The sequence below is a fragment of the Pantoea sp. EEL5 genome (assembly GCF_049892805.1).
GTDB classification, from domain to species: Bacteria; Pseudomonadota; Gammaproteobacteria; order Enterobacterales; family Enterobacteriaceae; genus Pantoea; species Pantoea ananatis.
This window is the reverse complement of sequence record NZ_JBNDNJ010000001.1, coordinates 846259-960128: the sequence shown is the minus strand read 5'-3', so window position 1 is coordinate 960128 and position 113870 is coordinate 846259. Positions and strand designations below refer to the sequence as shown.

107 protein-coding genes, 9 pseudogenes and 1 riboswitch (2 of these 117 only partly in view) are annotated in these 113870 nt (G+C 51.8%); of the genes and pseudogenes, 49 read left to right on the top strand and 67 right to left on the bottom strand.

Annotated elements, in window-relative coordinates; all coding sequences use genetic code 11:
* The 3 genes in view from ACPXSQ_RS04680 to vapB are tightly spaced (at most 58 nt apart) and all read right to left on the bottom strand, a layout consistent with a single transcriptional unit that may run on beyond the window.
* Positions 1 to 517: the 5' portion of a putative phage abortive infection protein gene (locus ACPXSQ_RS04680; RefSeq protein ID WP_426142971.1), read on the bottom strand. It extends 779 nt beyond the left edge of the window; 517 of the gene's 1296 nt are visible here — the first part of the coding sequence; it begins with the start codon at positions 515 to 517; its stop codon lies beyond the left edge, outside the window.
* Between the two features lie 58 nt (positions 518 to 575).
* Entirely contained in the window at positions 576 to 992 is a 417-nt protein-coding gene (locus ACPXSQ_RS04675; RefSeq protein WP_426142970.1) for a type II toxin-antitoxin system VapC family toxin, read from the bottom strand.
* The gene (gene vapB, locus ACPXSQ_RS04670) at positions 989 to 1219 is read right to left on the bottom strand and encodes a type II toxin-antitoxin system VapB family antitoxin (protein WP_426142968.1); all 231 of its coding nucleotides are present in this window, start codon (positions 1217 to 1219) and stop codon (positions 989 to 991) included. Before vapB ends, ACPXSQ_RS04675 begins: the two co-directional genes overlap by 4 nt.
* Positions 1220 to 1482: 263 nt before the next feature.
* Between vapB and ACPXSQ_RS04665 the strand changes: the two genes are divergently transcribed.
* Positions 1483 to 1686, top strand: a complete 204-nt coding sequence (locus ACPXSQ_RS04665) for a hypothetical protein (protein WP_426142966.1) — start codon at positions 1483 to 1485, stop codon at positions 1684 to 1686.
* 224 nt (positions 1687 to 1910) lie between these two features.
* Here the strand turns inward: ACPXSQ_RS04665 and ACPXSQ_RS04660 are convergent.
* Positions 1911 to 2030, bottom strand: a pseudogene (locus ACPXSQ_RS04660) (transposase); the annotation flags it as partial.
* Between the two features lie 262 nt (positions 2031 to 2292).
* Between ACPXSQ_RS04660 and istA the strand changes: the two are divergent.
* Positions 2293 to 3153, top strand: a pseudogene (gene istA, locus ACPXSQ_RS04655) (IS21 family transposase); the annotation flags it as partial.
* Between the two features lie 162 nt (positions 3154 to 3315).
* Here istA and ACPXSQ_RS04650 read toward each other — a convergent pair.
* The 21 genes and pseudogenes from ACPXSQ_RS04650 to ACPXSQ_RS04550 form a co-directional block, all read right to left on the bottom strand.
* Complete coding sequence (locus ACPXSQ_RS04650) at positions 3316 to 4635, bottom strand: hypothetical protein (RefSeq protein WP_426142963.1); 1320 nt, start codon at positions 4633 to 4635, stop codon at positions 3316 to 3318.
* The gene (locus ACPXSQ_RS04645; protein ID WP_426142961.1) at positions 4628 to 6430 is read right to left on the bottom strand and encodes an acyl-CoA dehydrogenase; all 1803 of its coding nucleotides are present in this window, start codon (positions 6428 to 6430) and stop codon (positions 4628 to 4630) included. Before ACPXSQ_RS04645 ends, ACPXSQ_RS04650 begins: the two co-directional genes overlap by 8 nt.
* Positions 6423 to 7400, bottom strand: coding sequence for a hypothetical protein (locus ACPXSQ_RS04640; RefSeq protein WP_426142959.1), 978 nt, complete (start codon positions 7398 to 7400; stop codon positions 6423 to 6425). The genes ACPXSQ_RS04645 and ACPXSQ_RS04640 overlap by 8 nt, the downstream gene beginning before the upstream one ends.
* On the bottom strand, positions 7393 to 7914 hold the full coding sequence (locus ACPXSQ_RS04635) for a hypothetical protein (protein ID WP_128392146.1): 522 nt from the start codon (positions 7912 to 7914) through the stop codon (positions 7393 to 7395). Before ACPXSQ_RS04635 ends, ACPXSQ_RS04640 begins: the two co-directional genes overlap by 8 nt.
* Entirely contained in the window at positions 7911 to 8738 is an 828-nt protein-coding gene (locus ACPXSQ_RS04630; RefSeq protein WP_009090672.1) for a hypothetical protein, read from the bottom strand. Before ACPXSQ_RS04630 ends, ACPXSQ_RS04635 begins: the two co-directional genes overlap by 4 nt.
* Positions 8731 to 9795, bottom strand: a complete 1065-nt coding sequence (locus ACPXSQ_RS04625; RefSeq protein WP_426142955.1) for a hypothetical protein — start codon at positions 9793 to 9795, stop codon at positions 8731 to 8733. The genes ACPXSQ_RS04630 and ACPXSQ_RS04625 overlap by 8 nt, the downstream gene beginning before the upstream one ends.
* On the bottom strand, positions 9782 to 10930 hold the full coding sequence (locus tag ACPXSQ_RS04620; RefSeq protein ID WP_089528623.1) for a hypothetical protein: 1149 nt from the start codon (positions 10928 to 10930) through the stop codon (positions 9782 to 9784). The genes ACPXSQ_RS04625 and ACPXSQ_RS04620 overlap by 14 nt, the downstream gene beginning before the upstream one ends.
* A gap of 22 nt (positions 10931 to 10952) precedes the next feature.
* Positions 10953 to 12350 (bottom strand): class I adenylate-forming enzyme family protein, encoded by a 1398-nt coding sequence (locus ACPXSQ_RS04615; protein WP_164886569.1) that lies wholly within the window; start codon positions 12348 to 12350, stop codon positions 10953 to 10955.
* A gap of 120 nt (positions 12351 to 12470) precedes the next feature.
* Complete coding sequence (locus ACPXSQ_RS04610) at positions 12471 to 13634, bottom strand: hypothetical protein (protein WP_426142951.1); 1164 nt, start codon at positions 13632 to 13634, stop codon at positions 12471 to 12473.
* 9 nt (positions 13635 to 13643) lie between these two features.
* Complete coding sequence (locus tag ACPXSQ_RS04605; RefSeq protein WP_426142949.1) at positions 13644 to 14555, bottom strand: alpha/beta fold hydrolase; 912 nt, start codon at positions 14553 to 14555, stop codon at positions 13644 to 13646.
* Between the two features lie 5 nt (positions 14556 to 14560).
* Positions 14561 to 15337, bottom strand: coding sequence for an outer membrane lipoprotein-sorting protein (locus tag ACPXSQ_RS04600; protein ID WP_009090678.1), 777 nt, complete (start codon positions 15335 to 15337; stop codon positions 14561 to 14563).
* On the bottom strand, positions 15330 to 16556 hold the full coding sequence (locus ACPXSQ_RS04595; protein ID WP_426142947.1) for an ABC transporter permease: 1227 nt from the start codon (positions 16554 to 16556) through the stop codon (positions 15330 to 15332). The genes ACPXSQ_RS04600 and ACPXSQ_RS04595 overlap by 8 nt, the downstream gene beginning before the upstream one ends.
* Positions 16553 to 17452, bottom strand: a complete 900-nt coding sequence (locus ACPXSQ_RS04590) for an alpha/beta hydrolase (protein ID WP_426142945.1) — start codon at positions 17450 to 17452, stop codon at positions 16553 to 16555. The genes ACPXSQ_RS04595 and ACPXSQ_RS04590 overlap by 4 nt, the downstream gene beginning before the upstream one ends.
* Positions 17453 to 17502: 50 nt before the next feature.
* Positions 17503 to 18180 carry a hypothetical protein gene (locus tag ACPXSQ_RS04585; protein WP_426142943.1) on the bottom strand — a complete coding sequence of 226 codons (678 nt, stop codon included), beginning with the start codon at positions 18178 to 18180 and terminating at the stop codon, positions 17503 to 17505.
* Positions 18173 to 18859, bottom strand: a complete 687-nt coding sequence (locus ACPXSQ_RS04580) for an ABC transporter ATP-binding protein (protein WP_125311371.1) — start codon at positions 18857 to 18859, stop codon at positions 18173 to 18175. Before ACPXSQ_RS04580 ends, ACPXSQ_RS04585 begins: the two co-directional genes overlap by 8 nt.
* A complete protein-coding gene (locus tag ACPXSQ_RS04575) occupies positions 18852 to 19607 on the bottom strand; it encodes a hypothetical protein (RefSeq protein ID WP_089528614.1) in 756 nt (251 codons plus the stop codon). Before ACPXSQ_RS04575 ends, ACPXSQ_RS04580 begins: the two co-directional genes overlap by 8 nt.
* Before the next feature lie 7 nt (positions 19608 to 19614).
* On the bottom strand, positions 19615 to 19857 hold the full coding sequence (locus tag ACPXSQ_RS04570) for an acyl carrier protein (protein ID WP_009090691.1): 243 nt from the start codon (positions 19855 to 19857) through the stop codon (positions 19615 to 19617).
* A gap of 13 nt (positions 19858 to 19870) precedes the next feature.
* Positions 19871 to 20149 (bottom strand): 2TM domain-containing protein, encoded by a 279-nt coding sequence (locus ACPXSQ_RS04565; protein WP_089528613.1) that lies wholly within the window; start codon positions 20147 to 20149, stop codon positions 19871 to 19873.
* A 15-nt stretch (positions 20150 to 20164) separates the two neighbouring features.
* Entirely contained in the window at positions 20165 to 20731 is a 567-nt protein-coding gene (locus ACPXSQ_RS04560) for a methyltransferase family protein (RefSeq protein ID WP_233516663.1), read from the bottom strand.
* A gap of 322 nt (positions 20732 to 21053) precedes the next feature.
* A pseudogene (locus ACPXSQ_RS04555) lies at positions 21054 to 21515 on the bottom strand (IS66 family transposase); the annotation flags it as partial.
* 74 nt (positions 21516 to 21589) lie between these two features.
* On the bottom strand, positions 21590 to 21895 hold the full coding sequence (locus tag ACPXSQ_RS04550; RefSeq protein WP_426142939.1) for a hypothetical protein: 306 nt from the start codon (positions 21893 to 21895) through the stop codon (positions 21590 to 21592).
* 117 nt (positions 21896 to 22012) lie between these two features.
* Here ACPXSQ_RS04550 and ACPXSQ_RS04545 point away from each other — a divergent pair.
* The 6 genes and pseudogenes from ACPXSQ_RS04545 to ACPXSQ_RS04520 all read left to right on the top strand — a co-directional run.
* Positions 22013 to 22207 (top strand): annotated as a pseudogene (locus ACPXSQ_RS04545) (transposase); the annotation flags it as partial.
* Between the two features lie 290 nt (positions 22208 to 22497).
* Positions 22498 to 22755, top strand: a complete 258-nt coding sequence (locus tag ACPXSQ_RS04540) for a YjhX family toxin (protein ID WP_247102642.1) — start codon at positions 22498 to 22500, stop codon at positions 22753 to 22755.
* 7 nt (positions 22756 to 22762) lie between these two features.
* Positions 22763 to 23614, top strand: a complete 852-nt coding sequence (locus ACPXSQ_RS04535) for a class I SAM-dependent methyltransferase (protein ID WP_426142936.1) — start codon at positions 22763 to 22765, stop codon at positions 23612 to 23614.
* Positions 23615 to 23656: 42 nt separating this feature from the next.
* Complete coding sequence (locus ACPXSQ_RS04530) at positions 23657 to 24403, top strand: methyltransferase domain-containing protein (RefSeq protein WP_426142934.1); 747 nt, start codon at positions 23657 to 23659, stop codon at positions 24401 to 24403.
* Between the two features lie 126 nt (positions 24404 to 24529).
* Positions 24530 to 24781, top strand: coding sequence for a zinc ribbon domain-containing protein (locus ACPXSQ_RS04525; protein WP_028722112.1), 252 nt, complete (start codon positions 24530 to 24532; stop codon positions 24779 to 24781).
* Between the two features lie 46 nt (positions 24782 to 24827).
* On the top strand, positions 24828 to 25214 hold the full coding sequence (locus ACPXSQ_RS04520; RefSeq protein ID WP_426142932.1) for a VOC family protein: 387 nt from the start codon (positions 24828 to 24830) through the stop codon (positions 25212 to 25214).
* A gap of 511 nt (positions 25215 to 25725) precedes the next feature.
* Here ACPXSQ_RS04520 and ACPXSQ_RS04515 read toward each other — a convergent pair.
* Both ACPXSQ_RS04515 and ACPXSQ_RS04510 read right to left on the bottom strand, forming a co-directional pair.
* Positions 25726 to 26115, bottom strand: coding sequence for a hypothetical protein (locus ACPXSQ_RS04515; protein ID WP_426142930.1), 390 nt, complete (start codon positions 26113 to 26115; stop codon positions 25726 to 25728).
* Between the two features lie 129 nt (positions 26116 to 26244).
* On the bottom strand, positions 26245 to 27264 hold the full coding sequence (locus tag ACPXSQ_RS04510; RefSeq protein WP_426142928.1) for a magnesium transporter: 1020 nt from the start codon (positions 27262 to 27264) through the stop codon (positions 26245 to 26247).
* A 73-nt stretch (positions 27265 to 27337) separates the two neighbouring features.
* A riboswitch (M-box (ykoK) riboswitch) is annotated at positions 27338 to 27511 on the bottom strand.
* Between the two features lie 566 nt (positions 27512 to 28077).
* On the opposite strand from ACPXSQ_RS04510, the gene ACPXSQ_RS04505 reads away from it, so the two are divergent.
* Together ACPXSQ_RS04505 and ACPXSQ_RS04500 are read left to right on the top strand one after the other, a co-directional pair.
* A complete protein-coding gene (locus ACPXSQ_RS04505) occupies positions 28078 to 28629 on the top strand; it encodes a GNAT family N-acetyltransferase (RefSeq protein WP_426142926.1) in 552 nt (183 codons plus the stop codon).
* A 111-nt stretch (positions 28630 to 28740) separates the two neighbouring features.
* Entirely contained in the window at positions 28741 to 30165 is a 1425-nt protein-coding gene (locus tag ACPXSQ_RS04500; RefSeq protein WP_194761841.1) for an alpha,alpha-trehalose-phosphate synthase (UDP-forming), read from the top strand.
* Between the two features lie 173 nt (positions 30166 to 30338).
* Here ACPXSQ_RS04500 and ACPXSQ_RS04495 read toward each other — a convergent pair whose 3' ends face one another.
* Positions 30339 to 32303, bottom strand: coding sequence for a methyl-accepting chemotaxis protein (locus ACPXSQ_RS04495; protein ID WP_426142923.1), 1965 nt, complete (start codon positions 32301 to 32303; stop codon positions 30339 to 30341).
* Between the two features lie 358 nt (positions 32304 to 32661).
* On the opposite strand from ACPXSQ_RS04495, the gene ACPXSQ_RS04490 reads away from it, so the two are divergent.
* A complete protein-coding gene (locus tag ACPXSQ_RS04490; protein ID WP_105078572.1) occupies positions 32662 to 32958 on the top strand; it encodes a hypothetical protein in 297 nt (98 codons plus the stop codon).
* Positions 32959 to 33573: 615 nt separating this feature from the next.
* On the opposite strand, the pseudogene ACPXSQ_RS04485 reads toward ACPXSQ_RS04490, so the two are convergent.
* The 5 genes and pseudogenes from ACPXSQ_RS04485 to ACPXSQ_RS04465 all read right to left on the bottom strand — a co-directional run.
* Positions 33574 to 34752 (bottom strand): annotated as a pseudogene (locus ACPXSQ_RS04485) (Gfo/Idh/MocA family protein).
* A 14-nt stretch (positions 34753 to 34766) separates the two neighbouring features.
* On the bottom strand, positions 34767 to 35690 hold the full coding sequence (locus ACPXSQ_RS04480) for a sugar phosphate isomerase/epimerase family protein (RefSeq protein ID WP_105078571.1): 924 nt from the start codon (positions 35688 to 35690) through the stop codon (positions 34767 to 34769).
* An 18-nt stretch (positions 35691 to 35708) separates the two neighbouring features.
* Positions 35709 to 37154, bottom strand: coding sequence for a sugar porter family MFS transporter (locus ACPXSQ_RS04475; RefSeq protein WP_426142921.1), 1446 nt, complete (start codon positions 37152 to 37154; stop codon positions 35709 to 35711).
* Positions 37155 to 37349: 195 nt separating this feature from the next.
* A pseudogene (locus ACPXSQ_RS04470) lies at positions 37350 to 37785 on the bottom strand (hypothetical protein).
* A 166-nt stretch (positions 37786 to 37951) separates the two neighbouring features.
* A pseudogene (locus tag ACPXSQ_RS04465) lies at positions 37952 to 38110 on the bottom strand (thiamine pyrophosphate-binding protein); the annotation flags it as partial.
* 676 nt (positions 38111 to 38786) lie between these two features.
* Here ACPXSQ_RS04465 and ACPXSQ_RS04460 point away from each other — a divergent pair.
* Positions 38787 to 39965, top strand: a complete 1179-nt coding sequence (locus ACPXSQ_RS04460; RefSeq protein ID WP_105078568.1) for an MFS transporter — start codon at positions 38787 to 38789, stop codon at positions 39963 to 39965.
* A gap of 200 nt (positions 39966 to 40165) precedes the next feature.
* Here ACPXSQ_RS04460 and ACPXSQ_RS04455 read toward each other — a convergent pair whose 3' ends face one another.
* The 3 genes from ACPXSQ_RS04455 to ACPXSQ_RS04445 are packed head-to-tail and all read right to left on the bottom strand — an operon-like array spanning position 40166 to position 42426.
* A complete protein-coding gene (locus ACPXSQ_RS04455; protein WP_013025504.1) occupies positions 40166 to 40393 on the bottom strand; it encodes a non-oxidative hydroxyarylic acid decarboxylases subunit D in 228 nt (75 codons plus the stop codon).
* Positions 40394 to 40402: 9 nt separating this feature from the next.
* Positions 40403 to 41830 (bottom strand): non-oxidative hydroxyarylic acid decarboxylases subunit C, encoded by a 1428-nt coding sequence (locus ACPXSQ_RS04450; RefSeq protein ID WP_015700477.1) that lies wholly within the window; start codon positions 41828 to 41830, stop codon positions 40403 to 40405.
* A complete protein-coding gene (locus ACPXSQ_RS04445; protein ID WP_014606031.1) occupies positions 41830 to 42426 on the bottom strand; it encodes a non-oxidative hydroxyarylic acid decarboxylases subunit B in 597 nt (198 codons plus the stop codon). The genes ACPXSQ_RS04450 and ACPXSQ_RS04445 overlap by 1 nt, the downstream gene beginning before the upstream one ends.
* A gap of 195 nt (positions 42427 to 42621) precedes the next feature.
* Here ACPXSQ_RS04445 and ACPXSQ_RS04440 point away from each other — a divergent pair, with 195 nt between their 5' ends.
* From ACPXSQ_RS04440 to ACPXSQ_RS04430, 3 genes are all read left to right on the top strand, one after another.
* The gene (locus ACPXSQ_RS04440; protein ID WP_013025501.1) at positions 42622 to 43044 is read left to right on the top strand and encodes a MarR family winged helix-turn-helix transcriptional regulator; all 423 of its coding nucleotides are present in this window, start codon (positions 42622 to 42624) and stop codon (positions 43042 to 43044) included.
* Positions 43045 to 43245: 201 nt separating this feature from the next.
* Complete coding sequence (locus tag ACPXSQ_RS04435; protein WP_026021004.1) at positions 43246 to 43728, top strand: glutathione peroxidase; 483 nt, start codon at positions 43246 to 43248, stop codon at positions 43726 to 43728.
* A 349-nt stretch (positions 43729 to 44077) separates the two neighbouring features.
* A complete protein-coding gene (locus ACPXSQ_RS04430) occupies positions 44078 to 44287 on the top strand; it encodes a DUF6434 domain-containing protein (RefSeq protein ID WP_019105799.1) in 210 nt (69 codons plus the stop codon).
* Positions 44288 to 44514: 227 nt separating this feature from the next.
* Here ACPXSQ_RS04430 and ACPXSQ_RS04425 read toward each other — a convergent pair whose 3' ends face one another.
* From ACPXSQ_RS04425 to yajD, 3 genes are all read right to left on the bottom strand, one after another.
* Positions 44515 to 45546 carry a methionine synthase gene (locus tag ACPXSQ_RS04425; protein WP_013025498.1) on the bottom strand — a complete coding sequence of 344 codons (1032 nt, stop codon included), beginning with the start codon at positions 45544 to 45546 and terminating at the stop codon, positions 44515 to 44517.
* A 25-nt stretch (positions 45547 to 45571) separates the two neighbouring features.
* Complete coding sequence (locus ACPXSQ_RS04420; protein WP_013025497.1) at positions 45572 to 46555, bottom strand: DUF1852 domain-containing protein; 984 nt, start codon at positions 46553 to 46555, stop codon at positions 45572 to 45574.
* A gap of 388 nt (positions 46556 to 46943) precedes the next feature.
* The gene (gene yajD / locus ACPXSQ_RS04415) at positions 46944 to 47291 is read right to left on the bottom strand and encodes an HNH nuclease YajD (RefSeq protein WP_013025496.1); all 348 of its coding nucleotides are present in this window, start codon (positions 47289 to 47291) and stop codon (positions 46944 to 46946) included.
* A gap of 451 nt (positions 47292 to 47742) precedes the next feature.
* Here yajD and ACPXSQ_RS04410 point away from each other — a divergent pair, with 451 nt between their 5' ends.
* The 3 genes from ACPXSQ_RS04410 (at position 47743) to ACPXSQ_RS04400 (ending at position 49319) form a co-directional block, all read left to right on the top strand.
* Positions 47743 to 48138 carry a VOC family protein gene (locus tag ACPXSQ_RS04410; protein WP_013025495.1) on the top strand — a complete coding sequence of 132 codons (396 nt, stop codon included), beginning with the start codon at positions 47743 to 47745 and terminating at the stop codon, positions 48136 to 48138.
* A gap of 145 nt (positions 48139 to 48283) precedes the next feature.
* A complete protein-coding gene (locus ACPXSQ_RS04405; RefSeq protein ID WP_105083094.1) occupies positions 48284 to 48760 on the top strand; it encodes a bifunctional diaminohydroxyphosphoribosylaminopyrimidine deaminase/5-amino-6-(5-phosphoribosylamino)uracil reductase RibD in 477 nt (158 codons plus the stop codon).
* Between the two features lie 310 nt (positions 48761 to 49070).
* Positions 49071 to 49319 carry a DUF2543 family protein gene (locus ACPXSQ_RS04400; RefSeq protein WP_013025493.1) on the top strand — a complete coding sequence of 83 codons (249 nt, stop codon included), beginning with the start codon at positions 49071 to 49073 and terminating at the stop codon, positions 49317 to 49319.
* A 59-nt stretch (positions 49320 to 49378) separates the two neighbouring features.
* Here ACPXSQ_RS04400 and ACPXSQ_RS04395 read toward each other — a convergent pair whose 3' ends face one another.
* The 9 genes from ACPXSQ_RS04395 to ACPXSQ_RS04355 form a co-directional block, all read right to left on the bottom strand.
* Positions 49379 to 50962: an APC family permease gene (locus tag ACPXSQ_RS04395; protein WP_426142913.1), complete on the bottom strand. Its 1584-nt coding sequence runs from the start codon at positions 50960 to 50962 to the stop codon at positions 49379 to 49381.
* A gap of 718 nt (positions 50963 to 51680) precedes the next feature.
* Positions 51681 to 52010: a DHCW motif cupin fold protein gene (locus tag ACPXSQ_RS04390; protein WP_013025491.1), complete on the bottom strand. Its 330-nt coding sequence runs from the start codon at positions 52008 to 52010 to the stop codon at positions 51681 to 51683.
* A 493-nt stretch (positions 52011 to 52503) separates the two neighbouring features.
* On the bottom strand, positions 52504 to 54264 hold the full coding sequence (gene uidA / locus ACPXSQ_RS04385) for a beta-glucuronidase (RefSeq protein WP_426142911.1): 1761 nt from the start codon (positions 54262 to 54264) through the stop codon (positions 52504 to 52506).
* Positions 54265 to 54304: 40 nt separating this feature from the next.
* On the bottom strand, positions 54305 to 55576 hold the full coding sequence (uidC, locus tag ACPXSQ_RS04380; RefSeq protein ID WP_426142909.1) for a glucuronide uptake porin UidC: 1272 nt from the start codon (positions 55574 to 55576) through the stop codon (positions 54305 to 54307).
* A 158-nt stretch (positions 55577 to 55734) separates the two neighbouring features.
* Positions 55735 to 57012, bottom strand: a complete 1278-nt coding sequence (locus tag ACPXSQ_RS04375; RefSeq protein WP_426142906.1) for a PTS sugar transporter subunit IIC — start codon at positions 57010 to 57012, stop codon at positions 55735 to 55737.
* A 53-nt stretch (positions 57013 to 57065) separates the two neighbouring features.
* Complete coding sequence (locus ACPXSQ_RS04370) at positions 57066 to 57371, bottom strand: PTS sugar transporter subunit IIB (protein WP_019105804.1); 306 nt, start codon at positions 57369 to 57371, stop codon at positions 57066 to 57068.
* Between the two features lie 16 nt (positions 57372 to 57387).
* On the bottom strand, positions 57388 to 57708 hold the full coding sequence (locus ACPXSQ_RS04365) for a PTS lactose/cellobiose transporter subunit IIA (protein ID WP_014606042.1): 321 nt from the start codon (positions 57706 to 57708) through the stop codon (positions 57388 to 57390).
* 108 nt (positions 57709 to 57816) lie between these two features.
* Positions 57817 to 59730, bottom strand: a complete 1914-nt coding sequence (locus ACPXSQ_RS04360; protein ID WP_014606043.1) for a BglG family transcription antiterminator — start codon at positions 59728 to 59730, stop codon at positions 57817 to 57819.
* Positions 59731 to 60304: 574 nt separating this feature from the next.
* On the bottom strand, positions 60305 to 61273 hold the full coding sequence (locus ACPXSQ_RS04355) for a D-2-hydroxyacid dehydrogenase family protein (protein ID WP_029569900.1): 969 nt from the start codon (positions 61271 to 61273) through the stop codon (positions 60305 to 60307).
* Positions 61274 to 61557: 284 nt separating this feature from the next.
* On the opposite strand from ACPXSQ_RS04355, the gene ACPXSQ_RS04350 reads away from it, so the two are divergent.
* From ACPXSQ_RS04350 to ACPXSQ_RS04335, 4 genes are read left to right on the top strand one after another with little or no spacing between them, the layout of a single operon-like run.
* Positions 61558 to 62136 (top strand): cytochrome b, encoded by a 579-nt coding sequence (locus ACPXSQ_RS04350; protein ID WP_013025489.1) that lies wholly within the window; start codon positions 61558 to 61560, stop codon positions 62134 to 62136.
* A gap of 13 nt (positions 62137 to 62149) precedes the next feature.
* Positions 62150 to 62701 (top strand): tetratricopeptide repeat protein, encoded by a 552-nt coding sequence (locus ACPXSQ_RS04345; RefSeq protein WP_014593536.1) that lies wholly within the window; start codon positions 62150 to 62152, stop codon positions 62699 to 62701.
* A complete protein-coding gene (locus ACPXSQ_RS04340) occupies positions 62682 to 63239 on the top strand; it encodes a sigma-70 family RNA polymerase sigma factor (RefSeq protein ID WP_128392161.1) in 558 nt (185 codons plus the stop codon). Before ACPXSQ_RS04345 ends, ACPXSQ_RS04340 begins: the two co-directional genes overlap by 20 nt.
* Positions 63236 to 64054 carry an anti-sigma factor family protein gene (locus ACPXSQ_RS04335; RefSeq protein WP_128392162.1) on the top strand — a complete coding sequence of 273 codons (819 nt, stop codon included), beginning with the start codon at positions 63236 to 63238 and terminating at the stop codon, positions 64052 to 64054. Before ACPXSQ_RS04340 ends, ACPXSQ_RS04335 begins: the two co-directional genes overlap by 4 nt.
* A 15-nt stretch (positions 64055 to 64069) precedes the next feature.
* Here the strand turns inward: ACPXSQ_RS04335 and ACPXSQ_RS04330 are convergent, their stop codons facing one another.
* The gene (locus ACPXSQ_RS04330) at positions 64070 to 64645 is read right to left on the bottom strand and encodes a YceI family protein (RefSeq protein ID WP_019105806.1); all 576 of its coding nucleotides are present in this window, start codon (positions 64643 to 64645) and stop codon (positions 64070 to 64072) included.
* A 547-nt stretch (positions 64646 to 65192) separates the two neighbouring features.
* Between ACPXSQ_RS04330 and ACPXSQ_RS04325 the strand changes: the two genes are divergently transcribed.
* The gene (locus ACPXSQ_RS04325; protein WP_028715032.1) at positions 65193 to 65630 is read left to right on the top strand and encodes a VOC family protein; all 438 of its coding nucleotides are present in this window, start codon (positions 65193 to 65195) and stop codon (positions 65628 to 65630) included.
* 226 nt (positions 65631 to 65856) lie between these two features.
* Here the strand turns inward: ACPXSQ_RS04325 and ACPXSQ_RS04320 are convergent, their stop codons facing one another.
* Entirely contained in the window at positions 65857 to 66759 is a 903-nt protein-coding gene (locus ACPXSQ_RS04320) for a LysR substrate-binding domain-containing protein (RefSeq protein ID WP_042677371.1), read from the bottom strand.
* 100 nt (positions 66760 to 66859) lie between these two features.
* On the opposite strand from ACPXSQ_RS04320, the gene ACPXSQ_RS04315 reads away from it, so the two are divergent.
* From ACPXSQ_RS04315 to ACPXSQ_RS04305, 3 genes are read left to right on the top strand one after another with little or no spacing between them, the layout of a single operon-like run.
* The gene (locus ACPXSQ_RS04315) at positions 66860 to 67993 is read left to right on the top strand and encodes an alkene reductase (RefSeq protein ID WP_042677372.1); all 1134 of its coding nucleotides are present in this window, start codon (positions 66860 to 66862) and stop codon (positions 67991 to 67993) included.
* Position 67994: 1 nt separating this feature from the next.
* Complete coding sequence (locus ACPXSQ_RS04310) at positions 67995 to 68768, top strand: glucose 1-dehydrogenase (protein WP_041457592.1); 774 nt, start codon at positions 67995 to 67997, stop codon at positions 68766 to 68768.
* Positions 68769 to 68779: 11 nt separating this feature from the next.
* Entirely contained in the window at positions 68780 to 69607 is an 828-nt protein-coding gene (locus ACPXSQ_RS04305; protein ID WP_041457590.1) for an SDR family oxidoreductase, read from the top strand.
* Between the two features lie 52 nt (positions 69608 to 69659).
* Here the strand turns inward: ACPXSQ_RS04305 and ACPXSQ_RS04300 are convergent, their stop codons facing one another.
* Together ACPXSQ_RS04300 and ACPXSQ_RS04295 are read right to left on the bottom strand one after the other, a co-directional pair.
* Entirely contained in the window at positions 69660 to 69992 is a 333-nt protein-coding gene (locus tag ACPXSQ_RS04300) for a hypothetical protein (protein ID WP_240678518.1), read from the bottom strand.
* Positions 69993 to 70304: 312 nt separating this feature from the next.
* Positions 70305 to 71024: a hypothetical protein gene (locus tag ACPXSQ_RS04295; protein WP_128392165.1), complete on the bottom strand. Its 720-nt coding sequence runs from the start codon at positions 71022 to 71024 to the stop codon at positions 70305 to 70307.
* Between the two features lie 325 nt (positions 71025 to 71349).
* Between ACPXSQ_RS04295 and ACPXSQ_RS04290 the strand changes: the two are divergent.
* Positions 71350 to 71556: pseudogene (locus tag ACPXSQ_RS04290) on the top strand (steryl acetyl hydrolase); the annotation flags it as partial.
* A 278-nt stretch (positions 71557 to 71834) separates the two neighbouring features.
* Here ACPXSQ_RS04290 and ACPXSQ_RS04285 read toward each other — a convergent pair.
* On the bottom strand, positions 71835 to 72368 hold the full coding sequence (locus ACPXSQ_RS04285; protein ID WP_013025476.1) for a GNAT family N-acetyltransferase: 534 nt from the start codon (positions 72366 to 72368) through the stop codon (positions 71835 to 71837).
* 199 nt (positions 72369 to 72567) lie between these two features.
* Positions 72568 to 73170, bottom strand: a pseudogene (locus ACPXSQ_RS04280) (site-specific integrase).
* Between the two features lie 459 nt (positions 73171 to 73629).
* Between ACPXSQ_RS04280 and ACPXSQ_RS04275 the strand changes: the two are divergent.
* Together ACPXSQ_RS04275 and ACPXSQ_RS04270 are read left to right on the top strand one after the other, a co-directional pair.
* A complete protein-coding gene (locus tag ACPXSQ_RS04275) occupies positions 73630 to 75282 on the top strand; it encodes a methyl-accepting chemotaxis protein (RefSeq protein ID WP_128392166.1) in 1653 nt (550 codons plus the stop codon).
* Positions 75283 to 75912: 630 nt separating this feature from the next.
* Positions 75913 to 76185 (top strand): hypothetical protein, encoded by a 273-nt coding sequence (locus tag ACPXSQ_RS04270; protein ID WP_022622961.1) that lies wholly within the window; start codon positions 75913 to 75915, stop codon positions 76183 to 76185.
* A 390-nt stretch (positions 76186 to 76575) separates the two neighbouring features.
* Here ACPXSQ_RS04270 and ACPXSQ_RS04265 read toward each other — a convergent pair whose 3' ends face one another.
* Positions 76576 to 77148 (bottom strand): TetR/AcrR family transcriptional regulator, encoded by a 573-nt coding sequence (locus tag ACPXSQ_RS04265; protein ID WP_014593504.1) that lies wholly within the window; start codon positions 77146 to 77148, stop codon positions 76576 to 76578.
* Between the two features lie 128 nt (positions 77149 to 77276).
* Here ACPXSQ_RS04265 and ACPXSQ_RS04260 point away from each other — a divergent pair, with 128 nt between their 5' ends.
* The 3 genes from ACPXSQ_RS04260 (at position 77277) to ACPXSQ_RS04250 (ending at position 79661) form a co-directional block, all read left to right on the top strand.
* Complete coding sequence (locus ACPXSQ_RS04260) at positions 77277 to 78686, top strand: amidase (protein WP_105091408.1); 1410 nt, start codon at positions 77277 to 77279, stop codon at positions 78684 to 78686.
* Positions 78687 to 78953: 267 nt separating this feature from the next.
* A complete protein-coding gene (locus tag ACPXSQ_RS04255) occupies positions 78954 to 79112 on the top strand; it encodes a hypothetical protein (protein ID WP_019105368.1) in 159 nt (52 codons plus the stop codon).
* A 12-nt stretch (positions 79113 to 79124) separates the two neighbouring features.
* On the top strand, positions 79125 to 79661 hold the full coding sequence (locus ACPXSQ_RS04250; RefSeq protein WP_258167529.1) for a dihydroxy-acid dehydratase: 537 nt from the start codon (positions 79125 to 79127) through the stop codon (positions 79659 to 79661).
* A gap of 138 nt (positions 79662 to 79799) precedes the next feature.
* Here ACPXSQ_RS04250 and ACPXSQ_RS04245 read toward each other — a convergent pair whose 3' ends face one another.
* Positions 79800 to 80180, bottom strand: a complete 381-nt coding sequence (locus ACPXSQ_RS04245; protein ID WP_029569897.1) for a hypothetical protein — start codon at positions 80178 to 80180, stop codon at positions 79800 to 79802.
* A 215-nt stretch (positions 80181 to 80395) separates the two neighbouring features.
* On the opposite strand from ACPXSQ_RS04245, the gene ACPXSQ_RS04240 reads away from it, so the two are divergent.
* The 3 genes from ACPXSQ_RS04240 (at position 80396) to ACPXSQ_RS04230 (ending at position 85941) form a co-directional block, all read left to right on the top strand.
* The gene (locus tag ACPXSQ_RS04240) at positions 80396 to 81244 is read left to right on the top strand and encodes an AraC family transcriptional regulator (RefSeq protein WP_014593501.1); all 849 of its coding nucleotides are present in this window, start codon (positions 80396 to 80398) and stop codon (positions 81242 to 81244) included.
* Positions 81245 to 82094: 850 nt separating this feature from the next.
* On the top strand, positions 82095 to 84269 hold the full coding sequence (fhuA, locus tag ACPXSQ_RS04235) for a ferrichrome porin FhuA (protein ID WP_105079508.1): 2175 nt from the start codon (positions 82095 to 82097) through the stop codon (positions 84267 to 84269).
* 778 nt (positions 84270 to 85047) lie between these two features.
* Positions 85048 to 85941, top strand: coding sequence for a dihydrodipicolinate synthase family protein (locus ACPXSQ_RS04230; protein ID WP_019105372.1), 894 nt, complete (start codon positions 85048 to 85050; stop codon positions 85939 to 85941).
* Positions 85942 to 86177: 236 nt separating this feature from the next.
* On the opposite strand, the gene ACPXSQ_RS04225 is transcribed toward ACPXSQ_RS04230, so the two are convergent.
* Positions 86178 to 86873 (bottom strand): DJ-1/PfpI family protein, encoded by a 696-nt coding sequence (locus tag ACPXSQ_RS04225; protein WP_013025465.1) that lies wholly within the window; start codon positions 86871 to 86873, stop codon positions 86178 to 86180.
* A gap of 732 nt (positions 86874 to 87605) precedes the next feature.
* Between ACPXSQ_RS04225 and ACPXSQ_RS04220 the strand changes: the two genes are divergently transcribed.
* On the top strand, positions 87606 to 88676 hold the full coding sequence (locus ACPXSQ_RS04220; protein ID WP_013025464.1) for an amidohydrolase family protein: 1071 nt from the start codon (positions 87606 to 87608) through the stop codon (positions 88674 to 88676).
* Entirely contained in the window at positions 88651 to 89925 is a 1275-nt protein-coding gene (locus ACPXSQ_RS04215; RefSeq protein WP_426142893.1) for an MFS transporter, read from the top strand. Before ACPXSQ_RS04220 ends, ACPXSQ_RS04215 begins: the two co-directional genes overlap by 26 nt.
* 398 nt (positions 89926 to 90323) lie before the next feature.
* Here the strand turns inward: ACPXSQ_RS04215 and ACPXSQ_RS04210 are convergent, their stop codons facing one another.
* The gene (locus ACPXSQ_RS04210; protein ID WP_031283916.1) at positions 90324 to 90902 is read right to left on the bottom strand and encodes an XRE family transcriptional regulator; all 579 of its coding nucleotides are present in this window, start codon (positions 90900 to 90902) and stop codon (positions 90324 to 90326) included.
* A gap of 63 nt (positions 90903 to 90965) precedes the next feature.
* Here ACPXSQ_RS04210 and ACPXSQ_RS04205 point away from each other — a divergent pair, with 63 nt between their 5' ends.
* Together ACPXSQ_RS04205 and ACPXSQ_RS04200 are read left to right on the top strand one after the other, a co-directional pair.
* The gene (locus ACPXSQ_RS04205) at positions 90966 to 91478 is read left to right on the top strand and encodes a GNAT family N-acetyltransferase (protein WP_116219671.1); all 513 of its coding nucleotides are present in this window, start codon (positions 90966 to 90968) and stop codon (positions 91476 to 91478) included.
* A 189-nt stretch (positions 91479 to 91667) separates the two neighbouring features.
* On the top strand, positions 91668 to 92051 hold the full coding sequence (locus ACPXSQ_RS04200) for a SecDF P1 head subdomain-containing protein (protein WP_426142889.1): 384 nt from the start codon (positions 91668 to 91670) through the stop codon (positions 92049 to 92051).
* Between the two features lie 176 nt (positions 92052 to 92227).
* Here the strand turns inward: ACPXSQ_RS04200 and ACPXSQ_RS04195 are convergent, their stop codons facing one another.
* Positions 92228 to 92509 carry a hypothetical protein gene (locus ACPXSQ_RS04195; RefSeq protein ID WP_234033896.1) on the bottom strand — a complete coding sequence of 94 codons (282 nt, stop codon included), beginning with the start codon at positions 92507 to 92509 and terminating at the stop codon, positions 92228 to 92230.
* A gap of 178 nt (positions 92510 to 92687) precedes the next feature.
* Here ACPXSQ_RS04195 and ACPXSQ_RS04190 point away from each other — a divergent pair, with 178 nt between their 5' ends.
* On the top strand, positions 92688 to 93014 hold the full coding sequence (locus ACPXSQ_RS04190; protein ID WP_426142885.1) for a GNAT family N-acetyltransferase: 327 nt from the start codon (positions 92688 to 92690) through the stop codon (positions 93012 to 93014).
* Between the two features lie 200 nt (positions 93015 to 93214).
* On the opposite strand, the gene ACPXSQ_RS04185 is transcribed toward ACPXSQ_RS04190, so the two are convergent.
* The 4 genes from ACPXSQ_RS04185 to ACPXSQ_RS04170 all read right to left on the bottom strand — a co-directional run bounded on the left by ACPXSQ_RS04185 (position 93215) and on the right by ACPXSQ_RS04170 (position 99404).
* A complete protein-coding gene (locus tag ACPXSQ_RS04185) occupies positions 93215 to 93529 on the bottom strand; it encodes an ArsR/SmtB family transcription factor (protein ID WP_014606072.1) in 315 nt (104 codons plus the stop codon).
* 14 nt (positions 93530 to 93543) lie between these two features.
* Positions 93544 to 94662: an alkene reductase gene (locus ACPXSQ_RS04180; protein ID WP_088900462.1), complete on the bottom strand. Its 1119-nt coding sequence runs from the start codon at positions 94660 to 94662 to the stop codon at positions 93544 to 93546.
* Between the two features lie 609 nt (positions 94663 to 95271).
* Positions 95272 to 97809 carry a YbcC family protein gene (locus ACPXSQ_RS04175; RefSeq protein ID WP_426142881.1) on the bottom strand — a complete coding sequence of 846 codons (2538 nt, stop codon included), beginning with the start codon at positions 97807 to 97809 and terminating at the stop codon, positions 95272 to 95274.
* Between the two features lie 29 nt (positions 97810 to 97838).
* A complete protein-coding gene (locus ACPXSQ_RS04170; RefSeq protein ID WP_019105063.1) occupies positions 97839 to 99404 on the bottom strand; it encodes an NADH-quinone oxidoreductase subunit L in 1566 nt (521 codons plus the stop codon).
* Between the two features lie 99 nt (positions 99405 to 99503).
* Between ACPXSQ_RS04170 and ACPXSQ_RS04165 the strand changes: the two genes are divergently transcribed.
* From ACPXSQ_RS04165 to ACPXSQ_RS04140, 6 genes are all read left to right on the top strand, one after another.
* A complete protein-coding gene (locus ACPXSQ_RS04165; RefSeq protein WP_026020934.1) occupies positions 99504 to 100403 on the top strand; it encodes a LysR substrate-binding domain-containing protein in 900 nt (299 codons plus the stop codon).
* Between the two features lie 354 nt (positions 100404 to 100757).
* On the top strand, positions 100758 to 101612 hold the full coding sequence (gene licT, locus ACPXSQ_RS04160) for a BglG family transcription antiterminator LicT (protein ID WP_014593490.1): 855 nt from the start codon (positions 100758 to 100760) through the stop codon (positions 101610 to 101612).
* A gap of 122 nt (positions 101613 to 101734) precedes the next feature.
* Positions 101735 to 103582: a beta-glucoside-specific PTS transporter subunit IIABC gene (locus ACPXSQ_RS04155; RefSeq protein WP_426142878.1), complete on the top strand. Its 1848-nt coding sequence runs from the start codon at positions 101735 to 101737 to the stop codon at positions 103580 to 103582.
* Between the two features lie 10 nt (positions 103583 to 103592).
* Positions 103593 to 105065 carry a glycoside hydrolase family 1 protein gene (locus tag ACPXSQ_RS04150; protein ID WP_210523563.1) on the top strand — a complete coding sequence of 491 codons (1473 nt, stop codon included), beginning with the start codon at positions 103593 to 103595 and terminating at the stop codon, positions 105063 to 105065.
* Between the two features lie 124 nt (positions 105066 to 105189).
* A complete protein-coding gene (locus ACPXSQ_RS04145) occupies positions 105190 to 106152 on the top strand; it encodes an alpha/beta hydrolase (RefSeq protein WP_426142876.1) in 963 nt (320 codons plus the stop codon).
* Between the two features lie 57 nt (positions 106153 to 106209).
* Positions 106210 to 106899: a DUF4440 domain-containing protein gene (locus ACPXSQ_RS04140; RefSeq protein WP_210523565.1), complete on the top strand. Its 690-nt coding sequence runs from the start codon at positions 106210 to 106212 to the stop codon at positions 106897 to 106899.
* A gap of 198 nt (positions 106900 to 107097) precedes the next feature.
* Here the strand turns inward: ACPXSQ_RS04140 and ACPXSQ_RS04135 are convergent, their stop codons facing one another.
* From ACPXSQ_RS04135 to exaC, 3 genes are all read right to left on the bottom strand, one after another.
* Positions 107098 to 108306, bottom strand: coding sequence for a cupin domain-containing protein (locus ACPXSQ_RS04135; RefSeq protein WP_210523566.1), 1209 nt, complete (start codon positions 108304 to 108306; stop codon positions 107098 to 107100).
* Between the two features lie 467 nt (positions 108307 to 108773).
* Positions 108774 to 108965, bottom strand: coding sequence for a hypothetical protein (locus ACPXSQ_RS04130; RefSeq protein WP_426142873.1), 192 nt, complete (start codon positions 108963 to 108965; stop codon positions 108774 to 108776).
* 176 nt (positions 108966 to 109141) lie between these two features.
* Positions 109142 to 110662: an acetaldehyde dehydrogenase ExaC gene (exaC, locus tag ACPXSQ_RS04125; RefSeq protein WP_014606082.1), complete on the bottom strand. Its 1521-nt coding sequence runs from the start codon at positions 110660 to 110662 to the stop codon at positions 109142 to 109144.
* A gap of 235 nt (positions 110663 to 110897) precedes the next feature.
* Between exaC and ACPXSQ_RS04120 the strand changes: the two genes are divergently transcribed.
* Entirely contained in the window at positions 110898 to 111461 is a 564-nt protein-coding gene (locus ACPXSQ_RS04120) for a class I SAM-dependent methyltransferase (protein ID WP_019105667.1), read from the top strand.
* On the opposite strand, the gene ACPXSQ_RS04115 is transcribed toward ACPXSQ_RS04120, so the two are convergent.
* Positions 111449 to 112171: a glutamine amidotransferase gene (locus ACPXSQ_RS04115; protein ID WP_014593482.1), complete on the bottom strand. Its 723-nt coding sequence runs from the start codon at positions 112169 to 112171 to the stop codon at positions 111449 to 111451. The genes ACPXSQ_RS04120 and ACPXSQ_RS04115 overlap by 13 nt on opposite strands.
* 189 nt (positions 112172 to 112360) lie before the next feature.
* On the opposite strand from ACPXSQ_RS04115, the gene ACPXSQ_RS04110 reads away from it, so the two are divergent.
* Both ACPXSQ_RS04110 and ACPXSQ_RS04105 read left to right on the top strand, forming a co-directional pair.
* Positions 112361 to 113245: a DMT family transporter gene (locus ACPXSQ_RS04110; RefSeq protein WP_014606084.1), complete on the top strand. Its 885-nt coding sequence runs from the start codon at positions 112361 to 112363 to the stop codon at positions 113243 to 113245.
* A 47-nt stretch (positions 113246 to 113292) separates the two neighbouring features.
* Positions 113293 to 113870, top strand: the start of a protein-coding gene (locus ACPXSQ_RS04105; protein WP_426142869.1) for a CoA transferase. 784 nt of this gene lie beyond the right edge of the window; 578 of the gene's 1362 nt are visible here — the first part of the coding sequence; its start codon is at positions 113293 to 113295; the stop codon falls past the right edge of the window.

Here is a 113870-nt window from a genome sequence, read left to right as displayed (position 1 = left end):
GAAAAAGCACGTCGTTGCGTATAAGAGAACGGACCACTGAAGTGTATTTTTTTTTCTGCTTAAGCGTGGCGTTTTCTGTGTAAAAATCCTCAGCCACATATTTCAGCAGATGATAGAGGATGCGCATGTAGGGGCTGATCACACTGTGGCCACGCAACAGATTAAAAGCGTCGATGTGACTGACTGGCCGGCTTAACGTCGGGAGAAGACCCTTTTTCTCTTCATCTTTCTTCGCGATTTCCGCATTATACTCGTCATCCAGAAACCTCTTCACGATAGCGAGCTGCACATTATGCTGCTCAAGCAGCATGGTAAAATGCCTCACAAATTCATCACGTTTTGCATTGAGAGTTGCCTTATCGAGCGCCTCTCTGGCAACCCTCGTGTTGTTCTGAGCTTCCTTCACAGCCTTGACCGAATAGGTAACGGCCAGTGCTGTCACTATCGCACCAAATGCGGTAAACAATCCCACGACGGGATCCGGATTCAGCCAGTAATGTTCCCATATAAAACGCATTCATTTTCCTTTCAGGGTGAGACATAATGCAAATTCAGCTGCATCCCGTCACCCGATATTATTTCACCCAGTCTTCGAGCTCCAGCCCCGGCACCCGCTCAAACTCTCTTACATTATTCGTCACCAGCACGGCACCGGCGGCGATGGCGTGCCCGGCAATCGCCGTATCGTTCGGGCCGATCGGCGTGCCGGCCATGCGCAGCGCCATCTTAATCTCCGTGGTCGAATCCACGGCGGCGCGATCCCAGGGCAGGACGGCATCGAGGCGGGCGCAGAACGCGTCAACCAGCTCGATGTGGCGCGGCGAGGCCTTCGGGCCGATGGCGCCGAAGCGCATCTCGGAGTAGGTGATGGCCGAGACCACGATACGGTGACCGCGCAGCACCGCCTGCTCCAGGCGCTTCAGGACGGCTTCCGGCTGCTCGCGCATGATGAATGAGCAGATGTTGGTGTCCAGCATATAGGTCTTGTTCACAGGTTTAATCGTCCTTCGTCGGTGACAACGTCCTCGCGCTCCGCCATAAAGTCCGGGTCAGCTTTTTCGAGCTGCGCAAACGAGCCCCAAGTCGGCCGGACGGGACGCAGGATGATGCGGTCCCCTTCCCGGACAATCTCCAGCTCGCTCACCCCCTCAAAATCCAGATCGCGGGGTAAGCGGATGGCGCGGTTGTTGCCGTTTTTAAAAATAGATACGGTTCTCATGTTTTTTCTCCTGGCCGACCGGCCTTTATACATATGGCAAGTATGTGTATCTTTCGGTTGCTTGTATAGGGTAAGCATCTGCAGATGGCAGATATATGCGTATGCCACACCTATATGTAGTTGTCTCTTTTTCTAGGAGATCCGAAAAATGGTTAAACCGGATCTTAATGAAATTACGCAGAATTTGACTGATATCCACTACCCTCTTCTTCCAGCGTGCTATCTATACAGGTTGATTCATCTCACTTAGTCCGGAGGTTGTTATGGGCGTAAAAATCACAGGTTTAGACAGAATGCATAAACAGCTAAAAGAGGTTGAGAGAGCAACGGAAGTCTTAAACGGAAGTTATGATGTCCATTTCGATGCTAACGATCCTGCCAGTATTGAAAATGCGATTCAGCTTGCATGCAGCATGGTTGAAGAACGCGCGTTGCCCTATGCGGGAAATTCATGGGTTATCAGGTAGTGTGAAATTAATACCCTGTCAGCAAAAGTTGCAGCGTACTGAGAAATGGTTACAGGTTGCACCTGCACAATCGGAACCTGATTTTTATACTGGCCTCAGAGGCCGTCCAGTTGTTGAGGCGATTGTGTGCGGATTACCCATTTGGGCACAGATTTTCCTGATGCCGGATAGATGTAAGCAACAACCCAAAACCAAATTCAGTACTTGCAAAACGGAGGTAGTCCATAGATATAAAAGGTGGCATCGGAAATGGCGTGCCTGCGGCAGAGTTCACGGGCAGAAACCCCGGCATCTGCCTCACGGAGAATACTGATGATCTGTTCGTCGGAAAATCGCTTCTTCATGGGGATGTCCTCATGTGGCTTATGAAGACATTACTAACATCGCGGTGTATTAATCAACGGGGAGCAGGTTAGCACGGCACCGCGTATCCTGTTTGTTGGCCCAAAGTAGACCATCAGTAGAACTGGGTGATGTTTAGACTTGTTTGCCAGGCGGATTTCAACTACCCAGCGGTAGATATTACCAACGGTGCAAAACTGATCCACCCCAGCGGTTGAAAATTGATCCGGGGGTTAATCTGCTCCTCTGAATACAGGGGAGCTTATGATCACTTTTGAGATTCGTATGGAAATTAAAGTCCTGCACAAGCGGGGAATGAGTATCCGGGCCATCGCAAGGGAGCTGGGTATTTCGCGCAATACTGTCCGCAGCCACCTGAAAGCCAAATCTGAAAAGCCGCAGTATTCACCACGCCCGGCACCATCATCACTGCTCGATGAATACCGTGATTACATCTCTAAGCGGATCAGCGATGCGCATCCCTACAAAATCCCGGCGACCGTTATTGCCAGGGAAATCATGGAGCTGGGCTATCGTGGAGGGCTGACTATCCTGAGAGAGTTCATCCGCAAACAGACCCTGCCAGCACAGGCAGAACCGGTCGTTCGCTTCAAAACCGAGACAGGGCGGCAGATGCAGGTTGACTGGGGAACCATGCGAAACGGCAAGTCCCCCCTGCATGTGTTCGTCGCCGTTCTGGGATACAGCAGGATGCTGTACATTGAGTTCACTGACAACATGCGCTACGACACCCTGGAAGCCTGTCACCGCAATGCGTTCAGCTTCTTCGGCGGTGTACCGCGGGAAGTCCTGTACGACAATATGAAAACGGTGGTGCTGCAGCGTGATGCTTACCAGACAGGGCAGCACCGGTTCCATCCTTCCCTGTGGCAGTTCGGCAAAGAGATGGGCTTCTCTCCCCGCCTGTGCCGTCCCTTCAGGGCGCAGACTAAGGGCAAGGTAGAGAGGATGGTGCAGTACACCCGCAACAGCTTCTATATCCCGTTAATGACACGCCTGCGTCCGATGGGGATCACCGTCGATGTTGAAACCGCAAACCGTTACGGCCTGCGCTGGCTGTACGATGTGGCCAATCAACGTAAGCATGAAACTACCCTGGCGCGTAGCACTGTCAACGGAATAACACATCCCCGTCAATACGGTTCTCGCTGGACGCTTACCATTAACGCAACGGCGTGGATTTTTGTTTTTATCACGCGCAAGCCCTCGCACAGGGTGACATCAGTGCGGATGAATAGCCGCAGGCCAATCCGGCAAGGCCACCCTCTAAAAATCAAAATCATAGCTAAAATTTATGCCGACCATCGAACGCACCGGCGAGATTGCACCCTCTCCCTGAGAGGTGGTTTGTAGCAAAATAAACGGTTTCGCAGTGATGTGCGTACTTAATGGATAACGGCCTTCAGTCCAGAGCGACACGCTATTATCCTTGAGACCGTAAATCAGGTTAACTTCCACACCCCCCTGGGTAAAACGCTCAATGCTGTCGAAACGCACGGAAGCGTAGTAACGGCGCAGGTAAAAGTTCTGCATCAGCTGTGCTGAACTGCCTAAGGTGCCGACCCACGGATTACCCTGACCCAGCACCTGCTGCAAACGCGGATTTGTCAGCGTCCGGGCAGATGAGTGCTGTACATCAACCCATTGATTCCATTCATCACGGTTCATCCCATGCCCGTTATAATAAAAGCTGCCCTCCAGACTGCCCCCTTTCTGCAATGCGTAGCGTAGCGTTAATAACATCTTTTGCCAGTTATGCTGCCGGGGATCCTGACGGTTACGATATAACGCGGGTAATTGCGTCTCTTCGTCAATCGGAATCGCCGGGCTAACCTGTGTCAGCTGAGGAATATCACGATCGCCACTGAGCAGGTATTCACTATAAAGCGTCCACTGCTCTCCGATGCCCTGACTCAGTGTCGCCCCCCAGCGCGGTCGTTTACTGCTGGTTTTTTCTGCGAGCAGGCTACCTTCGATATCATCGAGCTGCCACAGACCGCGCAGTGCTGCCTGTTGAGCGTTACCCCACCCCTGCTCATCTTCGGCTTTGGCCAGCACGAGGTCGAAATCGCCGCTGTCACTGCTCGCCTGCCAGCGGAGCATCGGCGCGCCCTCACGCTGGAAATCATCCATGCGGTTAACGCCCAGTGTACTTTTCGGCTGCGTATAGCGACCGAAAATATCGATCGGATGGTAAACGCTGTCCTGGCTCCAGCGCAGATAGACTTTACCCGCCGTGAGGCGCTGAGTCTGTTCGGTGTTCATCAGGGTGACGCCCCCTTCCAGCAGCCGGGTGAGCCTGTTATCCGTGTGGTTTTCATGCTCCCAGCCCGAGGCAACGCCGATAAACCCCTGTAAATTATCCTGATAAAAGAACTGAGAGGAAAACATCACATCCGTGTCAACGCCTGCCCGCGTCGCGGGGCTGTAGCGGTCAGGTGAGAGCGGAGATGCGTCGTTATATTCCTTTACTCCATAGCGTCCCTGCGCAGAGAAGTGCGACTGCCAGTCGATCGTCTCACTGGCAGCACAGGCAGACGACAGGCAGAGTACAAACGCCGTCTGATAAATTCCCGCTTTACGCATCCGCAGTAAACACCGGATTAAACACACTTTCTGACTGCATCAGATAACGCACTTTTGCCGCTTTTGCTAGCGTCAACGGCAGTGTGATGCCCGCGAAATAGTGCGCCGTCGCATATTTTCCTTCCCGCAGGATCTGATTATCTGATGTCTGCGCGATGTCTGCCGCTTCAATAAGGCACCAGCCGATAATCACTTCAGCGACAATCTCCATCATGATATTGGCGCAGGCTGGCACGGCGAGCATCTGCCCCTTGCGAACATAGTCGCCCACCTCCAGCAACGTTGATTTCATGACGGATTGCGCCTGCCCCAGCTTATCGGCCATCGCGGACAACGCCGGCTGTTTTCTGGCCTGAGTGATAAACGCGGAAATCCGCTGATTCAGTTCCTGGAGCCCGTGCGTGTCACGCAGTCCCATTCCGAGCTTGTCCCGCAGCAGAAACTGCGCCTGAATGTGGTTAGTCCCTTCCCATATCGATAAAATTTTACAGTCTCGTGCATACTGCTCAACCGGAAATGCAGAAAGATAACCGTTGCCGCCCAGTACCTGAATAGCATTTTCAGCCACCGTCCAGGCGTTATTGGAACAATAGGCTTTCACCAGCGGTGTCAGTAGTTCAAAAAAGGCCAGCTCCTGCCGGGCCTCCTGCTCTTCTTCACGCGCTTTCGCTATCAGATAACGTGTCTCCGCCATGCCTAATTTGCCAAGCAGAGCACGGCAGCCTTCCGTGAGCATCTTCATTTCACTCAGCATACGCTGCACATCCGGATGAGAAACAATCGGCAATGAAGGTGCCTGGGCGCTCATTGCCCGATCAAACTGTTTGCCCTGAATGCGCCGGCAGGCATAGTTCAGTGCGTTGAGATAGGCACTGGAAGCCATTCCAAGCGCGTAGATTCCGGTGCTGATACGCGCTGGCGTCATCATGCTCAGAAGCTGTACCAGTCCGATATTCTCCCGCTCACCCATAAGATAACCGTAACAGGGCCCCTGTTCACCAAACCGGAGATGCGTATTGGCGCACCCTTTTAACCCCATCTTTCGCACCACTTCACTGCATCGCACCTGATTGTCTTTCCCGCCGTCAAAACGCGGAACAATAAAACAGGAGAGTCCCAGCACGCCGGATGGCCCATCTTTAATGCGCGCCAGCACAAACCAAACCATATTCTCGGTGAGTGAGTGCATACCGGCAGAGATAAAGCGTTTTTCACCTCTGATCAGATAACGCCCGTCCTCCTGCCGTTCTGCCTGAGCTGTGATACGGCTGAGGTCGCTGCCCGCCTCCGCTTCGGTAATGCACAGTGACGAAGTCCAGCGGTATTCAGCCAAGGGGGGCCCGTAGCGTTCCAGCTGCTGCGCCGTGCCGAAACGCGTAAGCAATTGCAGGGCCGGACCGTTGAAACCGACATAGGTCATAAAGGCTGGATGCGCCCCCATAAACATTTCCAGCACCGCATACTGAATCAGCGGGGGAAGCCCCAGGCCGCCCTGCTCGTAGGGCTTGAGACGCACGCCCCACTCTTCGCGGAACCTTACCAGCAGCGCCCGATAGCATTCAGGCACCTGTACCTCTCCCGCCGCGTCCAGGAAGCACTCCTGACGATCGGCTTCCTGATAGCTGGCTGACAACACGTTACTGGCGAAATTCGCCGCCTCTTCTAATAACGTATCTACCCGCTCACGGGTTAACCAAGGGTAGTCACTTTTCAGGCAGGTTTCTGTCTGATTTTGCTGCCAGATCACAAAGCGAATATCGTCCAGCGGCGCCAGATAAATAGGTAAATTATTCATAGTCATTCCATGTACGTGAACACTGAGAATGCAACGTCATTTCAGTGAGAAAGTATTGATTATCGATATAACGGTATTGGGGATCGCAGTAATCAGGAGGCGTGCCGGGCAGCACACGGCTTGCCGGAACCGGCACAGTATGGGGCTTGTCCCGCGGCACCACACCGGGCACGGATTTAGCGGTTCGCACCACCACGCAGCCAATGCGCCCGCCTGCCGCCAGCGTCGTCATAAACAGCGCACCGGAACGGCACTGCGCAACGTTGCGATGCAGTTCATGCAGTGGCTTGATGGCCAGCAGATGAAGAGTGTCGGTTTCCATACTGGGCAACCGCGTCAACTGCCCCATCAACTGCGGAAACCAGTGTAGTAAACCGGCCAGCAGCTGATCTGACCAGCCCGTGGCAATCGCGAATGAGACCCAGCCAGCTGCCCGATCATCGCCCAGACCGGCGGCCAGCCAGGCACCATAGCGTTTGATCAACTGTTCAGTGCCTCTGAGTCCCGCAGGTTTGGCGAACAGCGCACAGGCCTCAAGCACCACCTCACCGGGCTTTGCCTGGCACTTTTGCAGCACCATTCTGGCGATGCCTGGCTGGACGGTCAGTCCCTCTCCGCCATGGCCCAGCCCGGCACAGTCAAGCCGTTCCTGAATAAAGGACGCCGGGCTTTCGATAACCCAGATTTCGACGTGATGACAGGGACTACGCTCAAACTCAAGCAGTGCCGCATACCAGCTCGCACAGGCCAGGGAAACAAAAGCCCGACGCGGTGACGGCTGGCAAAACGTCTGTTGCAGAGACCAGGCTGCAATATCCTGCTGCTGCATGACGCCCAGTTCGCCTGAGCTGCAAAACAGGATGAGATCCAGCGACTTTGCGCCTTCTCCCGGCGCGGGTAGCGCATCCGGCATCTCGCCCTGCGAGGAGAGTGGAAAAATGTGTAAATCGCGCAGCACAATGTCACTCATCGATGGCCACAATGTTCAACTGATGAAGAAATCTGACCAGCACATCCCACCCATCCTGAGACTGAAAGGAATGCTGTGGAAACCAGCGAAGCCGGAGGTGATTACGACCACTTTCCAGCGGGTGGCGAATAATCGACTCTTCAATAGCCAGCACGCTAAAGCCGTCGAGAAAGAGCCGCTTTGCTTCTTGGTCAACCTGATGAAGCAGAAAAATGTCATCCTGTAGCAGCCGCGCAGGGAGGCGAAGTCCCCCCGGCATCATTGTCGTCATAACACAGCGATTAAGCGGTTGCAGATGCAAAAATGCCGCATTAACGATCTCTTCAAGCAGATCATATTTTTCCTGAAACCCACAGAATACCGGTGACTGAACTGCCGGTTTCTCAATACGTCCCAGTGAGGTGTAATCCTCTGGCGTGGTCATCGGCAGCACCCGAGCATTGGCACGATAAGCGCGAAAGGCATAAGGCGAGCGGTTCAGTTGCCCGTTAAAAAGATGATTGCACTGCATCATTTCGCCTCCCGCCAGTTAAAGATTCCATCGGCGGCCAGCGTAATATCGGCCATTGTCCAGTAACCGTTCAGGGCGACCGACGTCGCCAGAAAACGCTGACCGGATGAGGCATGTGGAGCTTGCTCTATCAGAGAAATCCACGGATCGGCCCCAAAACAGTGGCCAAAGCGCGGATGCAGATCCGGTAGCATGTCGGCATCCGGTAATAGACGCTGGAATAGCTGGGTGACGGCCTGAGGAAAAAAGGGGAGCGCCAGCTTGTAGTCAGGCTTATCAGCCAGTGCGTTGCGCACGGCAATGCTGAACTCAGCGATAAAATTGCTGGTTTTCGCCACATTGACCGTGACACATTGATGCGCATTGGTCTCCGCACGAAACAGCAGCGTGACGATGCCGAAACCTGAGTTGCCCCAGTTGGGATTGGCACGCCAGAAGGCGAGATCCATCAGGTTGAGATCGACAATCGTACACATCACATAGGGTGACGTACGCGGATGACTCAACGCCTGGCGCAAACTGTAGCCCCAGCTGGCGCACTCATAGGCATTGATCAGCATATCCGGCACGGCGTCGGTGTATTGCGCGATCTGCTCCACCAGCGTCGGCCAGTTCACCAGTTGGCGGGAAAAAGCCAAATCCATAATCGTCGAACAGACAAAATGGCGATCCGGTATCGGCCCCTGCCATCCCTGCAAAGCATACGCAATCTGTTCACCCACCGCTTTAGCCAGTACCGGAGAGAGATTTTCCAGCCTGTCGTCTACCGACAGCAGCGATTGCGGGTAGCGGATAAACTCAGCGCGAACCAGCTCAAGCTCAGACATAGTGACCTACCCGATGCCGCTGGCAAATTTCCATCAGGCAACGATAAGAACTGCCTTCCATTTTTGTGAATCCCAGTAAATCGCGCTGATCGCTCAGTAATCGGACGCGCTGCTGTTCAACCAGGTCAAACAGCAAGGCATTAGAGGCAAATTTCAGTGCCATCACCTCATCTTCTGAATAACGATTAAACACCTGCTGAGCAGAGAGCGTGCGCGTTACGCTGAGCAAATATTCACGCGCTTCATCGTGCTGGCTGTCAGGTGTCAGACGTTTTTGTTGCATCAGCCAGTGCAGATGATGCATCAGCGAGGCGACAAAACGCGGACGAACATAGGTCAGAAACTGTTTAACCGCGATTAATCCGCCACGGCGTAGTGCCCAGTCGTGGCTACCCGGGAAGACGCCCTGACAGTTGCCCAGTTGAACATGGCCATCCAGCCAGCCAGACCCCACTCGCTTTCGCTGCCACTGCGCGCAGGTTTCAGGCGGTATCAGCCAAGCCTGAGGCACCATCTGACCCGGGCGTGAAAGGATAACAATGGCGAACGCGCAGGTTAATGCCCCGATGCCCCACTCTTTATCGAGCGTAATCTGCAACGCGCCCTGCGCATCACTCACTACTTGGGAACGCCACTGATGCAGCGATGGCCCACCGCTGTCGGTCATCAGGAAAGCCCCCGTGCCGCCGGCACTCACCCACTGCGCCACCTGCTCTTGCTGCCGGTCGCTCCCGGAAAGCTGCAACATAATATGGCCAAAAAGACCGATAATAAGGTTGAAGTAAGGCCCCAGCCCCTCCTCGCGCACCGCCACTACGTAGCGATCAAGTAAAGGCAGGCAGTCTATCGCCGGTAACGGGAATGAGGTGGCAGACGCCGCCAGCGGTTTCAGGGGCGTCAGCGAATCCTCAATAATCATGCGCGAGTCAAGATGACGCAAAACGCTGCGGAAAATCATCTGGCGCACCGATTCCGGCATCGGTTGATAGCCTTCAAGATGGCGGGTAATCAACTCGCCCAGATGCAACATATCCGAAACCGTTTCAGGAGATAACATACTGAGCCGCCTCCTTTAATCCGAGAAAGCGATTCACGGTATAGGTGCTGTAGTAAGCGCCGCAGTAATCAAACAGCAGAATATCCCCTGGCTGAATATCTTCACCGGCATAGTGGCCAATCACGTCGTCACGACTACAGGTAGAGCCGACTAAAATCGTCTTCTGATTGCTATCTACGTCAGGCTGGAGGCGATCGTTTAGCCGCACCCGATAAGGCTGGCGCATTTTACGAAAGCTGTTTTCAGTCTGGCACAACAGGAAGCTCTGATTCATGCCGCCGTTGCAAATGGCGTAATGTTGATCGGCAATGCGTTTGGTTGCCACCACCGTAGTCATAAAAACGCCGCAGGAAGAGAACGCTGCGCGACCGGCTTCGTGTACCAGCGAGATATGTGCCGGGAAACGTGCCAGCCATTCACGATAAGCAGGGAACAGCGATTGATGCTCCCACCACTGTTCGCTAAAACCACCGCCCAGGTTAATCAGCTCAATGGCTCCACCGTAAGCCGCTTCAATATGGGGCAGTAACGCCAGTGCTGCCTCGGCAATCACATTGGCGAAGCGATGAAAGGTGTGGGAACCACCAAACAGATGAAATCCTTTAAGCTGAACTTTTTCATGGTTCCGGATGAAATGCGCCGTTTCGATCAGACTCACCAGATCCATGCCAAAATGATCTTTACGAATAGCAGGCGCGTCGGGCACCAACGCTGCCACGACGCCGACGTTACAGCGTAGAATGACTGGCTGAAGCGGACGATTACCGGAAAGCGCAATCAGCTGCTGAAGCTGTTGCGGGCTGTCAATAATAAAAAAAGCCTTTGCGGCAATGCCGGCACGCATCAGATTTTTATCCATTGACGGATTATTAATATATATTTTTTCGCTATTCGCTACCAGATTCAGCTCATTCAGCGAAGCGACTTCAACCCCAGCATTACGATCGGTCAGACGCAGATTAAGATCGGTGCCGGGGTTCGCTTTAACAGAGAGAATAACCGGCGTCCCTGTGCTCTCTTCCAGCGCATTAATATTATTTCGTAGCTGCTCAGGATCGTAAATATAGCAGGGAGAGTCAAAGACGAATTTCCCTGCCACTAATCCCTCTTTAATTCGGCTAATCGTGGTTGTCATGTCAGTCTCAAATTTTTGAACGTTAAAGAAAATTCACCAGCTCTTTTTTATTAATTTTTCCATTCTGATTCACCGGCCAGTTTTCAATGAATTCAATCCGTGCTGGCAGCCAGGAGGAATCAAAGTGCTCGCTAAGCCAGCTGACCAGTAACGGTTTCTCCAGAGTGGCAGCGGATCTGACAAACAGGCAGGCCTGTTCATTGCCGTCCTCGTCGTGAATACCAATGACGGCACAATCCGTCACCTGCGGATGCTTTTCGACGATTGCTTCAATAGTGCGCGGATAGAGACAAAACCCCGCCTGCTTGATTAACTCTTTTGCACGTCCCCGGAAATAGAAATCACCCTCTCCGTCGTAGCTAAAGAGATCACCGGTGGCCAGCCAGTTATCATCGCGATAGTTTCCAGTAATAATCTGCGCCCCTGCACTGCTCTCCGGATGGGTATATCCCTGCATTACTGATGCGCCACGCACATACAGCTCGCCGATTTCGCCAGGTTTACATTCATGAAATACCTGTTTTTCGCTATCTCCTGACGCAATAAACACTTTGGCTTCCAGGCCCGCCATGGGTTTGCCCACAGAGTCCGGCTTGCGTTCTGCCTGACTGACAGGCAGAAACATCGCCCGTTTTGACTCCGTCAGCCCATACATCAACATCACGCCCGCAGCCGGGAACAGGGATTTCAGATCGCGCACGACCTTTTCCGGCATGTGGCCGCCAGTATTAGTGATTAATCGCACGCAATCCGCCTGACGTTTCAGGGCATTACCCAGTTTCGCCAGGCCTGCACCCAGTGCCGGAACCAGCGGCAGCACGGTGGGTTGCTCCTGTGAGATGAGTTTCAGCAGCTGCATCGGATTACAGGCGGCAGGCGCAAGGATGACGCGGCAACCCACATAAAATCCGAACAGAACCTGATAAAGTCCATAATCGAAGTGCAGCGGTGGAACGGATAGCAGCGTATCCTGCGGCCGCAGTTGCAGATAACCGGTGACGGATCGCAGCGCTGACAACACATTGGCATGAGACAGCATGATCCCTTTGGGTACGCCAGTGCTGCCTGAACTGTAAATAATCAGCGCCAGATCGCTTCCGGTGACGCGCGGCGCCGTAAGGTAGATAAACGAGGCGGGCTTATCCGGCGCCGCACCCGACTGCCAGCACTGCGTAGCCGCATCCAGGATCGCCTTTGCGCCGCAATCCTCTGCAATAATGCGTAACGGCGCTTCGCGGGTCTGCGGGGGCAGCGGACAGATGACGATGCCGAGATGCCAGGCCGCGACCATAACAGCGATGCTCTCAGCACCGGGGGTCGTCAGCAGCAGTAATCGATCGCCGTGCTGCAATCCCTTCTCTTTAAGAAGAACGCACCAGTACTCAATGCGCGCTAGGTTTAAAGGTTCCCCTCCTGCCATCCTGATATCAGGAAGGGGATGCCTTGCCGATAATTCAGCGTAAATATCCGCAAGTGAATGCAACATATATCCGGTCATAGTTCCCTCTATTATTTATCGTAATAAAAATGGGCAAATGGATTACTGTGGCAGGCGATGATAAAATCGCTCAAGATAATTAAGTGATGTCATGGCACAAATCAGGCTGCTCAGCCTGTGATCCTGCTGTTTTTCGTTACGCCGGAATATTTTCCCGGGTGAAAAGTCGACAAGCTGATTAATAAATGTCGCGCTCATATTTAGTTGCACGGCACGACAATAAAGATTCGCCGCTTCCGGTGAGTCTGATGAAAAATTTTCATTATTTAATTTTACGCCCATATTTTCTTCATCAATGCGGGGGCAATGATAATAGTTGACGGCTTGCTGATAGGCCGTCGCCACCTGCTGAATAACACGCTGCCTTTCACTGATTATCAGGTGCCTGATCCATTCACCGTCAAAAGCCGTCTCCGGCGGCGAAAACCAGCCGGAAATTTCCGGGTAACGAACCTCGTTCCAGTAGTGTTGCAACGATCGCTGCGCCGCGCGTCTGATCCAAGGCTGTTTAAAACGCGTCGCTGCCCGCAGCGTCTCCGGGTCAAGATCGTAGCCGAGATGAACATGGCAGGGTGCTGACCGCTGGCGACCTAAACGAAGCAGTAATCTGAGTAATCCTGGATCTCCATGGGCTTCGCCGGTCAGGGCTGCAAGCTGGGGAATGACATTGATCAGCATGGCATTATCGGAAAGCTGGGGCTGCGCCGGAATGTTACCCGCCCGGCCGCTGAAGCTGACACCGATCGTTTGCGGTGACGGCGCGGCAGAGGCTGAACAGGTGTACTCCAGCTTGGCGTCGCCATAACGCCAGACAATAGCGGCTCCGGGCGCTAACTGATAAATCCCCTGATAAGGCGTGCGTGGCGCAGCAACAAAACCGACCACGATAAGGTCAGCAACACAGCGCGGATCAAAACGGGTCTTGTCCGTTCCGCACATCTTAAGCAGCTCTGGCAGGCGCGTGGAAAAGAGAATACGCTGCTCATCGGCTGCGTAATAGACCGATTTCCGGCTGTCCGCCGCATGTTGCAGCGTGAGCGTTTTCTCATCTGCAACCCACTGAATCGTCAGTTCACGGCTGTTTTCAGCCGCAGAAGATCTCGCGACGATGCCCCCGGCAGGCGTTCCATCGGCCCAGCGTAATGTCATTGCCTGCGCTGGAAAGGCAAAAGTGAAATAGCCACAGCCGCCGCTCTCAATGTCCATATTATTCCCTTATTGCATTCCGCCTTGCGGCGTAACTGTAGCCCGAAGCCAGTGTCCCATCAGCGTGGCCGCCATCGCCAGGATACTGAAATGTCCCATTCGCGCCAGACAGCGGCTCTCCCGCAGCAAGCCCGGTGCCAGATGCCAGTTCAGCAGCGTGAACACCGCATCCGGCAGCATTACTTCATCTTCCTGCCCGACCATCAGCCACACCGGCACCCTGATTCGCTCCAGGCTCTGTGTCAGGTCACGACAGCGATAGCTTTGCAAAAAACGAAAGCTATAGTTGCGCCAGGGCTGTCCGGCATCACGCCGCACCTGTAAAACCCGGATGTGTTGCAGCGCGCTAAACGTTCTTCCCAGGCCATGGCGCAGCAGAGAGTAACGGAACTCCTGATTCATCCTGAGCTGCGACGCCGGATGCGGAGCAGGTTTACGGTGATATCGACCGTAATAGATAAACTGGTAAGCGCGCTGGAGTTCGCGGTCATACTCCATATGACCAAAAAACACCGGCGCCAGCAGATATAACGCCACCACCATCGGATCTGGCCGTGTTGCCAGGTAGCTGATGGCCAGAGAACTGCTCCCCGAATGGGCGGCCAGTACCACCGGCAAACCGGGATGATTCTGCTGCAACGCAGCGATCATATCGCTCAGGTCGTCCTGTAACTGCCCAATGTAAGCCACATCGCCCTCCACCCCCTGAGACTGGCCCTGTCCACGCAGATCAGGGCTGTAGACTGTCACCGCACTCGATTTCGCCAGGTGCTGACAGCATGAGACATAATCTTCACTGGTTAAGCCAAATCCAGGCAGCAGCAGCATCACGCTTTGCGCCGTGGTCATGCTGTAGTGACGGTAATGGAGTCTGCAACCATCACGCATCAGAAAAGCCGCGTTATGGCGGTCATGTTTCATCGCCATCACTCCCGGATAACCGCATTCAGCAGGTTTTCTTTTTTGAAAATCCCTGCCGGGAAGGTTCTGGCAGTAAACTGGCTTAATTGCATGATGGTGTAACGGTCTGGCTGCACCGGGTTAATCAACCGCAGCCGCTCTACGCGCGGTTTGCCTGCGGTAGTAACATAGTTTTCATAATGAATCTCTTTGATCAGTTTTTGCGATGCCGTGTAGTGAAGACTGATGCTTGGCAGCGAACTCAGCGGATCGATCAGGTACACTACGCGCTGATAGCTTTGCCGACTGTTAGTCGCCACCAGCGTCAGCGCGATATAGCGTTTTCCGTCCCGCTCGACATCCTGCTGCTGTTGCAACTGGTAGTCTGCAAAATTGGTATTAATCACATCGCCGTTACTGGCTTCGCCCAGTAATCGCTGGCTTGGCGAGACACGCAGCACACGTTTTGATGAGGGCAGTGTTAACCACATGTTATCTCCCTCAACCAGGATACGGCGACCTGCGGAATTTTGCGGCTGCCGGAACAGAATCAGGATTTGCTGATGCGACTGAAACAGCACCTCAAGCTGACTCTGCGCCTCCGCTACCTCATTGCGATAAGACGTCACCTGTAATGAAAAGCTGAAGCTGCCAGACAGCCCGCGCAGGTCGCTAATCTCTCTGAACCATTCGCTGGCACCTTTCTGTACCGCCATGGCAGGGGCGCTGATCAGCATCAGCGCAATCAGGCACGCCAGCCATTTGCGTAATAAAAAAGAGGACGCCAATAAAATGTTATGCATGATTAAGTGCTCTTGTAATAACGAGTCTGCCCGCCCGCAGCGCAGGTAACAGACTGCAAAGCAGGGATACCAGCACACTGACCACAAAGGCGGTCAGACACTGATGTACCGTCAGCAGGATGCGTAAAGGGTACGTCACCGTATTGCCCGGCGGCGTTGGCATCATCAGACCGGAGTGGTTGAGCAGCAGGGCGAGGATCCACGCTAGCAGTAATCCCGCGAGGCCCCCGATAATCCCTAACATTCCGCCTTCCATCACGAACAGGGCAACCACATCGCCTCTGCTGGCGCCAATGGCCCGGATAACCCCGATTTCACGGGTTCGCTCCACCACATTCATGGATAAAACATGAGAAATAGCAAAGGCCGCGACCGCCAGCAAAATGACATTCACAAAGGTGAAAATGGCGGAAAACAGGGCAACAACCTGGTGATAGTAGGTCGCCAGCTGTGACCAGCTGCGGACTTCTATCCGGTCGGCATCTTCTGTCAGCTCACGGGTGAGTCGCTGCATGACCCGATCGGTTTGCTGCGTATCTTTCAATAACACCACGATGCGTGTGGCTCCCCGTGTCAGCAGGAACGTCTGCACCAGAGCAAGATTAGCGTAAGCTGTCCGCAGATCCCGCTCTTCGACGCCGGTGGTGACAATACCGGCCACGGTGACATCCATCGCATTGATGGTCTGATTAGACGCGGTGCCTAACAGCGTCAGAGAGTCGCCCGGGTGCACGTTAAGCGCTTTTGCCAGTGCGCCACCCAGCAGAATACCGTCACGCTGTTCAGGGAAAAGATTGTTGCCTGACTGCAACTGAATGGCTGAGCTCAGCGTCGCTTCTTTATCAGGATCGATGCCAATAAGGTGTGATGACATCTGCGCATCGCCATTGGTGATCAAAATGTCGGTTTCCAGCCTTTCCGTAATGATGACCGCTTCCGGCTGTCGCGCCGCCTGTGCCATGATCTGTTTCTTCAGTGGTTCAGGCAGCAGCATGCTGGCGTCGCTTAACGCACCAAATTGATTAAATCCTTTACTGAAAAACTGAATATGCCCCAGTTGCGAACGGATCATGCTTTCCCGCAGCCCCTGATACATCGATTCACAAAAGCCGGAAAAGAGTAAAATAGCCGCCAGAGCCAGGGCAAGATTGGTCACAGAGACCGTGGTCCTCCTTTTGTTACGCAACAGATTACGTACGGCGAGTTTGCAGCGGATCATCGCATCGCCTGCCCTGTCAGCGACAGATGCTGACGTATAGCCTGACTGGCAAAGAACAGACAATCGAGATGCGTGCTGTTTGCAATGACACCGAAGCGCAGCGCTTCGTTGCCATGTTTTTCAGCGAACTCACGCATCGCATCTGCGCTGAACAGCTCATCTTTTTCAGCAGCCAGCAGTAAAACCGGTAACGGCAAGGCCGCCAGCTGTTTAGCCGGATAGCGTGGTGTCAGCGCATTGGCCATGTTCACACTGTAATGCTGAACAAAATCTGGCTCAGAGGCTTTAACGTCTGGCGGAAAATTCAGTGCCACGGCCGGATAGTTGCCAAAAAGCAAGCCACCGCTTAACGCATTAATGACGAAAGGCCACTGGCGCACTTCAGCAAATGGAACCGTCACCCCGCTACGCCGGACTTCGCTGGCGAAAGGCCCGAGTTCTGGTGCTATTAATATCAGGCTATCTGCATGAGATTGCGGACGATGGCGGGTGAAATAATTAATTAACATTCCGCCACCGCTGGAATGCCCCAGCAGGTGAAGACGCGCCTGAGGGAAAAACGCGCGCAGGCTTGTCAGCAAGGTATCCACATCACGCCAGATGCGGTCAGGGCGGGCAACCTGACCTTTAGCGCCGAGGGAACCTCCGTGACCGCGAATATCCACCAGGCAGACAGCTGTGGTGTCATCATGTAGTTGACGGGCAAGAATGTCATATCCGGCATCCAGATGAACGCCGCCCCCGTGATAAACGATAATCACGTCCTGCGTAGCATGCCGGGGCGGGTAAAGCCGGTAGCGTAGCCCATCCATCCGCGCGGTATTCACGCGTTCCGACTGAGGTAGCGTCGCGTCAAGCCGATCCGCCTGCTGGTTGAACTGGTCAAAATCAATCACGATAAGCGTTCCCTGTGAAGTATGCCTGCCGGTAAAGCGCTCTGCGGCAGTTACAAATGCTTTTTAGCTCGTTCACTCCATTCTCCTCCCGCCAGGGCAGCCGCACGCTGCCACAGTAAGGTCGCCTGGGAGGGATCATCGGAAACCACGACTTCGCCCAACTGATAAAGCACCATGGCACGCAGCGACTGCGTCTCTTCCGTCGCCGGAATGGTCTCTATCAGCCAGTGGTAGTCCTGCCGTGCCAGCGCGCCTTTGCCTAAAAAAGCCGGGGTGCGGCTGGCGGTGATAGCACGCTGTAAACGCGGCCCGATATTCTCAGGCTCTTTGAGCACGGCGCGATCGAGCTGGCGAAATCCGCGATTGACCAGCGCCATTGCCTGCATGCCGTCGATTTTGCTGTTGCCCGCCTGGATACAGTAAAGACTGCCCTCAATCGCCATCAGCAACGCATCATCCGGTAACGCGTGTCGGGCCTGCTCGATCGTCAATGCGGTCTGTTCCTGCTGTGGCGCGTCTGCCGTGGTGGTCAGCGCGACGCTGACCAGCGCCAGCTGACGCCACTGCTGCTCACTGCGTTGTTCAGCCGGTATCTGTACCAGCTGCTGCTGCATCACCCGTTGCTCACTCTCGCCAGCCGGTATCGCAGGAGGATAGTGCAATGCGGGCTGAGCATGGGCAGACAGAGCCGTCAGCAGAAATAGAACGCCGGCAATAATATTATTCATGCGTCACCTGCTCTTTACCGTCCTGCATCACCAGCAGTTTATCCGCCCATGGCGTCAGCGACCGATCGTGCGTCACCAGCACCACCGCCACCTGATGCTGCTGGCAAAGGTTTTTCAGCAGTGCCATCACGCTCTCTTTATTTTTGCTATCAAGATTGGCCGTAGGTTCATCTGCCACAATCAGCGTGGGATTACCGGCCAGCGCACGAGCGATTGCTACCCGCTGCATCTGACCGCCTGATAATTCATTCACTCTGGCATCACGCTGATCGGCCAGTCCCACTGCGGCTAACAGCGCCCCGGCTTTTTCCGTTGCCTTCTCCACCTTGCGCAGATCAAGGGCATAGCGCACATTTTCTATGGCGGTCAGCACTGGAATAAGGTGGAAGTCCTGAAAAATAAAGCCGATATGCTGCTTACGTAGCGCGGACAGCTGACCGTCACTTAGCTGACTGACATCAGCGCCAAACAGCGTCAGCTGGCCTGAATCGGGAATATCCAGCGCGCCGCACAAATTCAGCAAGGTACTTTTTCCGCTTCCGCTTTCCCCGGTGATAATCAAAAACTCCCCGCGACTGAGCGTAAACGAAACCGATTTCAGCGCCTGAACAGACTGCTCCCCACGCAGGTAAGATTTTCCAGCCGCCTTCGCACAGATGATCTCATCGATATCAGCCATGCTCAGGCAACTCTTTCATCTCTTGTTCCAGGGCATCGCTTTCCTGCTGAAGCCATGCCGGATGGAAACCAATCTGCTGATACGCCTGCCACGCCATTCTGGCGTTAGCCTGGGCTGAGACCTGACTTTCTTCATCGCCTTCATCAGCAAGATAGAGCGAGAGACGCGTCAGGCCGAGCCAGGCGGACGCAGCCAGCGGCTGCGGGATACCATGACGGTTAAGAACCGGCGTTATACGGTGTGAAATAATCTGTGCATTGGCTGCGCTATCGCTGATATCGGGAACCGAAGCAAAAGCCCATAGTGCAAGAAGCTGAACGTCAAACTGCTCTGGCACCTTATCTGACACACTCTTTAACTGTGTCAGCGCCTGTTTTAACTGCCACAGCTTACGCTGACCAAACAACAGATCGAGACGCGCACCTGCCTGTTTGACTTCAATCGCTGCCGCCAGCGCGGTCAGAGAGTCACTTGCGCCCTGTTCTGCGCGGGCCTGCTCAACCATTGCAGCTGCCTCATCGAGGCGATTGTGCAGGAAGTAGATCATCGCAATGCTCTGGGCATCTTTCTCTGTCACGCTGGACGTTGCGCCATCAGCTATCAGCGACTGTTCTGCGGTGCTAAACGGAATTTCAGCAAATTTTATGGGCGCAGCACCGGAAATCCAGGCAATAACGTTGCCAATCACAAAGGTGATTAATGTTACGCGCAATGCGATAAAAAGCGGTTTCTTATTCATGATATTCATAGGATGGCTATACCTGCAGACTACTTTCCAGCATGCACACATCGATCTCACGCAGCGTAGAGTTTTCATCAAAGAGCAAATCATCAAAATCCATCACATTAGGGTAAATCATCTGGCAGGCCAGAATTAACTCCACCACATTTAATGAATCAATGCCTAACTGGCCCAGGGGGCAATCCGCATCAACGCTGTCAGTTTTAAGAATTTTAGCCACTTCTTCACACAGTTGTTCAAGCGATAATGATGTCATAGCAGGTATATCCTTATCTTTTTTCGTTATTTCGTTTAATTAATTTTAATTCTCTCTGGAACATCTTATTCCGTAGAGAATCAGGCCACTGATAATAGGTTATCATTGCATGGATGAACAACCCGATAAGCCACCCCAGCAAAGGATAATAGAACCAAAGTTTATTATCATTGAGTATATTAATAGTGAAAAGCAAGCTATTTACCATTACGTAAACAATACAATGGCACCAGAAGGAAATTTTCTTTCTGACTCGCCTTGACGCACTTCTGTAATCCCTGTCAGCGTGCAATTTTCATCCTGTCGTCTATATAAGGAAGGGGATCAACCGCCAGCTTTTTTTTTGATAGGCCGGGTATTCATGCGGAAATGCGTGACTTAGCATCTGCTCTTCAAGGCGAATACGCCACAGAAAAACAAGCAGTACTGGCGTCACCATAATGAGACATGACAACAGGTTACCTAATGCCAGCCCCATTCCAGCAAAAGCAATAATCACCCCCAGATAAGCAGGATGACGAATAAAGCGATAGATGCCGGTGGTCATTAACTCGTGATCGTTGAGGATAGCGATATTAACCGTAAAGAATTTCTTTAGACGATATATTGCATGCAAACGAATAGCGATCCCTATTAATACAATCACCAGACCAGCCCAAGTGATAATATCTCCCTGCTTCGCAAAGCGTAAATATTTTGACTGTGCTACGGCGAATCCAAAAATAAGAGATGAGTAGGTGAAGAAATTTAATATCATCTCAGAATTACGATCCGAGATATCGGATGATTTCCTATTGGCTCGTTTTACCGAAGCGATAATCGACTCACAAATAACCCAGGAAAGCCCAACAGCAATAAATAAATAGCTAAACAAAATTTTTACCTCGCGAAATAAGCATCCTGCTTAATTAATAATAAAACCCCTGAAAGGCGTAAAAAGATGTCAAGCTGTGATGAAATGTAAAATATATTGAAACATTAACACCTGCGAATTTTTTTAACAAGTGCGTAGCACTAATAATATTAATTATTCTTAAAATAATCACATTATGTGATGGAGGTCACACTTTCCATAGAGAATCATGTAAGTGGTCATACCTCTGGCTAATCAGACCCATCAATGTTGTCATTAATTAAGTATATATTCTTCAGACAAAAGGTAAGCGTCCAGCGAGAACCATATTGACGGGGATGTGTTATTCTGTTGGCAGTGTTACGCGCCAGGGGAGCAGTTCACTCACCCGATTGACCGGCCAGTCAGCTATGACGTCAAGGACATGGCGCAGGTAGCTTTCTGGATCCACATCGTTCAGTTTGCACGTCCCTATCAGACTGTACAGCAACGCTCCTCGCTCTCCTCCATGGTCTGAGCCGAAGAACAGCCAGTTCTTTCTTCCCAGACTGACCATCCGCAGCGCATTTTCAGCGATGTTATTGTCCGCCTCAGCCCAGCCATCATCTGCATAGTACGTCAGTGCCGGCCACTGGTTCAGGGCGTATGCGAACGCTTTCGCCAGTTCTGAGTGTCGCGCCAGGGTTTTCATCTTTTCAAGTAGCCAGCTTTCTAGGGATTTCAGCAGCGGTTTAGTTTTCAACTGACGTTCGGCAAGGCGCTGCTCCGTCGGTATTCCCCTTATCTCCGCCTCTATAGCGTACAGGTCTCTGGTATATCCCCATAAACCGGAAAATCCTGCAAGGTCGCTCAGCGGATTTTTCCGGTGGCCCGCACCTGTCAGACAGGGGAAAATGGGCAGAACAGGAGCAGACGTCGCTGTGTTAATTCTGAGAAATCAGCAGGGGTCATCGTCCCCTTCCACTGGTACAGCAGTTTGTTGATGACCGAAACGGTGACCAGCTCCGTGGAGAAGTGAAGTGCGTCTGCGCCACTCAGAACAACCTGCGAAATAGTAAAGCAGGGCTTTTCAGCCGGGAAGTCCGTTGTTGCTGAAGCGGGGGGGAGATCGGGAGAAAGACGCACATCCGGCACAACAGGGGTGAGCTGCTGCTCCTGGGCTTTCTGGCGTTGTTGTTGGTTCAAAAATTGCTGTTCAGCATCGTACTGAAATAAAGGGGCAGCAGAAATGTGACCTGCCCCCCGTTGATTAACACACCGCGATGTTAGTAATGTCTTCATCAGTCACATGAGGACATCCCCATGAAGAAGCGTTTTTCCGACGAACAGATCATCAGTATTCTCCGCGAGGCTGAAGCCGGGGTTTCGGCCCAGGAACTCTGCCGCAAGAATGCCATTTCAGATGCCACCTTTTACTCCTGGCGCAAGAAGTTCGACGGCATGGAAGTCCCTGAGATAAAGCGGCTTAAGTCGCTTGAAGAGGAGAACGCCCGCCTCATACTGGGGGCAGGTCATGTCAGGCTATTCAATAAAAGAGACCTCACCGGCTCCTGTCTGGTTCACACTTTTCAGCTCAGGATATTCACTTACAAAAACCAGGTGTTATTATTCACCCCGTAAATACCTTTCAACTCAAACCGAGGCTTTGATACTGGAGAATGTAATCATCTGATAATTAGTTCCCCGACCTTTTCAGGCCGGACTGATTATCAATGCGCCGAAATCGAATGCAGACACCGCTGTGTGTTTGCAAGTTTTGCACATGATGATTAAACAGGTTTTCCAGTATGAATTTATCCCGTCAGGAACAATGTACCTTACACGTTCTCGTCAAAGGTGGCCGTATTGCGCACGTCCGCGATGCGTCTGGCCGCGTCACTGCCGTCGAATGCTACACCGGTGAAGGGTTCTTGCTCACCGACTGTACCCTTGCCATCTTCAAAAAACTCAACACCAAAAAAATGATCAAGTCCGTCAACGATCAGCCCTACCGCATCAACACCACCGGGCTGAATAACGTTCGCACACAGCTTGATAACCGCTAAGGAGAACATGATGAATATCAGCACCCTTATTTCCTCATCCCGACACATCCAGCTGTCAGCGGAGGAAAGTAAAATCCCCTGGGACGAACCGGCCTTCAGCCAGCGCATGCTGGCGAACCATTTGTCTCAGGATCACGACTGGGCCAGCCGCAGGCAGGAGGTCATTGAGCGGCAGGTGAATTGGATCGCCAGCCTGTTACCCCCAGGCGCACGTATTCTCGATCTCGGCTGCGGTCCTGGCTTTTATACCCACCGCTTAGCAGAGCGCGGATTTCACTGCACCGGCGTGGATTTCTCACCGGCATCCGTGAGCTGGGCCCGTCAGCAGGCGCAGAATGCCGGATTGAATATCGACTATGTTCAGCAGGATGTCCGCGCATACTGGCCCGATAAATCTTTCAATTTCATCATGATGACATTTGGGGAACTGAATGTTTTCAGCGCGGTGGATGCGCGCTCGCTCGTCAGCCGCTGCGCGCAATGGCTGGAGCCGGGTGGCTGTCTGCTCACTGAAGTCCATACTTTCGACGAAGTTAAGCGTCAGGGAATGGCTGAAGCAAGCTGGCAACGCTGTCCGGATGGGCTGTTTCTGGGTGTCCCGCATCTGCTGCTGACGGAACATGACTGGGATGAAGAAGCCCAGACCAGCGCAACGCAGTTCTGGGCCATAGAGGCAAACGGTCAAACTACCCGTTTCGGTAGTCAGATGACGGCCTGGCACAATGACGAGTATGTCAGCCTGTTCGGTAACGTCGGTTTTACCCTGCTTCCTTCTCCTGAAAGCCACGACTGGCCAGTCAGCGAGACATTTGAAGGAAAGCTGTTTGCTCTGCTGGCCGAAAAAGCAAAAACCTCATAGAAATGTCCTCTTGATACTTAACGTAGTAAAAGGAATTTCACATTGGATATCCCACGTATTTTTACCATCAGTGAAAGCGAACACCGCATCCACAACCCGTTCACCGAAGAGAAGTACGCCACGCTGGGTCGCGTGCTGTGTATGAAACCGGGGTCAAAAATCCTTGATCTCGGCAGTGGCTCGGGCGAGATGCTCTGCTCCCGGGCCCGGGATCATGGCATTACGGGGACTGGCATCGACATGAGTTCGCTCTTCACCGCGCAGGCAAAGCGACGCGCGGAAGAAGTCAGCGTCAGCAAACGCGTACATTTTATTCATAATGATGCGGCGGGTTACGTCGCCAATGAAAAATTTGACGTGGCAGCCTGCGCCGGCGCGACCTGGATTGCCGGTGGCTTTGCCGGGATGGTCAAACTGCTGGCGCAGAGTCTTAAACCGCTCGGGACCATGCTCATCGATGAGCCCTACTGGCGTCAGCTTCCGGCAACGGACGAGATAGCGCAGGCCTGTGGCGTCAGCTCACGGGCTGATTTTCTGACGCTCCCGGGGCTTGTCGGCGAATTCGACGATCTCGGCTACGACGTGTTGGAAATAGTACTGGCAGACCAGGAAGGCTGGGACCGCTATGAGGCCGCGAAATGGCTGACCATGCGTCGCTGGATGGAAGCCAACGCTGATGACAACTTCGCGGAGGAAGTCAGAGCTGAGGTAAACATCCCGCCGAAACGCCACGTGACCTACGCGAGAGAATACTTTGGCTGGGGCGTGTTCGCACTTCTCGCCAGGTAACAACAGGTTCCGGTATTTCTTACCGGAGATACCGGAAGCTTCGCCCTTGCTTTGATCTGATGCATCACCTGCACAATACATATTCAGTATGTTTATTAATCAGGATATAACCATAGGGAGCATCATATGTCACAACATGAACAGTTCTGCCAGGCTTGCGGAATACCGATGTCGGCGCCCGATGCGCACAGTGCCAGCGATCAATATTGTGCGTACTGCAGCGACAGCAACGGCAATCTCAAACCTTGGGAAGAAGCGGTATCAGGCTTAGCCAGCTTCCTTGATTCCTGGCAAAAAGTTGGCCCGGAAGAAGCACAGAAGCGTGCTAAGCGTTATCTGACGGCGATGCCCGCCTGGGCTCATAAAGCGAATGAGTGATTTGATCTGGTTCTTTTCACTCCCCTGAATCCGTTAAGGAGAGCCAATGTTTTCTTACATTATGCTTGGAACCAACGACCTGCCACGCGCCATTACATTTTACGATCCGCTGATGGAGATGATGGGGTATCCCCGTGGCGGAAGGAATGAGGAGGTCGCATGGTGGGGCATCTTCAACGGTAATAAAACGATGGCACTGGGTATCGGCAGACCTTTTGATAAACAGGATGCCACGACCGGAAATGGTGTGATAGTCGCCCTAATTGCGCGTTCTGCCGAACACATCCAACAGCTTCACGCGCTTGCTTTAAATCACGGCGGCACGGACGAGGGAGCACCTGGCCTGCGTCCGCATTATGGCGAAGGTTTCTACAGCGCTTATGTCAGAGACCCCGATGGCAACAAGCTGGCATTTGTCTATTACACCGCATGATCCTGAAAACGATAAACCGGGGGCCTTAGCGCCCCCATCTGACACTAAAACCGTTCCGCAGAATTCACTGGATCGTTGGATGAATTGATTAATGCCGAGATGCCTCATTGTTTTAGGCCAGCATCTCATAGTGTGACAACTACACAGCTAGCTCCCACTCAACATCATCAATCCCTTCAACCGCGCGACGTCTGTCTGCCTTTCAGGGACGGCTTACGCCTGCATGTTGTCTGGCTGGAGCCAGTATTATGTTTGCCAAATCCTTTATCGCTCTCAATGGTAATGGCCGCCTAACCGGAGTCCGAACTGCTGACCTGCAAACACCGAAACGATAGCGCCCGTAGCAAGTTATAAGTAAGCATTCATAGAAATCCTGAAAGGATTCTTTGAGGTGTAAAGTTCAATACGGTTGCTCCAATAAGAGAGAGTAAAAGTGGCATTCGCCATGCTGATATCCTACTACGCTTAACGAATACGACTGTTTCTTCGCGTTGCGAACAACCCTCTGGCATCACTCAGCCCGGTAGAGACGTCCCTCGCCCGACCTCGCCTTTCGCCACACTTCATCATCCGTCAATTCAGTCTGGATAAGTTCAATCGGCACGCCAGCATCGTTAATCATCGCAACAAAAAAGCCGTCGATCGGCTCATATGGCCCAAGTATAACCTCCTCATCGCGAATGGCCTCCTGAAGATCGGCCACCTTAAATGCCACATGTGGCACGGTGCGGATAAGATGATGCAAAGGTGAATCGGCTTCGAACCGGTGCCACTGCACCCGAAACTGGCCAGGGTTATCGGCAGTGTACATGCCGGCACGTTGACTGTAACTGCCGTCTTGCAGGCCATCACTGACCGGAATCCCTAAGTGGTGAAAATCATACTGCAGGTGTTTTTTCAACGTTGTACTCCCGAGGGTTAATGTCTTTCAGACGGATATAGTAACAAGCCAGTAATGATCACCTGCATTTTCGCGCCATCAGACTCACCCAATGGCGCGTCAGCCCAGTTTGATGAGGCAAAGGACGAATCAAATTCCCATCACATACTGCGCGATTTTGAAGTAAATGATGAGCCCTGTGCCGTCAATAAAAGTGGCAATAAAGGGCGCTGAAACCACCGCCGGATCTACCCCCGCCTTTTTCAGTAACATCGGTATGATGGATGACACAATCGCGCTCCACACGGTAATGGCCACCAGCGACAGACTGACAACCAGCGTGACCTCTGCGCCAACGCCCATCATCCATGCCCGTATCCATGCCGCAAGGCCGATAGTGGCCGCGATCAGCAGGGACGTGGTGATTTCTTTGCGCAGCACTGCACCCAGCCTTGCCAGACTGACCTCCCCTAACGCCATGGCCCGCACCAGGGTAGAGGTAATCTGTGTGCCGCTATTGCCGCCGGTGCCAATTAACAGAGGAATAAAAAAGGCGAGCGCAATTGCCGCCTCCAGCTGATCTTCAAAGGCTTTCAGGACATTGCCTGTATAGGCCTCAGCCACAAAGAGCATCAGCAACCAGACGGCTCTTTTTCGCCAGAGCGCCCACGGACTGGTTTCAAGATAAGGTTTATCCAGCGGCAGACTGGCGCCCTGACGCTGTGCATCTGCGGTGTTCTCATCCGCAATCAGGCGTGCGATCTCACGTTCACCCAGTACACCTACCAACGTATGGTTGGCAACGACGGGCAGGATATCGATATTCTCCTCCATCAGAATATGGGCAATATCACCGCGACTGTCATCCGGCGTCACTTTCGTGAAAGCATGACGCATCATCACACCAACCTGTTTATCTTCATCATGGCATTGCAATAAAGTTTTAACCGCAAGCGTGCCGCGTAAATGGTAATCGCGCGCGGTAATAAAAACTAACGAGGGGATCTCATTTGTTTTTAACTGCGACAGAAAATAAAGCTTTGCTTCTTTTACCGTCAGTGTGTAGGGGAGCGTAATAAAATTCGGGTTCATATACTGCGCAACGGAAGCGTCATTTACGCCGTCAACATTGAGGCGCGAACCGGTAGAAAGATGCTGTATTTTTTGCATTGAGGTGTCCCTATATCGGCTAAAACGTCATCAGCGAATCGTACAGGGGCGTAACCAAAGAGGGAGTGAACGTAGGCTATCTCCGCGTCCAGGTTTTAGCACTATACAACGTATCTGATTGATTAATCAGAAGTTACCTTGGGCTGAACCTTAATCCGATAAAGCCTGTCTTAACCTTGGGCATCTCTCGATGTCGTCAGATCAGTAACCTGTGTTTGTATAGGAGCCTCGCCAAACGAGATACTGTGTACTTAAAACGCGGCTAATATAGAGGGAGAATGCTGATATCAAAAGAAACAATCCATTCTTATTGAGATTACGTTTAAGGAATTACAAAAATATAAATAAAAATACTTTTCATTAATATTCCTGGTGGGTAACCATGCCCCCCTTTCTGAATCGTTCAGCGTAATCAGTGAAGCTTCCTGCGCCATTACATTTCCCAACCCAATAAATATTCGTCAATAATCATTTGTAAAACGCGGGAACCTGTACCTGAATTTACCCAGATAATGTCTTAGCCATTTATCAGTGACGTCATTTAACGCATGAAAATCTCTATTCTGCAGGTATGAATCTTTGCTAAAAAAGTTCAGGAGACATTTCAGGCACACAGTCAGCGTTCAGACACAGTCGCTATGTTTAAGACCGCGCCCCTTAACACCCTGATAATGGGTACAGCCAGCCCGTATCACCGCTTCTCGTTTGCACCCTTTTTACACCTCGCCATTTCTTTTTTACGCCACTTTTACACGCCGGGCGTTTTAATCAACGGCACCGGGTACTCATGGCCCATGCATAAGGAAGTCGTTGATGAAATGCGTTAATGCGCTCTTTTCTCTGCCTGTCAGTGGCGATGCCGCCTTAGTCGAGCTGGCTGAGCAGCAACGTCTTCGGCTGATGTCACCCCGTAAATGGTTCAGAGACGCGATTGAGGTCAACACCGATCCCGCCAAACTTAACCCCCGACTGATTGCTCAATGGCTGGGGGCGACGATCCCCGATGCGCGCCTTCTGACGCTGGCGTTGAACAGCAGTCTCTGTTTTGGCGTCTACCGCAATGCACGACAAATCGGCTTTGCACGCGTCGTAACCGATATGGCCGAAACCTGGGTAATCCAGGATCTGTTTATTTCGCCAGAATATCGCTTTATCGGTCTGGGATCCTGGCTATTGCGCTGCTGTCTGTCGCATCCAGGTGCCTGCGGCTGCCATCGTATTATCGCCCTGAGTGAATCCGCACCGGCGTTTCTTCAACACAACGGCTTCATCTGTCATCCCGCACTGCCGGGTATTTACGTGGCGCCGCCTCTGTATCACGGCGTTGACTACCCAGCAGGCTCCGATATCACACCTAGACATTAAGCGACTACAACGATGAGCAGCCTGCTTCAGTTTCTCATTCGGCCTCAATTATCCAGCTGTTGGTCGTTAAGCAATGCGACTGACGAACCTCTGTCTCACAAGGAAAACACCATGTCAGGTCTTATCCTGGTATCACATAATCATTCTCAACGTTCTACGCTTACTGCGATTTATGAAGGCATTCTCGCCCATCAAGGTGGGCTCTGGGTGAGCTGGGATGGCCAGACCGCAGTTCTGCCATCGGATACGGCAAGACCTCTGTCATCTCAGCAGAAAGATCACTATGAAACCCTGACCTTTCCCCTGACACCCGGCGAGGCGAATGAGGGTTATCACAATTACGTTCATAAAGGACTCTGGCCTGTTTTCCACCAACGCCCGGATCTGGCCCGTTTTTCCACTGACGGCTATCGGGAATATAAAAATATTAATGAGGCTTATGCGCGTGCTATTTGTGAGCACGCCCTGCCCGAGGACAGAATCTGGATACAGGATTATCATCTGCTGGGTTGCGCCCGCTATCTTCGCGATGCCGGTTTGACCAATCCAGTGGGCTTTTTTCTGCATCAGCCTTTCCCATCGGGCAAGATGTTTGAGGCCATTCCCGACTGGCGCTGGCTCACCGAATCCCTGCTGTGCTGTGACGTGATCGGTTTTCAAACGGTACAGGACATGAACAACTTTATTGTCTGGCTGGAAAGTGAATTCCGTACAGAGCGTTTCGCTGGCGACAGCTTTCGGGTACAAGGCCGTATTGTCCGGCTCGGCGTCTTTCCTGTGGGGATTGACCTTGACGATGCCCGCTGCCTGCGCGACAGCAATAGCTGTGCCTTCATGGAAATGCAGTGCCGCGAAAACTTGCCAGAAAATACCGTACTGAGTGGTGGCCATCTTGATGACAGTGCCGGGTTGCCTTACCGAATCAGCGCCGTGGAAGTGCTGCTGCGCAAACATGCTGTTTACCAAAAAAATATTACCCTGTTGCAGCTGGCTCCGCCCTCTGCCGGGTATGCGCATCGCGCGCCGGAAATCAGTCACACCTTAGAAACCCTGTGCGGCGAGTTTAATGGCGTGCACGGCATGATGAACTGGTATCCGGTGAACTGTCTGACGCATGCTTACAGTCGGGAAGAGCAGGCGGGAATCTATCGCGCTTCCCGTGTTGCGCTGGTGACCCCACTGATGGCGGGCATGAGCCTGATGGCGAAGATGTATGTTGCACTTCAGGATCCCGATAATCCTGGTGTGCTGATCCTGTCACAGTTTGCAGGCGCAGCAGAGCAGATGGATGGTGCGCTAATCGTCAATCCTTACGATCCCGATGCGATGGCCGATGCCATTCATAGCGCACTGCTGATGCCGGTCAGGGAACGGCGTCATCTTCACGCGCGTCTGATGAAGGGATTGCATTTGCACAACAGTCATCGCTGGTCTCAGGCATTTTTGTCCATGCTGAGCGATCAGCCCGTGATGCCCGGGCCGGTTGTCGCAACCGCCCCCTCTTTGCGTCTGAACAGCAGTCGGGCCCGATACTGACGTTCCCGTCCTCAGCAAGCGGCAGGTCTGCATCGCCTCTGCTTTGCAGACCGGGCTTTTAGCGGCAACACAACGATGAAATAGCCTGAAAACGGCTCAGCCCTGAGCCATTTTCATCAAGCTATTGAATCGCAGCCGCTGGTGCAGCGTTGTGATAACGGCTGAGGCGTGCGTTAACGAGAAGCCGAAAGGGTTTGCAGCACTTTCAGCTCGGCCACCGCTTCCTGCATGGCATCCATTCCCGCCGTTAAGGTGCGCAGGCTATCCAGCTGTTTCGCCATACCTGCCCGCTCATGGCGGGTGCGGTCGCTCATCGCCGCGATGGCATCGGCTGCGTGGATACTGCGCTCTGCCATGTCCGTGGCAGTTTGCACGGTGTTTGTCGCCACGTCGCGAATACGGGAAATCGTGCTGACCGCATCGTTGATATTGCTTGCCGTGGCTTCAGCCTGCTCTTTGGAGGATTGCGCCAGACGACGCACTTCTCCGGCGACAACCGCAAATCCCCTGCCCGCCTCACCCGCACGGGCGGCTTCAACGGCCGCATTAAGCGCCAGAATATTGGTCTGGAACGCGATATTGCTGATGCCATGCGTAATGACGTTGATACCATTGGAGATCGCCTCCAGATCGTCCAACCCGTCGCCTAAGCGGCCCTGTGCCTGCTGGCTCTCTTTGGCGATATCGCTGATAGCGCGGATGCTGCTCTCGGCCATCGTCAGCGCCTCGCTCTGGCTCTGGGTTGCCGCCTCAAGCACCGGCAGTGCCTGGACGATAGGCGCTAACTCCTGCTGATAATTCACCACGCGCGCCAGCACGCCGGACTGCACCCTGTTCAGCGCCTCCCAGCGACGCAGGGCGCGCTGAGCGTAGTGAGCCGCATAGCTGGCATATTCCACCGGGAATTGCGCCATCGCATTGACACGGTGATTAAAGAACACCAGCGCAGAGAGCGTCTGGTTGATCGGCACACCGAGAATCTCACCAAAACTGGAGAAGCCGGCGGCCGGGATCCCTTTAAAAAAATGCGCATCGTGCAGCTTATCGGCATTCCCCACGCGACGCAGTATGCAATCGTTCATCAGAATCGCTGCCGGTTTGCCGTGGCGTTGGGTAAAGGCCTGCCAGTCACGCTGCGTGGCCTGTTTAAAATCGGTTTCACGCATTAAGTAAAGCCGATCGCCAAATTCCAGGTCGCAGAAAAACTGCACGCTCTGGCTGGCCATTTTCGCCACGGAACGAATAAAGAAGGCTTCACCTACCTTGACGGCAAATGTCAGACCTTTAAGCCGCTCGCTGGGCTGCTGTTCGTTACAGCCAAGGTGTTCGGCCAGCGCCTGGGTGAATGGCTGCTGCTGTCCCTGCGCGTTGAACACCGACGTCAACGTACGCTTTACCGGATCGGCCTCTGCAATCAGCCAGCTTTTATTTAGCGGCTCGAAATTCTGGCTTTTGAAGGGTGCGAAGGATTTACCTGCTGCCATTTTACAGAACACGATAACGGCCTTGCCCTGCAGCACACGACCGCCGACACCCATCCATGTGCCGTCAAAGGTTGCACGTCCTCCTGCGGAGCCACCAATCGCCAGGCACGGAAAGCGCCCGGTGTTATACCAGGCCTGCATCAGAAAGCCTTCTGATGCGGACAGTCCGTCGCAGTAAATCATCGCGAAGGTGCGATCGGCAGAAAGCGGCATGCGCAGCTTCAGTGCGGCCAGTTCATGCTGAATGGCGCTGATGCGATCGGTCGCCGTGTGCGCGTCGTGAAGATGCAGATCGACAATGTGCGTTTCATGCTCCGCTATCAGGTTGCTAGGCAGCCAGAGCCAGCTGCCCTCTTGTCCGTCTCCCTTGCAGTAAGTTGTCTGCTTGCCGCTGGCGCTGAGCGCCCCGTTCGAGGAGAGCGTAATCACGGTCAGATCCGCCGATGTTAAACGTTGCCATGCCTGACTGACCTTCTGAAAATCTGCCTCTGGCGGTACAAACGTCAGCAAAATACCCGCAGCACGTTTGCTAAGGCCTGCAGCAGAGAGCGATGCAGGTAAGCTTTCACAGTGAAAGATCCCGTCGGTGGGCTGAGCTGCCCCTGCAAAACGGGAACCGGTTAAGCTTCTGGTCATTGTCTTAATGACAGACATATTGTTATTTCCATTGTAATTAAAAGGAATGCACGTACTGGTGTTGTAAAAAAGAGGGCCAAACGCTGCGCCGGTATGACCAGCACGCATGAGCCCTCTTCAGCCCCAAAAATGAGCTGAGCATGCGTTATCGACTCACGCGGCCATAGCTTCAGCGATTACCGGGATTATTATTAGCGATGCGTGCGGGTAAGCGTTTGCGTTTGATGTCCGTCAGGTACAGAGAAAGTTTGCGCCAGTTTAAAAGAATGAACATCGGCTCAGAGCGAGAAGTGGTCTTTTGTTAATTTCCCAGAAATGAAGTGGGTATGCTTTGACTTTCAGCCTTGATGAACACCTTCACAACAGGATGGACAAGATGAAACAGGTCAGGATTTATACACTCAAAGACAGCCAGTCAGCAGAAATTTATTTTCACAAACACTGGCCCCGACACAGGGTTTCTCTTCCTGCTTTTGATATTTATGTCAATGATGTCTATCTGGGAGAAAACTGTCAGGTCATTGCAACAGTGACCTATCAGGAGGGAGCCGATATACAGGCTATCAATCAGAAATACATGAGCAGCGAGGCGTTCATATCAGATATGAAAGGTTTCGACATGTCTTCAATCCTCCGGGTGGACGAAATCACCATCAAAGAAACACTTTTCTGACCATGCGACGTTCTAAGTCAGCTGAGGCGTTTCCTTTTTAGCCTGTGAAATTTATACACCGCAACTCAGTCGCCCTTATTGCGGTGTTCAGACAGAAAGCAATTGAGCGGTTCACTTCCGGCTGTGAGTTCAATCAACGGATGAAACACATTGGTCGAAACGCTCTCCGGGGAATTCAGAGCCTGGCGCATTTCCCGGCCTTTCGCTGAGCTGCCTGACAACAGGGTTTAATCTGTGCTGTGGGTGAAGCGGTGAACCAATGCGTTGCTTCCTTTTGGAAAATGTTGTCTGACGGTCTGTTCGTCATTTCATTTGAGCCACATCGCGCGGGAGCTTAGGGATCACAGACCTAAATCTGGGTGTCTGTTTCTACAGTAAATCGGGTGCGGCGGGTTGGTTCGGCGCGCCGATCCCGTGTTTATGTTTTATAACGCTCGAAAGCTCATTTCCGGGCTTGTTTGATGAGGGCAGATATCACCGTTAAGGCCTTGTTGTCTCTGATACAGGTGGGGATTACTAAGCGGGAGTGGCGTTATGAGAGGGTAAGAATACTGGTGGTTTTAAGCCCTCACCCATTACCTGGCCACTTGCCACAGTGGCCAGGTACGTTAATGATTACTTAATATTGAAATCAATCCATTCACCGCCCGCATCAGCAGATTTGACGCAGTGCTCTACCCAGTTCACACCGATCTGACCGGCGTGCACATCGGGATACCAGAATGATTCCAGGAATTTCGCGTCGCCACGATCGGTTGCATCCATTGCAATCGCAAAGCGGCGATAAAGATTAGACCATGCTTCAAACAATCCTTCCGGGTGTCCACCCCCGATGCGATCGTCAGCCAGAGCCTGCGAACTGAGATAAGGCATTCCTCGTTCAAGGATCCGAACAGGCTCCCCTTGGATTTCATAGCGAAGCTGGTTAGGTTGCTCATCCCACCACTCCAGGCTTGCCTTCGAACCCACAACACGAATTTTCTGACCATGCATAGAACCGCAGTTCACCGCTGAGCACCACATAGAACCCACCGCACCGTTGTCATATTCCATCAGCACATAGGCGTTATCTTCCAGCGGTGCGCGGGATTTGACAAAGCTCTGCCGCGAGCACAGCAACCGTGTGATGCTCAATTGAGGCAGCATCGTTTCAGCCAAAAACAGCGGATGGGTAGCCAGATCGCCCAGAACATAACCTGGCCCGACATATTTAGGGTCCACGCGCCAGCGGGTGGAAGGATTATCCAGTTCTACTGCTTCTGCATGAAAACCGTGTGCGAAGGACATGTTAATGATACGGATATCACCGAGCAGCCCTTCCTCGATCATCTGCCGCGCCTACAAAATTAATTGATGCCCTGCATATCCATATGTGACACCGATGATTTTTTTATGGGTTCTGCATAACGCCGCAAGAATGCTTGCTTCCTCGCCGGTAAAACAGAGCGGCTTTTCGCAAATCACATGCAAACCGGCTTCCAGTGCAGCTTTGCATATAGCAAAGTGTGTATTGTTTGGCGTGGCAATTGAGACAGCTTCAATGCCATCTTCACGACTCGCCTCTTCCCGGAACAGGGTTGCATAATCGGGATAGCATCGATCTTCTGCAATACCGAGTTGAACACCAAAGGCTTTACCTCGTTCAGCATCAATATCTAATACGCCTGCCAGTAAAGTGAATGCGTTGTCTCTTAAGGCTGCTGAACGATGAATATAACCAATCTGGCTTGTGCCACCTCCCCCAACCATTCCCCAACGAACAGATCTGTTAAGCGGTTTTAGTCCGTTAATCATAATGTTATCTCCGGTTAGAAGCCGACTGATTTTAGCCACTTAAGACTTTCGGTCACATCGTGTAGACTGCCGTCAGCCTGGCGTGGATCGCGTTCCTGCTCAATCGTGATCCAGCCTTGATAATTTAAGTCGTTAAGGAGTTTCTTAATTGCGGGATAATCAATTGCCCCTTTGCCAATGGGGCACATTACGCCTTCTGCGCATGCGGCAAAGAAATCCAGTCCACGCTTGAGTACATCTTTATGGACACTTTCGTTCACATCTTTGAAATGAATATAATCAAGGCGATCGAAATAACTCTCAAGCCAGCTTACAGGGTCCATGCCAGAATAATAAAGGTGCCCTGTATCCAGACATAACCCAGCAACTGAATGCGGTATATCCTCAGCAATTTTGATAATTTCATCTGAGAACTCAATACATCCCCCCGCATGCGGATGAATTACCGGACGAACACCGTATTCATTCCAGGCCAGAGAACTTATTTCTTTAATATGCGAGACCATGCGCTGCCAGTCATCAGCATTCAGGCGAGGTGCTTTATCTGAATGTCCGGCATAACGAGCGCGTTCTTCATTACCAAAATCAATAATCACCAAATATGGCGCGGGATAATTAGAGCTGTGATCTTTCACCGCAGTGGGTATTTTAGAAAGATTTCGACACAGATTATGCGTCAACTCAATCATGTTATCAAAATTACTGTCACTGACTAAATCATCAAAAATTGTACCCGCCACGATTGAAAGCGAGGCCTTATTTAAGGCTTCCGTCAGTTTGACCGGATCCGTTGGTAAATATGTCCACGGTCCGAGTTCAATACTTTTATAACCCGCCTGATTTGCCTCACTGAGAACTTTTTGCCAGGGCGGCAGAAACGGATTTTTAGGATCATCAACTCCCCAACTGCAAGGTGCATTAGCAATATGAATAGTCATAATTACGTCCTTACTATATTAATGTTTTATATCACTGGTCGTGACGGATACAGAATTTTTATTGATACGGGCATTCATGAGTTCTTCGACTTTCTCGAGTGCCACACCTTTTGTTTCCGGAATGTAGCGTTTTACGAACCACCAGGATATCAGGCAGGATACTGAGAACAGCAGCAGCGGGAATCCACCGTGGAATTTTTCACGCAGCCATGGATTATCATTGATAATCGGGAAAACCTGGCTAATGATAAAGTTGGATACCCACATTGAGGCATAAGCGATCCCCATGCCCATTGCGCGAAGCCGGTTAGGCAGAATTTCGCCCACCACGGTCCAGGCGATTTGCGACCATGTTAAGCCAAAGATGAACATGAAGCCTAACAGGCCGATGATTGAGGCATAGCCTTTAATACCAAAATAGAAAGTCAGGAAGGTAAGCGCGAGACAGATGAAGGTGCCGAAAGAGCCAATCAGCAGTAAAATACGGCGCCCGACACGATCAACGAAGACAATACCGACAAGCACGCCCAGGAACTGCAACGCCGCTAGCCAGGTGACCATAAACATGGCTTCTTCCATGCTGCTTGTGACATTCATCAACAAGGTTGGCCCAAAGTACTGAATAACGTTGATGCCGGTGAACTGGTTGAATACGGCAATCATTGACGCAATGATGATGAACATCTTCGCGTTACGTGTTAACCCCTTTATCGAAGGTACATTTTTTACAGATGTCGTTACTGAATCAGTATTAAAAGATGCTTTAATTTCATTAAATAAATTCGAGGCATGCGTAGGGTTGGAGATGCGAGTCAAGGTTTTCATCGCTTCGGCATCACGATTTTTCATTATATTCCAGCGAGGAGACTCCGGAATAAAAGCCATAAACATTAAATACAGGAAGCAAGGAATAACACCAAATCCAAGCATATAACGCCAGCCAACCGTCACCAGCCAGGTTTCATCTGCTCCTTTGGCGATCAAATAATTGACGATCAGCATCAAAACCTGTCCACCAACGAAAAAGACCATATTCATTGCGACAACGCGGCCGCGATAATCCCTTGGTGCAACTTCCGTCATATAAATAGGTGACACAACCGATGCCAGTCCAATGCCGAATCCGCCCAGAATACGGAAGATAATAAACATCGTAAAGTCGGTGGCTAATGCCATGCCCGCTACAGAAACCAGCATAAAGAATACTGTTATAGTCAGGGCTTTTTTTCTGCCATAATTATCGGCAAGTTTACCGGCGAGCCATGCGCCTAATACGCAGCCGATAACGATACTTGATACCGCCCAACCGGTCTGCGATGGCGTTAAACTAAAATGTCTGTTGAGAGGCTCAATAACACCTGAAATAACGGAAGTATCATACCCTTGTAACAGGCCACCCAATGCTGCCACGGTGCAGATCGCCATAACATAGGCGAGATTATATTTCTTCTCTTTCGTACTCATACGGTTACCTTTGCGTTTAATTCACACAGTTTGACTGAGTGAAGTCATATAATGACTGTTTTGAATTTGCGTAGATAATGAAATAGAAACGTAAAAGACAAACAATGTTAAACTGTCATTCTTAATATGTGGCCCCCAGAAAATCAGGCATGGATACGCCGCACACAAAAAATCCCTCCGGCGCTGATGTCATCTTTATGATTGACCTAAAAGTTCTCTTTCGATAATCCTGTGCGTTTCGACGGCCTGTGAGTGCATTTTTTCCGGGTATCAAAATAGTGATGCGGTAATAATGGATTCACCGTCGAATTCGAATTTTCGATTTGCAAAATTCATTTCACGTAATACGCGAAAAATCCACTTCACCTCCGCCAATGCCCCTATGCTGGTGAATTGTGGCATTAACATCTGGCGGATTAACGACAAAGGAAGAGAGTTCCATCCCGTACTGATTCAGTGCACATTTATACTCACTCAACAACGCTCTGGAAGCTCGGGGATGTTTACAGGACGGGTTGATACGCGGATGCGGGGATTGTTCAATATATTTATAACCCCACTCAGAAACCCGGCGAACCATGTCGGTAATTGATAAATGCGTAATGACGTCAACATCAAAAGCGACTTTCATTATCCCTTTCTCCTTCTGAATAAATCAGTAGTGACAGGCCTGGCCATTTCTTTTCGCCAGCATATCGGCAATAGCGCGAATGCTCTCTTTTGCGATACCTGGCTTAGGCACCAGCGACATGCCCTCCCCTCTCTTTTCGTGACTGACAGACAGCGATGTCCCCTCACTCTCCTCCCGGCGCCCGACCTGAACCCAACACATATCCCTGCCCAAAAATAGCGAAAATGCCTTTAACGAATGTCTTCGCGTTGCCATCTACTTCAGTGTATTGATTATCAATGAACCGAACGCACGCCTGGGCCATAGTCAATCTGATGGTTTCCATTCGATCCGCCTGCCAGTTTCAAGGTTGTTCACCAGCGAACGCAGGTAAGGAATGGCATGCAGGTAATGGATTAATAGGATTATGAAACAAACAATCGAAACATCAACACATTTAAAATTCATCTTTCATTTTTGGGAAGACGATCTCAAAAAGGAACATTTAAGCCGTAAATGCCCTTTACATGAAATATTTATTCTTCAATCAAAAAAATTACATATGCATGATTTATAATGAATATAAACCAACAAAAAGGCAATCGCAGACGGGTAATGAGTGATTTCAATTACATGCAGCAGTAAAATTTTAAATCCATTTATGTTAAAAATGGAATTTTAAATATCTAACATTCATGTTGAACATCGTGGCTTATCCCTCTTTTATACACAGTCGAAGGTGCCCCGTTATGGTCAGGAGACCAAAAAAATCAGATGTCATTTACCCTAGCCGTATCGCTGTAGATCCCGACGGACAGCTAACTGGCGCTTGTCTGGAAGACATAAGTACATTCTCTAACGCTTCAGGTGAATCTTCAGGCAATGCCGCCTATCGCACTGCGATTCAAGGGCTGCGCTCAGGCATGCAAGCGATCGCCCTGCGACTCACGCGTAAGCCTGTATTTGGCCCTGATCAACATTCAGGGCCATTCAGTAAAAAATCATTTTTCTGGTGAATGCCAATGCGTTTATCTACGGCTGTATTCAACGATCGCCAGTCAACCTTGCACGTGTTACGTATCAGTTTCGCCATGTTTTTTGCCTACATGACCATTGGGCTCTCCCTGACGGTCGTTCCTCTCTATGTCCATAATATTCTTGGTTACAGCGACACCCTGGTTGGATTAGTCATGGGATGCCAGTTCGTCGCAACGCTGCTGACGCGCGGGATCGCGGGACGTAATGCAGATGAACGTGGCGCAAAGCAAGTGATGCATATGGGGTTGGCGGTTAGCACACTTTCCGGCCTTATGCTGCTTGTGGCGGACAGGGTCGCTCACTTTCCTTTCCTGACGTTATTCTTCCTTTTTGCCGCCCGGATACTGTTGGGCATCAGTGAAAGCCAGATCCTGACAGGGAACCTGGCGTGGGGGCTGGGTTTGAGTGGCGACAAAAAAGGGGGCCGAGTCATGTCATGGAACGGGATAGCCACATATGGTGCTCTGGCAGCAGGCGCGCCTTTTGGCCTTTATCTCTTTCACTATTATGGATTTTGGGCAATTGGCCTTTGTACCGTCATGCTGCCTGTTATTGCCTTTACGCTGAATGCTGCCGTTCCCGCTGTCATCCCCTCACATGGCGTTCGCCTGCCTCTGTGGTCCGTTGTCGGCAAAATCTGGCGTCCAGGGCTGGCTCTTGCACTTCAGGGCATTGGTTTTGCTGTTCTCGGTACGTTTGTCTCCCTTCATTTTAACCAGCAGCACTGGGCGAACGCGGGACTGGCATTAACAGCGTTTGGCGCGATGTTTATCGCTGTACGCCTCATTTTTAGTCATTTCCCGGACCGGTTTGGCGGCAAAACTGTCGCATTTTTTTCGCTTTTAACTGAAAGCCTGGGGTTGCTGACATTGGGTACAGCATCCACACAAATGCTCGCTTTGATTGGAGCAGGCATGACCGGTGCCGGATGCTCTTTAATCTTTCCCTCGCTGGGTGTTATCGCCTTGCGTCATTCTCCTCCGCAAACAAGAGGAACGGCATTAGGTGGCTATGCCGCTTTTCAGGACATCGCCTATGGGCTTAGTGGCCCCCTTGCAGGTTTGATCGCGGTTGCAGCCGGTTATCCGATGGTCTTCCTGTTGGCGGGTGGATGTAGCATTGCGGGCGTCATTTTTGTAGCCCTTTTCATCAAGAATGAATGAGAAGCATGAAAATTTTTCTCATGACAGACCTGCTGTTCAGTAAGCAAAATCCAGGAGATCGGGGCATGTTTAACCTGTAACGCCAGAAAAGGCAGATTAGGTTTGATATTTGGCATCTCAAGGCAGGACGTTAACAATGTGATTTTTTAACGTGGCAAATCATGCATAGCGGGCCTGGCCGGGACCCGCCAGAAAGTAAGTCACTTAGCTAACAGAGGAGGGACAGACGGGACTTCCGGCGCATTATCAATATCACGTTGAGTCATCCGGAAGGCTTCAGGATAATGTTCCCGCTCCGTTCTTCGGGCTGGCTCTGTATTGCGCCATGTGTACAGGCAATGCTGACACTGATGCACCGTCCATATCCCCTCAACTGGGGATGTTGCCATGATTTCAATGTGTTCATCAGCACAACGTGGACAAATCATATTTTCTCCTTAACCGCGATTTGATAACAGGGACGTTAACTTCTCAACCCAGATTGAAGTTTCTGGCAGGTCTTTTACCGGCTGACTGTAGTGGCCGCGGGTATCCGGTGCCACGGGAGTCGTCGCATCGATCACAAGTTTATCCGTGATTCCCGCAGGGCTGGAACCCGGGTCCAGTTCCAGTACGGACATGTTTGGCAGTTGAACGAGATCGCCTTGCGGATTGACCTTTGAAGACAGCGCCCACATCACCTGAGGCAGGTTAAAGGGATCGACATCCTCATCGACCATGATCACCATCTTGACGTAGCCCAGACCATGCGGGGTTGTCATCGCCCGTACGCCTACAGCACGGGCAAATCCACCATAACGTTTCTTTGTAGAAATAATGGCCAGTAATCCGTGTGTATACATTGCATTTACAGCCTGCACCTCAGGGAAATCCGCTTTCAGCTGTTGATACAAAGGGACACAGGTTGCCGGGCCCATCAGATAATCAATTTCGGTCCAGGGCATTCCCAGATATAATGACTCGAATATTGGCTTAGTGCGGTAGGAGACCTTATCAATCCGTACAACGGTCATATTGCGACCGCCGGAATAATGGCCGGTGAATTCGCCAAACGGTCCTTCAATCTCACGTTTGCGCCCTTCTATCACGCCTTCAAGAATGACTTCCGATCCCCACGGCACATCAAAGCCGGTCAGAGGCGCGGAGGCGATGGGGTACGGGCTTTCACGCAGCGCACCTGCCATCTCATATTCTGACTGGTCGTATTTCAGCGGCGTGGCGCCCATCAATGTAATAATGGGGTCATTCCCCAGCGTAATAGCCACTGGCAGATCGTCGCCACGTTCTTCGGCCTTATGGAGATGAAGTGCAATGTCATGCATCGGCACGGGCTGTAGCCCGAGTTTACGTTTACCTTTCACCTCCATCCGGTAAATGCCGACGTTTTGCTTACCGAAATGTTCTGGATCAAGCGGGTCACGTGATACTACGCAGGCCTTATCAAGATAGAAACCGCCGTCGCCGTCGTTCAGGCGGAACAGGGGAAGGATGTCGAAGAGATTGATCTCTTCACCATCAACGGTATTTTCTGACCAGGGCGCATTGTCGCGCCGCTCTGGTGCCACAGGAAAAGTGTCCCAGCGACGAATGAATTCATCTATCTGCTGTTTCACTGGGGTATTCATTGGGAGGCCCAGTGAAATTGCATGGTTTTGCCAGGAACCAATAGTGTTCATCACAACATGAGCATGATTGAACCCCTTTATTTTTTTGAATGAGATTGCCGGTGCACCTTCACCAATTCGGCCTGTAGCATTAGCGGCCGCGGCAATATCAGGTTCGGGTAAAACCTCTTCATCAATCTCAAGAAGCTGCCCCTGCTCGTCCAGAGCCTTAAGGAAGCTACGTAGGTCATCAAAAGCCATTATTTACTCTCCATACTCAGGGATTTCTTAGAATTGTTCAGGCCTTTCCAGCGATTTGCCTTTGGCGAGGCAATCCCAAACTGGTCGAGAACACGAGAAACGACATGATCGATCACATCATCAATTACTGCGGGGTGGTTATAAAAAGCGGGCATGGGCGGAACCATAGATACGCCAAGACGGGAAAGGGCTAGCATATTTTCCAGGTGAATGGTGCTGAGAGGCGTCTCTCTGGGGACCAGCACAAGTTTTCTGCCTTCTTTAATGACGACATCAGCAGCCCGTCCAATAAGGCCTTCCGCGTATCCCATGCGAATTCCCGCTAAGGTTTTCATACTGCAAGGAATAATGACCATCCCATCGGTGTGAAAAGAACCTGAAGAGAGAGTAGCGGCCTGGTCGGACGGGCCATACACAACATCAGCCATGCTCATCACCTCACGCGATGAAAAAGGCGTTTCGAGTTCAATTGTGGTTTTAGCCCACTTGCTCAAAATCAGATGAGTTTCAACCTCTTTGATTTCCTGCAAAATGCTGAGCAGAGCCACCCCTAAAGGGGCACCTGTTGCTCCCGTCATACCGATTACAATTCTCATCTGACTTCCTTGCAAATAACGTTCGTGTACGAATGAAATTAACAGTAATCTACTCAAACCGATAAAGTCAATTGATTTCCATGGTTACTATTTTCAGTGTGACCTTTTGTATCTGGTGATAAAGAATGTTTAACGGTGGGATAATGATTTAACATTAACTAAATACGAGGATGACAGAGCCAGAGAAAAGTTAATATGAACAATGACTTGAGCAACCTTTTCTTCCATTTGACGAGGCAACTTCTACAGGAACATACCGCCCTGTGGCAGGAAGCGATGCCCTTTCTGACAAAGCAGCAGTATGCTGTTCTTTCAGCCGTACATGCTAAACCGGGAATCGAACAACTGGAATTAACAGAGGCGGCGTTAAGTTCGAAGGCTACGCTGGCAGAATTGCTGGTTCGCATGGAACATAAAGGTCTGATACAACGTGAAGAAGGAAAAAAAGACAAACGTCGTAGATTTGTTACGCTTACCGATCAGGGCGAAGAGATGCTTAACACTGCATCACCGATTGCTGAAAGCGTTGATTCACATTTTCTGAACAGGTTAGAAGACCATGAGCAAAAGGAAATCATAAGCCTTCTTAAAATCATGTTAAAAAAACAGGCTTCCTGAAAGCATCCCGTTATTCTTCAGAAACAGATTTAATGGCAGGGTTGTGCCTTGATCGGGCATGATTCACGCAACGCTGAGTAAATCAAAGGTCGGCGGGTCACTGAAATGACAGAGAAAACAGCGCTGGTTGACGGGGCGAAGCAAGAAACCGTCTGAGTGCTCATCTTTGCCCTGACTAACACGCACTTTAAGGATTTCAGCATGACCACTTTTCATCAACTCAACGCCACCAGCCTGAATGGCCAGCACATCTCGATGGCCGACTATGCTGGCAAGCTGGTTCTGGTGGTGAATACCGCCAGCCATTGTGGATTCACTCCACAATATGCAGGTCTTGAAGCACTCTACAAAAAGTACGCTGCGCAGGGGCTGGTGGTACTGGGTTTCCCTTGCAACCAGTTCGGTAAGCAGGAACCGGGCAGTGCCGACGACATCGCGCAGACCTGTCACATTCACTACGGTGTGAGCTTCCCCATGTTCGAAAAAGTAGAGGTTAACGGCCCCGGAACGCATCCGCTATTCCGTTACCTGAAAGCGGAATTACCCGGTGTGCTGGGTGGGCGGATTAAATGGAACTTCACTAAGTTTTTGATCGGACGCGACGGCAAACCACTCAAGCGTTTTGCACCCATCGCTACGCCGGAAAAAATGGAAGCCACCCTCCTTGCGGCACTTGAAAGCTAACCAGGATGGTCAAATTTATCCTTGGCCATTTTCTACAAACTGATGCTATCCAGACTGGATTACCCTTTACTGATCGCTCGCAACGTCTTTTAACGCTATAACGTTGCTCATTACGCAAAGAGCCGGTCGCTTAATAAAAAGCACGCCCTTCTCTTGGGCAGGGATGGCAGGGATGGCAGGGATGGCAGGGATGGCAGGGATGGCAGGGATGGCAGGGATGTTGCTATATCCTGTCCTCAGCGCGCAATACCGGTATCCATTCATTTTTAATGCCACTATCCAGCACTGAAGCGTAATCGGCCAGGCGCGACGATTTTCGCCTTTACCACGTGTTACTTGAGGCAAGCGGATGAACATTGACTGGCACAGCGCAGAACTGACGCGCATGACGATCGTGGATAAAAACTATAAAAATACGCAAAACGTGCGCCGCTTTATGGTTGCACAGTGCGGAGAACGTTTCCGGTTCGATCGGGATTTTATGGCCTGGATACGCAATGACATTCCCAAAAACCTGGGAGAGGTGGTGGATGAATGGAAGCGCAGAAAGGCTGGCTGACACTCACAATCTGTTCATCCCCTCTCCTTTTTGCTTTCGGGCATCTGTCCGGGCACCGTTTACGTCCGCACCTGGTGCCGACGCATGAAAATAACGGCCAGCAGGCGTACGCGGCGGTTATTTTATTGCGGCTTTACAGAGCCAAGCCTGCCAGGGTGACAAAAAAGGCCCGATCACCGATCGGGCCTTTGCTCATACACAGGTCATTCACCGAATGTCTGACGCCGTTATTTCGACAGCAGTTCTTTACGGATGATTTCTGCACCGGCGCTGAGGGCACTCAGCTTGCCCCGGGCAACCTGACGGGATAACGGCGTCATGCCACAGTTGGTAGAGGGGTAAAGCTTATCGGCATCCACAAACTGAAGGGCTTTACGCAGCGTATCGGCCACTTCTTCAGGGGTTTCGATCGCGTTGGTTGCCACATCAATGGCCCCGACCATCACTTTTTTGCCGCGAATCAGTTCGATAAGATCCATCGGCACGCGAGAGTTTTGGCATTCCAGCGAGATGATATCAATGTTCGACTTCTGCAGTTTAGGGAAGACTTCCTCATACTGACGCCATTCGGTTCCGAGCGTCTTTTTCCAGTCGGTGTTGGCTTTGATGCCGTAACCGTAGCAAATGTGCACAGCGGTCTCGCACTTGAGCCCTTCAACGGCGCGTTCCAGGGCGGCAATGCCCCAGTCATTCACCTCATCGAAAAACACGTTAAATGCCGGTTCGTCAAACTGGATAATATCGACACCCGCCGCCTCAAGCTCCTTCGCTTCCTGGTTAAGAATTTTGGCAAATTCCCAAGCCAGTTTTTCGCGGCTCTTGTAATGGTTGTCATACAGCGTATCAATCATGGTCATGGGACCCGGCAGCGCCCATTTGATCTGTTTATTCGTCAGCTGACGTAAAAATTTGGCATCTTCAACGAAGACCGGCTTCTGGCGCGCCACTTCACCCACCACACTCGGCACGCTGGCATCATAACGATTACGGATTTTAACGATCTCGCGTTTTTCAAAATCCACACCGCTGAGGTGTTCAATAAAGGTGGTCACAAAGTGTTGGCGCGTTTGCTCACCATCGCTGACGATATCGATACCGGCGCGATCCTGATCGTCCAGAATCAAACGCAGTGCGTCTTTCTTGCCATCGATTAATTCTTCATTTTCCAGTTTCCAGGGCGACCACAGTGTTTCAGGTTGCGCAAGCCAGGACGGTTTTGGCAGGCTTCCCGCCGTGGAAGTCGGTAACAAAGTTTTCATAACAGGTAACCTTATACTGAGTTAATCAAAGAACGTAATTAGCAGACCATTGCTCAAGAACATTTTTGTAGGGTTTGATGAAGTTCTTCTCGGTAAACTTCCCTTGTTCAATAGCCAGATGGCTACGCTCTTCTCGGTCGTAAACAATTTGCGTTAAAGAATAATCCCGATGGCTCAGGCTCGGTTGATATTCAATACCAGCCGGCGAGTTTGCATTATAGATCTCAGGGCGATAAATCTTCTGGAACGTTTCCATCGTACTGATGGTGCTGATGAGTTCGAGATTAGTGTAATCACGCAGCAAATCACCCGTAAAATAGAACGCCAGGGGCGCAACGCTGTTTTCAGGCATAAAATAGCGCGCATGTAATCCCATCTTACTGAAGTATTTATCGGTCAGCGAATATTCATCCTGCTGGTACTCAATGCCCAGTACCGGGTGACGGTTGCCGGTGCGGACATAGGTGTTTTTGCTTGAAACACTCAGGCAGATCACCGGTGACTTGCTAAAATTCGCCTTGTAAGCCTCTGATTGCAGGAAGCATTTGAAGATATTGCCATGCAGCTCGCCAAAGTTTTCCGGGATAGTAAACACTGGATTATTTTTGTTGTGCTCTGACAGCAAGACGCTGAAGTCATAGTCACGCACGTAAGAAGAGAAGTTGTTCCCCACAATGCCTTCAATACGTTCGTCGGTTTTTTTATCGACGATACTGGTTTTCAATATTTCGATAACCGGGAAAGCATCGCGATTATTTTCCACATTGATATTCATCTCAACGGAAATGATCTCAAGCTCGACAGAATAACGGTCCCCTTTCGGGTTATCCCAGTGCGCCAGGGAATTAAAACGATTATCCATCATCACCAGGGCGTTACGCAGGTTTTCCTGGCGGTTCTTGCCACGGGCCAGGTTAGCGAAGTTGGTCGTGATGCGCGTGTTTTCTGACGGATTATAATTCTCATCAAAAACACTGCTCTTAATCGTAAAGGTGAAATTGTTATTCATCGTATCTGGATCCTGAATTCTGATGTAAAAACTGCGTTATTTGCCAGACCGGTCTGCTTGTCTCGTCTGCTTCACAGTTTTTAACGCGCCTGCAATCAATAAGCATATTTTATGCCAGAGTCGTAACATGAGTGAAAGCGACTTAATTTCACATTAACATGAGCCTTCTTCATGGTGGTCCTTCCGTTGCTGTACGAACCCCTGCCCACACTGTGGCTGGTGGGCATGGGGAGCGCAACGTGCAGAGTAAAATAAGGCCTGCCGGGGCTGACAGAACGCGGCTAACACTCGGCAGGACGCCTCTCTCCTGCCCTGTTCCAAACGCTGCCAGATGTCAGCACCTGCTATCGTCATGCAGAAAGACAAGACGCAACAGGATGGCCAGCGGTTATTTCTTTTTGGTGAGCATCGACTTTAGATCGGCAAAGGGATTGTAGGTGGCGGCCCCCACATCATCCTGCGCATCCTCGCCAGCCACAACGGATGTGCCGTACTGATCGGCTTCCGTATACTTTGAGTGTTCGTGATCATGGCAGTACAGGCACAGCAGCTCCCAGTTACTGCCGTCTGGCGGATTATTGGTGTGGTCGTGATCGATGTGGTGAACCGTTAATTCCCGCAGGTTTGAATAAACAAACTCCCGCGAGCATCGCCCACAAACCCACGGATAGATTTTTAATGCTTTTTCACGATAGCCACTTTCCAGCCGCGAGTAGTTTTTGGGGATCAGAGCCATGACCGACGTTACCTGTATGATGAGATTTTTTCACTTGTGATTGCAGCAGGCTAACCTGCTTATCGGATGACTTCAAGTTGTATGCTGGGTCCGTTTTTTGCCCGTTTTTCCCGCCGCCTACCTGTTCCGTTCAGCGCTAAAGCCAGAAGCACATTTCCTGTCTGTTGAGCAATGCCTGGGTGCGATAACGTTATGTGTGCTGGATAAAGGGACAGGACCAGAAGCCGGTAACCAGGCCCCCTCATCGGCCTGTTAAAATGCCAAGCCTGCCCTGAATGATTTCACCTGACCCGATACAAAACGTGCATGTTATTCTGCACAGACATGCATTGTAAGCATTTCCCTTAACGTAAGCCTTCCAGCTTTGGAGCGTCCCAGACAGAATAAAAAATTCGTTCATGATTTCAGGCCTTCTCTAAAGCCGTTTTTCCTTTGAATTTATGGAGCAGAAATGAGAACGCAGAAACGTTGCATAGGTTATATCGCCATTGTGGTTGATGACTACGATCGGGCTATTGAGTATTACACTGACAAGCTGGGCTTTATTCTTGTTGAGGACACACCGCAGCCGGGTAAACGTTGGGTGGTCGTCACGCCGAATCCGGAAAGCGATTGTCATCTCCTCCTGGCACGCGCCTCAAATGACCGCCAGGAAAGCTTTATTGGTAATCAATGCGGCGGCAGAGTGTTCCTGTTCCTGCAGAGCAATGATTTCTGGCACGACTACCAAGCCATGAAAGCGAAAGGTGTGACGTTTTGTGAGGAACCACGAGAGGAAGAGTATGGGCTGGTTGTGGTTTTTGAAGACCTCTATGGCAACCGTTGGGATCTTTACCAGAACAGGTAAACCAAAACGACAGGCCTGTAAAACAGGAAACAGAGGTTCACAGATAAGGGCTGCCATCTGACCTTGTGATGTGATTACCCATGCTCAATGCGGTGGTTCAGTTTCCTTAATCGCTGGACATCGATGACAGGGGCCATAAATATGGATGTCTTCCGATCCCAGAGCTTCAGCAGATAAAGGCATTATGGAAGAAAAGCTAAAATTTATGATGTTGGCGCTTGAGTACTCCCGCCAGGCATTACCCGAATGCAGACCCAATCCCCCTGTCGGATGCGTGATCGTTCATGACGGCGAGGTTGTTGCTAAGGGGTTTACACAACCACCAGGCCAACACCATGCTGAGATCGACGCGATCGCAAAACTTACCTTCCCCATTAGCGAATGTGAAATATATGTCACGCTTGAGCCCTGCTCTTTTCAGGGCAGAACGCCTTCGTGTGCTTTAACAATTGCAGAGCTAAAGCCAAAACATATTTATATTGCCATGGACGATCCGCACCCGAAGAACAGGGGAACGGGACGCACTATTTTAAAAAAGGCAGGCATCAGCTTTACATCGGGCATCGGAAAGCAGGCGGTCGAGAAATTTCTTTTCCCCTATCTGGACACGTCTTCTTCATAAACATCACTTTTATCGCCGCATTGGGATCTCCGCGGGACGTTATCCCATCATCATCCCGACATTTTCGTCGTGATGGCACTTACCGCCCGGCCAGAACGGCCCGGCTTTGCCAGTAGCCAATAATCTGTTCTGTGGGCACGCGCAGCTCACTCTGGTTAATGCATGAACGGGCAAATAAGCGGATGCCCGCACGCTTGTTAATTTTCCCGCCCCCCGCCGCTGACTGGCAGAAAAATCGCGAGATGAATGTTATGATTAACCCATTCTATTCAGTCACAAAAGACACAGGTGCAAACCCTGAGGGCAAGATATGAACAACGAAGTCTCACTGAAATACTATGACATTGCCGATGAGTATTCGTCAGAAACGGAAACGCCGGTAAGCGAATCCGAGCGTGACGCCCTGGCACACTATTTCCAGTTGCTGATTGGCCGTTTAATGAATAACGAAGAAATCAGTGAAGAAGCGCAGAAAGAGATGGCCGTTGAAGCGGGCATTAATGAACAACGCATTGATGAGATCGCCACCTTCCTGAATCAGTGGGGCAACGAAGACTAATTCCGGTAAACGCTGCCGCTAAAGCACCTGTGCCGGAGCACAGGTGCAGGCGATAAACACTATACCGCGTGTTGGCTAAAGGATGCGGATTCCGCTTCCTCATCGGTAATGTTAGGTTGAGAAAAGCTCGCTTTAACGCCCCAAAAGTAGCAGGCCAGCGACGCGACGATAATGAGGATCATATCGAGTGGTGCGTCAATCATACCGCTTCCGCCGTAGGTACCCAGCATAGAAACCACCATGACCGCGATGTAATAAGCCAGCAGCCACCAGGCGCACTGCAAATCCTGACTGAACTGGTTGCTCTTTTTGCCAAAGATCGCGTAAGCGACCCAGGCAACAATCAGAATCGGAATGAGGATCTCATTAACAGACCAGCCGCTCCAGTAAATCAAAAGCGTACTGGCAACAAACGCCAGCGGGCTGAGAACCGCCGCAACGGGCAGACGAAACGGACGCTGCATTTCGGGCAGGTGTTGACGAAAAGCGCCCAGGGTTATCGGGCCGGGCATGTAAGTAAAAACGGTTGCCGACGTCACCGCGCCGATTAAACCGCCCCAGACCTGAAACTCGGAAGGCAATGTCCAGGCGATGGCCAGCAGCAACGACAGCCACAATGCACCACGCGGTACACCAGATTTTGCATCCACTTTGCCAAACACTTTAAACAGATGGCCATTACGCGCCCAGGCAAACAGCACGCGCGCGGCGCCGGCCAGGTAGATGTTGCCGGTCCCGGCCGGGGAAATCACCGCGTCGATAAGAATCAGGTTAATCAACCAGGTCAGCCCCAGGCTGCGCGCCAGATCGGCATAGGGAGACTGGAATATCTGCTTCAGCCCTGCCCAGCCATGTTGTGACAGCAAATCGGTCGGTACCGCCCCCATGAACGCATACTGCAGGGCCAGGTAAATCACGAAGCTGACAGCAATGGCAATACCGATTGCCAGCGGCACGTTGCGCTGTGGATTTTTAGCTTCACTGGCAAAATCAACCGCCTGACGAAAGCCAAGATAGGCAAAGACAATCCCTGCCCCCGTCAGTGAGCTGAAAACGCCATGAGCCCCACCCGGCGGTGAAGGTGGAACATCAAGGTTTGGCGCATGGAAGTAAAGCAGAAGTGTCACGATGGTCAGCAACGGCACGATAAATTTGAAGGTGGTGACAATCGTGTTCACCCGCCCAAAGAAGCTGACGCTCCAGTAGTTGAGCAGAAAAAACACCACCAGCAGCCCAATCTGCACGCCAAACCCTAACCCCGTTGGGCTGCCGTCCTCATGCCCCAGTGCGGGCCACCAGTAGATCGCATACTGACGAACGGCCTCAACTTCCACCCCTGCGGTGCTGGTATAGGCCAGCAGCGAGCTGACACCAATCACGAAACCAACGATGTTGCCGTGCGAATAATTGGGATAGCGAACAAAACCGCCGGCGCGCGGTAGCGCTGAGGACAGCTCGGCGTAAACCAGGCCAATCATCAGAACGATCGCGGCACCCAGTACCCATGCCCAGCCGGTATGGCTGCCCGCATAGCCGGAACTGTTAAGGGCGGCATATAACCAGCCCGAACCGATCATTGAGCCGATGCCAAGTAATGACAGATCGACCAACCCTAATTTCTTTTTAAGTCCCGTAGATGCCATGCTATGCCCCTGTCTGATTATTGGATGTTGTAGGTGGGAATAAAGCATATTGTGTGCCAGCAATATTTTGCTGTCGTAATAGTTTATGTAAGAAACATTCCAGATCACATAACCTGCCAGATAAGGGTTTCAGGAATCCGTTTCAACAGAAATATAAAATATCCGTAGGCGTGAGTAGCGATGTTAAGCATGAGATCAGGGTGCAACGCGCACTGCAATGATCCAGAAAATATATAGCGACGCTATTTGAAACATTCCGTCACCAGTGCAAAAGTTGTGACATATATTCAGGGGAGAGGTCGTTAGCATCGCCTTTAGTCAGTTGAATGACGCCACGCAAAATAACGCGACGTGAGTTTCCCCGTCATCCCTTTGCTGTCAGGGCCTGCGTTGCAGTGATGGAGGAGCATCGAGGAGTCAAGCAGACTGCGTAAAAATGCGGATGAGGTTGCCCTTTTTCACCTGACACCCGATATTTCAATGCGTTTTCCCATCGGATGTTTTATGAATAAAAAAAGAAAATTAAAAAGAGAGGGGTCATCAGACATTCAGCGTAATGATGCTGCTGCGCCCTGTGTTAATGATTACGGCAATAAGAAATCATCGTCTGAAAAAGGTGCCCTCTGTCTCCTTGCTTTTTTTAGTCCAAGTATCAGCAGAAGCACCCTATATTCAACTTATGGCTATCCGTTGCGGTAACCGCTTTTTTATACTGCCATCAGTCCACAATAAACAGCGTCGCCCCTTCTCTGGTGGTTGATCGATGAGCTTCGGCATCGTCGGCAACCTGATAACTCACGCCCGGCGTTAATACAAACGTGCGTCCATCGTCCAGCTCTGTGACCATTTCGCCTTTCAGGCACAGAAGAATATGCCCTTTTATACACCAGTGATCGGCCACGTAGCCGGGGGAATAGTCGACCATTCTGACTCTGATATCGCCAAACTTTGCCACGCGCCAGAGCGCAAACCCGCTATCACCCGGATGCCGTTCTGCCTCTATCTGTGCCCAGTCTGTTATCCCGAAAGGGATATTTTCCATTTTCATTTTTCAGGCCTTATTGTTGCGCTTCGCTGACAGTTAGGTGCGTGGGCGAGAAACGGCACGCCAATGTATTATTCCGGATCAGTAGACGTGATTTCGTTATTTAAGGCAACGGGCAACGTAAAATCGGGAGGTGTTAATCTGCGGCGTCAAAGGCCAATGTGATATTCGGTCAGAGAAGTCAAATTTTATCCGGGTAAAACACCGGCCCTTTTTAATTACAGGTCGCACACCCGAATACCTGTCCCCGCCGCACAGTCGAGGCACAGAATGTTCAGCTGAAGATGCGTCGGATAAAGCCATCGTTTTTAACCTGCGCCCGTTTATCACAGGAGCCGGCATTCGCGTCTGTTTCAGCCACCGCGTCCCGTAACCGAAAGTAAAAGGCTTGTGGGTTACGGCTAAGGCTTTTTCATCCGTTACCTTCCCTGTTACCTCCCTCACCTGTAACTTGCCCGGATGCACTCTCGCGCATCCGGATTATTACGCGCGGCGCTTAAGACATCGCCGTCCAACGCTTTTTAAGCAGAAAAGCGGAGGCCTTAGGTTTACGGTCTCGGGTAAATACGCCCTTTTTATTTCCCCCTACCCGAATAATGCCCTGCGAGGTGGCGAAGTCGGCAAAGTTCCACACGTGCTCCCCGACGACAAAGGGTAAGCGATCAAAGACCTTATGGTACATCTCAAGGAACGCGCACTGGTACTCTTCAGACCACATTTCGTTATAGACGGAATGAAGGCCCGACAGCGTATCAGTCCCGTATTCGGTGATGATGATGGGCTTTTGATGGCGATCGTGCCAGGCGGTAAGTTCTGCTTCCAGCGTTTTCTCCGCTGCCGTCAGATCGGCGGGATTTTCATACCAGCCGTAATATCGGTTCAGGCAAAGTACGTCAAACAGATCGCTGATCTGGTCTTCATCCAGCGAGGATTTCGTAATATTAACGCAGCAAACCGGACGGCTGGGATCCCGTTGCTTTGTCGCCTCAACCAAAGGTAGAAAATAATTCCGGCTGGCGGGTTCACGTGCGTCCGGCTCATTCGCGATACTCCACATCACCACCGAAGGATGATTTTTATCCCGGTCAATCAGTTCATGTATTGCATCAAGATGCGCCTGCTGCGTGACCTCGTTAAGCGCGTCGGCGCAAAACAGTTTTTCTGGCCGGGCAATGTTGCGAATCATCGGTAGCGAAACGTTAAATCCGACCGCCGGGGTTTCATTAATGACCACGATGCCGTGCTCATCTGCCCAATCGAGCATCTCTTCTGCATAGGGATAATGCGCGGTTCGGTAAGAGTTGGCTCCTGTCCAGGACATCAATGCATGGTCGTGCACCAGCAGCACATTGTCGAAGCCTTTGCCGCGGAGATCGGCATCTTCATGTCGGCCAAATCCCTTGAAGTAAAAGGGCTGGTTATTAATAAGAAAACGGTCGCCCTTCACCTGGACAGTCCGAATCCCCACCGGCAGTTCATAACAGTCGGTTTCGGCATTAACGATCAACCGGTACAGGTAGGCCTTACCGGGCTGCCAGAGCACGGGCCGACTCACCGCCAGACATCCTTCACGTCCCGAACCTTGCGCAACCGGCGTTCCCTCATGATCGATTAACTGACAGGTCACATTACCCGGTGCGTCAATGCGGTAATGCACCGCGCCCGAAAGGAGATCGTCGGTGAAATCCGTATGTACCTCAATGTCCCGAATAAACTCGCGCGGCGTGGTATAAAGCCAGACGTGACGATGAATGCCCGCATAGTTAAAGAAATCGTGGAAATAGTGCTGCTTCAACCGCCCGTCCTGCTCGGCAACCACGCCCGGCGGAATGGTGTGCCACGACAGCTCGTTGTTTACACACACCGTGAGACGTACGACGCGTTTCGTCGCCACCTGGGCGGTAATATCGCATTCGAATGGCGTATAACCGCCCTGGTGGAACAGAATCTGTTCGTCGTCCAGCCATACCGTTCCACGATGCGTGACAGCGTCAAAACGCAGCACCACGCGCTGCTCATGCCAGCGATCGGGAATGCGGACCTCGGTCTGGTACCAGACATCGCCCACATGCGAGCGCACCTCCTCATCGGCGAACTGATCGTTATAGCTTCCGGGAACCGCCACTTTGCGGGCACCGTTGAGACGGCCTTTCCACCACTCATCGGTCAATCCGCGCCTGTCTGCATCACGTTTAAACGTCCATAAACCATCGAGTAATTTAGCTTCACGTGACGCCGTTTCAATAGGTTTTAACATCTGACCTCCCTTCTGTTCGTTAAAGCGCAAAAAATATTGGTTATTTCAACATAAAGTCGTACTGTATTCCGGCTTTGACATCCCAGTAATAGAGGTTATTACCCAGCGAACTGCCGTCCCTTTTTTCTTTAGCGACATCCGACGCCACATACATTTTCAATCCTGATAGCGGCCCTTCCTGTACGTTATAGAAAACACCGGCGAGAATGCCCCGTCCCTTCATCCGGATGGTTCGTCTTGTATCTTCATAACCGCGGGTAATCAGAGGGGCGAGCATGACGCTCAGGTTTGGCTGAAAGAAATAGTGTGCGCCGGCCTGTAGAGAAAACATATCTTCTTTATTTCTGTCGATACTCAGGGAGTTGGGATAGCCGATATCAGTATCAACATTCGAACCAATGCCGTTCATTGCATGAGTGACAATTCCTGCCGCGCCAAAAAAGCTTATTTTGGGCATGCTGTAGGTAACCTGACCTGAATAAACCTGAGTATTATTGTGATAGCTCTGAGTACGTGATACGCCATTTAACAACGCATGAAACGCCAGCAGTTCGACTTTAATTACGTTTTTATTTTCAAGGGGGAATTTCTTTTCAATCATGGCCTGATACTGAGAAGAAACATCCTCCTGCCACGCGCCGCCAAGAGCATAAAGGCTGTTTTCATCACGCCAGCTGCCGGCCAGAAATGAACGTGCCCGCCGGGTGTCGTAACGACCGGTGGCGGTGTTATAGATCCCTTCATTGCGGACCCCGACTGCCGCATCCGGCCAGAGAAAAACGCGTGTGCGATACATCGCCCACAGATCGATATTGTCGTCTGGCTGATAACGGCCCAGCACGCCTTCCGATAGCGTTGGCATGGTTCGGGTGGATCCAGAGGCAATCAGTGGAATGCGATATGGCAAACTGCCATAGCCGTTATCAGTACCGAAGCGACCTATTTTAAGGTGGATATTATCCTGAGGTTTTAACTTTACTGCCCCCGTCACCAGGCCAAAGCTGTCGTGGTCGGCAAGATAGCCGCGTGTACTCCATTGTTCTTTGGCACCAAGCTTATAAACATAATAAGCTCCGGCTTCGATACCAATTAAAGCTGAATAATAGTGCGAGTTTGCATCAATCATGGCGCCCTGAACCCAGCCATAAATATTTTCTTCGTAATTACCTGCACTGAGTCGATCGGCGCGACGAAAATCATTTTTCAGTCGAATGCGTAACGCATCTTCATCATCGTTAATGTCTGCGGCCTGGAGTAAGGGTGAAGTGAATGCCAATAGTAATAACGCTATTGTGAGTTTTTTAGTTTTCATAATCATTTTCTTTTTAGAGAGCAGAGGTAGGGTTATGTTATTAATTAAATTATATCGGCAGGTTACTCCCGTTTATTTTTCTGTTCTGTTTACACCGGGCAGCCTCAGCAGACAACCACCCTCAGAATCTTATTTATCAGGCAAAATGTGCGTACGCATTAAACCGGTTTGCCTGCGCCCTCTTTTTCCAGCATATAAGACGCTGTATATGCCCTTTTGAAAAAGGGATACCAGACAATTATCTGCACCGCGACCAGCGCAACCTGTAATACCGCAATCTTCCAGCTGCCTTCCATAATGCCGCTTAAGATAATGGGCATGCCCGTGATTGGTGTAATCCCGGCAACGCGAGGCACAAGACCGATATAGGTTGCTACATAGGCAATGACCAGGCTGATGGCGTTCATAAAGATAAAGGGAATAGCAAAACGGAAGTTAAATACCATCGGTGTGCCAAACACCAGGGGTTCACTGATGCCAAACAGCGCGGGAACCGTAGTGAGTTTGCCCAGGGTTTTATATTGCTGGCTTCGGGCAAAAAACAGCATGAGTAACGTCAGACCAATCGCACTGGCCGACATGGTATAGGTGCTGACAAAGGCCCGCCCGGTGATGTTCGGCAATGACTCACCGGCAGAGTACGCGGCCAGTTGCATTGCATCCATCGCGGTAAAAATTGGCAGCACGACGGAGTAGATGACCATGGTGCCGTGGATCCCGACAAACCACAGCAGCTGCGCCAGCGTCCAGAGCAGAATGATGGAGACAATATTTCCTCCCATGCCCTGAAGCGGAATTTGCAGGAAGGTATAGATAAACTGATGCATGTTTTTGAACGGCGTGGCCGTAAAAATGACCGACACGGCAGCAAACAAAATTAATGAGACGAAACCAGGGATCAGGCTACTAAAACTGCTGGACACCACCGGCGGCACGCTGGCAGGCATCTTAATAGTAAACCCTCTTTGTTTAATAAAAACGTAGACCCGGGTTGAAAGCAAGCTGACCACAATGGCGGTAAATATGCCCGTTCCACCTAACCATTGCATAGGAATAATGGGCATGCCGGTTTCGGCGAAGGCCACCGGCGTCACGATGAAGAAGTTCAGCAACGCCAGGATTCCACAGAATAACGCATCTTCGTCATGTTGCCTGGCATAACTTCCCGCTATCGCGACCCCGAATATCACAGCAAGGAAGTTGGTGGTGAACATAATGATCGTTTTCAGTGCGGTGGCAATCCCTACACTGGCAATAAAGGCGCTATAGGCCGGAACGGGTAAATTCAGGAACAATGCGGCAAATGCACCCAGTATCGTTATCGGCATGGCACTCATCATGCCGCCTGTAATGCCGTTTACCAGTTTACTGCTCTGAATGGTATTAACTACAGGATTAATTTTATTGGTTATCGTCTTTCGGTCAAATTTAGGCATAATGATCCCCTGCCAAATTTATTTGGCTATGCACCTGATGTTTTATTCGTGGTTTACTTTAATAAAGCGAGCGCGTCTGCCAGGACTTTTTCACCATTCATCATTCCGTAGTCCACCATATCGACCACGGCGACGCTAATGCCCTGAGGTTCATACTTTTCGCGCAGGTCATCTTCCAGATAGGATATTTGTGGCCCGAGAAGAAGTACGTCTGTCTTTCCGTTATGCGTTTTGAATTTTTCTTCTGGCATCGCAACAATGCTCACGTCGATTTGACGCTGTTTGGCACTTTGCTGCATTTTTGCCATCAACATAGAGGTGGACATTCCAGCCGCGCAAACTAATGTGATGTAGATCATATGTATTTCCTTATCGCTATTTATTGTGGATGAGTTTATACATTTCAATCATTTCGATGGCGATATCTCGTGTTGTCATCGCACTGATTAAATGATCCTGACCGTGGACCATAATAAGTGAAACGGCACAGGGGTTCTCTTCACGAGCCTCCGCCTGAATCATTTCCGTCTGAAAATGGTGAGCCTTTTGTAAAAATTCACTGGCTTCTTTTATCCGCAATTCTGCCATTTCAAAATCGCCCAATCTGGCCGCTTTCATGGCCTGCATGGCTTTACTTTTCGCGCTGCCGCCGTTGACAACTAACTCAGTGATAATATCCTCAAGACTAATTTCCATCACGTTACCGCTCCGTTTTCTGATGATTTACGTTCATCTTAATCCTCACCCTTTTCTCTCTCCAGCGGGAAATTTACCATATTGAACATGGTAAATTTTGCCTGTCGCTTACAGCGCGTCACTTCCTTTAAGCAGATCCATGATGACGTCAAAGGTTGGGTTATTAAGCAGTTGTTGTATCGCGGCAGAATCAAACAGCAACTTTGTTGTCAGTTGATAAAAATGGCCGACGTCGCTGTCTTCATCGGCAGAAATCGAGACAAGGAATACCACCTGTACATCGTTGTGGCCCCACCATACCGGGCGCTCTAATATTCCGATGGCGACAAAGCTATTTGGCGTCATCACCTGGAAGGGATGCGGAATGGCCACAAGATTACCAAAGTCGGTTTGCCCTAATGCTTCCCTTTTCATCACCGCATCATAAAAGCCGGCGGGCAGCGGAAAGGTTTTTTCCGTGTGCTGGCACAATATCCTCAGCACCTCTTCTTTTGTAGATGCGCTGATATTGGTCAAAAAAAGTTCGGGCCGATAGTATTTATATAAAAAAACATGATTATTGCTTTCAAATACTTCACTGCAGGTTGCGATATCTTTGCTTTCAAGAAACTGTGTGACTTCGAAGACGGGCACTGGCACCTCTGTATTCACGGGAACCGTAGTGAAAATGTAATCAATGTTCTTGCCGGCAAAGTCAAAGCTCCCCAGTTCCCAGGCGGTACATTCATAAATGTGCTCTACATAGTTTCCAAACGCCTGTCTGTATTTATACATGAATAACTGCGTTGTGCCTTTTCCCGACGCACATACGATGATGATATTTTTCTTCTCTATTTTTTTATCTTTTTTCATCCGCGCCAGTTCAAAGATGATGGCAAAATAAGCAATTTCATCGTCAGGAATCCGGGTGGCATAATGTTCAGACAGTGCAATACAGGCTGTGGCCGCCAGAGTATAGGCAAAGGCATATTCTTTTTTAATTTCATGCAGCAGTGGATTACTGAGTGGAATGTCGAACTGCATGCGAATGTCCAGCGGAACCAGATGTTGATTTAACGACATGCGCAGCTCAAGGTTATCCATGAAATCGATGTTGAAACTCTTGAGCAGAATTTCCAGCATTCGCCCGGTCAACTCGTCGATCTTGCGCGAGATAACGATATTGACGCCGGATTTTTTACCTGGTGTGGAAGAGAGCTTGGCGCCCATGTGCAGGGCAATATAAGAAAATTCGTTTTGATTCAACGGGAGGCTTAGCGCTTCCTCAACCTGTTGCACGATCAGCCCTGTCGCCTCAATAACCTCAGGCTTGACCAACATGCCTATTCTTTGGTGATCGATGGAAACGGCATGACCGTGCTTTGTTCGGTACACCGCAATAAAAACATGTGAAACCAGATTTTCCAGTGAGACTTCGGAGATGCTTAAGCCACAGCGGTGCAGCACGGATAAAACAATTTTACCGATTATCTTCAATCCCTGCTCTTTCTCCCCCTCTACATTCATAAAATGATTAAACCGGATAAGGTTATTGGCTATACAAGTACGTTTATCAAATTCATTTCCCTGAACTGCAATACCATAGTTAGGCCGACGGTCGAGTATGAGTTGATGCAGATGAAGGATGTCCTCGACTTTTTTCAGGTCCGCAGTCATCGTATTGCGGGAAACGTAACAGGTTTCACACAGGTCATCTAATTTAATATAGTTCTCGCGGCTCAGCAGATTAGCCAGAATAAAAATCACTCTTTCATTTGAATTGGTCGGCCGCTGTGCGTTGCTGCCTTTTTCCAGCGAGGTTGTCAGGCTTTGAAAGTCTTCCTGGTTATAAACCACCAGCTGATAGCCCATGCTGGATTTGGAATGTATTGAGGCACCGCGCGAAGTCAGGATGTCATTTAACGCTTTTAACCGGGTCCGCACCGTTTTTTCACTCACATTCAGCCGACCCGCCAAATCGCGTGCTGTATGAAAATCCTGGTCAAGCATTTCATTAAAAAGGACCGATAATTTACTGTACATACCATCCCCTTTATAATAATTATCTGCATCCTGATAACTTTATCATTGCCGATTTACCAACTCCACCCAGGTGGTCACCATTTGAATCTGGTAAGCAATTGGGTTAAAAGCCTTTTTATTAGATGCGAGTCACACATTTGCTATGCGTGTAGCAAAACATGACATCGGTGAAGCCTGTTGCTCACGCCTGTCATTATGCGGATTCAGCCTGAATCCCGGCGACAAACACCCGGACAGAATTCAGCCCGAACACGCGAATTTGGCGTATGCTTTAATTTTGACGGACACAGAGGTTATTGTCGGAGAAGTGATAATCAGGATATTTAACCGTTCTATCTCATTATTTTTACTACGGCCGTAACCCAATCAAGTCCGTTTATTAAACAATTAAAAGAAAATAGTGGTTAAATATCGAATGCGTGCGATTTCAAATTAAAAGTCGCGTATTTCAGTCACGTACGGATACCTGTTGACGAAACTGCCAGGATTTTTTGCGCCACCGCTCCGCTGGCAACGTGCATTACTATCCTGGCGGCTATTCGCTGACAGGCACCCTTAGTCGCGCAGGGTAAGCTTATTCCTGCGCCTCGGGATTTATTACATGGCTTCGGTCACCGTCGAAAAAGCGCACCACGTTTTCGAACGCGGTGCCGAAATACAGGCTGTAGCTGTCCTTCTCGACATAGCCGATGTGCGGCGTGCAGAGCACGTTGGGCAGTGATAACAGCGGATGCGCGGGATCGTATACCGGCTCCTGCTCATAAACGTCCAGAGCGGCAAAACCCGGGCGGCCCTGGCGCAGCGCACTCAGCAGCGCATCTGCGGCCACCAGCTCAGCCCGGCTGGTGTTGACGAACAATGCATCGGGCTTCATCTGCACCAGATCGTCGCGCGTGATATTGCCCTCGGTTGCTGCCACTAAGCGCTGATGAACGGTTATCACGTCGCTGGAGGCAAAAAAAACCTCACGGCTGGCAGGCACTATCACTCCCTCCTGCTGCGCTTCCTGCCTGGCGCGATCGCTGCCCCAGACCTGCACCCGCATACCAAATGCCTTTGCATAAGCCGCAATCCGCTTGCCAATTTTACCGTAGCCCAGGATCCCCAGCGTCTGGTTACTCACGCCCTGCCCCAGCTCTGCCTGCCAGTGACCGGCGCGCATGGCGTTAACGGCCTGAACGAACTTTCTGCGGGCTGCCATAATCAGCAGCCACGTCAGTTCAGCCGGTGCAACGGGCGAGCCGACGCCCTCGACAATTGCCACACCCGCCCGTGAGCAGGCCGCAATATCGATATTGCGGGCGACCTTACCGGTCTGGCTGATAAGCTTTAGTTGCGGCGTGCGCTGTAAAAAGGCCTCGTCAATGGTGGTGCGCTCACGGATCAGGATCAAGGCCTGAGCCGTCGCCAGCGCCTGTTCTGCATCAGGATCCAGGCTGATATCCCCAACAGCGGTACAGGTAAATTGGGGATGGCATTGCAGGCAGTCGAGGCCTGCCGTGGCCTGATGATAATCGTCGGGAATACAAACCTGTATCGTCATGGGATCGCGCGCCTTAAGAATGGAGTTGGCTTGTTACCGTCGGCTGAATAACCGCCCTACATCATTAAAACAGCCTCTCGGTTACGTCAATGTCCTTGTGCAGGATGCGCGCCATGCCGCCCGAGGCAGTGCGAAGTGTGCGCCGGACGATGTCATTCGCACCTCAGCGCTTGTTCACCCTTTCCCCGTCACTTATCTCGCTCTAAAACATCGCAAAAAAAGTCGAATAAAAATCCGCATACGCACGTTCACTCATCATAAACCTGAAGGAGAGAACGAAAGCCATGATTCACACACAACCCAAGAAACCCCGACAGCGCTACGACGGAATGACCCTGGCGCTGCACTGGATTACCGCGGCCAGCGTCATCTTTTTGTTTGCCAGTGCGCACATCTGGGAATGGCTGGAGCGCGGAACACCGCTCCGGAAAGGCTTACAGTCAGTGCATATTTCCTGCGGGATCGTGCTGGCGCTGGTCATGGTGATCCGTCCGGTCTGGCGGCTAATGAGCCAACGTTCGCCGCGTTACGCGATGCCCGCTGCCGCCGTTTCACGTCCGGCGAAATTCCTTTCTCACTGCGTTCACGGTGCGCTCTATCTGCTGCTGTTCACGCAAATTGTGCTGGGCTTTATGTTTCGCTGGGCGCAGCAGGAACCCTTTGGCTTTTTTGGCCTGTTCGATCTGAGCGGATGGGTGCATGTCGATCCTCTGCTCAAACATGCTCTGGGTGAATTACACAACAATGTCGCCTGGGCGCTGATTATTCTGGCCGCGTTCCATGCTCTGGCCGCCCTGTTCCATCACTATTTTCTCCGCGATAACGTGCTGCGCCGCATGCTGCCCGTTCGCCTCTTTCGTTAACTGGAGCACTACCATGAAAAACACCGCTTCACTGCTGCGTACCCCAGGCCGTAAGCTGCTGGTTCCGGCCCTGCTTTTCGTTATCCACGTCGCCCCGGCACTGGCCGCAGGCGATGACAGCACCAACAGTAAAATTCCGGACTGTCCGCGCGGGCAGGTTTACGACAGCAAGACCAAACAGTGTGTTCCCGACAAAACGGCGCGCCTGAGTGACGAAGACAAGACAAACTATGCCTATCATCTGGCGAAGAAAGGCGACTATCAGGCCGCGCTTACCCTGCTGGATAGTCTGAAACAGCCCGACACCGCAGAAGCCTGGAATTACCGGGGTTATGCCACCCGAAAACTCGGGCGTACCGACGAAGGGATCGGGTATTATCAACGCTCGCTGGCGCTTAACCCGCGCTATGCGAAAGTGCGCGAATACCTGGGCGAAGCGTGGCTGATTAAGGGCCGTCCCGACCTGGCAAAAGCGCAGTTGAAAACCATCGCCAGCCTGTGCGGTACAGGATGCGAAGAGTATCGTGATTTGCAGGCCGCCATTAATGGTCATCCGGAATCCTGATACCTACGATGAGGACAGTCACATCACGACCAGCGAAGTTCGCCAGCAGCTTGCTGCCCATCTGACGCGCCTGTGGCGCTACGGGCTGGTGCTGTCCCGAAACCACGACGTTGCTGAAGAACTCGTGCAGTCTACATGCGTACGCGCGCTCGAAAAGAGCGCGCAGTTTACGCCGGGTACCCGGATAGATCGCTGGCTGTTCTCGATCCTTCACTCTATCTGGATTTCCGACCTGCGCGCCCGCCGCGTGCGGTTAGGACAGGGCTTTGTTGAAAGTGAGGAACTGCTGGCGCCTGACACGCGGGAACGTGATGATGAACGCCTGCATTTTCAGAAAATCATGCAGCGCGTCAGCGCATTGCCAGAAGCCCAGCGCAATACCGTCTTTCTCGTCTATGTTGAAGGATTTACCTATCAGGAAGCCGCAGAGACGCTGGCCGTACCCATCGGCACCATTATGAGCCGGCTGGCAACCGCGCGTTTGGCGCTGGCAAAATCGTTCGATGCTCAGGCTTCTGCGCAGGAGAAACGCTCATGAACACGCTACGCTTTGCGCCCCCCTTCAGCGACGAAGCGCTGGTGGCCTGGCTGGATGGCGAAATGAACCCTGATGACGCACGCAGGCTCGAATTACTGCTGGAAACCGATGCTGAACTGGCTGAACGCATCGATGAACTGATGAAAAGCCAGCTCGACTTTGACACGGCCTTTGCGCCCTTACTGGATAAGGCCCCGGAAGCAAAAATGCAGCGCCGGCTCGACGCGTTGTTAAACGCGCCAGCGCAGGCACCCGCCGCCGATGTTGTCGCTACCGAGACATCGGGCATTAGCCGTCGTTCGCTGATTGCAGCCTCGCTGAGTTTTCTGATGATCGGTTCAGGCCTCGGCTACCTCGCCCGCCCGGCTAAAACCAGGCTGAGCGAGAGCGAGAAGATTCGCGATCTCGAAGCCCAGTACATGTCGCTTTACAGCGCAGAAACGCTGCTGGATGCGGATAACTCCCCTGCCGCGTTACAGCATGGCCTGGCCCGCACCGCGCAGGATATTGGCCTGCATCTCAATACGCAGCAGCTTTCCCTGCCGGATGCAGAGCTGAAGATGGTGCGCATGTTGCGCTATGACAGCACATCTATCGCGCAAATTGCGTGGATCCATGCGGAATATGGCCCGATGGCGCTATGCATTTCGCCGGACGCCCAGCCTGCCTCAACCGGGCTTCAGCGCGAACAGCGCCATGATATGCGCCTGGTCTGGTGGCACCACGGCGGCTATCAGTTTGTCCTGATTGGCCGCAACCCGGACGAAGCACTGGCAAGCAGCGCCAGCGCCCTGAAAAACGCCCTTAGCGCTTAACGGCGTGGGGCGCTTTCAAGGCACATGACTGGCCTCTGCCTGAATATCAATCTTGATCGTCACCGTATCATCCACCAACGCGGTGAAGCGATCCATATGGTAGGCCGAGCGGGAAATCGTGGTCATGGCATGTAGCACGATCCGTTCATCGCGTTGCGCCGTGCGGTCGTGCTCTTCCATCGTGGCTTCCAGAATGACCGGTCGCTGAACGTCTTTTACCGACAATGAGCCAAAAATCCTGAAATTGCCGTTGCCCTGCGCCACGATCCGGCTGCTGGTAAAGACGATATTGGGATAACGGGGAGCATCAAAAAACATGCTGCTTTTTAACTGATACGTCAGCAGGTTGTTGGACGCGATAAGCGTGGTGACCGGAATAGTGACCTTCACAAGATTATCCATTTCATTTGCCGGATTCAGCGCAACCTCGCCGGTTACGCCCGTTAATTTCGCATGCGAAATACCGCCAAATGCGTGCCATGACAGCCCTATCGCGGTGTCAGGTGTGGAAATCGTGTAGTAAAGTGAAGCCGCGTGGGATAACGGATTCAGCAGCAGCCCAGCAACCAGAACAGATACAGCGCGCGTCATAACGGGATTCTCCAGTAAACAGACAACGCATTAACGCGCCAGGTAGCAACTTTATTCGATTAATACTTACAGTTATATAACATTTGAACGGATGTGGATCCCGCCTCATCGCTTTGATGTGGAAGCGGGTAGCTTGTGCGGCTCAGACAGACTCGGGATGCCGAGTGCAGATGATGTTTTGCGGGTGCGGCCTGATGACCGGCATTCTGCTTGTAGCGTTCTGGAAAACGGTTTTGTCTGCTGTCAGCCTTGAAATAAGACTGTCTGCTTCTGGCACAAAGCAGATCAGCATGTCGGGTCCGCAATAAGTGACAAGCAGACAATCACCGTTTTTTACACTAGATAACGGCTTGTACCTGGTCGCGTATTGTTCAACAGGGAGCAGGTAACCTGTACGGCTGTCGCTGTGGATGGCTCATAACGACATGATTCAGACCGCTCTCAGTTGTGCTTTTCCTTAACAAATCCCATCGCACTTACCGTGAAGCAATAAAGCAACAATTTTAGATAGTTAGGTGCTCAATTTTTGAAACCAGCAGGTAATGTCATGATCTTAAGTGCTAATCACGTCGGTTTTTCAGTCAAAAATATTCAAGACGCATTATTCGTCTGGACCCATATTCTTGGAGGGAAGTTATTACGCGAAGGGAAAATGTCTGGACCCATTATTGATGAAGTCACAGGCGCAAGGGGAGCGGATGTACAAATGGCTTTGCTTGAAGTGGCTGGTATGAACATTGAATTACTGCAATACAATAACATTGAACAGCCAGAAGCGCCTTCAGCACCCTATATCCCAGGCTACGCGCACCTGGCGTTTATGGTTAAGGATCTTGATACGCTCCTGAGCAAAGTATCGGACTATGGCTGGAAGACGCCAGGAAAACCCCAGACAGTCTCATCAGGCCCCATGCAGGGAACCAGAGTCATATATTTACAAAGCCCTGATGGTCAGACGCTTGAGTTGATGGAACGCAATCAATGAAGTCTACATGTCATGATCCACTACCTTCTTATCAGAGCGGTGATGTTTGCAACGTCCGCTTGGTGGCACAGAGCGGACTGACCTGCTCCCTGTAAACTAACCTACCATGATGCAAGCAGCGTCCGCTCCTGGCACAGAGCGGACAGGCTAATTGAGCTAAGGTCCGCTATGAGCGAGAAGCGGACGTTAAAACGTGCTGGATCAGTAGAGCACCATACTTAATCAGTTACGGGCTATTGAGTTTATGAAAGTGAACGGACATAAAATCTATAAATGCGCTGATTTTGGGCTGGGAATGTTTTGCTGAAGGCCAGAGAATCCCCACTGAGCCAGCGGGTAATGCAGTCTTCTCCAGCACCTGCCTGAGTAACCTCTGCTGCAATTGTTTTTTTATGCTAAGCGAAGGAAGCATGGCAATACCTTTCCCCCTGACGGCCAGATCAATCAGGAATGCGGATTTCGATGATATAAGCGTTGCGGGTGCATGCGTGTATTCATCATCAACAGAGCGGAACCATGGAGCGAGCCTTCCTGTATGGGAAAGACGCTGCCTGAGACAATGATGATATTCAAGTTCATGAATCTCCGTCGGCTCATTCATGGTCTGAAGATATTCAGGAGAAGCAACGTACATCCAATTGAAGTCATTCAGTTTGCGGTATTTCAGCCTGCTGTCGACGGGTGCGCCTGTACGAATGACCGCGTCAAATCCCTCCCCAATGATGTCTACAAATCTGTCGCTGAAATCAATGTCCAGCTGTATGTCGGGAAACGCTTCAGTGAAAGCAAAGAGAGATTCTGTAAAAAGCTCAGACGCGTCAGGCAGGCCGACCTTAAGAAGGCCTGCCGGGCTGTGTTTCCCCTGATTCAGTTCTGCTTCAGCCGCTTCCAGTTCTGACATGACGTGACGACAGCGTTCGAGAAAGAGACGCCCTTTCTCGGTGATTGTCACAGAGCGGGTTGAACGTATAAAAAGCTGAACTGCAAGTTGCTCTTCCAGTCTTTGAATTGATTTCGCAACGGCTGACGGCGTCAGCCCCATAGATTGTGCGGCAAGTTTGAAGCTTTGCTTTTCTGCAACCTTTATGACGGCCCTGAATGCGGTAACACCTTCTGTTGTAATAGACATAGGAGACTATTTGTCCTCAGTAAAAGTAATTAGAGATAGTTTATCCCTTACCTTTCCGGTCGTAAATTAGCCACACATTTTCTCTGATGGAAAGAACGTTATGGCTGATTTATTCACTCCTTTTAAATTGTCAGATTTACAACTGGCCAACCGGGTTGTTATGCCCCCGATGACCCGTTCAAGAGCGCCAGATGATATTCCAACAGCCTCCATGGTCACCTACTACACACAGCGGGCCAGTGCAGGACTCATCATTGCTGAAGGCTCACCTGTCAGTCGCGAGGGTCAGGGGTATCTGTATAACCCTGGTATATTTATGCCGGAACAGATCGAGGGGTGGCGCAGGGTAACAGAGTCTGTGCATCAGGCTGGAGGAAAAATTATTCTTCAGCTATGGCATGTTGGCCGCATTTCACACACGTCCATTCAGCACAATCATCTGGCGCCGGTCAGTTCCACCCATCGCCTCGCTGAAGGTGTAATGGCGTTTGGCTTCAATGATTCGGGTGAACCCGACTTCGTACAGTCATCGGTCCCAAGAGCACTGGACACCAGTGAAATTAAAAGAGTGATTTCTGACTTCAGGCAGGCAGCTGTCAATGCTGTTGAGGCCGGTTTCGATGGTGTGGAGCTGCATGCTGCCAATGGATATCTCTTCGATCAGTTTATGAACCCTTTCATTAATGATCGCCAGGATGAATACGGCGCTCAGTCCTTCACAAACCGCATGCGCTTTACACTGGAAGTCGTTGACGCTGTATCGGATGCGATTGGTCCGCAACGGGTAGGAATAAGGCTTTCACCTTTTGGTGTCATTAATGGCGTCAGTGTTCCTGATGATGAGGAGGCTATTTTTCTGGAGCTGGGTAAAGAACTCGCTCAGAGGAGTATTTCATTCATTCATGTCATGGATCAGACAGGCTTTTTTAATACTCCCGAGGGCGTAAAACCAACAAGCGACCTGATCAAGGAACTGTTTATCCAGTGGCGTTCTGTTGCAGCCGACATTGCATTAATGATGGATGGCAGCATGAACCTTCTCCGCGCAAATCACTTAATACGAACAGGTGTCGTTGACCTTGTAGGGTTTGGTCAGGCCTACATTGCAAATCCTGATCTTGTGCTGCGCCTGCAGCATGGTTATCCGCTCAATGCTGCTGATCGCGCAACATATTATACCGGCGGTGATGCCGGTTACGTTGATTATCCGTTCTACGTCAAAAAAGAGGCTTGAAATGGCACAGTATGCTGAATTCAGAGACAAAGTGGTATTGATCACGGGGGCCGGTTCCGGCATTGGCCGCGTAACAGCAGAAGCATTTGCGGCCCAGGGAGCAATCGTCGTGGTGTCTGACATAAACGACCTGGCAGGAAAACAGACAGTCCAAAAAATTCTGAGTAATGGCCAAAAAGCGGAATTTATTCAGTGTGATGTCAGTGATGAAAGTCAGGTTAAAACGATGATTGAGAATATCGTGAAACATCATGGGAAAGTGGACATCGCATTTAACAACGCGGGGCTGACACAAAACTCCGAGCCTCTTTCGGAACAGTCTCTGGAAACCTTTTGTTCAGTTTTTGATGTAAGCGTGCGTGGGGTCTTTCTTTCAATGAAATACCAGATTGCCCAGATGGAAAAGCAGGGACAAGGTTCCATTGTGAACATGGGGTCCATGTCATCAGTCGTAGGAATCGCCGGCCTCAGCACATATTCAGCGTCAAAACATGCCGTTCTGGGGCTGACCCGAAGTGCAGCTCAGGAATATGCCGCAAAAGGAATAAGGATCAATGCAGTCGGTCCGGGAACGATCGACACGCCTATGATTGAGAGATTTATTGAGCTAGCGGGTACAGATGAAGTAATGAAGCCTATCCGCGCTGCACATCCCATCGGCAGAACGGGGCGTCCGGACGAAGTGGCTGAAGCGGTGATGTGGCTGAGCTCTGACGGCGCATCTTTTGTGATCGGACATATGCTGATGGTTGATGGCGGTTACAGCATTCAGTGAGAGGTATGAAAATGAAGACATGGCTGATAACCGGAGCTTCACGCGGTCTTGGTTTAGTTATCGCCAGGGCTGCCCTGGAAAACGGTGACAATGTTATAGCCACAGCTCGCCGCCCCGAAAAATTGTCGGGACTTAACGATATAGCGAACGGAAAGCTGTTAGTGGTAAAGCTGGAGCTGAATGATACTGAGTCCGTTGATAAGGCGGTAAAGGCAGGTATTGAAGCTTTTGGAAGCCTGAATATTCTCGTCAATAATGCCGGGTACGGTCAGTTAGGCTTTTTTGAGGAAATTGATGCAGAAGCCGTTGAAACTCAAATAGCCGTCAACTTTCTGGGCACGCTTAACGTGACTCGTGCAGTTCTCCCTGTTATGCGTCAAGCCGGAAAGGGCCATATTATTAATATTGCCTCAATTGCGGGCGTCGAAGGTTTCGGTGGTTCGTCTGTCTACTGCGCGTCAAAACATGCTATGGCAGGCTGGTCAGAGGGGCTGGCACATGAGGTGGCTGATTTTGGGATTGCTGTCACCTGTCTGTATCCCGGTCGCTTCAGAACGGATTTTCTTGACCGGAGTTCAGTGCGTTATGGGTCAAAGAGCATTGATTCTTATGCGACAGAATCGCTTAAGCGTATAGAAGAACTGGATGCAGGAAATCATGTGCAACCCGGTGATCCAGAAAAATTGGCCAGCGTGCTGGTTCAGCTAACGAATATGCCCGCGCCACCGATCATTCTTCCGCTAGGAAGTGACGCTCTTAAGGTCTTCGAAAAGAAAAAAGAGCAGTTTGACTCAGTCATTAAAAAATATGGGGATCTGGTGTCTTCTACGGACTATTAAAACGTTGCCTTAGTGGAGGGGAGAAGATTGTTATTTCCCCTCTGCCTTAGCTTCAATGTCCGCTCCTGGCACAAAGCGGACGATCTAACTTAGCTGAAGGTCCGCTGAGAGCGAGGAGCGGACATTGATATGTGGTCTGTGCTATGTGGATTGTTCTTGCTTCACTGGCGGGAGAGATATCCTCGCCTCCGAAATCAGTTTTTCCACTGCTTCCAGAGGGATATTCTCTTCGTAGCAGATCAAAAAAGAATTCGTGTGTAACATCCGAATAGAAAACTTCAGCAATTTGCCGTAAAGGAGATGTCTCGCGGACAGATAATTCCAGAAACATGCCATCACGTAATATTTCGCTTCCAAAACTCAGTTCAAATTTAATTTGAGACATATTATACGAACTCCTTCTTTTCAATCACGCAAAACATTTTGCGTTAGTGATATCAAAAACAATTTGGTCAGGATACAGCGGAATAATATTTCGATCACGTTAATCTCAACTATAAAGCCATTCTATGAGTAATCCTGAAATCGTCATAACACGCCAACGTCCGCTCCTTGCACAGAGCGGACTGATATCATCTAAATATCCTCTATGAGCGAGAAGGAGACATTAGAATTTATCCCGTCGCAATGAAAATGACTACGAAAGTCTTGGATATTCATATTTCAGATATCTGAAGATGCATATTTCTTACATCTCTCAACGGACACTCTCATCCTTAAATAATCCATTAATTATTATGAATTTCTTGTCATACTCTCTGATTGCTGATGTTGTGCAGTTTTGTTCCTTTACATGAAAATATATTGCAACATCAGCATTATTCTGATTAATAATCCTGGGTTTCGATACATCATATTCAAAAGGTATTTTTTTATTACTGACTTCACTACTGGCAGATTTATCATCAGAAACAGGCTCAGTCGTACCACACAGTCCGGAACTCGGATCTTCATACCAGTCAAATAATGTATAACGGGTGTAGGGTTTTTCACTGTTACCGGCGATCAGACTTAAAATCTCGTACTTCTGATACAAGTCACTGTATCTGAAATTGGTATTTGATGAATATATCAGCGCGTAGTGTTTGTGGTTTCCACCGGTAAACTCCTGTTTGATTTCCGTATACATGCGCAATCCTGGAATATCTTTACCATAGGTGCTTCTTTTAGCATCATAAAAATAAATCCCCTCAGTGTTCTCATTAACTAAAAACTGATAATTGTTTAGTCTGAAACAGGTATCGTTCTTCTCTGGAATAGAGGCTGTCGACCCGCTTCTGGATTCAACATATTTTTTCAATAAGCTGAATCCTGGCTTATCCAACGCTTCAGCGCATGGCAGAAACCAGTTTTCCGCACATGAATATGAGCTGTAAAGACAGCAAAGAGGAAATAAAAGACGTCCTGCAATATTCATAACAGCGATCCTGTAAATGTTCACTCACTAGTGAGTTGCCTGTATCTGCTTTGCTCGTAGCCACCGGCAATATTGTTGCCACCGGGAGTAGCCATGCCGGTTAAAAAACGTCTGACACGGACTGAACCGCTGAACCGCTGAACCGCTGAACCGCTGAACCGCTGAACCAGAATGAGTACAGCAGTGTCGCTAACCCGATGGAAATTCTTTGATGAAATCATAACTGATTATTTCAGGATAAACACCAGTGTAAGGTGGCCTGTCACACGCATCATTCAGCCCATCCTTTTGTGTTCTGTTGATGTTTACACTCAATGATATAGATGCCAAAAATCTGGTTCTGGTAGGTGATTCAGCGGGTGGTTTGATTGTCGTTACAATGATGCGTAAGGCGCGTGACGCAGTTAATCTGCTCCCCGCTGCGGCAGTGGCTATTTCAACCTGGGCAGATCTTACTCATAGCGGTTTGTCAGCCATTACCCGTGAGTGGATTGATCCTCTTTGTAACGTCGGTTTTCTCAACATATTAGCTGACCTGCTCCCCGTTGCTAAACTCAGACTATTGCTGGTTACTTCAGCTTTTAGTTCATGACGGCATCACGAACAAACCGATGTCCGCTATGAGCGAGGAGCGGCCGTTTGGGGTGTTCACAGCAGGTGGAAATTTTACTTACACAGCCGTGGTGGGGTTAACGGGAACCGATCAAGACATAAAATTGCCCGTTCGTTCCTTACACTAACTGAACAGGTAATCGGTAAGCAGGCCGAAAGCGGTGTCGATTTTAGAGAGAAAAGGCATTGGCTAATTTTTCAGCAAGCAGATACCAGAAGCTGACCGGCATTTTTCCAGCTGATTCTGAATACCGGGGCATGATCTGATGAAGGCATATCGGATAATGTTCTCTCCACAATGGTGCCCCCGAGGCGCTGATAAAAAGCTGTTGCCTGGGTGTTATCTTCAAACACCCATAAATAGAGCGGTGACTCATCATCCCTGCTCTTGACCCATTCGGCTGCGCGACAGAGAAGTTGTTTTCCTACACCGTGACCACGTAGTGAAGAGCTTACATGCAGGCTGTCTATATAACAGCCCCACTGCGCGTCATAGTGGAGCTTAATACATATGAAGCCTTCAACCTTTCCATCATATTCAGCTACAAACACTGTTTCGCTTTCATTGCTCTGATTCAGTGCTGAGCGCCAGTGTGAAAGTCGATCTTTCTGCGCCTGATTTTCAAGGAAATCCGCAGACATCACTTTCGTGTAGGTATCTCTCCATCCGGCGGTGTGTAGATGTGCTATTGCATCGGCATCACTGTGCTGAGCCTGTCTTAAGTGAATCACTGTTACCTCTCACAAACGCAATGGCGTTTCATGTTAGCAAAATCACATTCAGTCGAAAATCAGCTTACCAGGTTCAAACCATACATCACATCTTGCGCAAGGATGAAAATGAATCTGGAAAACTCATGGTGACAGAATGCTTACCTCATACGTAAATGTCCGCTTCTGGCACAGGGCTGCTGTTGCAGCCCTGACAAACTTAGACTTCAATCGATTCAGAAATCTCTAACGCATCATCGACTTCAATACCCAGATAACGGACCGTGCTTTCCAGTTTCTTATGACCTAACAGGAGTTGAATCACACGAAGATTCTTAGTTTTCTTGTAGATCAGGTAAGGTTTTGTTCTTCTCATGGAATGTGTACTGTAAAGAGAATCTTCGAGACCAATTTTTGCTACCCACCCATGAAAAATTCGGTTGTATTGCCGGGGTGATATGTGTTGGTTAATACCGACCCGAGATCGGAACAGGTAGTCTTTACTGCGTAAATTGCCAAGCTTTATCAATGCAGAAACAGCCTCTCTTGTCCCTTTGGTTATCTCAAATTGGACAGGGCTGCCGGTTTTCTGTTGTAGCACCGTAGCTCTGCTTGAAACAGAGCTACCATATGCAACATCAGATACTTTGAGTTTTACCAGATCACAGCCTCGAAGCTTACTATCCAGGGCCATATTGAACAGAGCCAAATCGCGCGTTTTACCTTCCAGTTCAAGCCTGATTCGGATCCCCTAGATATGAGATATCTGAAGTGGTCTTTTTTGGCCGATGATACGGTCTTTGTTCCACGGTGATGTGTTCATACTCAAATCTCCTGAAATGTGGGTGATCTGAGTATGGCTGTCCCTCATGAGCGAGAAACGGTCATTCAGGCTATCCGATCAACGGCCAGAGTTTAGAGCCCATTGCCAAAAATGAGACTTCTCTCTGCAGGTGATCCATTTACGGAAACGCAGGACTTGCACCAATAAAATGAGAGTTGGATCTGAGCTGCCTGTATTATTCTTTCTGAAGTTTCCTTCTTGAGAAGGCTTCTGTTGGAGTGCACAACCCCGTGCTTGCCCTTCGCAATGAGTGGATTGCTTCCTTGATGTACTCATCTGACCTCCACCTTGCCTCATGAACCTTTTCTGAAAATTGCCGATAAAACATTCACCGCAATCAAATCATGCGGCTCTGTACACATTACTTATCTTTCCTTTAAGGGAAGTATATTTCGTCAGCACCATGCATGAATGCTGACGCCTACACCAGGAATAAATATGAACAACATTAGAATCGGAGTGCGTCTCGGTATCACCTTCGGGTTTATGGCGCTCCTTGTTATGTTTATGGTGCTCATCGGCATCGTAAAAATTAATGCTCTCGGTAATGCCAATGATGACATATCAGGAAGTCTTTACACCAAAGCCTCCACTTCTCTGTCGATCCGTTACTACACATCAGATATGAGCCGGCTTGCGCGTAATGCGATTCTCCTTAAAGACGTTGCAAAAAGGGAAAAAGCCATCAGCGATTATCGCGGCGAAAGACATGAAGTTGACAGTCTTCTCAGTCTTATTGGTAAGCAGGTGAATACGCCCCAGGGAAGCGAAATTTTCACCCGCCTCAAGGCCCGTGCAGAACTTTTTCTGCCTTTCATTGATGAGGTGGTGGCACTTGCCCAACAGGGAAAAAGCGATGATGCCACCCAACTCCTGTTTGGCCCCCGTTACCAGACTCAGGGAGACTTTATGGCGTCGCTGAAAGAGATGCAGACCTTCCAGGAGGCCCGAATGAGCTCTGCCGCTGCGCAGGCTCGCGCCGACCGTTCGGGTGCGCTGATGATGTTAGTTGTTGCCGGCGTGGTTGCGCTGTTGCTGGCCGCGGTATCTGCCTGGGTTATCACCCGGAGTATCACGCGGCCACTTAATGTGGCCGTTGAGGCCGCCCGCCGGGTGGCGCGCGGCGACCTTACTGGTACCGTCACTGCAGATCGTAAAGACGAAACAGGCATACTGCTGTCTGCCATCAGTGACATGCAGGCTTCGCTGATTAACACGGTCAGCCTCGTGAGAAGCAATGCAGAAAGCGTGGCATCCGCCAGTACCCAGATTGCCCAGGGCAACACAGACCTGTCGCAGCGTACCGAGGAGCAGGCCAGTGCCCTTGAACAAACATCAGCGACCATGACGCAGCTCGGCGTGACGGTAAAAAACAACGCAGACAATGCCCGTCAGGCCGGCCAGCTTGCTGTAAGCGTTCGGGACGTGGCAAATAAAGGCAACGAGGCCACCACGGCCATTACCGGCACAATGAAATCTATCAGCGAAAGCTCCGGCCGTATCGCTGAAATCACCGCCGTCATTGACGGCATAGCTTTTCAGACCAACATTCTGGCGCTGAACGCCGCAGTGGAAGCGGCCCGTGCCGGCGAGCACGGCCGGGGATTTGCGGTGGTGGCAAGCGAGGTCAGGTCACTGGCACAGAGAAGCGCTTCGGCTGCGGGTGAGATTCGGCAGCTGATTGCAGCCAATGCTGATACTGTGGGACAGGGTAATGCACTGGTGATTCACGCGTCTGAAACGATGTCAGGAATTCTCTCCGCCGTAGGAAAGCTCACAGACACTGTTGAAGAAATCAACTCCGCCAGTGCCGAGCAGGCTCGTGGGATTGAGCAGGTAGGCATTGCCGTTACGGAGATGGACACGACGACACAGCAGAATGCTGCACTGGTTGAAGAGTCGGCCTCCGCTGCTTCAAGCCTCAGGGAGCAGGCGGAACGGCTTCTACAGGCTGTGTCTGTGTTCAGTCTGAGTGGCCCTTCTTCGCTTTCCGTTGCTCATGTGCCCGCCACGGTTGTAAAGCCGGGTTTTAAAACCGCAGCTGTAAAAACCCGCGCGGAAGACGAAGACGGAAGCTGGACGCATTTCTGATCGGTGTACAACGCCTGCTGCTGACGTGATGCAGTTAAGACTGAATGCTTTCGATAAAATGGTTAAATTTCTCCGGCTCGCCGGAGAAATATCAGAGGCATAAAGATGTTAACCGGACAAAATTACACGTCATTAATGCATTCAGATCCCAGCTAAGTCCGCTTCTGGCACAAAGCGGACAGGCTGACTGAGCTGAAGGTCCGCTTTGAGCTGTGAATTCAACCGATGAACGCACACATGCATAACGCCTCTGATGAACAGAGCGCTGAACTGTGCTGAATTTATCAGGGTTCAGGAAGCAGACTGAAGATCACCGAAAAAGAGACGTCATTTTACTAAAAAAAGAGTCATTCGGCCTGCTCTCCCGAACTTAATCCTAATCCTAAATACGAGGTATCACATGTTCGTCAGGACGCCATGCCTTCCGCTTATTAATATTTACTTACCGTAATTAACTAAAGGCGTCATCAAACTGTCATCAAAAAATCTTTGAATAACCGAGGCGCATCTGGGTTTCACCTTCCAGGCAACCCGCTGTGTTCCTACAAGTTTTTGTGATTACGTTTCTCAATTCGCTGAGCGCTGTCAGGGCAATCAGCCTTCTGTTTTCTTAAGCTGAGAGGAATCGTTATGCCTGTATCTGTTATAAAATACGCAGTTAAAACCGCCGCGTTAGCAGCGATCGTACTGGCTGGCCTGCAGGGCGTTTCGTTCGCAAATGATCTGCCTTCTCGCACGAGTTTAGGGCCCGATTCAGTTAAAGAAATGTCCGCTCAAAAAGCAAACGCCTCCACTAATGAAAGCGCTACCAAACTGGCCGCGTGGCATCACCATCTGGAGATTAATCCGGGTTGTAATGATCCCTCTTCAGGTCTTGGTTGCACCGACGATGACAATGCATAACGCGTAAAAGCTGCAGGCACCGTTTACAGATGCGGTGTCTGCACTGAGAGGAATAGATAAAAAGTACCGTCATCCAGACTGCTATTCATTCAGGCACTGGAGCATGAGGCATGTAAAGCCTCTTACAAAGTAAAGGCTGGCATCGCGTGCTGGTTACTGCCCTGCCGACCCGGCCATTCCTACCGGTTTCTTTGCAGGGTCTTGCCAGATACCCGTTTACCTGTAGAGGGTCAGAGGCGTCGTGAGTTTGAACCTCCTCCGTTCACGGGAATTCGCGGATAACAGATAAACCCGATGCGGTGTTATTCCTCTCAATATAAATATCCGGAGCTGCATAAACGAAAGGCTGACCTTATTCAATGCGCCAGTCAGTTACGTTTTTTCAGAATTTTATCTCTCAGCTGTGGGTAGCAGACCTGCAAACCTGTATCCCTCAATAAGTTCATCAAAAAGCTGAATATTGTTCCGGCTTCTGGCCATTAGCTGTGCGCCGGCGATGGCTGAAAAAATGGCACCGGCACGCATTCTGCTGTCTTCTGACGCAGTGATCCCCGCTTCCAGTAGCTGCCCTGCCAGCCAGTCTATATTGACGTCCGCAAACTTTTGCACCTCAACTTTGACAGGTTCAGGCAGATCATCATATTCCGCCGACATGAAACTTCCCATACAAAGTCGGTTTCCGCTTTCCAGCGAACGGCGAAATATTTGTGGATAGCGGCTCAGACTCCTGAGCGCATCGCCTTCCGCATCCCTCAGTACGTCCAGGTCACGCGCCGTATCCTCCCAATAACGCTGGGCCACCGCCGCACCCAGCTCGGCCTTGCTGGGGAAATGATAGTAAATGCTTGCCGCTTTAATCCCCACTTCATCTGCCAGTCCGCGGATATTCAAACCTGTATAACCATGCGCCTGCGCCGCCAGACGGGCTGCGTTCAGAATTTCGTCGCGGGATGTTTTGCTCATTATGTCACTCCTCCAGAAGCCAGAATCCCAATTCTAACATTTGTTAGGTAGGTATTGACAGCGTCATTTTACAGGACTAGAGTTTAACTACCAACTGTTAGGTAGGCTATTAACCAAGAGGATTTATCATGAGCAAAGAAATTTATTACTCAGACGCGACTCACCTGGCCAGAATGATCCGTAACCGCGACGTTTCTCCCGTTGAGGTGATGCAAGCGCATCTTGATCGGATTGCCGCCACTAACCCGGACGTCAATGCTGTTGTAACAGTGGCAGAGGATGCCCTGAAGCAGGCTGCCGCTGCCGAAGCCGCCGTGATGAAGGGTGAGAAACTGGGCCCGCTTCACGGCGTTCCTTTTACCGTAAAGGACTCCATCGATACGGCAGGTGTGCTGACTCAGCGTGGTTCACCTATTTTCAAAGGCCGTCGTCCTGACGAAGACGCAACCAGCGTGGCTCGTTTTAAAAAAGCAGGCGGCATCCTGCTGGCTAAGACGAACCTGCCGGAATTTTCATACTGGATTGAAAGCGACAACCTGCTGTCCGGGCGCTCTAATAACCCATGGGACCTGACCCGGACGCCCGGCGGCTCCAGTGGCGGTGAGTCTGCCGCGATTGCCGCAGGCATGTCTCCGCTGGGACTGGGCACGGATTTGGCCATCTCGGTACGAGGCCCTGCGGCGCAGACCGGCATCACTTCCATGAAAGCCACGCACGGCAGCGTGCCCATGACAGGCATCTGGCCGCGTGCGCCCCGCCGCTTCTGGCATGTTGGCCCTATGGCCCGCTCAGTTCGCGATATTGCCCTGGCATTCTCTCAGCTTTCGGGACCGGATGGTCACGACGCATTCTCCAGCGCTGCGCCCGTTCATTCTGACGGGCTGCCGTTTGTAGCATCGCGTCCGCTGCGAATTGGCTGGATGACCGGCCCGGGCTTTGGGCCGGTTGATCCGGACGTTAACGCCATCGTGAAGGCGGCTGCGGAAGCGCTAAAAGCACCGGGCGTCGTTGTGGAGCATGTCGGCATTCCTGCACTGGAGAAGGACTTTGCGCTGGATGTGTTTAACCGGCTCCACGTCATGGAAATGAAGCCCGCCTTTGCGGCGGCCACGGCCGGTCGCCAGCCTGATGAGATCTATAAAATGGCGAAAAACATGCTGTCGTTACCTGATACACCGATGTCTGCTTATATTGATGCAGAGCAGGCCGCCGAACGATTGCGTGACGGCTTCGCGGAATACTTTTCACGCTACGATGCGCTTATCACGCATGTACTCCCCATCCCGGCGCATAAACACGGCGTGGACAGGTTTGTTATTGACGGTCAGGACGTTGATGCCACTTATCTGCAAGGTGCCACGGTGCCGCTTAACGTCACAGGGTTGCCTGGTGTAGCGTTGCCGTTTGGTAAGAGTCGTGAAGGCTTGCCGGTTAACGTGCAGATCGTCGGCAAATGGCATGATGAGCACGTCATTCTCCATATTGCCTCTCTGCTGGAAGCAGTGAGCCCTGTGAAAGGTTCTCATCCGTCACTGTAACAAGGATCGTGCCCCACGAACCCCGTGGGGCATTTAAGATCGTCGCTCACGTCTCAGCATGGAGCTTAACCCGTTGTTCCACATTTCGTTCATGGCGCAGGCAATTACCGCTAATGACCGTCGGCAACCCACCCAGAAGCACTGTCGATCAACCGCTTCAGAGCTGGCGAAATGTCTGCTGATTTCAGGCCACCCCGGTTTCGAGGTCAGGCACCTCGCCTTGTAACTGCAGGTAAAGCACGCCGTGACGTTGCAGGTTTCTTAGCGATGCAGGAACCAGCGCTATTCCCATCGCTGCTGAAACGAGGTCAGCATGGTCACTGCCTGACCATCACCGGTCGCAGCCTGGCAGAGGAGCTGGCGGATATTCCAGCACAACCGCAGCCTGATCAGAACGTCATCCTGCCGCTTCAGGCCCCCCTCTAAAAAGAAGGCCACCTGGCAATACTTAAGGGTAATCTGGCCCCTGACGGGGAGGTCGCAAAAATCAGCGGCCTGAAGATGCCCGCTATCACCGGTCCGGCACGCGTATTCGACGATGAAGCCAGCGCAAAGCAGGCGATCCTTGAGGATCGGATACAGCCTGGTGATGTGCTGGTGCTGGGATATTTAGGACCCAAAGGGGGGCCGGGGATGCCCGAAATGCTCTCCCCGACAGCGGCCCTGGTGGGCAAAGGATTGGGAGAGAGCGTTGGCCTGATCACTAACGGCCGCTTCTCTGGTGGCACCTGGGGAATGGGGGTCGGTCATATCGCACCGGAAGCTTTTGTAGACAGAACCCTTGCCTTAGTGGAGGAAGGCGACGCCATCACTATCGATGCCCATCGGCAACTGCTGCAACTGAATATCGATGAGGCGCTACTGCAGGAAAGAAGAAACCGCTGGAGCCCACCAGCGCCACGTTACACAAGAGGTGTGCTTGCGAAGTTTGCCCAACTGGCGATGCCGGCTTCCAGGGGCGCGTGTAACGGATAAACGTACCGGATAACGCTGTTTACTGACAATGGTCGAGGTATGTCAGTAAGCAGCAGTCCGGGAAGCCCTAGCCAGCCCCTGCTTTGATAGCGATGTTGTCGTCGTGGTCTCTTTTACTGGGATACTTTTCTGCTTTACCTAAAGCAATGTTTTTGCGGTTGCTAAAGCCTCTTCTTTAGAAGCAGCTATCAATAAAGGATAGCCCCAAAATTTTTCATAAATAATGGCGAAAGGTCTGGCTGCAGCCCTTTTTACAGTGTTGGGCTCAATCAGGATTGACGCTTTAACAAAGGTTTTTAATTCATTTTTATGCGCTTTCATCCAGCGGGTTGTCATCTTCATCTCATCGGCGGAATGCTCATGTTTGCTTTCAGTAAAGCCTTCACCGCTAAGCAGTACGAAGGGTGTTTTGCGAGCCAGTAACGCTTCGAATTCACTAAATGCGGGGGCAGCCGAATCCTTTCCAGGAGCATTCATTTTTATCCATACAACGGGAAAATCGGCATCGTCAATTTGCATAGTCATAATCCTGTGAATCGGTTGATTAAGATTTTCAGCTCTCCTGATGCAGCGCTGAAAAATGGCCGCTTCGGCAGCATGACGCGCAACGCACCAGGCAACCTCCACCCCTGTTAAATGAAATTATCTGAATCCCTTTTAGACTGCATTGCGAATGTTGGTCATAATATTATTCAAAATTGCCAAATGCTGCTTTCAAAACCAAGGTTGAATACATGTCCCGGCTATCTTCTCTGAATGCTGTTGCTTTGCCTGATATTGACAGTATCCCTCGCCCCATCTTTGCACTGAGCGCATCCATGATTTCAAATGGCTGGGAACATGAAACACACCAACATCGTAAGTCGCAATTGCTCTATTCAGTCCGTGGTGTGCTCAATTGTGAGGTCGACGAGGGGATGTGGATTGTTCCACCTCAATGTGCAGTCTGGATACCGGGCAACATGCCACATTCAGCACGGGGTTCTGGAAATACGGAATGTTACTGTCTGTTTATTGAACCTGAGGCGATACCCGCGCTTCCAAAAACCTGCTGTACACTCTCCGTAAACCCACTCCTGCGCGAGTTGTTGCTTAAAGCTGCGGGTTTACCGCGGCTTTATCCGACAGAGGGACCGGAAAGCCGCTTGATAGCAACCCTTCTTGATGAATTATCAGCGGCACCAGTAGAAGATCTGCATCTGCCAATGCCACGCGATCGAAGGCTGCGACAGCTTGCTGAAAAGCTACTGGCCGAACCTGCTGATAAATCCTCTTTGGGCGAATGGGCCCATCGCATCGGTATGAGTGAAAGAACCATGAGCCGGCTGATGCTGCAGGAGATCGGAATGAGTTTTGGTCATTGGCGTCGGCAGTTACATGTCATCCTTTCACTTCAACGGCTAACCCGTGGGGAGAGTGTTCAGACAGTCGCGCTGGAACTTGGCTATGAGAACGCCAGCGGATTCATCACCATGTTTCGAAAAGCAGTAGGCAAGCCGCCCGCTCGCTACCTTTTTGAAAGAACAGAGAAGGCAACAGGCGGAGCTTCGGGCATTATGCCCGGCAAAATTTATTTGGATTAAAGGCACTGCCGGATCCGTCATCCATTGCACGCTCTGTTCGTCGACGCTAAAGCCGTTACCCTTCTTTCTGCACTGACAGCGCTGCCTTGCGTTAACCGGTCATCCCCTTCGCGATGCTATCGGTATGAGGCGGGCGCTGACGGAAGACACCGGGCAATAACAATCCATAATGCCAAGAAACATTCCGGCAGCATCTCTGACTTCTTTTTGAACATACCTCCCGTCGCAATTCAAGACAGTGTTGAAGCACCTAAGGGGAACGATCCTGGATGGGTATTGCTTATCATCCGGCAGCACGTAAGACGAAAAAGATTCGCACTGTCAGCGCCATTACCTTACCGACAGTGCGTAAAAGAACCGACTTTTCTGCAGCAACGTTAATATTCCCCCCTTTTAAGCTGCCTGTCTGACAGGCACTCATCCCTTAATTGTCCGGAACGATTGCCCGAGTGCGGCCGCGTTTTCTGTCGTTAAATCTGTCTTTACCCTGATGTAAAGAAAACAGGCAACTTTTGGCTGAAATGAAAAATTTTATGTCTGTGTTTCGCTATCGGAAAAAAGATTTTCGCTGTTAAATGAGAATGATTTTTATTTTTAATTACATGAGTCTTATGTAATTGAAATGTCAGGAGTCAGCGTACTGCAGCGGCAACAGGTGCTGAATTCACTGCAGCGCAGGGTAAGTGGCATTGACTGATAACGAAGTCATGGAAGGCGTGGATACGACCATTCGGGTACGATTTAACGTTATGAAAAGCATACTGATGTTTAAAAAAACATCGTGAGCAACCTGGCTCTTATTCGTTTCAGTGAAATGTATTTTATTAAACCTAGACGAGTACATACAGACATGAAAGTTCGAAGAGCTCTGATTCCACGTTCTTGTGCAGTAATGCTTAGTGCATTAATGAGTTCACTGTCATTCCCTGCACTGTCAGCAGACAGCGCCGTGGCTGCGACTAAACAGAATACCCTCACTGTAACAAGCGAGGGGAAGACTCCCCCGGAAGAAAATGCCTGGGGGCCAGTAGGCTCTGTTGTGGCAAAGCGAAGCGCGACAGCGACTAAAACTGACACGCCACTCCGTAAAACGCCTCAGTCCATTACCGTTGTTACGCGTGAAGAGATGGATTTGCTGGACCCACCGACGCTGAAAGATGCTTTTCGTTACGCTGCAGATGTGATGGTTGACAGTCGGGGATCGGTAAGCGGCTTTAATTCAGTCAATATCCGGGGGTTCAGCCAGATCTCGGATAATATTTATCTGGACGGACTCAAACTTCAGGCCGACAGTTTTACTTCCTTCCAGGTCGATCCTTACATGCTTGAACGTGCTGAATTGCTGCGTGGCCCTGCATCTGTTCTGTATGGTCTGAGTGAGCCTGGCGGTGTTATCGCGCTGGTCAGTAAGCGCCCCACGCCGCAGACCATTCGCGAAGTGCAGTTTAAAACTGGCAACCATAATCTTTTCCAGACGGGCTTTGATTTTGGCGGCGCGGTTGATGATGACGAGAAATTAACCTACCGCCTGACAGGTGTAGCCAGCGATCAGGACCAGCAACAGACGGGTGAAAAAGCAAAGCGTTATTCATTAGCGCCTTCATTCACATGGCGCCCCGATGACAAAACTCAGTTTACTTTTTTAAGCAGTTTCCTCGATGAACCCAATATAGGATGGTTTGGCTATTTACCGAAAGACGGCACGGTAACCAGCGGTGCGGGTGGAAAATTACCCACAAGTTTTAATGATGGGGAACCGGGTTATAACAAAATTTCCCGTAAGCAGAAGTTAGTCGGTTATACCTTTGAGCATCAAATTAATGACAACTGGACTGTGCGTCAGAACTTGCGCTACGGAACGGTAGATATGGATTACCGAACCATCTATGGAAGCAGTGTTTCTCCGTTTGATCCTTCTTTTTTAACCCGGGGTGCACTTGCGGCCAAAGAGCATTTATCGAGCTTCGCGATGGATACTCAGGTGCAAAATAAATTTTCTACAGGTAACACAGACCATACCCTGCTTATGGGCATAGATTACCGGCGCACACGGAATGATGTCTGGCAGGCGCTCGGTCTGGCATCCAGTCTGAACCTGGTTAATCCTGTGTATGGTAATACCGCTGTACAATATTTCGGTTACAGGAGTCAGGTCGATCGTCTTGAACAGACTGGCCTCTATTTGCAGGATCAGGCTGAATGGAATCACTGGCTATTAACATTGGGTGGTCGTTATGACTGGTCTGAAGCAGACAGCGTCAATCGCCTTAATAACAATTCCGCCTCCAAACAGGACGATAATGAATTTACATGGCGAGGAGGTCTGAACTACCTGTTTGATAATGGTCTTTCACCTTTCATTAGCTACAGTGAATCCTTCCTGCCAACAGCAGGAGCGGATTATACAGGGAAAATGTTTCGGGCATCTCGCGCCAAACAGTATGAAGCCGGAATCAAATATATACCTGACGGTAAATTGATTTCCGCCACCTTATCGCTGTTCCAGATAACAAAAGATAAAAATCTGACGTCAGATCCTGAGCATATTTTATATTCAGTGCAAAATGGCGAGTTACGCTCCAGAGGCATAGAACTGGAGACGAAAGCAGCACTGACAGAAAATGTGGATATTATCGGCAGCTATTCCTACACGGATGCTGAATATACCAAAGACACCTCATACGAAGGTAATCGCCCAGCTGAGATCCCTAAAAATATGGCGGCATTATGGGGAAACTACACTTTTCATGAAACGGCGTTAAGCGGATTGACGTTAGGGCTGGGAAGTCGCTATGTCGGGTCGACGGAAGGTGATAACGCTAACTCCTTTAAAGTGAAGCCCTACACGATCTGGAATGCCGTCATCCAGTACGATCTGAGCAGGTTCAATCTGCCGGGTTCATCAATTGGCTTAAATGTTAACAATCTTTTTGATAAGAACTACGTCGCAGGCTGTTACGCCACGACGGCGTGTTTTTACGGCGCGGAGCGACAAATTACGGCAACGGCTACGCTCAGGTTCTGATAATGCACGTCCTGAAATGAATGTTTCCCAGAATCAGACTGGCTTTTATCCTGCGAGTTCCACCGATGGATGCAACACATTAATTGAATCGCTCTGCGGGTGATTCAGGGTATGGCGGATTTCCCGGCCTCTCGTCGAGCGGCCGGGCGACGCCATAAACGCTTTACTGGCGGTAACCCGGTAAACAAGTGCCTGAGGGAAAATGTTGTCTGACCACGCTGTTCGTATTTTCATTTAAGCCGCATTGCCAGGGAGATTGAGGAGCACAGAAATAAATCCGAATGTCTGTCGCTACAGTAAATTAGGTGTGACTGATCCTTTCACCTCCCCGAATCCATGTTGATATCTTATAACGCTCAGCAGCTCATTCCAGGGCTTATGTGATGAGTGAAGGCATCACCCTTGGAATCTTGCTGTCCCAGACTTTAGCCAGCATAAGCAAGCCGGAATGGCGTTCTGCAGAGTGACGATAACCCCTTTGATACCCTTAAATAAGGGGTCTGACGGTGGAATATCCTTCGCCTGGTAAAGTCGTCTGGTGCGATAATGTCGATTAACCAGCCGTCGCTGCAACGGGCGGCAGGGAACCAGAACGCGCTTAAGCGTTGAAGCTGAACACATGTGGTTTATTCTGGAAAGTCTGCCTCAGATGCCACCTGAGCAGCTTCATGACGCGGGAACGATGCTGACCGAAGGCCTGAAGAAATGGGGCCCGGCTGCAGTGTCACGTCACCCTCATCGGCGAATAACGCCTTCAACTCTGCTCTGGAGAAACTGAATGTTTACCGGTTTGTCTGCTTTCCCGTTAACACCTGTCACGGCGCGTGGTGTCGATGAAGAGGGATTGACTAAGATTCTGGCTCGCCTGACGGCAGCCGGTGTCGATTCGTTGGGTATTCTGGGTTCAACCGGCAGCTATGCCTATTTGAGCAGGGAACAGCGTAAACGCGTCGCAACGCTCGCCCGTCAGATTGCCGGGCAAATCCCCATGATGGTTTGCGTGGGTGCAATGAGCACCGATGCCGTCCTGCAACTGGCTGAAGATGCGCAGTCTGCAGGCGCTGATGCGTTGCTGCTTCCGGCGATGAGCTACCAGCCACTGCGTAATGAAGAGGTTTATGCGTTTTATGAGACGGTTACCCGACATGTTTCAGTCCCGGTTTGTGTTTATGACAACCCACGGACCACGCATTTCACGTTCACAGATGAACTGCACGGGCAGCTGTCGTCACTGAAGGGCATTCGCTCAGTTAAAATTCCAGGCGTACCGGATAATCCCGTTGGTGCGGCTGAACGGGTCAATGCATTACGACAACATCTTCGTCCTGGCATGACCATTGGCATCAGCGGTGACGCCAGCGCCGGGCTGGGATTAAATGCCGGTTGTGAAGTCTGGTATTCCGTTTGCGGTGGTCTGTTTCCGGAAACCGCCAAACAAATTACGCAGGCCGCCGCAGTTAACGACCATGAACGCGTGACTGCCTTCACTACCCGTCTGGAACCTTTATGGGCGCTGTTTCGTAAACATGGGGGAAGCATCCGTGTAATCGCCGCTGCAGCAGGCATACTCGGGCTTACCGATCCAGACTGTCTGCCTCGTCCCCTGCTGCCGTTGTCGAAAGAAGATATTGCCGATGTCGCAGGTGTGATTGCAGATCTGGATCTTAAATAACGCGCCAACAGGATCGGTTATCCGCCGATCCTCAACATATCTGGCTGGAGCATAATCTTAATAATGCGCCTTATCATCATGAGCGCCGTGGGCCGGGCATGTTTCAAGCACTCGTGCAGAGCGTGAGATCGCGTTGTCCGCTGCCCGGTTTAAAGCGAGCGTTGCCTGATGGACATGTCCGGTTTGTGCCAGGCGCGGGGAGTGAAAGTCGAAAAAGGCCCCTCTTTCGCTAAGCCTTATTTCTGTAGTCTGGCTGCGGCTTTTAACGTCGCCTGTCGCCTCTTTTCAATAAATGGCGCTGTTTGTTCCCGCGCCTTTTTTAACTGCTCTTCAGATGCAGTTCGGGGCGAGCCACAGGTAAACGGCGGTGCGGGATCATATTCCATATGCAGTTGAATATTTTCAGCAATACTGCTCCCGTGCATTTCTGATACAACGGTGAGCGCAAAATCTATACCTGAAGTGACACCTGCGCCGGTTATACGGTTACGGTCACGGACGACGCGCTCATTAACCGGCTCCGCACCTAACAGAGCGAGTTGGTCCAGAGAAGCCCAGTGCGTCGTTGCTTTATATCCATCCAGAAGTCCTGCTGCGCCCAGAATCAGCGAACCAGTGCATACAGAAGTCACCAGCTTTGCTTCTTCACTTTGGAAACGGATAAATGAAAGAACGTCTTCATCATCCATTAGGTTTATCTGACCAGGCCCTCCGGGGATACAAATTACATCCAGTTGTGGGCATGTGTTAAAAGTGGTCGTTGGCTGTATAGCCATACCACGATCGGAAACAACAAGGTCCAGGTTTTTCCAGATGAGATGAACCTTTGTATTGGGTGCCCTGACGAAAACTTCATATGGCGCGGTAAGATCAAGCTGAGTAAGCGCTGGGAACAGGAGCAACCCGATTGATTTGCTTGCAGAATCACGCATAGAAAATCCTTTAACCTAAAAAGATATAATGGCTTTTCCTTCACCAAAGGCAATCGTTGCGTAAAAAACAGACGCTCGCCGAATGGATGTCATGTTTAACCCAGCTTTATTATCGTAGCGTTAAGCAATTTATGACCCGCCCAAACGTCAGGATGATTTATGGGTAAAACATCCGATTCTCGCTCATCGCAGACATCACCTACGCATAGTCGCTTTGTGCCAGGAGCAGACATTGATATTTCAGCATTGCTGTGATTATTGGGGTGCAGGCCAGGTAGCCCCCCATACCTTCGAGCTGCTGGCCACGCTGAAGCAGCGCGGCGAAAAGGCCGCCCAAAAACGTTATAAATCAACATATGCAACCTCAGAGCATGCCAATTAGTCTCTGAATTAATGGTATCCATCTAAGCAAGTCAACGTAAAAATCATAGATATATGAATGGCCAACGTCCGCTTTTCGCCCATGTTCTACTGATTGATGCGTACAGTTTGCACCTGGATGTTCCCTCTGAAACGCAACTTTGGTGTTAATAAAGGCTATTTGTGATTAACACCTTATTTACACGATTAACATTCTCTTTTTACTGGCTTGCCCTCAGGAAATGACTTTATAGTCGATTCATTCTGTAAAACACAGTTTTACCCTGTAAACCCTGAGTTGCATTCAGCCTGGCTTCTGAGCCCTGTGAGCAACGTCAGAACAGACGCGGTTAAAAAGCATAAGGGGAAGCGATGGAGACAGTTAATGCACCGCATTTGCCTGTCAGAGAAAACTGGCTGGCACTGCATCACGAAAAAGCGTTGATGCCCGATCTGGCGATAGTCGATGCTCATCATCACTTATGGGATCGCCAGTCAGGACGTTATCTGGTTCCTGATTTCAGCCACGATATTGAGCAGTCCGGACACCGGGTTCTGTCGACGGTTTATGTGCAGTGCCGTTCCATGCTGCGCCGTAACGGACCAGAAACCTTCAGGCCAGTCGGTGAGGTTGAGTTCGCGAGCGGCGCTGCCGCTATGTTTGACAGTGGCCACTATGGCAAGGCATCAGGCTGTGAAGCGATAGTGGGTGGTGTCAGTTTGCTGGCAGAGGATGACCTGCAACCCGTCATTGAACTCATGATGGCGCGCTCTGGTGGACGTTTACGAGGGCTGCGTAATCCGCTTGCCTGGCACAGTGATCCTCGCGTTGTATCAAGCCCTGTCACCCCCCCTGCTGGCCTTGCCACCACTACCGCATTTCGCAAAGGCGCAGCCTGCCTTGTCCGGAACGGACTTTCGCTGGATGTCTGGGTTTACCACACCCAGCTTGATGACATTATTGCGCTGGCAGATGCGTTGCCCGATCTTCACATCATTGTGGACCACTGCGGCGGGCCGCTCGGCACGGGGCCTTATGCCAGCAAAAGGGATACCGCCTTTCAGGCGTGGCAAAAATCCATTACCGCTCTGGCTGAACGGCCAAACGTGAGCATGAAGATCAGCGGCTTTGGTATGACTGTCATGGGCTTTCCCTTCGCACAAAGCGCCACACCGCCAGACTCGCGGGCGCTGTGTCTCGCCTGGCGGCCACTGTTTGAAACGTTGGTCGAAACGTTCGGCGTCAGGCGCTGTATGTTTGCAAGCAATTTTCCGGTCGACAAAGGCATGTTCAGCTATGGCGTTTTCTGGAACGCCTGCAAACGGTTGGCGGAGCACGCGTCCGTCGAGGAAAAAGCACATCTTTTCTGGCGCACCGCAGCGTTAAGCTATCGCTTATCTTCCCTGGAGAATGCTGATGAATATCAAATCAAGACCGCATGAGGCTCATCCACTGGAACAGAATGAAGCCAACCTGACACTCTCTCAAACATCGGCAGAAAAACGAACGCTCGCGCTGGGTGGGCTCGGGTGGGCTTTTGAAAGCTATGACTCATTTTTGCTATCGCTTTTATTGCCTGTGCTTGGCGTGGTGTTTGCTGTCAGCAAAACTGAACTGGGTCTGTTTATCAGCACCACGGCTGGCGGACAGATCATTGGCGGCATTCTGTTCGGGATGGTCGCCGACAAAATCGGACGGGTCAGAACCGCTTTCATTTGTATTACGATCTATTCGCTTTTCTCAGGACTCCTGGCCTTTTCTCATCATCAACAAACCTTTGTTTTGTTGCGATTTTGCGGGGCACTGGGAATGGGTGGGATGTGGACCTCTGGCGCAGCACTCATCGCCGAAACATGGCGTCCTGAACGCCGTGCCCGAGGTGGTGCACTGATGCAAATGGGACTGCCGGTGGGGGCCATTTTAGCGATTGGGCTGACGGCACTGGTCACGGCGATGGCAGGCAAACTGGAAAACGGCGGCTGGCGATACCTTTTCATGATTGGCGCCTTGCCGGTTTTTATCATGATGGTCATTGCGTATATCACGCCTGAATCGCCAGTGTGGCTGGCACGCCAGCGGGAACGGATTCACAGACCGACCCAAACGGCGCGGTCGGGCAAAACAAACCTCAAAGGACTGTTACTGGCCTTTACCTTTATCTTTTTCATTCAGTATCTGTTCTGGGGGGTTTTCACCTGGACGCCCACCTATCTTCGTGAAGTGAAGCATCTTGATTTCCTGCACAGCCTGAAATTTGTACTGGCCTTACAAGCAGGTGCGATTGCCGGCTTCCTTGTGTTTTCACTCCTGGCAGATAAATGGGGACGCAGACCCATGTTTTTGATCTACCTGTTTATCGGCGCTGTGGCAGTCGGCCTGTATCTGGCGACAACTCAGCCATTGATTCTGATGGCCGCCATCTTTATGGCGGGGTTTGGTGTAAACGGCATCTTTGCCGGCTCTGGGCCGTTCCTTGCCGAAATGATTGGCGACACACAGTCACGCGGCTTTTTAATGGGTCTGGCTTATAACGGCGGTCGCTTAGGTGGGTTTATTGCGCCGCTACTCATTGGCTATGTTGCCAGCATAGGAGGATTTACCGCAGGGCTGGCGACTACCGTTGTGGCCTTTATCGCCGCGATAGTTGTAGTGTGGATGGCACCCGAAACGAAAGGCATTAAGCTGCAATAGCCCTTTTCCTTTAGCCTGATAAGGCACGGCTGTTTTGGTCGTGCTTTATTCAGTGGCGCGGAGAGACATCCGATGGTCAGTACAATGCTAACCCTCTTTCCGGGTCCACCGCTTCCGATCAATTCATCACCCTAATGACGTGCGACTCTTGCTGCCACAGGCCGGCTGTCGGAAGAGCGTTAATCTGGCTTTTGCTTTTTACTTTTCTTGCTGAAAATGATGCCCGCTTTGTGCCAGAAGCGGACATCGCCTGAACCTAACTTTTAGGTGCCAGGAAAAGACCTGACTATCACCTGAACGGTTATAAGATTGACCTGTAAAAAATGCAGTCACGCAGGAGAATCTTCGCCTGAGTAACTTTCCGTTAACTCTTAAATAATTAGTTAATATGCACGTAATCAGGATGGCTTGAGAACTACTACGGCATAGCGGCAAAGGTCACCGGTATCATTTTTGAAGATACAGTCAGCAGGATCGCCCAGCTCAAGACAATCACCCGGTGACATCTCAAATGTTGTGCTGCCCTCAATAAATGTCAGCTTACCCTCAATGACCCAGATGAGCTGACGTCGTGAAAGATACGAGATAGCTGGCATAGGCACGGCAGTATTTGCAGGAAGCTCAATGCTGACCAGGTCTACAGGTATCTGACCCGGTGAAGCATGGCGACGAATGTAGCCTGTTTCAGGGTCCTGCCATACGGCCTGATCTTCATATCTGACAAGCATACCGGTGCGAGCTTCCGTTTCAGCAAGCAGCTGGGACATAGACATATCGAAAGCGCCAGAAAGTCTCGCAAGCAGGGTTGCTGTCGGGCTGCTTTCACCACGCTCGATTTTATGAATCATCGCCCGTGATACACCTGAATTTTCGGCAAAATCGGTCAGGGACCAGCCCCGTCTTTCTCTTTCAAACTTCACCTTCAGGCCAATACGAACGTTTAAGTCATCTTCTTTACTGGACAAATCATCTAGCATAATAGATAAATAAGATAGTGTACGGTTAGTCTACTTTAGTAAATGAAAGGCGGGGTGTCTACTATGCAAATTCGTACTGCAACAGAACGCGATGCTGAAACCATTGCTGAGATTTATAATGACGCAGTGCTCAATACCACGGCTATCTGGAATGACAACAAGGTCGATTTTCTTAATCGAATAAAGTGGATGAGAGACCGCTGTGAGGCAGGATTTCCCGTCATTGTCTTTGTTGACGTGGACGATTCCGTACTGGGATATGCCTCATATGGTGACTGGCGTCCGTGGGACGGTTATCGCCACACCGTTGAGCATTCCGTATATGTGCACAAAAGAGCCCGGGGACGTGGAGCAGGTAAAGCTCTGATGGAGGAACTGATCAGGCGGGCTGCCGTTCAGGGTAAACATGTCATGGTAGCTGGCATTGAATCTGAAAACGTCGCATCCATATCGCTTCACAAAAAGCTCGGCTTCACAGAGGTTGGCAAAATGTCAGAGGTGGGTACAAAGTTTGGCCGCTGGCTGGATCTAACGTTTTTTCAGCTACGCCTGGATACACGGGAACACCCTTTATAGTGAATATTCTCAGAACGCCAGAGTAGTAGTAATCAGAGACACAAGGACGTGCCGGCGATGGCTGACCTGCTCCCCGTTATTTGACACAGCATGACCAATGCCCGCTCTGTGCCAAATGCGGACGTTGATAACGTTGAGATATGTTAATTTATGGGAAGTTGGTTAACCAACAAACAAAAGGAGAAGAAGATGCAAATCAAGTTTGAGGTGTTGTTACTCGCGGTGCTTGTGCCATTGACATCGACTGCAGCAAAAGGGAATTTGGTTTTTTCGGTCGGGAATGAGAAAACTTCTTTTGACTCTGGATGTGTAAAGTCAATTGATTATGTAGAGAAGGATGAGACAGGTGCAGAGAATTTAATCTTTAGATTTTCCGATGAATGTGGCAAAAGGTTGTCGGACATGACCCGGCAGAATATCGGAAAGCATATGACCATCGCCTACGATGATAATAAAGTTACTTCCGCTATGATTGCCTCGCGCCTGAGCACCGGTTTCAGAATATCCACAAAAAACATACCAAGAACACTGTTGATGCAAATACTTAATGATTATGAAAGTGTTCGTGATTAACCAGAAAAAAGCGGCAAGTAATCATAAATTATTTGGCAATGTAAAAGTCATTCATAAATACAATGTCCGCTCCTCGCTCATAGCGGACCTCAAGCTCAGTCAGCCTGTCCGCTCTGTGACAAAGGCCGACATTGATAATATTGAGATATGTTAATTTATGGGGAGCAGGTCACTGGCTACCATTCAATCCGATTTATTTCCTGCTGGCTCATTTCGCGCCAGTCCAACTCCTCAATACCATAATCAATAAGAGCAAACTTAAGGGCCTCTTCAAGTGAAAACATCATATGGTCGCCCTCAACCTGCAAGCTGTCGTAATCGATAAAGCGGATCTCAAGATAAACCGTTTCATCATCTCCCATGACCTTTAATCCAAACAGCACGATAGCCGTTACGTTTGGACGATAATCACAAGGTTGTCGAACTTTTGCGAATAGACACTTGGGTTCTTTTTTCATCTTTACACTCTTTGAATTCGCGTTCATTCAAGTTAGTAATTAGCGTATAAATTTACTAATAGCTTTATGAGTATAAACTTACACTATGTCCGCTTTTCGCTCATAGCGGACCTCGCGACGCTTTAGGCGGTCCCCTCCGTGCCTGGAGGGTAACTTACTTACATCGTATTATGTTAGTTTGCTGGGAGCTGGTCGCCTTATATGTTATGAACCTGGAGATAACCTTGAGCGCATCTACTGGTCAGGCGAAGTGATTCCCCATTCTACGCATCGTGGCAAGGGGATAGGCTCTGCATTAATAAAACGCATCGTTGAATTAGCTACTGAAAGAAATATTCCTGAACTCTGGCTCTATACGCCTGACAAGCAGGCGCTTTACCGGAATTTAGGCTGGAAAGAACGTGAACAACGTCTCGTAGCGGGTGAATCTGTTACGGTGATGGTTCTCAGCCTGCCCTGCCCGGACGCGGCCTTAAAGCGACAGGAAATATCGCGGGACGGTTAACGTTTTATCTGACCATACATTAAACGTTAACGGCCTGTATCCCCTGCTCTTCCGGCATCCATCCAGTCTACTGTGGGCGCTTTGTGAGCGTTTCTCCACGAGTCTGTGAGCGTTGCGCCGCAAGCGAAGGTGCGCATATGCGGGTGATTTTAATGTCTGATGCACTGCTTTAAGAGGGTCATTCCTCTTTGAGAAGCCGCCTACAGCTGCTGGAGAGACCTGATGATCGCCTCATTCATCTCGCATACCGCCTGTTCGCGTCGGCGATAGTAGGTCCATTTGCCTACCTTACTGGCCTCAAGCAGACCGGCATCATGCAGCGCTTTAAGACACAGTGAGGTAGCGGGCTGTGAAAGGCCCGCTTTGTCCTGAATAAGACTGGCACAGACACCGTACTGATCGAAGGGATAGAGCTGAGAATAATCAGCAAAGGCTTCGTCAGGGCTTTTAAGCCATTTGAGCACCGCAACCCGTGTCGGGTTGGCCAGTAATTTAATGGCATTTTCGGGTGTCATGCCGTCTTCAAACCTCAAGCAGAATAAAAAGGATAGTCAGTATAGCCTTTCTGGCTTCCACCATACAGTGAGGCGCTATCGACGTCGTTCAGCGGATAGCCCATTTTGAAACGCGCCGGTAAATCGGGGTTAGCGATAAACGTGCGCCCGAAGCCAAACAGATCTCCCCATCCCTTTTCCAGCATGCGCTCGGCTTTTTCTTTGGTGTAACGGCCCGAATACATAATGGGCGAACGGAAGGCTTCGCGAAGCGCTTTGCGAAAATCTTCAGGCATATCCGGGCTGTTGTCCCAGTCAGCTTCGGCGATGGAGAGATATCCCGTTTCGAATGCGTTCAGCATCTGGGCCGCACGGAGGTAGGTAGCCTGCGGATCGCTCTCCACCAGCCCCAGATAAACGCGCTCTTCCTCTGTGCTTGAGAACAGAGGCGCGAAACGCACGCCGACACGATGACTGCCAAACACCGAACTCACGGCCTCGGTAACTTCACGCAGGAAGCGCAGGCGGTTATCAAGCGAACCGCCATATTCATCGGTGCGGAAGTTAGTATGTTCAGAAATAAACTGATTGATCAGATAACCATTGGCGGCATGCAGTTCGATACCGTCAAAGCCCGCTTTTTTAGCATTCTCCGCCGCCGTACGGTACATCGCCACAATCGCTTTCACTTCCGATGTGGTTAACTCGCGCGGCATGCTGGGTTCCGTCAGAATACCGGCACCAGGCCCGGTTTCGATAAACACCCGTACGCCGCTGGCGGCAACGGCTGAAGGTGCAACAGGTGGCTGCTTTCCGGGCTGCAGTTCATTGTGCGATACGCGACCAACGTGCCAAAGTTGGCAAAAGAGGATCCCACCTTCTGCATGAACGGCGTCGGTTACTTTTCGCCAACCCGCGATTTGTGCTTCGCTGTGAATGCCAGGTGTCCAGGCATATCCCTGTCCGCGTGGCTCAATTTGCGTCCCTTCGGTTACCATAAATCCCGCACTGGCACGCTGGCGATAGTAGTCCACCATCATTGTGCCGGGTACGTTGCCCGGCTGCTCACTGCGGCAACGGGTTAGCGGTGGGAGCGCAATACGGTTACGCAAGCTGAGATCACCCAGCGTCAGGGGCGCGAAGAGAGACGACATAACAATTATCCTGTGAGAAGAAAGAAAGACAACATTATATTTACACATTTAAATTTGTAAATGTGTAATTTGTGCGGTCATACCGCCCTGCTCCCTGTTAATGCGTCAGTGAAGACGCCAACAAAACCGCTATCCGCATCAGGAAAACGGTGGATGTCTCCTCCTCGCGCACAGCGAACACGATCCCGCGCGCATTCTTAAGCTGATGTCGTGCGGCGCAGGCGTTGCGCCTGGTGCGAAGTGATCGCCGATGCGTTGGTATCTACGACATCCACAGAAATTGCGCCCCCTGATGCTGATTATCCCGCACTCACGCAGCGTTGCAGGGCGCGGTTGATCTCTGCCGGGCGACTTAATCCAGCAGCCTGTATTTTTCGGTAAAATTCCTATCTGGGGCAGAAGGTCAGCAAGCCTGGATTGCGCGTCTCAAACACGACAGAGCATTGGGGCCGTTTGTCATCCCCCGTACATCGGCAGTGGCTGAAGATGTGTACCGGCACGGCATCCGTTATCTTCAGGGGCGGTAACAGCCATTTGCAGAGGCTGCCCTGAACAGGCAGCCGCTCGATTTCGCGCAAACGGCTCGGGGCGAATACGACCTCAGGTACGCTACAGGTCCAACGCGAGCCAGCATCCGCGCGCATAGCGCGCCAAACCTGCCGCCTCAAAGCGCCACAGATGGAGCCAGCCGTTATCCAGCAGTTGCCGGATGACCTCATGCTTTCCGATTACCGCTTCAATGGCCGTTTGCGGTGCGTCGATAACCACTGTCAGGCGCAGCGGCTCGTGCATCCAGTGCTCGCCGTCGTGGAGCGACTGGCGTGACAAGCCGATGCGCAGATCGCCGCCGTTGCCCTCAAAGACGCCGAGGCGTCCACCCACCACGTTATGCAGCACCTTGTTGCCGCTGCCCAGTCGCTGCGGATCGCAAGTGGATGCGTGATACTGCCAGTTGATCCAGTGTGTAACCAGCATCGGAGCGGTCATTAAGCCCTCCAGCAGGCTACCGTCAACATCCTGACTGGCGTCGTAATCATGCAGAAAACTGCGCCCGCTCAGTACTACGCCGCGGCTACGGTGACGCGACGCGATCAGAAAGGCAGCGTTGCCCGCGAGTCCCCATTCAGGTCGGGTTTGCGCGCCGTCGTTAGCGCGACGGCGTAACTGACCCAGTAACACATCCTCACGTGCTTGCGGGTCCAGTTGCAGACCGGGCGCTCGCTCACGGCGTACCTGATCGCAGGCTTGATGAAAAATCGGTTGTATCCTCTCACAGCGTGCACGCGCCGCCTGGGGCAGCAGGTCGAGATCGAACCACTCGATTTCATCGGTGGTCGTGTTGTGCAGCGCAGCCACGAACGCCGTTGAATCAGGAACGTCCACGCCTTGTAACTTCAGCCCCTGGCGAACCGCCGGTTCATTGAGCAACTGGGCCAGGCTGCGCGCATTCACTTCGCCGGTCTGGCCACAGCAGGCACCACAGTCCAGTGCCGCTGCGTGAGCATTGTTAGCTGACTGGCTGCCATGACCGACAAGGAGCACTGTCGGAGCCAGACGTTGCGCCAGGCCCATGGCATGAAGAACTCCCGCCGCCAGCTTAACTTTAGCCTCTGTATTCAGCCCAACCAACTGTGGACGGCAGATCGCGCGGTAACGCGCAGCCAGGCCAGCCAGATCGTCCCTGGCACGTGCTTTTTTGCCCGGCAGTAACCCCTTCACCAGCTTGACGGAGTAGCCCAGTCCGACCGCTTCCACAAAGGAGAAGGCGGCACCGGGCCAGTGGCTAACGGCATTCCACTGATCGGCCATGGCAAATCGGGCCTGACGCGATCTGCTGGCTGCGTTTTGCAGCGCTGTATCGGCCCGGGATGGCGTCGAATTCGCGCTCACAATTCGGTCGTTGACGTCGATGGAAGGCGCAAGTAAGCCGGGTAACTGGGGGCGCCGGGCTTGGGTAGCAAGAGGCGTGTACGCAACCGGAAGGCCGAAGAACCCCGCACAGCCGAGCGTCTGAACGCCAGGACTCGCGGCCTCCAGGGCGCGGCGCAACGGTTCACTGCGAACATCGATGCAGAAAGCGGCCTGGACTTCGATCGCCTCAGCGTTCACATTCTGCCCCTTAGCCGTGGCCAGCCGATGCGCCAACTCACGCTGATAGCCAATCTCCAGCGCCAGCTGCCACACTTCGTCAACCCGCAGCGCGTATTCGGTCTCCTCCAGCACGTGAGGAGCCTGAGCCCAGGCCTGCTGAAGGGAAGCAAATGCTTGCCGGGTGGCGGCATCATCTTTGCATTCTAAAAGGATGATGCCCCAGGCCAGACGAATAGCCAGTAACTCACGCAGGTGCGCATCCTTACCGCCCGCCAACCCCGCCTGCCAGCCGAGATACGCGCACCAGGAGGCCCAGCCATTAACGGTAAGCAGCACCGACTCCAGATAATCTGCCCACACGGTTTCAGGCAGGCCAAGCCGCTCAATGACCCAGCCTCCAGCGTCCATGGCGTTATCTGGTAACGTCTTGATAGCCTGCCTGATGTTCGGTAAGCCCATTAACAGACCAATGCCATGGTCGTGCTTCAGCGTGTCGAGCCAGAAGGCATATAAGCCCTGATGACGCTCAGGCTGCCAGCTCGCCTGATGTTCGTCGAAGTAAGCCGCACAGGTTTGGCTAACCTGATGCGTGATGGCTTGCCGCCAGGATAACCTTTTGTGGTGATGGGGATCGTTGTCAAGCACATCGATCAGCAGCGGTAACTGTACTTGCAGGCTACCTGCTTGCAGCGCCTGCGTGCACTGTTCAACCGTCAGGCCGGCCGCTTGCGCCTCGGGTAGCTGGTGCAGCGCCTGGGTGAGATCGGCAACGCTAATACGCCCCTCACGCCAGGCCTGCATCTGCCGATCGCGCGGTGGGAAAACCTGAATACCGCCGAGCGCAGCCATGCGCGCGGCCACCCTGCGCACCGGCATGCCAATACGCGCCCAATGAGGATTGACAGCGATGGCGCGATCCAGTGGCCATGCCGGTGCAATCGCCTGGCAGGCGCGGTGGCAAGCTTGCTCAATGGCGGACTGCCGTGAATCTGTATTGCGTGCGGATTGCGTCAGGCTCGCCGACACGGATTTCTCTTTGTTGGTCAGTGTATCCATCAGGAAACGCTCCGGGTTGTCAGTGTTATTCAGCGCGGCCTGTCAGCAACAGGTGCATCAGGCATTTCAGGTTTAACGGGCGTGGCATTGCCGGATGCCCAGGTCGTTGGCCACAGGAGCAGCGTCAGGCGCGTATAGGCTTCGTCCAGGTAAAACCCCGCGTAGCTCCAGCGACGCCAGCGCGACAGGCGTTGTGGCTGCTTTTGCAGCAACACCTGGCACAGATACAAGGCCGCCATTCCTGTCAGCGCGATCAGGCCCAGACGTTCATCGGGGGCATCCTGCAGGCCGAGCGGCAGCGCATGCAGAAACAGGGCAATCATCGACAGGCCGATAACAGTGAAGAGCCCGAAAAGAAGCTGTGAGGCAGGTGAAGCGCCGTCGTCTTGCGCATCAGGCAACCACAGCAAGGGCGCCCACGCCATGCCCAACACCCCGCTCCACCACCAGGGCCAGGCGGCCAGATCTGCCAGCCTCAACACCAGAAACACCGCTGAAATCGCCAGCACTGGGGCGAGCATCACACTCACGGTGCCGGGCAACGAGGTCCGGTGCAGCGTCTGCTGGCGAGTTTGTCTTACGCTTTCTGAAGCGGACAGGAAAGCATGGGCTTTGTAGAGCGAATGGCCAATGAGATGCAGAGCTGCCAGGGTGTAAAGGCCAAGCGCGCACTCAAGCAGCATGAAGCCCATCTGCGCGACGGTGGACCAGGCCAGCCGTACTTTTACGCTGATGCGCGTCAACATGACAATGCCTGCCAGTACAGCGGTCGTCAGCGCGAAAATCAGTAACAACACGCGCGCAGCGCCTGCCTGTTCTAACATCGGGGCGAAGCGAATCAGGACAAAGCCGCCAAGATTAACGACGCCTGCATGCAAGAGCGCAGATACCGGCGTCGGGGCTTCCATCACCTGTATCAACCAGCCATGCACCGGCAGCAAGGCCGTGCGAAGAATAACAGCCATCACGAGCAAAACGGCGCTCGCCTGCAAGGGCACGGACGCCCCCTGCTGGGCAATGTGCGCCCACAAAGCTGACAGCGAGAAACTGCCCACTTCCCACCAGGCCAGCGCGGAAGCGCCGAGCAACATCACGTCTGCTATCCGGTCAGCAATATACTTTTTGTGTGCCGCAAACAGGGCAAAGGGGCGATCGGGATAGAAGCAAAGCAGCTGCTGTAGCGCCAGGCCTACAGCGGCCCAGGCGGCAATGAGTAGCAGCCAGTTATCGGCCAGCAGGAGCAGATGAACACTACCCAGTACAGCGGACAGTGCGCCAATGTAGCGCCGCTGGTTCGCTTCGCCTTCAAGGTAACGCACAGAAAATGATGCGATGACTTTGCCAAGCAGTTGTACCAGCAAAGCCAGCACCAGGCCAAACGTCGTTGCTTTTACTAAACCAGGCCATTGCGCCCCGCTGGTGCCCGCGGCGAGGGACACGCCTGCGAAGGCAATGGCGCCATATGACACAATCTGCAGCACACGCCACAGCGCCGTTGTAGACATCCCACTTAAACGTGTCAGCCCTGCTAAGCCCGCCATTAAAACAGCAGGTGCTAAAAAACAAACCAGGTATAAAACTTCAAGGATATTCATCGCATAGCCCTTATGAATGTGACTGAGCCTATGTTCCTTGACGGTTACTATTCTGTAAAATATATTTATTTGAATAAATTGATACCTAAAACAGAACAAATGAATCTTAATCAGCTGAACTTTCATCACCTTTTCTATTTTTGGCGAGTCGCCAGGCTCGGGCACCTGACGCGGGCGGCCGAAGAGCTGGCGACCTCACAATCAGCCGTTTCGGTGCAAATCCGACAGCTTGAGGACCGGCTGGGAGAAAGTTTGTTAATCCGTAAAGGCCGCCGCCTGATCCTGACGGACACAGGTCAGTTGGTCATGGCTTATGCCGATAACATCTTTGGGCTCAGTCAGGAGATGTTGGGACGCTTAAAAGGCCGGTCTGCCGGTGTTACACGGCTACGCGTGGGCAGCGTGGCAACCCTGTCGCGCAACTATCAGGAAAACTGGATTCGACCTGCACTTGCCGATCCTGGTGTGGTGCTGACGCTGGAGTCCGGATTACTGGAAGGCCTGCTGGTCAGGTTGATGCAACATCAGCTCGATGTGGTGCTGGCCAATGAAACCGTTCCCGTGGATACCGATCGCCCTTTGCACTTCGTGTTTCTGGGCAGTCAGTCCATCTCTTTGGTCGGCCCGGCGAGCAAATGGGCATCGCGCAGTCTGCGCATCCCGGAAGATTTGGATGGCGTGGAGATTGCCCTGCCCGGCCCACGCCATGCCTTGCGCGCGCAGTTTGATGCGCTGTGTTCCACAGCGGGCGTAAGGCCCAGAGTGCGCGCTGAAGTCGATGACATGGCGATGCTGCGTCTGATCGCGCGTGACAGCGGCTGGCTCACCGTATTGCCCGAGGTCGTCGTTCAGGATGAACTGCGTAGCGGATTGCTCGTCACCGTCGGCCAGTCTGCGGATCTGCAGGAGCGCTTCTACGCCATTACGACGCCTCAACGGCATCGTATCGACGTGCTTGAACAACTTCTGACGGGCCAAAAACGCCCGGCGCACGATTAAGCATCACCGCTATCGCTCTTTGCCTGCTAACGGGCAAAGAGCGGGCAAATGCCACGATCGGCAGGTCAGTCTTATCGTATTTCTCTGCTGGCAGTTGTCTGTGTCTGCGTATTTGAAGTGGGATTCCCCGCTTGCGTAACCGTTTCCTGTATTACTTTTCGTAAAGCGGATCACAAATCGGCGCGCCGGATAACCCGCTGCACAATTTCGTATTGAATATCAATTTTCCTGGTGCCAGGATAAAACGGCATCACGCTTGTTACCGATTATCGGGCAAAACCTGAATGCAGGCTGGGGGAATTTCCCTTCAACGCTGTATTTATGTTTTGCCCGATGTTGTTTCAGGAGTGAGCGATGCTGGTCAGACAAATTCTGAATAATAATGTGGTCAGTGCCGTTGATGATAACGGCCTTGAAGTTATTTTAACCGGTCGCGGCCTGGGATTTAATACACACCACGGTGCCCGTATTCACCCCAGCGAAGCAGAAAAGATATTTCGTCTGGAAGATTCGTTGATCTCTGCGCGCTTTAAAGATCTGGTCAGTGAAGTGCCCATCGATATTCTTCAGCTTACCGCCGATATTGTCAGCCTGGCGCGCGAAAAGCTAAACCATAAATTAAGCGAAGGGTTGTATGTGACGCTGGCCGACCATCTTCACTTCGCGCTGCAACGCCATAAAAATAACGCGCCGCTTACTAATCCGCTGGAGTGGGAAGTGCGCCACTTTTATACCGCCGAGTACGCGATTGGCCGTCAGGCGTTGGGCATGGTGGTGGCCCGAACCGGTATGCTCTTACCGGACAGCGAAGCCTGTAGCATTGCGCTGCATATCGTCAACGCCGGGCTTCACGATACGCTGGGAAAAACCGCGAAAATTACCCAACTCCTCTATCAGCTACAGCACATCGTAAAATACTTTTTTACCCTGTCAATGGATGAGCACAGCCTGAATTATCAGCGCCTCATTACGCACCTGAAATTTTTTGCTCAGCGGGTCATCGATGGCGAGGTGTTAAATAACAACGATGAGGAATTTTTTGCGCTGGCGCAGCAGCGTTACGCCCGCACGCTCAAATGCGTTGAGGCCATCAATGAATTTGTCAAAAAGCATTACCACCACAGCATGAGTCATTCTGAAAAACTCTATTTGACAGTACACATCGAGAATATTGTGCAGCGCAGCACGCCCAGCGTTTTACCCCCGTAAAGAGTATTAAAAACAGGTTCCGGCTTGTCACTGTTCAATCAGGCAAACCCCAGAAAACGATCCAGCCGGTTAACGCCGGTCATTGTGGATGACGTCATATTGACTTCAGTCTGGAGGGATTTATGAATTATCACAAAACCGCTCAACGCATTATTACCCTGATTGGCGGAAAAGATAACGTCCTGTCTTTATTTCACTGTATTACCCGCCTGCGTTTTTTACTTAAAGATAACAGCCTGGCTGATCGTGGTGCGCTGGACGCGCTGGAGGGCGTTATTGGCGTAAACCTCTCTGGGGATCAGTTTCAGTTGATCATCGGCAATGAGGTCGAACCCTTGTACAAGGCGCTGATGAGCCAGCTATCGCTAAAAGAAAGTCCGCCGCGCCCGACCTCGCGCCGCAATCCGGTCTCGGCAGTGCTGGAAGGGTTATCCAGCATCTTTTCGCCCATTATTCCCGCCATTGCTGGCGCAGGGATTCTCAAGGGGATCCTGGCGCTGCTGGTGGCTTTTCAGTGGCTCGAACCGCACAATCAGAGCTATCAGATCCTGCTGGCGATTAGCGATGGCGTATTTTACTTCCTGCCGTTGGCGCTGGCGTTCAGTGCGGCAACGCGGTTTGGTGCCAACCCTTACGTTGCCGTCGCGCTGGCGGCCTCGCTGTTTCACCCTGCCCTGCAAACCCTGTTCAACGCCGGTGAGCCGATCCACTTCCTGAGAATACCCGTGCCAGCGGTGAACTATGCCTCAACGGTGATTCCGGTGCTGCTGTCGATATGGCTACTGAGTTACGTGGAACGCCTGATCGATAGCGTGATGCCCGCCTCGCTGAAAACCATGTTTGTTCCTCTTCTGAGCCTGCTGATCGTCACGCCTGTCACGCTTATCGCCATCGGCCCACTGGGGATCTTTGCCGGCAACGCGCTGACCGGCGGCATTATCTGGCTGGTTGAAAACATGGGGATGGTTGCGGGCATCGTGGTGGGCGGAACCCTGTCGCTGATTATTATTACCGGCATGCACTATGTGCTAGTGCCCGTGATGATCCACAACATCAGCAAGCTGGGTTTCGATCCGTTTAAAATCCTTTTCTATGTTGCGAATCTCGGCCAGGCCGGTGCGGCATTCGGCGTGTTCCTGCGGGCCAGAGAGAAAAAGCTTAAGTCACTGGCGCTCAGCACCAGCTTCAGCGCCGCGATGGGCATTACCGAACCCGCGATGTACGGCATCAACATCCGTTACAAACGCCCGTTTGCCGCCGCTCTGCTCGGCGGGGCCTGCGGCGGCGCATTCGCGATGGCGATGGGGGTAAAAACCTATGCATTTGCGCTCAGCGGGCTGCCTGGCATCCCCGCGCTGGTCGGCCCGACCTTTATCTATGCCCTGCTCAGTCTGGCGATCGCCTTCGGCAGCGCTGCCCTGCTCACCGTGATGCTGGGCTTTGATGAATCTGCCCACTTGCCCGCCGCCGATGAGGCATCCGCATCCGGCGCCAGGCGCCACGAACCCGAGACGCTTTTTGCGCCTGCCAGTGGTGAGATCACACCGCTGAATGCGCTGGCGGACCCGGTATTTGCCGATGAGATATTTGGCAAAGGGCTGGCTATTTATCCCTCTGGTGGCGAGCTACGTTCTCCCGTGGACGGCCACGTCGAGTCGCTGTTTGAAACTCACCATGCGCTGGGGCTCAGAAGCGATACCGGCGTGGAAATCCTGATCCACATTGGCATCGACAGCGTCAAACTCGGCGGCCGCCACTTCACCAGCCATATCCAGCCCGGGCAGTGGATCAGCACGGGCGATCTGTCAGTCACCTTCGATCTGGCCGCGCTTCAGGCGGAGAACATTGATCCGAGCGTGATCGTCATTGTGACCAACAGCGAGCGCTATGACGAGATTCGTCCGGTGAAAGCTACCGGGCATATCGCCAGTCGCGAGGCCTTTCTGACACTCACCGCCGCGGCGGTTTAAGGAGCAAAACATGACGAGTTCAACGACCTTTCCAGCGGGATTTTTGTGGGGCGGTGCGACCGCCGCGAATCAGCTTGAAGGCGCATGGAATATCGGCGGCAAAGGGTTATCGGTGTCCGATGTTTATACCTTCGACGCGGCCACACCGCCCACGCAGTGGCTGGATCAGTGGCTTAGCATGACGCATGCGCAGGTTGAAGAGGCGCAGAACCCGGACAGTAAAAAGTATTATCCCAAGCGCAAAGGCAACGGCTTTTACACCCATTTCAGGGAGGATATCGCGCTGTTCGCCGGTATGGGATTTAAATGCTTCCGGATGTCGATAGCCTGGACGCGTATCTTTCCGCGCGGCGATGAAGCCGAACCTAACGAGGCAGGCCTGCAGTTTTATGATGAGGTACTGGATGCGCTGCTAGCGCACGGAATCGAACCCATTGTCTCGCTGTCGCATTACGAGATGCCGCTGGCGTTGGTGACGGATTACGGCGGCTGGCCAAATCGCCAGCTGGTGGATTTCTACGTGCGATTCGCCACCACGGTTTTTACCCGCTATCGCAACAAGGTGAAGTACTGGATGACCTTTAACGAGATTAACTGCGTGAAGCATCATCCTTACGTCAGCGTCGGCGTGATCGAGGAAGGTCATCCTCATCTGGAGCAGGATAAATATCAGGGCGCGCACCATCAGTTTATCGCCAGTGCGCTGGCCACTAAGGCCTGCCACGCGATAATTCCCGGTTCTCAGGTGGGCTGTATGATTAGCTATCAGATCCTCTATCCGCATACCTGTCATCCGGATGACGTACAGGCATGTGAAGAGATGCAGCGCGTTTCGCTGTTTTTTAGCGATGTGCAGGCGCGCGGCTACTATCCGGCTTATGCCCGCAGAATGCTGGCGGAGAAAGGCGTTCAGCTGAGCAAAGCCGTGGGTGACGATGAGATCCTGCGGCAACATCCGGTAGACTTCGTTTCCTTCAGCTATTACATGTCCAGCACCGTCAGCGCCCATCCCGAAAAGCTGACCGGCGCGCAGGGCAACCTGATTACCGGCGGAATACGTAACCCGCACCTGGCAACCAGTGAATGGGGCTGGCAAATCGATCCTAAAGGGCTGCGGCTGGCGCTGAACCAGCTTTATGACCGTTATCAGAAGCCACTGTTTATTGCCGAAAACGGTCTGGGCGCGGTGGATACCGTTAAGGCCGACGGCAGCATTGATGATGATTACCGCATCGACTACCTGCGCCAGCATGTCGAACAGATGAAAGAAGCCATTGCCGACGGCGTCGCGCTCTTTGGCTATACCTGGTGGGGGCCGATCGACGTGGTGAGTGCCGGGACCGGTCAAATGTCTAAACGTTACGGTTTTATTTATGTGGATCAGGATGATATGGGCAACGGTAGTCAGAAACGTACCTTGAAAAAGAGCTATCACTGGTATAAAAAACTGATTGCCTCTAATGGCGAAGACCTCCGCCGCTAACCCGGTTAAACGTCACTGAGGTGACCTGCTGACAGGCGCTGTCAGCAGGTCAGTGTATTTCAATCTCTGTCGTCCATCCCGGCAGAGCGGCTCACTGCCACTTAAGCCTCAGGAGAGGAGTGATTTGAACACGCTGCATTTAGTCGATCCCGAGTTACTTCCCATTCTCGCAAACAGCGCGCCGCTGGCACTCACGCCTGAAACGATTGTGGCACTGCGCCAACAGCGTCAGGATGCTGCCGTTAAGCAGGTTCAGTCTTATCGCGACCTTGGGCTTCACATCCATGAGCAGCAGATTGATTTTCCCTATCGTCCCCCCGTCAGAGTCTGTGTGATAACGCCCGTAACCGCCGCCGAAAAGCGCATGGGCATTTTGCACATTCATGGCGGCGGTCACCTGTTCGGCAGCCCGGAGCAGTCGCTTTCACTGACCAGTGCCACGGCGCTGCGCCAGAACTGCGTGGTGGTCTCGGTGGACTATCGCCTGTCACCGGAAACGGTGTTTCCCGGATCGCTGGAGGACGGCTATGCGGTGTTGAACTGGATGGTAAGCCAGGCCGACAGGCTGGGCATCGATCCGGCTCATATCGGCTTAATGGGCGACAGCGCCGGTGGCGGACTGGCCGCCTCGCTGGCGCTGCTGGCAAGGGATCGCGATGGCCCAAAACTGGCCTTCCAGAATCTGATGTTCCCGATGCTGGATGACCGCACGGTGACGGAAACACATCCCAATCCCGTGACTGGCGAGTTTGTCTGGACGCGCGAATATAATCGTATTGGCTGGACCGCCCTGCTGGGCGAGGAACCCGGCAGCGAAACGATCTCGCCTTATGCCGCACCGGCACGCGCCAGCAACCTTGCCGGGCTTCCCCCTGTCTGGATCGGCGTCGGCACGCTGGACCTGTTTCTGGATGAGAACCTCGATTATGCACAACGGCTGATCCGTGCCGGCGTTGCCGTCGAGCTGCACGTCTGGCCTGGTGCCTTTCATGGCTTCCATGCCAGCGACACGGCCGCCGTTTCCCTGCAGGCCAGGGAACTGCGTCAGTGCTGGCTGTCGCGCTTTAATCCCTGCCCGGCAGGTTGATGGGCGACGCATATCCTGCCAGGGTTGAGCAACGCCGTTAACGCACGGAGCTACGTGATGCAAATGCTCAACATTGTACCCCGCCTGATGACAGCGCTGCGGGCGGGGGAAAAACGCCATACGATTCGCTGGCAGGAACAGAAGATTACGCCGGGCCCACTTTGCTATGTCAGTAACGAGGATCCTGCGACCTGGGTGATCGTTGATGTAGCGCAGGTGGTGACCATGCCGCTGTCATCCGTCGCGCACTATCTGGGCAAAGGTGATGAATGGCCCGATGCAGTCTTGTTGGCCGGAATGCAGGAACATTATCCCGCGATTCAGCTTGACTCACAGGTTGAGGTGATTCATCACTCCGCGCCGTGTCAGGATGAGCGTGTGCTTCACCTCGCATTGCTGGCGGCCCTGACGGTGCTGGAATGCAGCCTGCATCATGAAAAGCGCCACGATCTAGCGTGGCTTGACCAGAGACTGCATCCCGAATTTAAAGAGATCACCCTTTCAGGCACGCTGCTGAACCGTGAGCAAATCATCGCGGCGCTAATGAATGAAGAGAACGCGCAGGCCATTATCAGCAGCGACTTTCAACTGATGGAGGTCGGAACCCAGCATGCCATTTTGCTTTACCGCACCGCGCAGCCAGACGGCAGCCGTGCCGCATTACGTTCGTCCCACTGGGTTTTATCCGCAGCGCATGGCTGGCAGATGATTTTTCATCAGGGCAGCACGGCAGCCGCCTGGTCATAGTCTGGGGTTTGGGGTTTGGGGTTTGGGGTTTGGGGTTTGGGGTTTGGGGTTTGGGGTTTGGGGTTTGGGGTTTGGGGTTTGGGGTTTGGGGTTTGGGGTTTGGGGTTTGGGGTTTGGGGAAAAAGCGTGGGCTGTCCACGCAGCCGTAAAACAGACCCACAATCTGTGACAATCATGGCCGACATGCGGCCATGAGCGTTATTTCACCACAGGGTTTTTCTGCAGCGACAGCGCATCCATAAAGGCATCATCAAGCTGCAGATGTTCTTTCACCAAATCGCGCGGCGTACCGGCCAGCCACTGATTCAGGGAAATATCAGCGTAATAATCACTTTTGAATAACTCCAGGAAACGCAGCGGCCCCTTACCGGTATTTTCAACATAGTGGCCCATCGCGAACGGCACATAGCCGACGTCCCCTGCCCGGTAGTCAAAGGTTCTGGCCTGCCCTGACGACGCAAACACGCCCATGCGCCCTTCGCCTTCCAGGTAGTATTGCCACTCGTCGTTGTTCGGATGCCAGTGCAGCTCGCGCAATCCACCAGGTTCGATCTCCACCAGCGCGGCCGCGATGGTCTTTGAAACCTTAAAGATCGAAGAGTCAGTGATTCTGACCGTGCCGCCCGGCGCCTTGATCGGTTCCTGCGCCAGCATGTGGTGCGTAAAGGTGCGTTTGGCTTGGGTTGCCCCTTTCACCGCCACGGATGAGAGGCTGCCGGGCACCGGCGCGGCGAAGATGTATTCATCTTCAGGCGAGGGCAGTTTGGCAAAGGTTGAGACCGGCACCTTGAAATTTTTGGCCAGAATCTCGGGCGGGATGTGTTTGAACCAGTCGGACAGCAGAAAGGTGCTGTCTTCATCGAATCCGCCGTCATCAAAGGCCAGCAGAAACTCGCAGCCGTCCGGCCCCAGCCCCTGAATAGAGTGCGGAATGCCCGGCGGGAAATACCATAGATCACCCGCACCAATATCGTCCACGAACCAGGTGCCGTCAGTATCGAACGCCGTGACGCGGGCATTGCCATAGGTCATATAGGCCCATTCGCCCTCTTTGTGCCAGTGCAGCTCGCGAATGCCACCGGCATTGAGACGCATATCCACGCCCGCAATGGTGGTGGAGACGCCGAGCTCACGTTGGGTGACCTGACGGGTCCATCCGCCACTGCTTTTACGCACGTGCGCGTCGCTGAAGGAAAAGCGCAGGTTTGGCAATGTGCCGCTGTCGGTAGGCGGAGGATTTACGATGTCAGGATTTTCCGCTTCGCGGATGGGATCGTGCGGGCCGGGATCTCTGCCAGCGCCGGAAAAGGACTGAATGCTGTCATGTGCGTGAACCTGCCCGGCCGCCAGGGCGACCGTGCCGCCTGCCGCAAAGGCCATAAAGCTTCTTCGGGTTAATTTACTCATTAATAAAATACCTCGTTCCTTGCTGATAAATTCGACGACATGCGCTGTCATAAGAAATTTATAGCGGGCTAAGTTAAATTTTATTTATGGGATATGTAAATTTTGATGACATCCGCATGGCCGATTGGGTACGGGAATTATCAACCCGTGCTGCCTTTTTACCGGTGATTGAGGAAGCGTTAACTTTTCTTATTGGTTCAATCTCATAACTGGCACGAAAGGATCATTTTCACGCGTAACGGCAATATCAATGCCGATCATACTTCGTTACAGGTTCAGGCTGAGGCGTTGTCTGTTGCAAGTCAGAAATGAACCGCTCTGATGAGGATAATTCCGTCGCAGCCAGCAGCGTTCGGGGCATGGCGCGCAGCGAGTGAAACGGCAGGGGTTGTAAAGGGAAAGGCCTTAATGCGCACTGTGCGCCCGGCCGGCAAACACTGAGCAGGCCAGACGACAGGGTAATGCCGCTAGAAGAACCTAAGCTGACCCGGACTGGCTTCGGCCTGAGGCGCGCGGGCTGAGGCGGCGGCACCTTCAGCCTGCAGCGGACAAAACGGGTAAGCCCGGTGGCGTTCGGGCAAATTAACAATGATGATGCTCTCTTCCGGTCCATCAAGCACATCATCCATCAGACTCAGATATTCATAAGGATTTTGCATAACTTGTCTCTGTTCCGTTATCCATAGTGAAGCAGGTCATACAGTCAACTTAGGTTCGGCATGTTCGCTGCGATAGATCGATAATAGCTGTTAACTAACCTGTCACAAGCAGATTACGCCTATATGACAGCCAACAGACGGAAAATAGCGGCGCGCACAAGGCACGCCGCACAGGGTCAGAAGAAGCCAAGCGGCTGGATGCTGTAGCTTACCAGCAGATTTTTCGTCTGCTGATAGTGATCAAGCATCATCTTGTGCGTCTCGCGACCGATACCTGATTTTTTATAGCCACCGAAGGCCGCGTGAGCGGGATAAAGGTGATAGCAGTTCGTCCAGACACGTCCGGCTTTGATTGCCCGCCCGACGCGGTAGGCCCGGTTGATATCCCGTGTCCAGACGCCCGCGCCCAGGCCGTAGATGGAGTCGTTGGCAATGGCGATGGCCTCTGCCTCATCCTTGAAGGTGGTGATGCCCACCACCGGGCCAAAGATCTCTTCCTGAAATACCCGCATGCTGTTGTTGCCTTTCAGCAGCGTCGGCTGAATGTAGTAGCCGCTGGCCAGCGTGTCATCGAGCGTCTCAACACCGCCGCCGATCAGCACCTCGGCCCCTTCCTGACGGGCGATCTCCAGATAGGAAAGAATTTTATCGAACTGCTGCTGAGAAGCCTGCGCGCCCACCATCGTTTCCGTATCCATGGGATCGCCGCGCTTGATGGTTTTAATGCGTTTAAGCACTGCCGCCATAAAGGGCTCGTAAATGGACTCCTGTACCAGCGCCCGCGACGGACAGGTACAGACTTCACCCTGATTCAGGAAGCCAAGCACAACCCCTTCCGCCGCTTTTTCAATAAAGCTTTCTTCGGCCTGCATGATATCTTCGAAAAAGATGTTCGGCGATTTCCCGCCCAGTTCGACCGTAGACGGAATCAAGCTTTTCGCCGCCAGTTCCAGGATATGGCCGCCCGTCGCCGTCGATCCCGTAAATGCCACTTTGGCAATGCCCGGATGGGAGGCCAGCGCCTCACCCGCTTCTTTACCATAACCGTGGACCACGTTGACCACGCCGGGCGGCAGCAGATCTTTAATCAGGTCAACAAACAGGGTAATCGACAGCGGCGTTTGCTCCGCGGGCTTGAGCACCACGCAGTTCCCTGCCCCCAGGGCTGGCGCCAGCTTCCATGCCGCCATCAGCAGCGGAAAGTTCCACGGGATGATCTGCGCCACCACGCCCAGGGGTTCATGAAAGTGATAGGCGGCAGTAAATTCGTCGATCTCCGCCGCGCTGCCCTCCTGCGCCCTGACACAACCGGCAAAATAGCGGAAGTGATCCACCGCCAGCGGCATATCGGCGGCCAGCGTTTCACGAACCGGTTTACCGTTGTCCCAGGTTTCATTTACCGCCAGGTATTCCAGCTTCTCTTCCAGCCGATCGGCGATTTTAAGCAGCACCAGGGCGCGCTGCTGAGGCGAGGTTTTTCCCCAGGCATCCGCCGCGGCGGCAGCGGCAGCGACCGCGTTATCGACGTCTGCCTTGTCTGAGCGGGGAAACGCCCCGGCATCTGAACCATTAACGGGCGAGGTATTGGTGAAGTAGTGGCCATTGACCGGCGCAACGAACTCCCCATTGATGAAATTGCCATAGTGCTTTTGCAGCGTGATGAGAGAACCGGATTCTCCTGGAGCGGCATAGCGCATGTTGAATCTCCTTACGCAGTAAGATGTGAAACAACTATGAAACCTATTTTTAACATATTAGATCAGCGCCAGCCTGACAGGTTTGTTGTCCTTAAACTGTGACCGCGACGAAGGAAAATCCCCGTTGGGCCCACTACAGATAATTCCGACTTTTTGCCGCTTCGCCAGTTATCTGGAAACTTTTAGGCACGATGGGGTCAATATGGGGATATGTTTACTCTGGAGGTATGTCAGCATGTTAGCTTCGGCTTTCACCTTAATGCGCGCTAAAGCAGATTTCGTCCACCAGTTCATTCGTAATCCGCGCAAAATGGGCAGCATTACTCCTTCCTCTGATGCGCTGTGTCGCACCATGGTTGACTCGGTGGCGTGGAGCGGTCAGTTGCGGGTTGCCGAACTGGGCGCGGGCGATGGCGTTCTGACGCGTCGTCTGCTGGCGCAGATGGCACCGAACGCGACGCTGGACGTATTTGAAATCAGCAGCGCGCTGGCGCAAAAGTTAAGCGCGCTGAATGACGAGCGAATGACGGTGCGGACCTGTTCGGCCGAGTACCTGAACGGCAGCTATGATGCCATTTTCTCTGGCCTGCCGCTGCTGTCGCTGTCGCCGGAACTGCGGGATGCCATCCTACAGGCGGTGTACCATGCCCTGGGGCCGAACGGCGTTTTTGTGCAGTTTCAGTACACGTCGCTCACCCAGCCCGATCTGTCTCGTTATTTTACCTGGGAGCGCCAGCGGGTGTTAAAAAACGTTCCGCCGGCCTGGGTTTATCGTTGTACCCGTCACTATGCGCCCTGAGCGCTTTTAACCGCCGGGCGCGTTTGCAACCAGAAATGGTATAAGAGGCTACGCGCCCAGTCCGCCCCCTGCAGTTCCGTTCCGTCATTTTCCTCATTTTCTGGCAGGCATGCATCCATAATGCGGCGATCAAACTCCGGGTGAAACTGCACCGACAGCGCACAGGCTGAATAGCGCAAGACCTGGCAGCCGTCCATGTCCGAAACGGCCAGCACGGTGGCGTGCGCGGGCGGCGTCATCACCGACTGGCGATGCGAAAGCCAGGCCTCGAAGGTTTCCGGCAACGTGGCCAGTAGCGGATCGTGGCGGGCCTGAGAAGTGGTGGTTAACGTCATCAGACCGCGTTCCCAGCCATTAGGGTTGTCGCCTACTTTTCCCCCCAGTGCATAAGCCATCAGCTGGTGGCCGTAGCAGACGCCAAGCAGCGGCAGACGCGCCTCCATCGCTGCCCGAATCCAGGCCGCTGTGCGTTCACTCCAGTCAGCATGATCGGTCACCATTGCCCAGGAACCACTTAACACCGCACCGGAAATATCAGTAAACTGCGGCAGCGTTTCGCCCAGATGGGGACGGACAATAACGTAATCATCAGGCTGTAAATTCAGGGCATCAATAAACCATACCGGTTGTTCACCGATTTTCTCGACCACGTTGGCGGGGGGAACGTCTAACTGAATCAAGGCAAGGGGCAATGCAGGCGCAGAAATCATACCGAATCGGATCCTCAAAAGGGTTGGCGTTTCGGAATATCAGTCTGACAGTAACTGTTGTAAATGTCTTATGAATTTTTTGAGCTTTATTTCCTGCTTAACTAAATAAAAAATGTTAATCATTGCCAGAACGTCGTGGGTTCGTGCCATGATTATCAGGTATCGGGTTTATTTTTAAAGGACAACATTGTGGCAGTGCGGCATTTCTTTATGGTTCTGATGGTGGTTTCTATCTGGGCCTTTAATAACGTGGCGGTAAAATGGGGTTTAGTTGAGTTACCGCCTTTGTTTCTTACGTGGATGCGTTTTGCGGTCGTGGCGATTGTGCTGGTGCCGTTTTGCCGCATTAACCGCCAGCAGTTTCCCTGGTTGCTACTGCTGGCCTTCACATTTGGGTTTATGCACTTCTCTCTCCTGTTCGTCGGTATGCGTTTTACCGATGCCGGAACGGGCGCGATTGTCGTGCAGTTGGGTACGCCGATTGCCATGCTGCTGGCGATGGTGGTGCTGAAAGAGAAGCTGCGGTTGATTCAGCTGATCGGCATTATGATCTCGCTAAGTGGTGTAGTGGTGCTGTCTGGTAGCCCCACCATTCCTGCCTGGTGGGTACTGTGCATCCTGCTGTGCAGCGCCACGGGCTGGGCGATCAGCAACCTGATTGTGAAAAAATCGCCGCCGATTAAACCCCTGACGCTGACCGGCTGGATCGCCTTTCTGGCCCTGCCGATTGTGGGGGCCGCCAGCTTGATGCTGGAGTCTCATCAGCTCTATGCGCTGCAACATGCTGGCTGGCGCGGCTGGTTTGCCATTCTTTACAGTGCCATTGCCTCTTCCGTGGTGGCGTACACCTTATGGTATGCCCTACTGAAGAAATACAACGTCAACCTGATCATGCCCTACTCGCTGCTGACGCCGGTGCTGGCGGTCTTAATGGGCATCGTGGTGCTGGGCGACAGCCTGAACAGTTTCAAAATTATTGGCGCTTCGCTGGTCATTCTGGGCACGACGATTGCGGTGATTAACCTGCGCAATCTGCGCATGCACGCACGCTTTCCTCGCCTGCGACGCCGTTAAGGGCACATGCTATGCTTCAGGCATCGCCCTTATCAGGAGCCTGTTGCATGAATCATCTGGCTAACGCACTTTGGCAGCAGATGTGGCAGGGATTGCACGGCAATCATGCGCCACAAATGCTGCCTGTTTTTACCGACCACGCCACCTTTTCCTCCGCCTATGCCGTCAGTGAACTGGCGGCCACCAGCCTGGGTCTGGCGATGCAGGGCGTGGCCGACCTGCTTAATCGTCCTGCCCGTCCGCAGGTTAACGTCCGACTGGCCTCACGCTGGTTTCAGCACAGTTTTATGCCGCTTAATCGCGCTGCGCCCGCGCTGTGGGATCCCTTTGCCGGCGATTATGCCTGCCGCAACGGCTGGATCCGCCTGCACACCAATGCTCCGCACCATCGGCTGGCAATGGAACGCGTGCTTGGCCGTCACCCGGATCGCGCGGCACTGGCACGGGAAGTGGCGCAGTGGCAAGCCACGGAGCTGGAACAGGCGGTGATTGAGGCAGGCGGCTGCGCGGCAGAGATGCGCAGTGCCGAGGCATGGCAGCAGCATCCACAGGGGATGGCCGTCATACATGAACCGCTCTTCGCGCGAGAAACCCTGGCCGACGGCCCCGCGGTCACGTGGGCGTT

What these genes read in the sequence shown, in the direction of transcription:
- ACPXSQ_RS04455 (WP_013025504.1), bottom strand. Translation starts at nt 40,393, where the DNA reads ATGATTTGTCCACGTTGTGCTGATGAACACATTGAAATCATGGCAACA.
- ACPXSQ_RS04305 (WP_041457590.1), top strand. Translation starts at nt 68,780, where the DNA reads ATGAAGACATGGCTGATAACCGGAGCTTCACGCGGTCTTGGTTTAGTT.
- ACPXSQ_RS04200 (WP_426142889.1), top strand. Translation starts at nt 91,668, where the DNA reads ATGCAAATCAAGTTTGAGGTGTTGTTACTCGCGGTGCTTGTGCCATTG.
- uidC (WP_426142909.1), bottom strand. Translation starts at nt 55,576, where the DNA reads ATGAAAACTAAAAAACTCACAATAGCGTTATTACTATTGGCATTCACT.
- ACPXSQ_RS04615 (WP_164886569.1), bottom strand. Translation starts at nt 12,350, where the DNA reads ATGGCAGGAGGGGAACCTTTAAACCTAGCGCGCATTGAGTACTGGTGC.
- ACPXSQ_RS04490 (WP_105078572.1), top strand. Translation starts at nt 32,662, where the DNA reads ATGAAACAGGTCAGGATTTATACACTCAAAGACAGCCAGTCAGCAGAA.
- ACPXSQ_RS04120 (WP_019105667.1), top strand. Translation starts at nt 110,898, where the DNA reads ATGTTAGCTTCGGCTTTCACCTTAATGCGCGCTAAAGCAGATTTCGTC.
- ACPXSQ_RS04370 (WP_019105804.1), bottom strand. Translation starts at nt 57,371, where the DNA reads ATGATCTACATCACATTAGTTTGCGCGGCTGGAATGTCCACCTCTATG.
- ACPXSQ_RS04395 (WP_426142913.1), bottom strand. Translation starts at nt 50,962, where the DNA reads ATGGCATCTACGGGACTTAAAAAGAAATTAGGGTTGGTCGATCTGTCA.
- ACPXSQ_RS04460 (WP_105078568.1), top strand. Translation starts at nt 38,787, where the DNA reads ATGCGTTTATCTACGGCTGTATTCAACGATCGCCAGTCAACCTTGCAC.
- licT (WP_014593490.1), top strand. Translation starts at nt 100,758, where the DNA reads ATGCTGGTCAGACAAATTCTGAATAATAATGTGGTCAGTGCCGTTGAT.
- ACPXSQ_RS04265 (WP_014593504.1), bottom strand. Translation starts at nt 77,148, where the DNA reads ATGAGCAAAACATCCCGCGACGAAATTCTGAACGCAGCCCGTCTGGCG.
- ACPXSQ_RS04195 (WP_234033896.1), bottom strand. Translation starts at nt 92,509, where the DNA reads ATGAAAAAAGAACCCAAGTGTCTATTCGCAAAAGTTCGACAACCTTGT.
- ACPXSQ_RS04320 (WP_042677371.1), bottom strand. Translation starts at nt 66,759, where the DNA reads ATGTCTATTACAACAGAAGGTGTTACCGCATTCAGGGCCGTCATAAAG.
- ACPXSQ_RS04275 (WP_128392166.1), top strand. Translation starts at nt 73,630, where the DNA reads ATGAACAACATTAGAATCGGAGTGCGTCTCGGTATCACCTTCGGGTTT.
- ACPXSQ_RS04440 (WP_013025501.1), top strand. Translation starts at nt 42,622, where the DNA reads ATGAACAATGACTTGAGCAACCTTTTCTTCCATTTGACGAGGCAACTT.
- ACPXSQ_RS04150 (WP_210523563.1), top strand. Translation starts at nt 103,593, where the DNA reads ATGACGAGTTCAACGACCTTTCCAGCGGGATTTTTGTGGGGCGGTGCG.
- ACPXSQ_RS04140 (WP_210523565.1), top strand. Translation starts at nt 106,210, where the DNA reads ATGCAAATGCTCAACATTGTACCCCGCCTGATGACAGCGCTGCGGGCG.
- ACPXSQ_RS04230 (WP_019105372.1), top strand. Translation starts at nt 85,048, where the DNA reads ATGTTTACCGGTTTGTCTGCTTTCCCGTTAACACCTGTCACGGCGCGT.
- ACPXSQ_RS04335 (WP_128392162.1), top strand. Translation starts at nt 63,236, where the DNA reads ATGAACACGCTACGCTTTGCGCCCCCCTTCAGCGACGAAGCGCTGGTG.
- ACPXSQ_RS04585 (WP_426142943.1), bottom strand. Translation starts at nt 18,180, where the DNA reads ATGAATAATATTATTGCCGGCGTTCTATTTCTGCTGACGGCTCTGTCT.
- ACPXSQ_RS04185 (WP_014606072.1), bottom strand. Translation starts at nt 93,529, where the DNA reads ATGACACCCGAAAATGCCATTAAATTACTGGCCAACCCGACACGGGTT.
- ACPXSQ_RS04205 (WP_116219671.1), top strand. Translation starts at nt 90,966, where the DNA reads ATGCAAATTCGTACTGCAACAGAACGCGATGCTGAAACCATTGCTGAG.
- ACPXSQ_RS04225 (WP_013025465.1), bottom strand. Translation starts at nt 86,873, where the DNA reads ATGCGTGATTCTGCAAGCAAATCAATCGGGTTGCTCCTGTTCCCAGCG.
- ACPXSQ_RS04505 (WP_426142926.1), top strand. Translation starts at nt 28,078, where the DNA reads ATGAAATGCGTTAATGCGCTCTTTTCTCTGCCTGTCAGTGGCGATGCC.
- ACPXSQ_RS04245 (WP_029569897.1), bottom strand. Translation starts at nt 80,180, where the DNA reads ATGCAAATTGACGATGCCGATTTTCCCGTTGTATGGATAAAAATGAAT.
- ACPXSQ_RS04495 (WP_426142923.1), bottom strand. Translation starts at nt 32,303, where the DNA reads ATGTCTGTCATTAAGACAATGACCAGAAGCTTAACCGGTTCCCGTTTT.
- ACPXSQ_RS04580 (WP_125311371.1), bottom strand. Translation starts at nt 18,859, where the DNA reads ATGGCTGATATCGATGAGATCATCTGTGCGAAGGCGGCTGGAAAATCT.
- ACPXSQ_RS04525 (WP_028722112.1), top strand. Translation starts at nt 24,530, where the DNA reads ATGTCACAACATGAACAGTTCTGCCAGGCTTGCGGAATACCGATGTCG.
- ACPXSQ_RS04650 (WP_426142963.1), bottom strand. Translation starts at nt 4,635, where the DNA reads ATGCGTAAAGCGGGAATTTATCAGACGGCGTTTGTACTCTGCCTGTCG.
- ACPXSQ_RS04135 (WP_210523566.1), bottom strand. Translation starts at nt 108,306, where the DNA reads ATGAGTAAATTAACCCGAAGAAGCTTTATGGCCTTTGCGGCAGGCGGC.
- ACPXSQ_RS04180 (WP_088900462.1), bottom strand. Translation starts at nt 94,662, where the DNA reads ATGTCGTCTCTCTTCGCGCCCCTGACGCTGGGTGATCTCAGCTTGCGT.
- ACPXSQ_RS04340 (WP_128392161.1), top strand. Translation starts at nt 62,682, where the DNA reads ATGGTCATCCGGAATCCTGATACCTACGATGAGGACAGTCACATCACG.
- ACPXSQ_RS04220 (WP_013025464.1), top strand. Translation starts at nt 87,606, where the DNA reads ATGGAGACAGTTAATGCACCGCATTTGCCTGTCAGAGAAAACTGGCTG.
- ACPXSQ_RS04240 (WP_014593501.1), top strand. Translation starts at nt 80,396, where the DNA reads ATGTCCCGGCTATCTTCTCTGAATGCTGTTGCTTTGCCTGATATTGAC.
- ACPXSQ_RS04175 (WP_426142881.1), bottom strand. Translation starts at nt 97,809, where the DNA reads ATGGATACACTGACCAACAAAGAGAAATCCGTGTCGGCGAGCCTGACG.
- ACPXSQ_RS04425 (WP_013025498.1), bottom strand. Translation starts at nt 45,546, where the DNA reads ATGAAAACTTTGTTACCGACTTCCACGGCGGGAAGCCTGCCAAAACCG.
- ACPXSQ_RS04535 (WP_426142936.1), top strand. Translation starts at nt 22,763, where the DNA reads ATGATGAATATCAGCACCCTTATTTCCTCATCCCGACACATCCAGCTG.
- ACPXSQ_RS04360 (WP_014606043.1), bottom strand. Translation starts at nt 59,730, where the DNA reads ATGTACAGTAAATTATCGGTCCTTTTTAATGAAATGCTTGACCAGGAT.
- fhuA (WP_105079508.1), top strand. Translation starts at nt 82,095, where the DNA reads ATGAAAGTTCGAAGAGCTCTGATTCCACGTTCTTGTGCAGTAATGCTT.
- ACPXSQ_RS04625 (WP_426142955.1), bottom strand. Translation starts at nt 9,795, where the DNA reads ATGTTATCTCCTGAAACGGTTTCGGATATGTTGCATCTGGGCGAGTTG.
- ACPXSQ_RS04165 (WP_026020934.1), top strand. Translation starts at nt 99,504, where the DNA reads ATGAATCTTAATCAGCTGAACTTTCATCACCTTTTCTATTTTTGGCGA.
- ACPXSQ_RS04605 (WP_426142949.1), bottom strand. Translation starts at nt 14,555, where the DNA reads ATGAAACATGACCGCCATAACGCGGCTTTTCTGATGCGTGATGGTTGC.
- ACPXSQ_RS04390 (WP_013025491.1), bottom strand. Translation starts at nt 52,010, where the DNA reads ATGAAAATGGAAAATATCCCTTTCGGGATAACAGACTGGGCACAGATA.
- ACPXSQ_RS04215 (WP_426142893.1), top strand. Translation starts at nt 88,651, where the DNA reads ATGAATATCAAATCAAGACCGCATGAGGCTCATCCACTGGAACAGAAT.
- ACPXSQ_RS04510 (WP_426142928.1), bottom strand. Translation starts at nt 27,264, where the DNA reads ATGCAAAAAATACAGCATCTTTCTACCGGTTCGCGCCTCAATGTTGAC.
- ACPXSQ_RS04620 (WP_089528623.1), bottom strand. Translation starts at nt 10,930, where the DNA reads ATGACAACCACGATTAGCCGAATTAAAGAGGGATTAGTGGCAGGGAAA.
- exaC (WP_014606082.1), bottom strand. Translation starts at nt 110,662, where the DNA reads ATGCGCTATGCCGCTCCAGGAGAATCCGGTTCTCTCATCACGCTGCAA.
- ACPXSQ_RS04610 (WP_426142951.1), bottom strand. Translation starts at nt 13,634, where the DNA reads ATGGACATTGAGAGCGGCGGCTGTGGCTATTTCACTTTTGCCTTTCCA.
- ACPXSQ_RS04635 (WP_128392146.1), bottom strand. Translation starts at nt 7,914, where the DNA reads ATGATGCAGTGCAATCATCTTTTTAACGGGCAACTGAACCGCTCGCCT.
- ACPXSQ_RS04130 (WP_426142873.1), bottom strand. Translation starts at nt 108,965, where the DNA reads ATGCAAAATCCTTATGAATATCTGAGTCTGATGGATGATGTGCTTGAT.
- ACPXSQ_RS04450 (WP_015700477.1), bottom strand. Translation starts at nt 41,830, where the DNA reads ATGGCTTTTGATGACCTACGTAGCTTCCTTAAGGCTCTGGACGAGCAG.
- ACPXSQ_RS04630 (WP_009090672.1), bottom strand. Translation starts at nt 8,738, where the DNA reads ATGTCTGAGCTTGAGCTGGTTCGCGCTGAGTTTATCCGCTACCCGCAA.
- ACPXSQ_RS04665 (WP_426142966.1), top strand. Translation starts at nt 1,483, where the DNA reads ATGGGCGTAAAAATCACAGGTTTAGACAGAATGCATAAACAGCTAAAA.
- ACPXSQ_RS04345 (WP_014593536.1), top strand. Translation starts at nt 62,150, where the DNA reads ATGAAAAACACCGCTTCACTGCTGCGTACCCCAGGCCGTAAGCTGCTG.
- ACPXSQ_RS04475 (WP_426142921.1), bottom strand. Translation starts at nt 37,154, where the DNA reads ATGAGTACGAAAGAGAAGAAATATAATCTCGCCTATGTTATGGCGATC.
- ACPXSQ_RS04315 (WP_042677372.1), top strand. Translation starts at nt 66,860, where the DNA reads ATGGCTGATTTATTCACTCCTTTTAAATTGTCAGATTTACAACTGGCC.
- ACPXSQ_RS04295 (WP_128392165.1), bottom strand. Translation starts at nt 71,024, where the DNA reads ATGAATATTGCAGGACGTCTTTTATTTCCTCTTTGCTGTCTTTACAGC.
- ACPXSQ_RS04410 (WP_013025495.1), top strand. Translation starts at nt 47,743, where the DNA reads ATGAGAACGCAGAAACGTTGCATAGGTTATATCGCCATTGTGGTTGAT.
- ACPXSQ_RS04575 (WP_089528614.1), bottom strand. Translation starts at nt 19,607, where the DNA reads ATGAATATCATGAATAAGAAACCGCTTTTTATCGCATTGCGCGTAACA.
- ACPXSQ_RS04330 (WP_019105806.1), bottom strand. Translation starts at nt 64,645, where the DNA reads ATGACGCGCGCTGTATCTGTTCTGGTTGCTGGGCTGCTGCTGAATCCG.
- ACPXSQ_RS04435 (WP_026021004.1), top strand. Translation starts at nt 43,246, where the DNA reads ATGACCACTTTTCATCAACTCAACGCCACCAGCCTGAATGGCCAGCAC.
- ACPXSQ_RS04480 (WP_105078571.1), bottom strand. Translation starts at nt 35,690, where the DNA reads ATGACTATTCATATTGCTAATGCACCTTGCAGTTGGGGAGTTGATGAT.
- ACPXSQ_RS04170 (WP_019105063.1), bottom strand. Translation starts at nt 99,404, where the DNA reads ATGAATATCCTTGAAGTTTTATACCTGGTTTGTTTTTTAGCACCTGCT.
- ACPXSQ_RS04270 (WP_022622961.1), top strand. Translation starts at nt 75,913, where the DNA reads ATGCCTGTATCTGTTATAAAATACGCAGTTAAAACCGCCGCGTTAGCA.
- ACPXSQ_RS04570 (WP_009090691.1), bottom strand. Translation starts at nt 19,857, where the DNA reads ATGACATCATTATCGCTTGAACAACTGTGTGAAGAAGTGGCTAAAATT.
- ACPXSQ_RS04405 (WP_105083094.1), top strand. Translation starts at nt 48,284, where the DNA reads ATGTCTTCCGATCCCAGAGCTTCAGCAGATAAAGGCATTATGGAAGAA.
- ACPXSQ_RS04355 (WP_029569900.1), bottom strand. Translation starts at nt 61,273, where the DNA reads ATGACGATACAGGTTTGTATTCCCGACGATTATCATCAGGCCACGGCA.
- ACPXSQ_RS04520 (WP_426142932.1), top strand. Translation starts at nt 24,828, where the DNA reads ATGTTTTCTTACATTATGCTTGGAACCAACGACCTGCCACGCGCCATT.
- ACPXSQ_RS04645 (WP_426142961.1), bottom strand. Translation starts at nt 6,430, where the DNA reads ATGAATAATTTACCTATTTATCTGGCGCCGCTGGACGATATTCGCTTT.
- ACPXSQ_RS04325 (WP_028715032.1), top strand. Translation starts at nt 65,193, where the DNA reads ATGATCTTAAGTGCTAATCACGTCGGTTTTTCAGTCAAAAATATTCAA.
- ACPXSQ_RS04350 (WP_013025489.1), top strand. Translation starts at nt 61,558, where the DNA reads ATGATTCACACACAACCCAAGAAACCCCGACAGCGCTACGACGGAATG.
- yajD (WP_013025496.1), bottom strand. Translation starts at nt 47,291, where the DNA reads ATGGCTCTGATCCCCAAAAACTACTCGCGGCTGGAAAGTGGCTATCGT.
- ACPXSQ_RS04600 (WP_009090678.1), bottom strand. Translation starts at nt 15,337, where the DNA reads ATGCATAACATTTTATTGGCGTCCTCTTTTTTATTACGCAAATGGCTG.
- ACPXSQ_RS04375 (WP_426142906.1), bottom strand. Translation starts at nt 57,012, where the DNA reads ATGCCTAAATTTGACCGAAAGACGATAACCAATAAAATTAATCCTGTA.
- ACPXSQ_RS04640 (WP_426142959.1), bottom strand. Translation starts at nt 7,400, where the DNA reads ATGAGTGACATTGTGCTGCGCGATTTACACATTTTTCCACTCTCCTCG.
- ACPXSQ_RS04400 (WP_013025493.1), top strand. Translation starts at nt 49,071, where the DNA reads ATGAACAACGAAGTCTCACTGAAATACTATGACATTGCCGATGAGTAT.
- ACPXSQ_RS04445 (WP_014606031.1), bottom strand. Translation starts at nt 42,426, where the DNA reads ATGAGAATTGTAATCGGTATGACGGGAGCAACAGGTGCCCCTTTAGGG.
- ACPXSQ_RS04300 (WP_240678518.1), bottom strand. Translation starts at nt 69,992, where the DNA reads ATGTCTCAAATTAAATTTGAACTGAGTTTTGGAAGCGAAATATTACGT.
- ACPXSQ_RS04500 (WP_194761841.1), top strand. Translation starts at nt 28,741, where the DNA reads ATGTCAGGTCTTATCCTGGTATCACATAATCATTCTCAACGTTCTACG.
- uidA (WP_426142911.1), bottom strand. Translation starts at nt 54,264, where the DNA reads ATGTTAAAACCTATTGAAACGGCGTCACGTGAAGCTAAATTACTCGAT.
- ACPXSQ_RS04115 (WP_014593482.1), bottom strand. Translation starts at nt 112,171, where the DNA reads ATGATTTCTGCGCCTGCATTGCCCCTTGCCTTGATTCAGTTAGACGTT.
- ACPXSQ_RS04365 (WP_014606042.1), bottom strand. Translation starts at nt 57,708, where the DNA reads ATGGAAATTAGTCTTGAGGATATTATCACTGAGTTAGTTGTCAACGGC.
- ACPXSQ_RS04540 (WP_247102642.1), top strand. Translation starts at nt 22,498, where the DNA reads ATGAATTTATCCCGTCAGGAACAATGTACCTTACACGTTCTCGTCAAA.
- ACPXSQ_RS04595 (WP_426142947.1), bottom strand. Translation starts at nt 16,556, where the DNA reads ATGATCCGCTGCAAACTCGCCGTACGTAATCTGTTGCGTAACAAAAGG.
- ACPXSQ_RS04155 (WP_426142878.1), top strand. Translation starts at nt 101,735, where the DNA reads ATGAATTATCACAAAACCGCTCAACGCATTATTACCCTGATTGGCGGA.
- ACPXSQ_RS04420 (WP_013025497.1), bottom strand. Translation starts at nt 46,555, where the DNA reads ATGAATAACAATTTCACCTTTACGATTAAGAGCAGTGTTTTTGATGAG.
- vapB (WP_426142968.1), bottom strand. Translation starts at nt 1,219, where the DNA reads ATGAGAACCGTATCTATTTTTAAAAACGGCAACAACCGCGCCATCCGC.
- ACPXSQ_RS04310 (WP_041457592.1), top strand. Translation starts at nt 67,995, where the DNA reads ATGGCACAGTATGCTGAATTCAGAGACAAAGTGGTATTGATCACGGGG.
- ACPXSQ_RS04430 (WP_019105799.1), top strand. Translation starts at nt 44,078, where the DNA reads ATGAACATTGACTGGCACAGCGCAGAACTGACGCGCATGACGATCGTG.
- ACPXSQ_RS04210 (WP_031283916.1), bottom strand. Translation starts at nt 90,902, where the DNA reads ATGCTAGATGATTTGTCCAGTAAAGAAGATGACTTAAACGTTCGTATT.
- ACPXSQ_RS04255 (WP_019105368.1), top strand. Translation starts at nt 78,954, where the DNA reads ATGCAGGAACCAGCGCTATTCCCATCGCTGCTGAAACGAGGTCAGCAT.
- ACPXSQ_RS04260 (WP_105091408.1), top strand. Translation starts at nt 77,277, where the DNA reads ATGAGCAAAGAAATTTATTACTCAGACGCGACTCACCTGGCCAGAATG.